Annotated in this window: 111 protein-coding genes and 4 tRNA genes (1 of these 115 cut by a window edge); 50 read left to right on the forward strand and 65 right to left on the reverse strand. The window is 40.3% G+C overall.

Annotated features, from left to right (window positions below; translation table 11 throughout):
• The 5 genes from A9J31_RS07960 to A9J31_RS07980 form a co-directional block, all read right to left on the reverse strand.
• On the reverse strand, positions 1 to 593 hold the 5' portion of the coding sequence (locus A9J31_RS07960) for an NYN domain-containing protein (RefSeq protein WP_067763799.1). Its footprint begins 202 nt before the window's first position; the window shows 593 of its 795 coding nt (coding positions 1-593); the start codon lies at positions 591 to 593; the stop codon falls past the left edge of the window.
• 90 nt (positions 594 to 683) lie between these two features.
• The gene (gene topA, locus A9J31_RS07965; protein WP_067763802.1) at positions 684 to 3,326 is read right to left on the reverse strand and encodes a type I DNA topoisomerase; all 2,643 of its coding nucleotides are present in this window, start codon (positions 3,324 to 3,326) and stop codon (positions 684 to 686) included.
• Between the two features lie 38 nt (positions 3,327 to 3,364).
• Complete coding sequence (locus tag A9J31_RS07970; RefSeq protein ID WP_067763805.1) at positions 3,365 to 3,814, reverse strand: hypothetical protein; 450 nt, start codon at positions 3,812 to 3,814, stop codon at positions 3,365 to 3,367.
• A 70-nt stretch (positions 3,815 to 3,884) separates the two neighbouring features.
• A complete protein-coding gene (locus A9J31_RS07975) occupies positions 3,885 to 4,886 on the reverse strand; it encodes a hypothetical protein (protein ID WP_067763808.1) in 1,002 nt (333 codons plus the stop codon).
• Between the two features lie 140 nt (positions 4,887 to 5,026).
• On the reverse strand, positions 5,027 to 5,272 hold the full coding sequence (locus A9J31_RS07980; protein WP_067763811.1) for a SlyX family protein: 246 nt from the start codon (positions 5,270 to 5,272) through the stop codon (positions 5,027 to 5,029).
• A gap of 35 nt (positions 5,273 to 5,307) precedes the next feature.
• On the opposite strand from A9J31_RS07980, the gene A9J31_RS07985 reads away from it, so the two are divergent.
• The 4 genes from A9J31_RS07985 (at position 5,308) to A9J31_RS08000 (ending at position 10,325) form a co-directional block, all read left to right on the forward strand.
• Positions 5,308 to 7,212, forward strand: coding sequence for an ATP-binding cassette domain-containing protein (locus tag A9J31_RS07985; protein WP_067763814.1), 1,905 nt, complete (start codon positions 5,308 to 5,310; stop codon positions 7,210 to 7,212).
• 191 nt (positions 7,213 to 7,403) lie between these two features.
• On the forward strand, positions 7,404 to 8,165 hold the full coding sequence (locus A9J31_RS07990; RefSeq protein ID WP_067763817.1) for a 3-oxoacyl-ACP reductase: 762 nt from the start codon (positions 7,404 to 7,406) through the stop codon (positions 8,163 to 8,165).
• Between the two features lie 89 nt (positions 8,166 to 8,254).
• Entirely contained in the window at positions 8,255 to 9,190 is a 936-nt protein-coding gene (gene lpxL, locus A9J31_RS07995) for an LpxL/LpxP family Kdo(2)-lipid IV(A) lauroyl/palmitoleoyl acyltransferase (protein ID WP_067763820.1), read from the forward strand.
• A gap of 34 nt (positions 9,191 to 9,224) precedes the next feature.
• A complete protein-coding gene (locus A9J31_RS08000) occupies positions 9,225 to 10,325 on the forward strand; it encodes a glycosyltransferase family 4 protein (protein ID WP_067763823.1) in 1,101 nt (366 codons plus the stop codon).
• A gap of 88 nt (positions 10,326 to 10,413) precedes the next feature.
• Here the strand turns inward: A9J31_RS08000 and A9J31_RS08005 are convergent, their stop codons facing one another.
• Positions 10,414 to 10,719 carry a hypothetical protein gene (locus A9J31_RS08005; protein WP_067763826.1) on the reverse strand — a complete coding sequence of 102 codons (306 nt, stop codon included), beginning with the start codon at positions 10,717 to 10,719 and terminating at the stop codon, positions 10,414 to 10,416.
• A 376-nt stretch (positions 10,720 to 11,095) separates the two neighbouring features.
• Positions 11,096 to 12,223: an endonuclease/exonuclease/phosphatase family protein gene (locus A9J31_RS08010; protein ID WP_067763831.1), complete on the reverse strand. Its 1,128-nt coding sequence runs from the start codon at positions 12,221 to 12,223 to the stop codon at positions 11,096 to 11,098.
• A gap of 184 nt (positions 12,224 to 12,407) precedes the next feature.
• On the opposite strand from A9J31_RS08010, the gene asd reads away from it, so the two are divergent.
• The 5 genes from asd (at position 12,408) to truA (ending at position 18,307) form a co-directional block, all read left to right on the forward strand.
• On the forward strand, positions 12,408 to 13,526 hold the full coding sequence (gene asd, locus A9J31_RS08015; protein WP_067763834.1) for an aspartate-semialdehyde dehydrogenase: 1,119 nt from the start codon (positions 12,408 to 12,410) through the stop codon (positions 13,524 to 13,526).
• Between the two features lie 145 nt (positions 13,527 to 13,671).
• Positions 13,672 to 15,096 carry a FimV/HubP-related protein gene (locus A9J31_RS08020; RefSeq protein ID WP_067763837.1) on the forward strand — a complete coding sequence of 475 codons (1,425 nt, stop codon included), beginning with the start codon at positions 13,672 to 13,674 and terminating at the stop codon, positions 15,094 to 15,096.
• A gap of 73 nt (positions 15,097 to 15,169) precedes the next feature.
• On the forward strand, positions 15,170 to 16,480 hold the full coding sequence (locus A9J31_RS08025; RefSeq protein ID WP_067763840.1) for a hypothetical protein: 1,311 nt from the start codon (positions 15,170 to 15,172) through the stop codon (positions 16,478 to 16,480).
• Positions 16,481 to 16,511: 31 nt separating this feature from the next.
• Positions 16,512 to 17,492, forward strand: coding sequence for an asparaginase domain-containing protein (locus tag A9J31_RS08030; RefSeq protein WP_245668214.1), 981 nt, complete (start codon positions 16,512 to 16,514; stop codon positions 17,490 to 17,492).
• Positions 17,493 to 17,509: 17 nt separating this feature from the next.
• Positions 17,510 to 18,307: a tRNA pseudouridine(38-40) synthase TruA gene (gene truA / locus A9J31_RS08035; protein WP_067763844.1), complete on the forward strand. Its 798-nt coding sequence runs from the start codon at positions 17,510 to 17,512 to the stop codon at positions 18,305 to 18,307.
• Between the two features lie 146 nt (positions 18,308 to 18,453).
• Here truA and A9J31_RS08040 read toward each other — a convergent pair whose 3' ends face one another.
• Entirely contained in the window at positions 18,454 to 19,461 is a 1,008-nt protein-coding gene (locus A9J31_RS08040) for an AraC family transcriptional regulator (protein ID WP_067763848.1), read from the reverse strand.
• A 231-nt stretch (positions 19,462 to 19,692) separates the two neighbouring features.
• Between A9J31_RS08040 and infA the strand changes: the two genes are divergently transcribed.
• From infA to A9J31_RS08055, 3 genes are all read left to right on the forward strand, one after another.
• Positions 19,693 to 19,914 carry a translation initiation factor IF-1 gene (infA, locus tag A9J31_RS08045; protein WP_004692529.1) on the forward strand — a complete coding sequence of 74 codons (222 nt, stop codon included), beginning with the start codon at positions 19,693 to 19,695 and terminating at the stop codon, positions 19,912 to 19,914.
• A gap of 249 nt (positions 19,915 to 20,163) precedes the next feature.
• Positions 20,164 to 20,379, forward strand: coding sequence for a hypothetical protein (locus A9J31_RS15655; protein ID WP_162270483.1), 216 nt, complete (start codon positions 20,164 to 20,166; stop codon positions 20,377 to 20,379).
• Between the two features lie 250 nt (positions 20,380 to 20,629).
• A complete protein-coding gene (locus A9J31_RS08055) occupies positions 20,630 to 21,064 on the forward strand; it encodes a hypothetical protein (RefSeq protein ID WP_245668215.1) in 435 nt (144 codons plus the stop codon).
• Between the two features lie 94 nt (positions 21,065 to 21,158).
• On the opposite strand, the gene leuB is transcribed toward A9J31_RS08055, so the two are convergent.
• The 4 genes from leuB to leuC all read right to left on the reverse strand — a co-directional run bounded on the left by leuB (position 21,159) and on the right by leuC (position 25,057).
• Complete coding sequence (gene leuB, locus A9J31_RS08060; protein ID WP_067763852.1) at positions 21,159 to 22,238, reverse strand: 3-isopropylmalate dehydrogenase; 1,080 nt, start codon at positions 22,236 to 22,238, stop codon at positions 21,159 to 21,161.
• A 41-nt stretch (positions 22,239 to 22,279) separates the two neighbouring features.
• Positions 22,280 to 22,843, reverse strand: coding sequence for a hypothetical protein (locus tag A9J31_RS08065; RefSeq protein WP_067763855.1), 564 nt, complete (start codon positions 22,841 to 22,843; stop codon positions 22,280 to 22,282).
• Between the two features lie 105 nt (positions 22,844 to 22,948).
• On the reverse strand, positions 22,949 to 23,599 hold the full coding sequence (leuD, locus tag A9J31_RS08070; RefSeq protein ID WP_067763859.1) for a 3-isopropylmalate dehydratase small subunit: 651 nt from the start codon (positions 23,597 to 23,599) through the stop codon (positions 22,949 to 22,951).
• Positions 23,600 to 23,623: 24 nt separating this feature from the next.
• Entirely contained in the window at positions 23,624 to 25,057 is a 1,434-nt protein-coding gene (leuC, locus tag A9J31_RS08075) for a 3-isopropylmalate dehydratase large subunit (protein WP_067763862.1), read from the reverse strand.
• 355 nt (positions 25,058 to 25,412) lie between these two features.
• Between leuC and A9J31_RS08080 the strand changes: the two genes are divergently transcribed.
• Complete coding sequence (locus A9J31_RS08080) at positions 25,413 to 25,649, forward strand: DUF2061 domain-containing protein (protein ID WP_067763865.1); 237 nt, start codon at positions 25,413 to 25,415, stop codon at positions 25,647 to 25,649.
• A gap of 101 nt (positions 25,650 to 25,750) precedes the next feature.
• On the opposite strand, the gene A9J31_RS08085 is transcribed toward A9J31_RS08080, so the two are convergent.
• On the reverse strand, positions 25,751 to 25,948 hold the full coding sequence (locus tag A9J31_RS08085; protein WP_067763869.1) for a hypothetical protein: 198 nt from the start codon (positions 25,946 to 25,948) through the stop codon (positions 25,751 to 25,753).
• 645 nt (positions 25,949 to 26,593) lie between these two features.
• Here A9J31_RS08085 and A9J31_RS08090 point away from each other — a divergent pair.
• Positions 26,594 to 27,457 carry a LysR family transcriptional regulator gene (locus A9J31_RS08090; protein WP_067763872.1) on the forward strand — a complete coding sequence of 288 codons (864 nt, stop codon included), beginning with the start codon at positions 26,594 to 26,596 and terminating at the stop codon, positions 27,455 to 27,457.
• Between the two features lie 63 nt (positions 27,458 to 27,520).
• Here the strand turns inward: A9J31_RS08090 and A9J31_RS08095 are convergent, their stop codons facing one another.
• The 3 genes from A9J31_RS08095 to A9J31_RS08105 form a co-directional block, all read right to left on the reverse strand.
• Positions 27,521 to 27,763 (reverse strand): DUF2789 family protein, encoded by a 243-nt coding sequence (locus tag A9J31_RS08095; protein WP_067763876.1) that lies wholly within the window; start codon positions 27,761 to 27,763, stop codon positions 27,521 to 27,523.
• A 100-nt stretch (positions 27,764 to 27,863) separates the two neighbouring features.
• Positions 27,864 to 28,343, reverse strand: coding sequence for a DUF2628 domain-containing protein (locus A9J31_RS08100; RefSeq protein WP_067763879.1), 480 nt, complete (start codon positions 28,341 to 28,343; stop codon positions 27,864 to 27,866).
• Between the two features lie 99 nt (positions 28,344 to 28,442).
• Positions 28,443 to 29,099 carry an HAD family hydrolase gene (locus tag A9J31_RS08105; RefSeq protein ID WP_067763883.1) on the reverse strand — a complete coding sequence of 219 codons (657 nt, stop codon included), beginning with the start codon at positions 29,097 to 29,099 and terminating at the stop codon, positions 28,443 to 28,445.
• A 181-nt stretch (positions 29,100 to 29,280) separates the two neighbouring features.
• Here A9J31_RS08105 and A9J31_RS08110 point away from each other — a divergent pair, with 181 nt between their 5' ends.
• The 5 genes from A9J31_RS08110 (at position 29,281) to A9J31_RS15855 (ending at position 33,292) form a co-directional block, all read left to right on the forward strand.
• Positions 29,281 to 29,760 carry an RNA pyrophosphohydrolase gene (locus A9J31_RS08110; protein WP_067763886.1) on the forward strand — a complete coding sequence of 160 codons (480 nt, stop codon included), beginning with the start codon at positions 29,281 to 29,283 and terminating at the stop codon, positions 29,758 to 29,760.
• A 77-nt stretch (positions 29,761 to 29,837) separates the two neighbouring features.
• The gene (ptsP, locus tag A9J31_RS08115; RefSeq protein ID WP_067763889.1) at positions 29,838 to 32,135 is read left to right on the forward strand and encodes a phosphoenolpyruvate--protein phosphotransferase; all 2,298 of its coding nucleotides are present in this window, start codon (positions 29,838 to 29,840) and stop codon (positions 32,133 to 32,135) included.
• A 79-nt stretch (positions 32,136 to 32,214) separates the two neighbouring features.
• Positions 32,215 to 32,643 (forward strand): hypothetical protein, encoded by a 429-nt coding sequence (locus tag A9J31_RS08120; protein ID WP_162270484.1) that lies wholly within the window; start codon positions 32,215 to 32,217, stop codon positions 32,641 to 32,643.
• A gap of 67 nt (positions 32,644 to 32,710) precedes the next feature.
• Positions 32,711 to 33,007 carry a type 1 glutamine amidotransferase family protein gene (locus A9J31_RS15850; RefSeq protein ID WP_245668216.1) on the forward strand — a complete coding sequence of 99 codons (297 nt, stop codon included), beginning with the start codon at positions 32,711 to 32,713 and terminating at the stop codon, positions 33,005 to 33,007.
• A 12-nt stretch (positions 33,008 to 33,019) separates the two neighbouring features.
• Positions 33,020 to 33,292: a DJ-1/PfpI family protein gene (locus A9J31_RS15855; RefSeq protein WP_281181682.1), complete on the forward strand. Its 273-nt coding sequence runs from the start codon at positions 33,020 to 33,022 to the stop codon at positions 33,290 to 33,292.
• Between the two features lie 22 nt (positions 33,293 to 33,314).
• Here A9J31_RS15855 and A9J31_RS08130 read toward each other — a convergent pair whose 3' ends face one another.
• Both A9J31_RS08130 and A9J31_RS08135 read right to left on the reverse strand, forming a co-directional pair.
• Positions 33,315 to 33,515, reverse strand: coding sequence for a DUF7230 family protein (locus A9J31_RS08130; RefSeq protein WP_067764150.1), 201 nt, complete (start codon positions 33,513 to 33,515; stop codon positions 33,315 to 33,317).
• A 178-nt stretch (positions 33,516 to 33,693) separates the two neighbouring features.
• On the reverse strand, positions 33,694 to 35,367 hold the full coding sequence (locus tag A9J31_RS08135) for an acyl-CoA dehydrogenase family protein (RefSeq protein WP_067763909.1): 1,674 nt from the start codon (positions 35,365 to 35,367) through the stop codon (positions 33,694 to 33,696).
• 92 nt (positions 35,368 to 35,459) lie between these two features.
• Here A9J31_RS08135 and A9J31_RS08140 point away from each other — a divergent pair, with 92 nt between their 5' ends.
• Positions 35,460 to 36,065: a TetR/AcrR family transcriptional regulator gene (locus A9J31_RS08140; protein WP_067764153.1), complete on the forward strand. Its 606-nt coding sequence runs from the start codon at positions 35,460 to 35,462 to the stop codon at positions 36,063 to 36,065.
• Between the two features lie 204 nt (positions 36,066 to 36,269).
• Here the strand turns inward: A9J31_RS08140 and A9J31_RS08145 are convergent, their stop codons facing one another.
• A complete protein-coding gene (locus tag A9J31_RS08145) occupies positions 36,270 to 37,496 on the reverse strand; it encodes an alpha/beta fold hydrolase (protein ID WP_067763912.1) in 1,227 nt (408 codons plus the stop codon).
• Positions 37,497 to 38,376: 880 nt separating this feature from the next.
• Here A9J31_RS08145 and A9J31_RS08150 point away from each other — a divergent pair.
• Entirely contained in the window at positions 38,377 to 39,897 is a 1,521-nt protein-coding gene (locus tag A9J31_RS08150) for a catalase (RefSeq protein ID WP_067763915.1), read from the forward strand.
• A gap of 81 nt (positions 39,898 to 39,978) precedes the next feature.
• Here A9J31_RS08150 and A9J31_RS08155 read toward each other — a convergent pair whose 3' ends face one another.
• From A9J31_RS08155 to hcaE, 9 genes are all read right to left on the reverse strand, one after another.
• Entirely contained in the window at positions 39,979 to 41,034 is a 1,056-nt protein-coding gene (locus tag A9J31_RS08155) for an MBL fold metallo-hydrolase (protein ID WP_067764155.1), read from the reverse strand.
• Positions 41,035 to 41,091: 57 nt separating this feature from the next.
• On the reverse strand, positions 41,092 to 42,033 hold the full coding sequence (locus A9J31_RS08160; RefSeq protein ID WP_067763918.1) for a cation diffusion facilitator family transporter: 942 nt from the start codon (positions 42,031 to 42,033) through the stop codon (positions 41,092 to 41,094).
• 271 nt (positions 42,034 to 42,304) lie between these two features.
• Positions 42,305 to 43,216 (reverse strand): DMT family transporter, encoded by a 912-nt coding sequence (locus A9J31_RS08165; protein ID WP_067763921.1) that lies wholly within the window; start codon positions 43,214 to 43,216, stop codon positions 42,305 to 42,307.
• Positions 43,217 to 43,499: 283 nt separating this feature from the next.
• A complete protein-coding gene (gene hcaD / locus A9J31_RS08170; RefSeq protein ID WP_067763924.1) occupies positions 43,500 to 44,735 on the reverse strand; it encodes a 3-phenylpropionate/cinnamic acid dioxygenase ferredoxin--NAD(+) reductase subunit in 1,236 nt (411 codons plus the stop codon).
• 11 nt (positions 44,736 to 44,746) lie between these two features.
• Positions 44,747 to 45,709 (reverse strand): 3-carboxyethylcatechol 2,3-dioxygenase, encoded by a 963-nt coding sequence (locus tag A9J31_RS08175; RefSeq protein WP_067763927.1) that lies wholly within the window; start codon positions 45,707 to 45,709, stop codon positions 44,747 to 44,749.
• A gap of 64 nt (positions 45,710 to 45,773) precedes the next feature.
• On the reverse strand, positions 45,774 to 46,592 hold the full coding sequence (gene hcaB, locus A9J31_RS08180) for a 3-phenylpropionate-dihydrodiol/cinnamic acid-dihydrodiol dehydrogenase (RefSeq protein WP_067763930.1): 819 nt from the start codon (positions 46,590 to 46,592) through the stop codon (positions 45,774 to 45,776).
• Positions 46,593 to 46,594: 2 nt separating this feature from the next.
• Positions 46,595 to 46,921, reverse strand: coding sequence for a 3-phenylpropionate/cinnamic acid dioxygenase ferredoxin subunit (hcaC, locus tag A9J31_RS08185; RefSeq protein ID WP_067763933.1), 327 nt, complete (start codon positions 46,919 to 46,921; stop codon positions 46,595 to 46,597).
• On the reverse strand, positions 46,921 to 47,439 hold the full coding sequence (hcaF, locus tag A9J31_RS08190; RefSeq protein WP_067763936.1) for a 3-phenylpropionate/cinnamic acid dioxygenase subunit beta: 519 nt from the start codon (positions 47,437 to 47,439) through the stop codon (positions 46,921 to 46,923). Before hcaF ends, hcaC begins: the two co-directional genes overlap by 1 nt.
• Positions 47,436 to 48,803 (reverse strand): 3-phenylpropionate/cinnamic acid dioxygenase subunit alpha, encoded by a 1,368-nt coding sequence (gene hcaE / locus A9J31_RS08195; RefSeq protein ID WP_067763943.1) that lies wholly within the window; start codon positions 48,801 to 48,803, stop codon positions 47,436 to 47,438. The genes hcaF and hcaE overlap by 4 nt, the downstream gene beginning before the upstream one ends.
• Before the next feature lie 279 nt (positions 48,804 to 49,082).
• Here hcaE and hcaR point away from each other — a divergent pair, with 279 nt between their 5' ends.
• A complete protein-coding gene (gene hcaR / locus A9J31_RS08200) occupies positions 49,083 to 49,988 on the forward strand; it encodes a DNA-binding transcriptional regulator HcaR (RefSeq protein ID WP_067763946.1) in 906 nt (301 codons plus the stop codon).
• A 405-nt stretch (positions 49,989 to 50,393) separates the two neighbouring features.
• Here the strand turns inward: hcaR and A9J31_RS08205 are convergent, their stop codons facing one another.
• From A9J31_RS08205 to A9J31_RS08235, 7 genes are all read right to left on the reverse strand, one after another.
• Positions 50,394 to 51,251, reverse strand: coding sequence for an alpha/beta fold hydrolase (locus A9J31_RS08205; RefSeq protein ID WP_067763949.1), 858 nt, complete (start codon positions 51,249 to 51,251; stop codon positions 50,394 to 50,396).
• A 293-nt stretch (positions 51,252 to 51,544) separates the two neighbouring features.
• Positions 51,545 to 52,801 carry an OprD family outer membrane porin gene (locus A9J31_RS08210; RefSeq protein ID WP_067763952.1) on the reverse strand — a complete coding sequence of 419 codons (1,257 nt, stop codon included), beginning with the start codon at positions 52,799 to 52,801 and terminating at the stop codon, positions 51,545 to 51,547.
• Positions 52,802 to 53,398: 597 nt separating this feature from the next.
• Entirely contained in the window at positions 53,399 to 54,418 is a 1,020-nt protein-coding gene (gene dmpG, locus A9J31_RS08215; protein ID WP_067763955.1) for a 4-hydroxy-2-oxovalerate aldolase, read from the reverse strand.
• A gap of 11 nt (positions 54,419 to 54,429) precedes the next feature.
• Positions 54,430 to 55,326, reverse strand: a complete 897-nt coding sequence (locus A9J31_RS08220; RefSeq protein WP_067763958.1) for an acetaldehyde dehydrogenase (acetylating) — start codon at positions 55,324 to 55,326, stop codon at positions 54,430 to 54,432.
• Positions 55,327 to 55,362: 36 nt separating this feature from the next.
• On the reverse strand, positions 55,363 to 56,160 hold the full coding sequence (locus tag A9J31_RS08225; protein WP_067763961.1) for a 2-keto-4-pentenoate hydratase: 798 nt from the start codon (positions 56,158 to 56,160) through the stop codon (positions 55,363 to 55,365).
• A 511-nt stretch (positions 56,161 to 56,671) separates the two neighbouring features.
• Positions 56,672 to 57,340, reverse strand: coding sequence for an HAD-IA family hydrolase (locus A9J31_RS08230; RefSeq protein ID WP_067763964.1), 669 nt, complete (start codon positions 57,338 to 57,340; stop codon positions 56,672 to 56,674).
• Positions 57,341 to 57,523: 183 nt separating this feature from the next.
• Positions 57,524 to 58,492 (reverse strand): RluA family pseudouridine synthase, encoded by a 969-nt coding sequence (locus A9J31_RS08235; protein ID WP_067763966.1) that lies wholly within the window; start codon positions 58,490 to 58,492, stop codon positions 57,524 to 57,526.
• Positions 58,493 to 59,250: 758 nt separating this feature from the next.
• Here A9J31_RS08235 and A9J31_RS08240 point away from each other — a divergent pair.
• The 6 genes from A9J31_RS08240 to A9J31_RS08265 all read left to right on the forward strand — a co-directional run bounded on the left by A9J31_RS08240 (position 59,251) and on the right by A9J31_RS08265 (position 65,549).
• Positions 59,251 to 62,748 (forward strand): Rne/Rng family ribonuclease, encoded by a 3,498-nt coding sequence (locus tag A9J31_RS08240; protein ID WP_067763968.1) that lies wholly within the window; start codon positions 59,251 to 59,253, stop codon positions 62,746 to 62,748.
• 187 nt (positions 62,749 to 62,935) lie between these two features.
• Positions 62,936 to 64,777: a long-chain-acyl-CoA synthetase gene (locus tag A9J31_RS08245; protein WP_067763971.1), complete on the forward strand. Its 1,842-nt coding sequence runs from the start codon at positions 62,936 to 62,938 to the stop codon at positions 64,775 to 64,777.
• 140 nt (positions 64,778 to 64,917) lie between these two features.
• Positions 64,918 to 64,993 (forward strand) — tRNA-Lys (locus tag A9J31_RS08250).
• 21 nt (positions 64,994 to 65,014) lie between these two features.
• Positions 65,015 to 65,090, forward strand: a tRNA-Lys gene (locus A9J31_RS08255).
• Between the two features lie 49 nt (positions 65,091 to 65,139).
• Positions 65,140 to 65,215: transfer RNA gene (locus A9J31_RS08260), tRNA-Lys, on the forward strand.
• Between the two features lie 258 nt (positions 65,216 to 65,473).
• Positions 65,474 to 65,549 (forward strand) — tRNA-Lys (locus A9J31_RS08265).
• Between the two features lie 91 nt (positions 65,550 to 65,640).
• Here the strand turns inward: A9J31_RS08265 and A9J31_RS08270 are convergent.
• Positions 65,641 to 66,315 (reverse strand): hypothetical protein, encoded by a 675-nt coding sequence (locus tag A9J31_RS08270; RefSeq protein WP_150922992.1) that lies wholly within the window; start codon positions 66,313 to 66,315, stop codon positions 65,641 to 65,643.
• A gap of 304 nt (positions 66,316 to 66,619) precedes the next feature.
• On the opposite strand from A9J31_RS08270, the gene A9J31_RS08275 reads away from it, so the two are divergent.
• Positions 66,620 to 66,877 (forward strand): PspC domain-containing protein, encoded by a 258-nt coding sequence (locus tag A9J31_RS08275; protein ID WP_067763974.1) that lies wholly within the window; start codon positions 66,620 to 66,622, stop codon positions 66,875 to 66,877.
• Between the two features lie 106 nt (positions 66,878 to 66,983).
• Here A9J31_RS08275 and A9J31_RS08280 read toward each other — a convergent pair whose 3' ends face one another.
• Together A9J31_RS08280 and A9J31_RS08285 are read right to left on the reverse strand one after the other, a co-directional pair.
• Positions 66,984 to 68,096 carry an HPP family protein gene (locus A9J31_RS08280; RefSeq protein ID WP_067763977.1) on the reverse strand — a complete coding sequence of 371 codons (1,113 nt, stop codon included), beginning with the start codon at positions 68,094 to 68,096 and terminating at the stop codon, positions 66,984 to 66,986.
• A gap of 257 nt (positions 68,097 to 68,353) precedes the next feature.
• On the reverse strand, positions 68,354 to 68,866 hold the full coding sequence (locus A9J31_RS08285; RefSeq protein WP_067763980.1) for a hypothetical protein: 513 nt from the start codon (positions 68,864 to 68,866) through the stop codon (positions 68,354 to 68,356).
• A 200-nt stretch (positions 68,867 to 69,066) separates the two neighbouring features.
• On the opposite strand from A9J31_RS08285, the gene glyQ reads away from it, so the two are divergent.
• The 8 genes from glyQ (at position 69,067) to A9J31_RS08325 (ending at position 76,151) form a co-directional block, all read left to right on the forward strand.
• Positions 69,067 to 70,050: a glycine--tRNA ligase subunit alpha gene (gene glyQ / locus A9J31_RS08290; protein ID WP_067666981.1), complete on the forward strand. Its 984-nt coding sequence runs from the start codon at positions 69,067 to 69,069 to the stop codon at positions 70,048 to 70,050.
• The gene (gene glyS / locus A9J31_RS08295) at positions 70,050 to 72,119 is read left to right on the forward strand and encodes a glycine--tRNA ligase subunit beta (RefSeq protein ID WP_067763983.1); all 2,070 of its coding nucleotides are present in this window, start codon (positions 70,050 to 70,052) and stop codon (positions 72,117 to 72,119) included. The genes glyQ and glyS overlap by 1 nt, the downstream gene beginning before the upstream one ends.
• A 107-nt stretch (positions 72,120 to 72,226) precedes the next feature.
• Positions 72,227 to 72,700, forward strand: coding sequence for a hypothetical protein (locus A9J31_RS08300; RefSeq protein WP_067763985.1), 474 nt, complete (start codon positions 72,227 to 72,229; stop codon positions 72,698 to 72,700).
• A gap of 222 nt (positions 72,701 to 72,922) precedes the next feature.
• Positions 72,923 to 73,279: a DUF3060 domain-containing protein gene (locus tag A9J31_RS08305; protein WP_081410296.1), complete on the forward strand. Its 357-nt coding sequence runs from the start codon at positions 72,923 to 72,925 to the stop codon at positions 73,277 to 73,279.
• Between the two features lie 107 nt (positions 73,280 to 73,386).
• The gene (locus A9J31_RS08310) at positions 73,387 to 73,776 is read left to right on the forward strand and encodes a hypothetical protein (RefSeq protein WP_067763990.1); all 390 of its coding nucleotides are present in this window, start codon (positions 73,387 to 73,389) and stop codon (positions 73,774 to 73,776) included.
• A 352-nt stretch (positions 73,777 to 74,128) separates the two neighbouring features.
• On the forward strand, positions 74,129 to 74,776 hold the full coding sequence (locus A9J31_RS08315; protein WP_067763994.1) for a hypothetical protein: 648 nt from the start codon (positions 74,129 to 74,131) through the stop codon (positions 74,774 to 74,776).
• Between the two features lie 208 nt (positions 74,777 to 74,984).
• Entirely contained in the window at positions 74,985 to 75,527 is a 543-nt protein-coding gene (locus tag A9J31_RS08320) for a hypothetical protein (protein ID WP_067763997.1), read from the forward strand.
• Between the two features lie 114 nt (positions 75,528 to 75,641).
• Positions 75,642 to 76,151 carry a hypothetical protein gene (locus A9J31_RS08325; protein ID WP_067764000.1) on the forward strand — a complete coding sequence of 170 codons (510 nt, stop codon included), beginning with the start codon at positions 75,642 to 75,644 and terminating at the stop codon, positions 76,149 to 76,151.
• A gap of 82 nt (positions 76,152 to 76,233) precedes the next feature.
• Here A9J31_RS08325 and A9J31_RS08330 read toward each other — a convergent pair whose 3' ends face one another.
• From A9J31_RS08330 to A9J31_RS08345, 4 genes are all read right to left on the reverse strand, one after another.
• The gene (locus A9J31_RS08330) at positions 76,234 to 76,659 is read right to left on the reverse strand and encodes a hypothetical protein (protein WP_067764003.1); all 426 of its coding nucleotides are present in this window, start codon (positions 76,657 to 76,659) and stop codon (positions 76,234 to 76,236) included.
• A 55-nt stretch (positions 76,660 to 76,714) separates the two neighbouring features.
• The gene (locus A9J31_RS08335; protein ID WP_067764006.1) at positions 76,715 to 77,668 is read right to left on the reverse strand and encodes a 2-hydroxyacid dehydrogenase; all 954 of its coding nucleotides are present in this window, start codon (positions 77,666 to 77,668) and stop codon (positions 76,715 to 76,717) included.
• 109 nt (positions 77,669 to 77,777) lie between these two features.
• A complete protein-coding gene (locus A9J31_RS08340; protein ID WP_245668218.1) occupies positions 77,778 to 77,969 on the reverse strand; it encodes a hypothetical protein in 192 nt (63 codons plus the stop codon).
• 118 nt (positions 77,970 to 78,087) lie between these two features.
• A complete protein-coding gene (locus A9J31_RS08345; RefSeq protein WP_067764013.1) occupies positions 78,088 to 79,395 on the reverse strand; it encodes an alpha/beta fold hydrolase in 1,308 nt (435 codons plus the stop codon).
• Between the two features lie 84 nt (positions 79,396 to 79,479).
• Here A9J31_RS08345 and A9J31_RS08350 point away from each other — a divergent pair, with 84 nt between their 5' ends.
• The gene (locus A9J31_RS08350) at positions 79,480 to 80,256 is read left to right on the forward strand and encodes a class I SAM-dependent methyltransferase (protein WP_067764015.1); all 777 of its coding nucleotides are present in this window, start codon (positions 79,480 to 79,482) and stop codon (positions 80,254 to 80,256) included.
• 19 nt (positions 80,257 to 80,275) lie between these two features.
• Complete coding sequence (locus A9J31_RS08355) at positions 80,276 to 80,851, forward strand: hypothetical protein (protein ID WP_067764018.1); 576 nt, start codon at positions 80,276 to 80,278, stop codon at positions 80,849 to 80,851.
• Between the two features lie 76 nt (positions 80,852 to 80,927).
• Here the strand turns inward: A9J31_RS08355 and A9J31_RS08360 are convergent, their stop codons facing one another.
• From A9J31_RS08360 to A9J31_RS08370, 3 genes are all read right to left on the reverse strand, one after another.
• Positions 80,928 to 81,338, reverse strand: coding sequence for a GFA family protein (locus A9J31_RS08360; RefSeq protein WP_067764024.1), 411 nt, complete (start codon positions 81,336 to 81,338; stop codon positions 80,928 to 80,930).
• 116 nt (positions 81,339 to 81,454) lie between these two features.
• Complete coding sequence (locus A9J31_RS08365) at positions 81,455 to 82,660, reverse strand: TIGR03862 family flavoprotein (protein ID WP_067764161.1); 1,206 nt, start codon at positions 82,658 to 82,660, stop codon at positions 81,455 to 81,457.
• Positions 82,661 to 82,666: 6 nt separating this feature from the next.
• Positions 82,667 to 83,317 (reverse strand): class I SAM-dependent methyltransferase, encoded by a 651-nt coding sequence (locus A9J31_RS08370; protein WP_171256687.1) that lies wholly within the window; start codon positions 83,315 to 83,317, stop codon positions 82,667 to 82,669.
• 84 nt (positions 83,318 to 83,401) lie between these two features.
• On the opposite strand from A9J31_RS08370, the gene A9J31_RS08375 reads away from it, so the two are divergent.
• On the forward strand, positions 83,402 to 83,587 hold the full coding sequence (locus A9J31_RS08375; RefSeq protein ID WP_067764029.1) for a DNA gyrase inhibitor YacG: 186 nt from the start codon (positions 83,402 to 83,404) through the stop codon (positions 83,585 to 83,587).
• 98 nt (positions 83,588 to 83,685) lie between these two features.
• On the opposite strand, the gene A9J31_RS08380 is transcribed toward A9J31_RS08375, so the two are convergent.
• The 5 genes from A9J31_RS08380 to A9J31_RS08400 form a co-directional block, all read right to left on the reverse strand.
• Complete coding sequence (locus A9J31_RS08380) at positions 83,686 to 84,330, reverse strand: MBL fold metallo-hydrolase (protein WP_067764032.1); 645 nt, start codon at positions 84,328 to 84,330, stop codon at positions 83,686 to 83,688.
• 20 nt (positions 84,331 to 84,350) lie between these two features.
• The gene (hemH, locus tag A9J31_RS08385; RefSeq protein ID WP_067764035.1) at positions 84,351 to 85,364 is read right to left on the reverse strand and encodes a ferrochelatase; all 1,014 of its coding nucleotides are present in this window, start codon (positions 85,362 to 85,364) and stop codon (positions 84,351 to 84,353) included.
• A gap of 65 nt (positions 85,365 to 85,429) precedes the next feature.
• Entirely contained in the window at positions 85,430 to 86,458 is a 1,029-nt protein-coding gene (locus A9J31_RS08390; RefSeq protein ID WP_067764038.1) for a DUF4062 domain-containing protein, read from the reverse strand.
• A gap of 121 nt (positions 86,459 to 86,579) precedes the next feature.
• The gene (gene murI / locus A9J31_RS08395) at positions 86,580 to 87,464 is read right to left on the reverse strand and encodes a glutamate racemase (protein WP_067764041.1); all 885 of its coding nucleotides are present in this window, start codon (positions 87,462 to 87,464) and stop codon (positions 86,580 to 86,582) included.
• 48 nt (positions 87,465 to 87,512) lie between these two features.
• A complete protein-coding gene (locus A9J31_RS08400; RefSeq protein WP_067764044.1) occupies positions 87,513 to 88,121 on the reverse strand; it encodes a DUF1285 domain-containing protein in 609 nt (202 codons plus the stop codon).
• Positions 88,122 to 88,315: 194 nt separating this feature from the next.
• On the opposite strand from A9J31_RS08400, the gene A9J31_RS08405 reads away from it, so the two are divergent.
• Positions 88,316 to 90,028, forward strand: a complete 1,713-nt coding sequence (locus A9J31_RS08405) for an electron transfer flavoprotein-ubiquinone oxidoreductase (protein WP_067764047.1) — start codon at positions 88,316 to 88,318, stop codon at positions 90,026 to 90,028.
• A gap of 976 nt (positions 90,029 to 91,004) precedes the next feature.
• Here the strand turns inward: A9J31_RS08405 and A9J31_RS08410 are convergent.
• The 5 genes from A9J31_RS08410 to A9J31_RS08430 all read right to left on the reverse strand — a co-directional run bounded on the left by A9J31_RS08410 (position 91,005) and on the right by A9J31_RS08430 (position 97,353).
• Complete coding sequence (locus tag A9J31_RS08410) at positions 91,005 to 91,592, reverse strand: hypothetical protein (protein WP_067764049.1); 588 nt, start codon at positions 91,590 to 91,592, stop codon at positions 91,005 to 91,007.
• Positions 91,593 to 91,621: 29 nt separating this feature from the next.
• Positions 91,622 to 92,413, reverse strand: coding sequence for a hypothetical protein (locus tag A9J31_RS08415; protein ID WP_067764051.1), 792 nt, complete (start codon positions 92,411 to 92,413; stop codon positions 91,622 to 91,624).
• Positions 92,414 to 95,191, reverse strand: a complete 2,778-nt coding sequence (locus A9J31_RS08420; protein WP_081410297.1) for a type VI secretion system Vgr family protein — start codon at positions 95,189 to 95,191, stop codon at positions 92,414 to 92,416.
• A 574-nt stretch (positions 95,192 to 95,765) separates the two neighbouring features.
• On the reverse strand, positions 95,766 to 96,326 hold the full coding sequence (locus tag A9J31_RS08425; RefSeq protein WP_067764164.1) for a TetR/AcrR family transcriptional regulator: 561 nt from the start codon (positions 96,324 to 96,326) through the stop codon (positions 95,766 to 95,768).
• A gap of 391 nt (positions 96,327 to 96,717) precedes the next feature.
• Positions 96,718 to 97,353 (reverse strand): cation efflux transmembrane domain-containing protein, encoded by a 636-nt coding sequence (locus A9J31_RS08430; protein ID WP_067764056.1) that lies wholly within the window; start codon positions 97,351 to 97,353, stop codon positions 96,718 to 96,720.
• Positions 97,354 to 97,415: 62 nt separating this feature from the next.
• On the opposite strand from A9J31_RS08430, the gene A9J31_RS08435 reads away from it, so the two are divergent.
• The 3 genes from A9J31_RS08435 to A9J31_RS08445 all read left to right on the forward strand — a co-directional run bounded on the left by A9J31_RS08435 (position 97,416) and on the right by A9J31_RS08445 (position 99,584).
• The gene (locus A9J31_RS08435) at positions 97,416 to 97,832 is read left to right on the forward strand and encodes a Cd(II)/Pb(II)-responsive transcriptional regulator (RefSeq protein ID WP_067764059.1); all 417 of its coding nucleotides are present in this window, start codon (positions 97,416 to 97,418) and stop codon (positions 97,830 to 97,832) included.
• Positions 97,833 to 97,913: 81 nt separating this feature from the next.
• Complete coding sequence (trhP, locus tag A9J31_RS08440) at positions 97,914 to 99,320, forward strand: prephenate-dependent tRNA uridine(34) hydroxylase TrhP (protein ID WP_067764166.1); 1,407 nt, start codon at positions 97,914 to 97,916, stop codon at positions 99,318 to 99,320.
• A 9-nt stretch (positions 99,321 to 99,329) separates the two neighbouring features.
• On the forward strand, positions 99,330 to 99,584 hold the full coding sequence (locus A9J31_RS08445) for a YfhL family 4Fe-4S dicluster ferredoxin (protein ID WP_067764062.1): 255 nt from the start codon (positions 99,330 to 99,332) through the stop codon (positions 99,582 to 99,584).
• Between the two features lie 318 nt (positions 99,585 to 99,902).
• Here A9J31_RS08445 and ahpF read toward each other — a convergent pair whose 3' ends face one another.
• Positions 99,903 to 101,468, reverse strand: a complete 1,566-nt coding sequence (gene ahpF / locus A9J31_RS08450) for an alkyl hydroperoxide reductase subunit F (protein ID WP_067764065.1) — start codon at positions 101,466 to 101,468, stop codon at positions 99,903 to 99,905.
• A 421-nt stretch (positions 101,469 to 101,889) separates the two neighbouring features.
• Between ahpF and A9J31_RS08455 the strand changes: the two genes are divergently transcribed.
• Positions 101,890 to 102,498 (forward strand): DsbA family protein, encoded by a 609-nt coding sequence (locus A9J31_RS08455; protein WP_067764067.1) that lies wholly within the window; start codon positions 101,890 to 101,892, stop codon positions 102,496 to 102,498.
• Between the two features lie 120 nt (positions 102,499 to 102,618).
• On the opposite strand, the gene A9J31_RS08460 is transcribed toward A9J31_RS08455, so the two are convergent.
• From A9J31_RS08460 to A9J31_RS08470, 3 genes are read right to left on the reverse strand one after another with little or no spacing between them, the layout of a single operon-like run.
• On the reverse strand, positions 102,619 to 103,539 hold the full coding sequence (locus A9J31_RS08460; RefSeq protein ID WP_067764068.1) for a hypothetical protein: 921 nt from the start codon (positions 103,537 to 103,539) through the stop codon (positions 102,619 to 102,621).
• 38 nt (positions 103,540 to 103,577) lie between these two features.
• The gene (locus A9J31_RS08465; protein ID WP_067764071.1) at positions 103,578 to 104,714 is read right to left on the reverse strand and encodes a toxic anion resistance protein; all 1,137 of its coding nucleotides are present in this window, start codon (positions 104,712 to 104,714) and stop codon (positions 103,578 to 103,580) included.
• Between the two features lie 16 nt (positions 104,715 to 104,730).
• Entirely contained in the window at positions 104,731 to 105,522 is a 792-nt protein-coding gene (locus tag A9J31_RS08470; RefSeq protein WP_067764074.1) for a tellurium resistance protein, read from the reverse strand.
• A gap of 341 nt (positions 105,523 to 105,863) precedes the next feature.
• Here A9J31_RS08470 and A9J31_RS08475 point away from each other — a divergent pair, with 341 nt between their 5' ends.
• Positions 105,864 to 106,352 carry a TIGR00645 family protein gene (locus A9J31_RS08475; protein WP_067764077.1) on the forward strand — a complete coding sequence of 163 codons (489 nt, stop codon included), beginning with the start codon at positions 105,864 to 105,866 and terminating at the stop codon, positions 106,350 to 106,352.
• 56 nt (positions 106,353 to 106,408) lie between these two features.
• Here the strand turns inward: A9J31_RS08475 and A9J31_RS08480 are convergent, their stop codons facing one another.
• From A9J31_RS08480 to A9J31_RS08500, 5 genes are all read right to left on the reverse strand, one after another.
• On the reverse strand, positions 106,409 to 107,110 hold the full coding sequence (locus A9J31_RS08480; RefSeq protein ID WP_067764080.1) for a Crp/Fnr family transcriptional regulator: 702 nt from the start codon (positions 107,108 to 107,110) through the stop codon (positions 106,409 to 106,411).
• 113 nt (positions 107,111 to 107,223) lie between these two features.
• Complete coding sequence (locus A9J31_RS08485; RefSeq protein WP_067764084.1) at positions 107,224 to 108,186, reverse strand: TauD/TfdA dioxygenase family protein; 963 nt, start codon at positions 108,184 to 108,186, stop codon at positions 107,224 to 107,226.
• A gap of 231 nt (positions 108,187 to 108,417) precedes the next feature.
• Positions 108,418 to 108,822, reverse strand: coding sequence for a nucleoside diphosphate kinase regulator (rnk, locus tag A9J31_RS08490; protein WP_067764089.1), 405 nt, complete (start codon positions 108,820 to 108,822; stop codon positions 108,418 to 108,420).
• A 162-nt stretch (positions 108,823 to 108,984) separates the two neighbouring features.
• Positions 108,985 to 110,241, reverse strand: a complete 1,257-nt coding sequence (gene glyA / locus A9J31_RS08495; protein ID WP_067764092.1) for a serine hydroxymethyltransferase — start codon at positions 110,239 to 110,241, stop codon at positions 108,985 to 108,987.
• A 154-nt stretch (positions 110,242 to 110,395) separates the two neighbouring features.
• Positions 110,396 to 111,655: an alpha/beta hydrolase gene (locus A9J31_RS08500; RefSeq protein WP_067764095.1), complete on the reverse strand. Its 1,260-nt coding sequence runs from the start codon at positions 111,653 to 111,655 to the stop codon at positions 110,396 to 110,398.
• A 733-nt stretch (positions 111,656 to 112,388) separates the two neighbouring features.
• Between A9J31_RS08500 and A9J31_RS08505 the strand changes: the two genes are divergently transcribed.
• The 4 genes from A9J31_RS08505 to A9J31_RS08520 all read left to right on the forward strand — a co-directional run bounded on the left by A9J31_RS08505 (position 112,389) and on the right by A9J31_RS08520 (position 114,929).
• Complete coding sequence (locus A9J31_RS08505; RefSeq protein WP_067764169.1) at positions 112,389 to 113,087, forward strand: putative quorum-sensing-regulated virulence factor; 699 nt, start codon at positions 112,389 to 112,391, stop codon at positions 113,085 to 113,087.
• An 87-nt stretch (positions 113,088 to 113,174) separates the two neighbouring features.
• Positions 113,175 to 113,732, forward strand: a complete 558-nt coding sequence (locus tag A9J31_RS08510; RefSeq protein ID WP_067764098.1) for a hypothetical protein — start codon at positions 113,175 to 113,177, stop codon at positions 113,730 to 113,732.
• A 392-nt stretch (positions 113,733 to 114,124) separates the two neighbouring features.
• The gene (locus tag A9J31_RS08515) at positions 114,125 to 114,481 is read left to right on the forward strand and encodes a hypothetical protein (protein WP_067764101.1); all 357 of its coding nucleotides are present in this window, start codon (positions 114,125 to 114,127) and stop codon (positions 114,479 to 114,481) included.
• 154 nt (positions 114,482 to 114,635) lie between these two features.
• On the forward strand, positions 114,636 to 114,929 hold the full coding sequence (locus A9J31_RS08520; protein ID WP_067764104.1) for a hypothetical protein: 294 nt from the start codon (positions 114,636 to 114,638) through the stop codon (positions 114,927 to 114,929).
• A 60-nt stretch (positions 114,930 to 114,989) separates the two neighbouring features.
• On the opposite strand, the gene A9J31_RS08525 is transcribed toward A9J31_RS08520, so the two are convergent.
• A complete protein-coding gene (locus A9J31_RS08525; protein ID WP_067764106.1) occupies positions 114,990 to 115,202 on the reverse strand; it encodes a hypothetical protein in 213 nt (70 codons plus the stop codon).
• Between the last annotated feature and the right edge of the window lie 141 nt (positions 115,203 to 115,343).

The following is a 115,343-nucleotide window of genomic DNA, read 5'->3' on the forward strand; positions in this document are numbered from 1 at the left end:
GCTTTATAAATTAAATTTAAAGTCGCTCTATCAATAGTATCAGCAACTGTATTTTCTTTAGTTTGTGCAGATATTTTAGACTCAATATTGTTGACATCTTTCTTCATTGCAACAGATAGTAATTCATCCTCATCTATGCTTTTTACATCAATATCACTTGTTAAATTTTCGACATAGATAAATTTGTCACAGGCTTTTTTAAATGCTTCTGGTGTTGTCTTTTTCCCAAAACCATAAACACTCAAACCATTCTCACGAATTCGAGATGCCAAAGGCGTAAAATCACTATCACTGGACACAATACAGAAACCATCTAAAGCTCCTGCATATAACAAATCCATCGCATCAATAATCAAAATCATATCGGTTGCGTCTTTACCTTTGGTATAGGCAAATTGCTGTACGGGTGTGATCGCATGCGGAAGTAAAACATCACGCCAATTTTTTAGCGTTTCGCTGCTCCAATCCCCATAAACTCGTTTAACACTGGCAATTCCATATTTTGCAACCTCTTCTAATACGGAAGGAATAGCATTTATTGAAGAGTTATCCGCATCTATGAGTACAGCAAACTTTTTTGTTTGAATTTCCACTATTTCCCCAATCATTTTTATCATTTAAATTTTGATTAATTCTGACATAAAAAATGCCGACCGAAGTCAGCATTTTATTGATTTTAAAGCTTAAGCCTCAACCCACTTACCATCTTGGTACACCAAAGACCATTTGGTTTGTTTGCCTTCCGCATTTTCAGAACCAATATATTGCGCTTGATTCTTACGGCTAAACTTCACCAAGGTTGGGTTGCCTTCAGGGTCGACATCTGGCGCTTGTAAAATAAATTGATATTTCGGATCAAGCTGCTCAGCTACACTACGGAGTTCCGACACTTTCGGCGCACGTGTTTCACGTACTTTCGGGAACTTACTTGCCGCTAAGAATAAGCCTGCAGCACCATCACGAAGTACAAAGAAGTCATCATGTTTGGTTGAACGTAGATGTTCCATTTTGATTGGGTCGACACGTGGAGGCGCTGGTTGGCCACTTTTCAATACTTTGCGGGTGTTATCACAGCTATTGCAGGCAAAGTAAGGACCAAAACGGCCCGTTTTGAGCTGCATTTCGCCATCACACTTATCACATGGAATGGTTGGGCCATCGTAGCCTTTAATTTTGAACTCACCTTCTTCGAGTTCAAAACCAGCACAATCTGGGTTATTACCACAGACATGTAACTTACGACCACCATCAATCACATAGCTATCCATGGCTGTTTCACAGATTGGACAACGCTTTTTCGACATCAAGTCAGCCGTTTCCGCAGCATCATCATCAGACAGTGCTGCTAAAGATTCGACAGGTGTTAAGTTCAATGTGCCCTTACAACGCTCTTTAGGAGGTAAGTTATAACCCGAACAACCTAAGAATACGCCTGTTGTACCTGTACGAATCTGCATTGGACGGTCACATTCTTTACAGTGTACTGCATCTACTTCTACAGGCTGATTACGGCGCATGCCATTTTCACCTTGTGCTGTAGTCAAACGTGTTTTGAAATCCCCATAGAAACTATTGAGCAGCTCTTTCCAATTACGATCACCATCCGCGACTTTATCCAACTGACCTTCTAAATCGGCGGTAAAGGCATAGTTCATCAAGTTATTGAAGTTTTCATCGAGACGGTCTGTCACGATTTCACCCATTTTCTCGGCAAACAAACGACGGTTATCAAGTTTTACATAACCACGGTCTTGAATGGTTGAGATAATCGCTGCATAGGTCGATGGACGACCGATGCCTTTTTTCTCAAGTTCTTTAACCAATGACGCTTCGGTAAAGCGTGCAGGTGGTTTTGTGAAATGTTGCGATGGATCTAATTTTTCAAGTTTCAGTACTTCACCCACTTTCACCGCAGGCAAGAGTACATCATCATCCGATTTATTTTGACCACGAACTTTGGTGAAACCATCGAATACCAAGGTACGACCTTTGGCTTTGAGTTCTACACCATTGGCATCTACTAAAATGGTCGATGATAAATATTCCGCTGGTGTCATCTGACATGCCACAAACTGACGCCAAATCAAGTCATACAAGCGCTGTGCATCACGTTCAGCACCTGCCAATTGGTCGCCTTTTAGCGCCACATTTGACGGACGAATCGCTTCATGGGCTTCTTGGGCACCCGCTTTGTTGCCATAACGGTTTGGCTTCGCCGGCAGATATTTTTGACCAAATTCAGACTCAATATGACCACGTACCATATTGACTGCATCATCACTCAAGAAAGTTGAGTCTGTACGCATATAGGTAATGAAACCCGCTTCATACAAGCGCTGTGCCAACATCATGGTTTTCTTCACAGAAAAACCAAGACGGGTACTTGCAGCCTGTTGTAAAGTCGACGTGATGTAAGGCGCACTCGGATTAACCTTAGTTGGCTTATCTTCACGAGTCGTTACCGTATAATCAGCATCTTTAATCAGATTTAGAAGCGCATCTGTTTCAGCTTTATTGTGTAATTTTAAAGTCTTGCCGTTTTGCTTCACCGCTTCAAGACGAATATCATCTTTCTTAGCTTTGGTATCTGCAAAAACTTGCCAAAATTCTTCAGGAATGAAAGCACGAATTTCACGTTCACGCTCAACTACCAGCTTCACCGCAACGGACTGTACACGACCAGCTGAAAGACCACGGGCAATTTTTTCCCACAACAATGGTGAGATCATAAAGCCCACAATACGGTCTAAGAAGCGACGTGCTTGCTGTGCATTGACTTTATCTGTATCGAGGCGAGAAGGATGTTTAAAGGCTTCTTGGATCGCATTTTTAGTGATTTCGTTGAACACCACACGTTGATAACGTGAGTCATCCCCGCCAATCACTTCTTTTAAATGCCATGCAATCGCTTCCCCTTCTCTATCCATATCCGTTGCGAGATAGACTTCATCGACTTGCGATGCCAATTTTTTCAGTTCTGCAACTACATGTTCTTTGCCTGGAAGCACTTCGTATTGAGCTTTCCAGTCGTTTTCAGGGTCGACGCCCATACGGTTGACCAAAGCTTTTTGTGCTTTTTTTGCTTTTTCAGCTTCAGTCAATTTGGTACGCGTCGCTGGTTTTTTCTCTGCTGTTTTTGCAGAGCCACCAGTTGGTAAATCACGGACATGACCCACCGAAGATTTTACGATGTAGTCAGAACCCAAATATTTATTGATTGTTTTCGCTTTAGCAGGCGATTCCACAATCACTAACGCACGCTTTTTCCCAGCATCGGAAGATTTTGCTGTGGTACTTTTAGATGTAGACCGAGGAGCGTTCGCCATAGTTAACCATCATTCCTGTTTAATAGGTATTTTAAAATTTAAAGTTCAGCCAATGAATGTAGAAATGCTTTCATATCATCAAGCTGGGTAGCTCTTAAGTCAGATTCTTCGTTCCAATAGAGTCCTACACAGTTTGCCTGCATATCAATAGCATAAATGCCCTTTAATGTAATGGGTAAGTCTTTAAACTTATCATCACCATAGACAAGTTCAAGTTTGTCATCCACCACCAAAGCTCGCATTAAAGGCAAGCGCGCATCTGGAATAAGCACACTATAATATGCCACCATACTGGCACGATTTTCCGATGCCTTTGGAATCTTGGTCCAATCAGGAGCAGCCACTAGACGCGGATGTAAACTCATTTTTCGAGCTTTTTCACGCATGATGCCTAAAGCTTTTTCTCTTGGATTTACTCGTAGCCCAAAAATTGACCCAAGTACAAAGACTACAATAAAAACGGTAACCCAGATTCCAGTATTTTCCATAGCACAACCTTTATATTCCTTTATTAGAGTTGCATAAGCACAATATAAAACGCAAGTTCACTCGATAAAATTAATTCAGGAACATCTCGTGGCTATAAAGCACTTCATGTCCATTCCAATAGATATATCCCTTTTCGATCAATTCTTTAAGTAATAATCGGACATCGGATTGTGGGAACATTTGCTCTAATAAATCACGTAATGCGTAGATATCTTTTGGTTTATCTGATTTTAATTCGTGCAATTTACGAATGACTTCCATCTGCACTGGATCGATTTTGTTAAAGTTTTTAAATAAGCCTTGCTGTGCTGCTTGAATAACTGATGCAGTATCTTCGTTATAAAGTTCGTGACTCTCTAACTGTGCAGAAAATTGTTCTAAATTAGCTATTGGAGCTGTTTGCTTCGGTTCAACCGACGCAGTTAAATCCAGTTGTACCCATTGCTTCAGTACTTTTTTACGAATGGAGATTTGCTCATCAAAGCGTTTCACAATTTTTAAATTGATCAACATCCCCAATAGATGTTGGGCTTTTTCAGCTGAAATCTGCAAAACGTTGATTAATGAATTTTTTAATTTTTCCAAACTGTTGGGTTTGCCATTCAGTTTATCCAGGCCATCGCAGTACTGTTTAACCAACAATAAATCTGGCTTGTTACGAATCGCTGCGATGTCTGGAATTTTATATTTAACTTTGCCGACATTTTCTACCGGTTGAATTTGAATGAGGCTTGCACTGAGATCAGAGCCATGTAGCAATTGCATTAATAAATCAATTTCTGGCATACCTGAAATCACTTCAATATGTGTTTCAGGGTCAATCAATGCCATCAATTGTCCCACAATCACCGCATATTCAAATTCTTTTTCTGGCGTTTCAGGGATATCAAGTATCACCACCTGACCACTTCCAATCCAGCCTGCAATTTCGGTTAAATCTTCAAGGGCATACTCAAATTTGCCACTACAACTAAATAGATAGAGCGTGCTGTAATGCTCAACAATATTGCGTAATAGGTTTGCCGTTGGTGGGCTATTTTCCAAATCCAGCAGGACAACTTTTTGAGTCATGAGAGTGAATTATCAGTTCTGATCAGCAGATGCGGTGCATTAGACCTGTCAGCGTGCAAAAGGTCAAATAATTTTACAGAACTTATGACAGAACAGACTGAATCTGCCGATAGAATGGAGTTGCACGTAGCGACCACATTTTAATAATGTGGCGGACGATTGGTCATTGGATCAAATGCAGCAATGCCTTCAGATAAATCTGCAGACTCTATACGTTGATAAATCAACTGCATTTGCGCCTTTAAATCTGTAATTTCAGCACTTTGACGGGCAACTTGGTCATTTAGTTGCTCAACTAAATCATCTAAAAATGCAATTCGCACTTGCAAATCTTCAATGGGTGCGGACAATGGCGCTTGATTATCAGTATTTTGTTGTTTAGACACTTCAAGTCCTCATTTGAGATTTTTCAGGAAATATTATGGCCTATATTACTTTAAGGGATGTCCAACTTGCGTTTGGTGGACCTGCCCTACTCGACGGCGCGAATTTTAGTTTAGAACGCGGCGAACGGGTGTGTTTAATTGGCCGTAATGGTGAGGGTAAGTCTACTTTACTTAAACTGATTGAGGGAAGTTTATTACCCGATGGTGGTGAAGTTTCTCTACAAAACGGCATTACCATTTCAATGTTGGCCCAAGATGTACCGATGGATTCGGGTAAGGTTGCTGATATTGTTGCCGATGGCGCTGGTGAAGCTGCAAGCGTGTTACGTGCGTATCATGAAGCAAGTGATGCATGCGTATTAGGCGACATGGAAGCATGCGAACGTATGGGTAACCTACAGCACAAGATGGATATGCTCGATGGTTGGGCACTTGAAACTAAAGTAAATTCAATTTTGAGCAAAATGGGCTTAGACCCAGAAGCAGATTTGGCAGATTTATCGGGTGGTCGTAAACGTCGTGTATTGCTTGCACGTGCACTACTGACTCAACCTGATGTGCTTTTACTCGACGAACCAACTAACCATTTGGATGTTGAAAGTATCGAATGGTTAGAAAAATTCTTGCTGGATCAAAACAATTTAACCTTATTGTTTATTTCGCATGACCGTTCATTTGTCGACAATATTGCAACTCGTATTGTGGAACTCGATCGTGGCGTATTGCGCAGTTATGAAGGCAACTATTCACGCTACCTAGAATTGAAAGCTCAGCAAATGGAAGCTGAAGAAAAGCAAAATGCTTTATTTGATAAAAAGTTAGCAGAAGAAGAAGTTTGGATTCGCCAAGGGATTAAAGCTCGCCGTACCCGTAATGAAGGCCGTGTCCGTGCATTAAAAGCCCTACGCGAAGAATCTCGTGCACGTCGCTCACAACAAGGTAAAGTGAGCATGTCAACGCAAGAAGCTAACCGTTCAGGCAAAGTGGTCTTCGAGATTGAAAATCTACGGGTGAAATTTGGCAACAATGATCCAATCATTAAAGATTTCTCTGCATTGGTACTTCGTGGTGACCGAATTGGTTTGGTCGGCGATAACGGTGTTGGTAAGACCACACTGATCAAAGCCATTTTAGGTGAACAAGAACATGACGGCTTGGTTAAAACAGGTACACAACTTGAAGTCGCTTACTTTGACCAATTACGTAATGCACTCGATTTAGAAAAATCAGTTAAGGATAACGTGTCTGAAGGTTCAGACCATGTCGATGTGAATGGTAGCCGTCGTCATATTTATAGCTACTTACAAGATTTCTTATTCTCTCCTGAACGTGCACGCACACCTGTAAAAGCATTATCGGGTGGTGAACGTAACCGTATTTTGCTGGCTAAATTATTGCTCAAACCATCAAACCTGATTGTGATGGACGAACCAACCAATGACTTGGATATGGTGACGTTGGAACTACTTGAGGAAATGTTAGGGGGTTATAAAGGCACATTATTATTGATCTCGCATGACCGTGCCTTTATGGACAACGTCGTGACTTCAACTTGGGTCTTCGATGGTAAAGGCAACATTGATGAATACATCGGTGGTTATCAAGACTATCTAGAACAGCGTCCAGACCAAACTGCAGTCGATCAAAAAAGTGATGTGAAAAAAGCCTTAGCCAAAGCTGAAGCGGCAGCTGCTGCGGCTGTACCGAAAAAGGTCAAACTGAGCTATAAAGATCAACGTGCACTTGACCAATTACCAACCGAAATTGCGGCATTGGAAAAAGAGCAAGCAGAACTTACTGATAAGTTGGCAGATGGTTCATGGTTTGTGACCGATGCTGATGCTGCGACCAAAGCCTCACAACGTCTTGCGGCTATTGATGACGAAATGCTTGAAAAAATGGAACGCTTAGAAGAACTTGAAAATATGAGTAATGGTTAATTATTTAGTTACTGTCTTATTCTCTTAATGCATTTAAGAAGCCGTATTTCGATACGGCTTTTTTTAAATCTCAGACTTAAAAAACTGAAAACAAAAACGTTTGGAATATTCTTAACCCTACACCTTCAATTCGATTTGGGCTTTGAGTCAAAGCTTGCTATGGTTTGCTCATATCAAATAAGGACTTGTGTATGCAAATTTCAGAGCAGATTGTATTAGTGACCGGTGGCGCTCGTGGACTCGGCTTAGCCATTAGTCAGGCATTAATTGCCGAAGGCGCTCAAGTCGTAGTGAACTATTTTTCAAGTCAAACCGCAGCTCAGCAATTGGCTCTAGATTTTCCACAGCAAGTTTTTGCTTATCAAGCCGATGTCACTGATAAATCACAAGTTGAGCAATTATTCACTGCTGCCAAAGCACATTTCGGTGCGTCAATAACGTCAGTCGTGAATAATGCGCTGATTGATTTTCAATTTAATGGCGATGCCCGTCCGAAAATTGCGGAATTAACAGCACAAACCTTACAACAACAATTCAATGGTGCTGTGGTTGCGGCACTTAATACGACTCAAGCAGCCTTAGAGGATATGCAAAATGTCCACTTTGGACGTATTGTTAATATTGGGACTAACCTCGTGCAAAATCCTGTCGTACCTTACCATGACTATACTGCTGCAAAGGCTGCTCTATTGGCTTTCACACGTACAGCAGCACATGAACTTGGTGAGTATGGCATTAATGTCAATATGTTGTCAGGCGGTCTGTTACAAAGTACGGATGCCAGTAAAGCTACGCCTGATGCTGTATTTGATTTGATTGCAGCTTCAACACCACTACGAACAGTCACGACACCAGACGAGTTTGCTGCAGCGATTATGATATTTTTATCACCTTATTCACGAGCAGTGACAGGACAAAACCTCATTGTCGATGGTGGTTTAGTTAAAGGTTAAAAATGTAAATGCCATGAAGCTGAACTTTCTCTTTCAATTCAGCTTCATGTTAAACTGATTCCTATTTTTTAGCATTTTCATTTTGCCCTATGAGTCAAAAGCCTGAATATCAACCTGGTCAGTTTCAATGGTCATTCTTACTCCCACAGTATTGGGGAATTTGGATTGGCATTGTCTTCCTGATGATTTTGGCAATACTCCCTTGGGCAATTCAACATCGTCTTGGGCATTTTTTAGGTTCTGTTGCTTTTAACAATTTGAAATCACGCCGTAAAACCACCATCCGCAATTTGGAAGTCTGCTTTCCTGAATGGACGCCCGAACAACTCCAAACCAATGCTCGCCAAGTGTTCATTGACCAAATGATCGGAATCTTTGAAACCTTAAATGCATGGTATAGCCCACAGTGGTTTAAAGGCCGTGTCCAAATTGAAGGTCTAGAGCATCTCCAAAATGCGCAAGCTGAGGGCAAAGGTGTCTTGCTACTCGGTACGCATTCAACTTTGCTTGATGCAGGGGGGTATTTATGTGCGCAGTACTTCGACCCAGACGTGGTGTATCGCCCGCAGAATAATCCACTTTTGGACATGTTGATTGTACGCTGCCGAGCAACGATCTATGCCAACCAAATTGACCATGATGATATGCGTGGTCTAATTCGAAATCTTAAAAATGGACATGCCATTTGGTATAGTCCCGACCAAGATTTTGGTTTAAAACAAGGTGTTATGGCTCCTTTTTTTGGTACGCCTGCTGCTACAGTGACGGCACATCGCCGTCTCATGAAAATCTCGAAAGCCGCTGCAATTCCACTGTATTTTTACCGTGAAGGTGATATTTCAAATCCACGCTATCGTGTCCTGATCTCACCTGCTTTAGAGCATTTCCCAAGTGAAGATGAAGTTGCCGATGCGACTCGGGTCAATCAAATTATTGAAAGCCAACTCCGTATTGCTCCGACTCAATATATGTGGTTCCACCGCCGTTTTAAAACTCGCCCACAAGGCTTCGATAAAATTTACTGAGTTCAACTCACCAAATAATTAAAAGAGAAAGACTATGAAAGTGATGCAACTCTTACCTGAACTCAATAGCGGTGGTGTTGAACGTGGGACTCTAGAAATCGCTCGTGCCCTTGTAGCTGCAGGACATGAATCATTGGTCGTATCCAATGGTGGGCGTATGGTTTCGCAGCTTGAAGCAGAAGGTTCTACACACTTAACCTTAGCCGTGCATAAAAAAGCATTATCGAGTTTATGGCAAATTCGCCCGCTACGAAAACTGATCTTGCAACATCAGCCAGATATTGTTCACGTACGGTCTCGTGTACCTGCATGGCTTACTCATTTTGCCCTAAAAGGAATTGCAAAAGATAAACGTCCACATCTTATTTCTACAGTACATGGTTTTTATTCGATTAATCGCTACAGCCAAATTATGACCCAAGCTGAAAAAGTCATCGCTGTATCGGATAGCGTGGTTCAATATATTACGGATCATTATAAAAACTGCCCGCCTGAAGATATTGTTCGAATTTATCGGGGAATTGACCCTGCTGCCTTTCCACATGGCTATCAACCATCAGCACAATGGTTCAACCAAACGCTTAAAGACTTTCCGGAACTAGAAAATAAGCAACTGATTTGCTTGCCAGGCCGTATTACACGTTTAAAAGGTCATGAAACCTTAATTGATTTGATCGAAAAGTTACAAACACAATATCCAAACCTTCATGCCATTGTGGTCGGTGGTGCAGATCCTAAAAAAGAAGCTTATTTGAAAGAGATGCATTCAACCATCCAATCAAAAGGATTGAGTGAGCGCATTACGTTTGTGGGACATCGTTCGGATATCCGTGAATGGTTAGCTTTCAGTGATTTAGTATTGTCATTGTCTAGTCAAGCTGAAACTTTCGGTCGAACTGCGCTTGAAGCACTATCTGTGGGAACACCAGTCATTGGCTGGAACCGAGGTGGTGTCGCTGAAATATTATCGAATGTTTATCCGCAAGGTTTAGTGCCGGTTGATGATGAAACCGCTTTGCTCGAAGCTCTAAAGTTACATTTAGACCTACCTCAACAAGTGGAACCAATCACAATGTTTAGCTTAAAAGATATGTGTGATCAGACGCTAGCTTTATATGAGCAAGTGAATCAATAATCTTATAGCGTTCATCCTGAGCTTTAATTTGAAATAAGACATCTATTATTTTCTGATATTTAAGATGTCTTTTTTTTATCAAGCACTATCACCCCTTCCATACACGATATCGTGCCATGAACCACAGCGTCAGTGGCAACAACAGCACATTGATTATATGTTGCAGACTTTGCCCAATCCGCCAATAACCTTTATCTAAAATATCATGCCGTGCATTGAATAGCTCAACACCAACAGCCAAAAGAATGACGGCCCAAATCGCATAATTCGACTTCAATTGTCGCTGATGACAAAATGCCACAACAAAGAAAATGATCAATCCAAAATAGATTGCTAAAGCATCGCTTGATAAATGTGTGATTCTCTGTAACTGTTGGTGCCATTCAGACAACATATATCCCCCCCTTCTTACATCATTTTTTTGAGTTTGATCTTGTTATTTATTGCGGTCACTGTATTCATAAATCGATCAAAAGAAAAGCAAAATCATGTATCTTAAATGAAGCAAACCCGAGTTCTGCATCCTGCAAAACTCGGGTCTATGAGGTTGTGCTTTCACAAGTATTTTTTGTTGTTTTTTCTTGGCTTTCCTTTCCTGCATCCTATCCGTGATGCGTTCCAACGGCTTAGTCTTCCATAGCGGGATTATCCATTCCCAGTTCCGTCTGCCGATGAATAAAGATTAAGTCAATATGTTTAACCTGACCATTCGTCAGAAGCCGAAACTTTTGTAAGCCATATCGTACACTTTTTCTTAAAAGCCAAGACCTTTATGGCACTTTGGTTCCATCCTTATAGTCACTCGCGATTTCATCCGTCACAATCTTTTCTTCTCTTTCCGCTTTTTCTATCCCATCTTGAATCGCTTCTTGCGCCTCTTGTTCATCCTCATCAGTCTGCTCAAGCTCTTGTTGAGTTTGCTCAAAAATTCGACCTGTTTGCAACACCACATAAACTGGAAAATGATCCGATCCCATATGTGGTAGACGCTCCATATGCACCAATGCAAAATCAGTACTGTGAAAAACATGATCGAGTGACCAGCGGAGTAATGGATAATCAGCATGAAACGTATTGACAAAATGACGCCCAACACGTGGATCGAGCAAACCGCTAATACGCTGAAATAAGCGTGTCGTCCTCGACCAAGCCACATCATTTAAATCACCCATCACAATACAACTTTCATCAATATCTTTGATTTGATCGCCAACAATCAGTAATTCCGCATCGCGCAACGTTGAATCTTTGGCTTCAGTCGGACTTGGCGGTTTAGGATGCAAGCAATACAGCTGAACTTGATTACCAGAAGGCAGCGTTACCCGAGTATGTATCGATGGAATTTCATCGCTTAGGATAAATTTAACTTCTGTCTCGGTCAGCTCTAACTTACTGTATAAATGCATGCCATAGAGATTATCTAAGGGCACTGGAACACGGTAAGGATAATCGGCTTCAATGACTGCAAGTTCATTTTGCCAAGTTTGGTCCGTTTCCAGCGTCAACACTAAATCAGGCTGGTGCTTTTTTATTAACTCAATCAATAAATGATATTTGGTATTGGTGGTGAGGACATTTGAAACAATCATGGAAATTTGTTTGCTTTCATCTAACTGTACTTGACTGACTTGCTTAACTTGTTTCTTCCACAACATGGTATAGGGTAAAACCATCTTCAGCTGGTAAGCCATTGCAGCAATTAGAGCAACGAAAATAATTTCTCGCGGTGTGTCCCACTCTCCTTTCCATACAATCAATAAAATGAAGGCAATTGCTCCCAAGGCTAGAATTTGGAGGCGTGGAAAATCTGCGCCGCGGAACCACCACTCATCACGTGGAATCAACGACCAGAATGTCAACCATATGACCACCACTGACAAAATTTCTACCCAAATCATAGCGCCTCCTTTTATATTCTTTATTTTTTATTGATTCATAAATTTATATCAATTTTCCATGTAACATAAAGTAGATATATTGGACAATATTATTCGTGTTTTGCTTATGTAGCACTTGCAGTTATGCACTTGTTTGGTACACTCGAATCCCTTTTTATTTTTTAACGCACCGAGGCACAATGACATGAAAGTAGGTCTGGTCGGTTGGCGCGGGATGGTTGGTTCCGTCCTTATGCAACGTATGGTTGAAGAGAATGATTTTGCTCACATCGAGCCATTCTATTTCTCTACCAGTAATGCAGGTGGTGAAGCCCCTGCATTTGGTGGTAAAACTGCCCCAGCACTTATGGATGCGACAGACATTAATAGTCTGAAGCAAATGGATGTCATTATTACCTGCCAAGGTGGCGATTACACGACAGAAGTGTTTCCAAAGCTAAAAGCTGAAGCTTGGGATGGCTACTGGATTGATGCTGCGTCTACACTTCGTATGGATGATGAAGCAATCATCGTACTTGATCCTGTAAACATGCATGTCATCAAAGACGGTTTAGTGAAAGGCACTAAAACTTTCGTTGGCGGTAACTGTACAGTTTCGTTGATGTTGATGGGCTTAGGCGGCTTATTCCAAAATAATTTAGTGGAATGGGCAACATCGATGACCTATCAAGCAGCTTCGGGTGCAGGCGCGCAAAATATGCGTGAACTGATCTCAGGCATGGGTTACTTGTATAACAATACAAAAGACTTACTTGATGATCCGCGCTCACCAATTTTAGATATCGACTCTAAAATTGCTGAATTACAACGTGGCGAAGGCTTCCCTTCAGCAAACTTTGGTGTGCCTTTAGCAGGCTCGCTCATTCCATACATCGACAAGCAGCTTGAAAGCGGTCAGTCGAAAGAAGAATGGAAAGGTCAAGTTGAAACCAACAAGATCTTAGGCAATCAACAAATTGTTCCAATTGACGGCCATTGTGTTCGTATTGGTGCAATGCGTTGCCACTCTCAAGCCTTAACGTTGAAATTGAAAAAAGACGTGCCGCTTGATGAAATTGAAGACATGTTACGTAATGCGAACCAATGGGCAAAAGTTGTTCCAAACACTCGCGAAGCATCTATGACAGATTTAACACCTGTTGCAGTCACTGGCACATTATCTGTACCAGTAGGTCGTTTACGTAAGCTCAACATGGGTAAAGAATACCTTGGTGCGTTTACTGTAGGTGACCAATTACTTTGGGGTGCTGCTGAACCACTTCGTCGCATGTTACGTATTTTAGTGGAATATAAAAATGCTTAAGCATTTTTAAGCCATTGAATAAGAAGCCGATCACAATTGATCGGCTTTTTTATGTAACTATCGTGTAAGTATTTTACAATTCTCTGACAAGTCGCTAATCTATAATTTTCGCCATGCGACATAAATGCTCGAGCTAAAGATTAAGATGACCGTATATAACAAATTAAAGATCGCCATTTTAGCCGTTATTGCATCTCAGAATATTCATGCGATTTCTATTGATCCTGTTCAAGTTCAATCAGCACCTGGGGAGTTGCTGTACGCTGAGATTCATTTCCGCCACTCAGACACTTCTGTGCCACTAAACGCCAGTTTAGCCAGTGCGGAGGACTTGCTCAGCATGGGTACAGGTCATCAACCGCCTGGGCATTTGAACTTTTTCACGCGTCGTGATGGCGCAGGTAATGGTGTGATTACCATCACTTCTTCACGCCCAGTCACTGATGCTGAACTCAATTTTATTGTCAATATTAAAGAAGGTAATGCATCACGCTTACAAAGTATTAAAACCCCATTAAAACGTAGCCCAACCAATAATGCATCTGCTCAAACCCGAGCAAATGAGCGTCCACTGGCCCCTGTGATTATTGTGAATGAAAAAGATATCGCATTAAATCTACCGACCAGTACGCTCTATACAGCAAAACCTGTCATCGCTGCTGAGCAACCGTTGCTGCTCAGCAAAAAAGCACCGCCAAGCCTGATACAAGCTCCTATCACAACACCCGTTGCGATTGAGTCACCAGTACATGTGCAAAATTATGCGATCCCAACACCCAATGCGCCGCATATTCCAGCGCCAACAGCATTAAAAGATTCATCAACGACTCTATCTAGCCAAAATAGCGCTACCGCAAAAATAGCGCCACCTGCACCTGCAAACGAGTCAGCCAGCATTTCACAAGACCCTCTAGCCAAAAAATATGCGGATGAAATAGCACAAAAGCGTGCAACAAAACCCATCGAAAATGCGCCTGTAAAAGCTCAAGCCGCGACACCAACTGCTCAACCCGTTAATACAGGGTCAGCTGCCACACAATATGTCGTGCGAAGCAATGAAAGTTTATGGGGCATTGCATCACGTATTGCCGCTGAGCAAAATCGTCCTGTGGGCGAAGTCATGAAGCAAATTAAAGCCTCAAATGAACATGCGTTTATTCAAGGTGATGTCAATCGTCTGCGTCGTGGCGCTGCACTCAATATTACTAGTGGAAAACCTCAAAAAGAGCCGACGAAAGTGTCTGCAGCGGAACTGGCAAAAACACCATCTAGCCAGTCAGGCAAAGCAAAATATCGCTTAAACCAAGCAGAAATGAGCTTAGTGGCTGAGAAATCACAAGATTCAGCTCCAGCTTCTGCAAACAATTCATCAGAAAAAAACAAAACTTCGAAAGAGTTGTCATTAAAAGTTATGACATCACGGGAAAAAACCGTTAAATTACAGAGAAACGTAACTCAATTAGAATTGGCACTAAATCAAAAGGATCATAGAATTCAACTATTAAATGCGCGTCTTGCACAACTGCAACAACAGTTGAAAGCACAACAAGCAGATAAAAGAAGCCAATAGCTAATACGTTACAAATGATGATTTTATAGGGATGAGTGCAACCTTTATCACTCTATCTCCAAGGGGTTAAAACATGCTGATTTATGTGATTCCATTAGTGATCTTAGTGATCGTTTTGGTAATATTGAACAAACGCCAAAAAGACCAAGAATCAGATAAAGCGACAAAGCCAGTAAAGGCAAAGAAAACTGGCACTTCAGCAAAAGCTGCCCCAAAGAAAACCCATGCTGTCGATAATACTGTTATCGAAAAGAAAAAAATGACAGAGCTTACTGCTGATACACGCAGTAAGATTGAAAAGCTCATTGCTGAGCGTAATTTCTTTTCAGCAGAAGCACAAATCAACCAATCGCTCAAAAAAGACAATTCGCAGCATGAATTGTATTTATATCTTTTAGACATTCATATTTTACAAAAAGATGAATTTGCGATCAGTCAATTACTCAGCCACATCCGTTCATTAGAATTAGATGACATTCTTGAACAAGCGGAAGTAAAAAAAGCTGAGTACGAATGCAATAAAGAGCAAAAAGACGACAGTATTAATTTTGTATCACCTGTAGTTGAAGAGACAACGCCGTCTACTAGCGCAAAAAATACGGCTGATTTTGATGCATTGATGGAGACGACAACAGCTCCTGCAGCAGAAAGCAAGGTTGAAGAAATTAAGCCACTTGATTTCAATTTCAGTTCAGCTCCAAAAGTTCAATCTGAAGTGGTTGAGAAACCGACTCAGGTAGAAGATATTAAGCCTTTAGAGTTTGAATCATTCACCACTCAAGACAAGCCAGTTATTACTGAGACAGCACCATTAATAACACCAACAGAAACTGCAGTTGATGAAATCAAACCGCTTGATTTCAATATGGACTTTGCACCATCAACTTCGTCAACAACTCAGCCTGTTGAAGCACTTAATGCGACTCAAGATAAAATTGAACCACTTGATTTCTCTTTCACCACAGATGTACCAAAAACTGAAGAAGCTAAAGTTGAAGAACCGACATTAAGTTTTGATTTAACGGATTTTGACACAGCAAAGCAGGAAGAACAGCCTGCAACTGCATTAGACTTCAAACTTGATACTATTCCATCAGTTGAAGATAAGCCTGCAGTAGCACCTTCTACAGGCCTAAGTTTTGATATTAGTGGTGTAAGTGCACCAGTTGTTGCATCTACAACTGATCATAATGATCCGCTGGTACAATCATTCCCTGAGTTGCTTGAAGTCAATGAAGCACAACTCAATATTGAACTTGCAGAGCAATATGTGAAATTAGGTGCTTACCAAGCTGCTCGTGATGTATTGGCAGAGAAAGAAGCTGAGTTTTCAACTGAACAACGCCAACAGGCAGAACAGTTACTGAATCAGATCGCATCTTAAGCAAAAGCCATTTAAAATAAAGCAGTCTTCCATGACTGCTTTTTTTATGATGAAAAAAATAGCTCTAATTTATATGGGTGGTACTTTTGGCTGTGTGGGTGAGCCGCTCAGCCCGATGCCTGCTGATGACTTTATTCCAAAACTCAAACATGTCCTACCCTTGCATCTTGATATTGAATGTTTTGTCGCATCCATCATACGGGATAGCAGTGCTTGCACTGCACCTGATTGGCTTACTCTCATCCATCAAATACAGCAACTTCAGTTACAACAATTCCAACATTTTGTCGTCATTCATGGTACTGACACTTTAAGTTACGCAAGTGCTGTATTGGCCCATTTTATAGGTCAATCTGCACATGTGGTCCTCACAGGCAGTCAGTATCCACTCTTTACTGTTTCAGGCGATAATACCCGCGAATTTACCGATGCAATTGATAATCTAAATTTTGCATTGGAATCTGTTCATACATCATCTGTGGGTGTGTATTTAGCATTTCACCATCATTTATATCATGCGCGATCAGCCTTAAAGGTACACACAACTGAACTGAAAGCCTTTGATGGCATAGATGCATCATTGCCAATTTCTTCAACTGATGCAGCTGTGATCATCAACGAACATATGCTAGAAAAGGCCGAAGCATTTAGCTGTGTCAGCTATATGTGGCAACCCATTGCTCCTGCATTGCAAGTCGCAAATTTAAAAGCATTTTTACAACAACCGCCCGACGCCTTAATTTTGCAAGGTTTTGGTACAGGCAATATTTCAATTAATGCTGAACTTTTAGACTTATTCAAATCACTACAAAACAAAGGTTGCGCCATTCTACTCAGTACACAAGTGATTTTTGGCAGAATTGATCAACGCTATGCAATAAGCGAATGGGTACAACAAAGTGGGCTCTTGGTGAGTAATTGCTATGGGCATGCAGATCTTTATGCCAAATGCTTAAAAATGTATTTACAATACGACAGCGCAGCAGAATGGTCAGCGCATTGGAATGACTAAGGTAATTTGAGGTAACTATGCAACGTTTTGCAATTGGGATTGAGTTTTGTGGCATGCAGTATAAAGGCTGGCAAACTCAGCAACCGGGTGTACCAAGCGTGCAAGAAACCATTGAAACTGTCTTAAGTAAAGTTGCCAATGAACCGATTATGCTGCATGGCGCGGGTCGTACCGATGCAGGCGTACATGCCACCAATATGGTTGCGCATTTTGATACGAATGCGATTCGTCCTATTCGTGGCTGGCTCATGGGCAGTAATAGCCAACTGCCGAAAGACATCTCAATCCAATGGATTAAAGAGATGGATCACGAATTTCATGCGCGCTTCAAAGCGCAAGCACGACGTTATCGCTATGTGGTCTATAACAATCCCCAGCGCCCAGCCTTATTGCATAAACAAGTGACGCATGTATATGCCCAACTTGATGTTGCCAAAATGCAGCAAGCAGCAACAAAGTTTGAAGGCACACATAATTTTGAAAGCTTTCGTGCCGCTGCCTGTCAATCCAATCAGCCAGTGCGCCATGTACGTCACTGCCGCCTCATTCAACATGGCTGCTATTTAGTGCTTGATATTCAAGCTGATGGATTTTTACACCATATGGTTCGCAACATCATGGGCTGCCTCCTTGAAGTCGGTCAGGGCATGTATGAGGTTGACCATATTGACGCGATTTTTGCCGCAGAAGACCGTAAAGCAGCAGGCGTGACTGCGCCACCAGATGGTTTATATTTCATTCACGCAGACTATCCTGCACAGTTTGAATTACCTAAAGTTCCACTAGGGCCACATTGGTTAAATATGCCTGAGTAAAAAATCCCTCCCAGCGTCACTTTTATAAAGGGAGGAGCAATCCTTCATCTTAAACTTGGGTTTAGAAAGCCCCTATTTGAAAATAAGAGGCACTCTCCTCCTTTATTAAAGGAGGGATTGGGGGAGGATTTTATCGAAGAATAACCTTAACGCTGCTTACGCTTACGATATTCCACAGGCGTTTCATTGGTCCAGCGTTTAAACGCGCGGTAGAACGTACTCGGCTCAGAAAAGCCGGTTAAATAGACAATGCGTTCAACACTTTCATTGGTATTCGCCAACAGTTTTTTCGCTAAACGACAGCGATAATCTGACAAGATTTGCTGGAAGCTGGTATTGGCTTCAGACAACTGAGTACGTAAGCGACGTGGTGTAATATTCAACTGAGCAGCGACTGTTTCTAGCGTTGTTTCCCCACTTTCAAGAGTTGAACCAATAGCACGTCGAACTTCACCCACCAAGTCATAGCGCGCCAATTCCTGCAATTTTTCAATCGCCAATTGTTCATGTAATTGTAATAGCTCAGGTTCTGCCTGCCACAACTGATATTCCAAAATGGCAGGATCAAAATACAGACGCGTTTCTTTCTGCCCTAGACTAACTGGGCATTCATAAATACGGAAATATTCATCATCCGATGCACCCTGACTAAAATTAAAGTCAATATAAATCGGTTGAAAACGCCCTTCTGTAATGAACTTAAAAAAACGTAAAACGCCAGATAAAGCGCATTCAGAAAAATGGCGATTGACAATGTTTTCTGCCCATGGCTGTTCACCATTGGTCAAATAACAACGGTCATCTTCAATGACTAATTTGGCATGAAAAGCATCGCTAATTAGACGTTGATAAGCCAAAGCACGCTTAAGCCCTTCACCAAAATTTTCAGATGAAATAAACAGGTGCTCAATCACTTGTCCGCGATATAAAGGCAAATGTTCACCGAGATGCAATCCGATGTCAGGATCCTTACTGACTTCTTCTGCAGCCACCCAAAAGGCAAATTGCGCGTTGAGCGGGGTACGGTCATTGGTTTCGACCTGATTTAAAGCGACACCCGCTTTTGTTAAAATTTCTTCTGTTGGTAATCCTGCACGACGAATCGCTTGATACCCCAAACGCAGTACAACAGATGCATCAGTTAGCTGACCCACTCCAGAACCTTCCTTGTATGTACTTCATTTATACCTAAAAAGATTGAATTTAGATTAACTGCGATTGACCAAACTGACAACAGTTAGCTGATCTTTTTTGTAGAAAATATTTAACTGATTTGTTCGCTTATTTAACTGACAGTCGATCACTGCAAAACCTGTAATGGCTTGTATTTCGCAAAAGAATTGACTATAATTTGCGCCTTTCCAATTTATTCTTTTAGGTAGGCTATGGCCAATAAAGAGGAACTCATCGAGTTCGAAGGCGTTGTCACCGAGACGCTTCCTAATACTATGTTCCGTGTACGTTTAGAAAACGGTCATGAAGTGATTGCTCACATCTCTGGTAAAATGCGTAAACATTACATCCGTATTTTGACTGGCGATAGTGTTAAAGTAGAAATGACTCCTTATGATTTATCTAAGGGTCGTATCACTTATCGTGCACGCTAAGTTTTAGCGAAAGCAAAAAAGCCACTGAAAATAGTGGCTTTTTTAATGTCTGCACAATCAATTCTAAAAGATCAAAACTTTAAAATTTGACTATTTATTCAGCTTAATCCCACTCATCCTATGGAATTACACGTGGTAACAATTACTTTAATTTCATCCAGATGCAATAACACAAACAATAATGAAGAACTTTATCATGTAAAAATATTTTGCATTTATATAGCACTGCCGCTGACAACTTGTGCAACAATGAAGCAAGAAAAATTAGATCAATCCCTACAACAATATATTGGACAGTCTGTCATACAAGTACAACAGCAACTCAATTTAACCCAAATGGGTTATCGTCAGGCAGCAGCAACCGTGCAAACTAAAAATACACTCACTTATACCATCTTGCATAATATGTATGGTTTTATCATATGCATGTTCCTATTGATACGCCCAATATCGGCACAAGCGTGACAATGGGAGCTGCCATACCTCCCCCCATCTAAAAGCAATCTCAGCGTTGAAATGAAATGCCAAATTCAATTTAAATTAGAAAATAATGTCGTACAGTCTGTACATTACATTGGAAAGGCATGTTGATTTCTTGCAATATGCTTTGATATGAGTGTGGTCTAATAGCGTTGCCATATATCAAATTCATACACTTATTACGCTCACAACGGATTAAACTAAGAATTATTGTTGTTTCGTGAGGCTGTATTCCATGAAATTAAGCATGATTTTTCCTTTAGGTTTTTTGCATCTTCACTTTGGTTCCGTAGCTATCTGCAGCGCCATTCTGTTGTCAGCTTGTGCAGCGACATCAACAGTGCCAAGTTACGAGCGACATCGCTATTTAGAGTCATTTATTGGAAAGTCCAGTGAGACGATCCGTACTCAACTCAATTTAAGCCAATTAGGCTATCAAAATATCAGCCCCGCCGAATTACATCCAGATCGTTTGAGTTACCGAGTAGCACGACCTGTTAGTATTCCCCTCCCCATGGCGGACAATCCTGCTATGGGCATAGGCAGTGGTGCAGCTGTACCTATTCCGAGTGGCACGCATAGTTATGATGTCGAGCTAAGTTGCTTAATTGAATTCAAACTGAAAAATAATATTGCGACCGATGTGCAATTCACTGGGCGAACTTGCTAATTTAGTAGTAACTCTGCATATATTGCTATCCGGCATTTTTTCCAAAACATAAAAAACGCAGCGTTAAGCTGCGTTTTTTCAATTCAATGAAAACTTAGTTCAATGCTGTTACTACAGCTTGACCCATTTCCACTGTACCGACTTTCGTACTGCCTTCAGACATAATGTCACCTGTACGTAAGCCTTGATCCAAAACATTACCTACAGCATCTTCAATCGCTTTAGCGGCAGCTTCTTCACGGAATGTGTAACGAAGCATCATCGCAACAGAAAGAATTGTCGCTAATGGGTTAGCAATGTTTTGACCTGCGATGTCAGGCGCAGAACCATGACATGGCTCATACATACCTTTACCATTTTCATCCAAAGATGCTGATGGCAACATACCAATTGAGCCCGTTAACATCGCCGCTTCGTCCGATAAAATATCACCGAATAAGTTACCAGTTACGATCACATCAAACTGTTTCGGTGCGCGTACCAATTGCATTGCAGCATTGTCTACATACATATGAGACAAGTTGATTTCTGGGTATTGTTCTTCTTTCAATGCAGTAACGGTTTGTTTCCAAAGCTCAGTCACTTCAAGCACGTTGGCTTTATCTACCGAACATACTTTACCGCCACGTAAGTTAGCCATTTCAAAAGCAACTTTGGCAATACGTTTAATTTCAGACTCAGCATAAACGTCGGTGTTGAAACCTTGTTTTTCACCGTTTTCAAGCTCACGAATACCACGTGGTTGACCGAAGTAAATACCACCAGTCAATTCACGTACGATAAGAATATCCAAACCTGACACGATTTCAGGTTTCAAACTTGAAGCATCTGCCAATTGTGGATAAAGAATCGCTGGACGTAAATTCGCGAATAAATTTAATTCTGAGCGAATTTTTAACAAACCACGTTCTGGACGGATTGAACGTTCAATACTATCCCACTTCGGACCACCGACTGCACCTAACAAAATAGCATCAGCTTTTTTTGCTTGCGCTGCTGTTACGTCAGGGTATGGTGAACCATGTGCATCAATTGCTGCGCCACCTAATAAACCTTGTTCCCAAGTCAAACCTAAGTTGAATTTTTCATTCACACGTGTAAGCACTTGTTCAGCCGCTTTCACGATTTCAGGACCAATACCATCACCTGGTAAAATCAAAATATGTTTTGACATGAGTGTTTCCATTTATACGCTGGCTTTATTACCAGTCAGATTTAAAGTTTTTTTTCTACGAACTCACCAAGTCCTGTTAAGACATTGTATGGGCGGCAGAAACGTCGAATGGTCTTTTTTTCCTGAATCAAATCAACACATAAAGGATCTGGCGCAGATACAGCCAATAAACTGCCTTTTTGCTTTGAACGATCACGGAACATTTTAAAACTATACTGCTGCTTGGCTCTAAAATTATGAATCACATGCAGAGATTCCGCTTTATCTGTTGAAATTGGATAAAATCGAATCACCACTTCATGCTGTCCCGGTGGCACAGAAAGATATAATGCATTCGGATCTGATAACGAATGGCCATTTAAACGGACAATGCCCGCTTTAATTGCAGCGCGTTGAACGTGGTGATTACTCGAATCAACCACCATTAATTTATCAAAACGCTCAAACTCACACGTCGCTCGACCTACGCAACGAATGACTGCATTATTTTTCGTGCTTTCAGTTTCTTTCACATTTTTAATGCGTGCTGTGTCAATGGTTTGACATGCACCCAGTGATGCTAGCACCACGCCTGTAACAATCAGCTGACCGAAGAACTTTCGCATTATTCGAACCCAACCTGTTCAATTCTGACTAACGTATAAATTTTGTTATGTCTGATATTAACAAGAGTTGGACATAGATACTACAGCGAAGTTCTTGGTCCATACTTAGGCTTTAATCTCAGCAAAAACCCAAGGTCGTGATTGCTTGGTTTTTTCTTCATAAGCTCGAATATCATCTGCAGCTTGCAAAGTTAGACCAATATCATCCAAACCATTTAATAAACAGTGTTTGCGAAATGGATCAACTTCAAATTTGAATGCTTCGCCTGTCGGGGTACGAACTTCTTGTGCTTCTAGATCAATGATTAATTGATAGCCTTCAGTCGCAAAACATTCTTTAAAAAGTTGATCTACAATCTCTTCAGACAAAATCACGGGCAACATGCCATTTTTAAAGCTGTTGTTATAGAAAATGTCTGCATAGCTTGGCGCAATCACAGTACGGAAACCGTATTCTTCCAAAGCCCACGGCGCATGTTCACGGCTAGAACCACAACCAAAGTTGGCACGTGAAATCAAGATTGATGCACCTTGATAACGAGCTTGGTTTAATGCGAAATCTGGGTTTAATGGACGTTTTGAGTTATCTAAGCCCAAATAACCTTCATCTAAATAACGCAATTCATCAAATAAGTTTTCACCAAAACCAGTGCGTTTGATTGATTTCAAGAACTGTTTTGGAATGATTAAATCAGTATCGACATTGGCACGGTCTAAAGGTGCAACGATACCTTGTTCAACGGTATATTTTTTCATGCTGTTTGCTCCTAGCTGCCAATATTAGAAAGAACGTACATCAACAAAGTGACCTGCAATTGCGGCTGCTGCTGCCATTGCTGGGCTTACTAAGTGAGTGCGACCGCCATTGCCTTGACGACCTTCAAAGTTACGGTTCGATGTTGATGCACAGTGCTCACCCGGTTGTAATTTGTCAGCGTTCATCGCTAAGCACATTGAACAACCTGGCTCACGCCATTCAAAACCAGCTTCGATTAAGATCTTGTCTAAACCTTCAGCTTCAGCTTGTGCTTTCACTAAACCTGAACCCGGCACAACCATCGCTTGTTTAATACTTGATGCAACTTTTTTGCCTTTTGCAATTTCTGCTGCTGCACGAATATCTTCAATACGCGAGTTGGTGCAAGAACCAATAAACACACGGTCTAATTGAATATCTGCTAACGCCTGACCTGCGGTTAAACCCATGTAATTATACGCACGTGTCCAGTCATTACGCTGAACATCATCCTTTGCTTGTTCTAAGGTTGGCACAGCTTGAGTCACAGGAATCACCATCTCAGGAGACGTTCCCCAAGACACTTGTGGCTCAATTTCTTCACCTTGCAATACCACAACGGTATCAAAGTGTGCATCTTCATCGGAATGCAAAGTATTCCAGTATGCAACTGCTTGATCCCACTGCTCACCTTTCGGTGCATAAGGACGATTTTTCACATATTCAATGGTTTTGTCATCGACAGCGACCATACCCACACGGGCACCGCCTTCGATTGCCATATTACATACGGTCATACGGCCTTCAATCGACATATCACGGAACACTTGACCACCAAATTCAATCGCGTGACCTGTACCACCTGCGGTACCAATTTTACCAATAATCGCTAAAACCACGTCTTTAGATGTTACGCCTTGACCTAATTGACCATCAACACGTACCAACATGTTTTTCATTTTCTTTTGAACTAAGCATTGAGTTGCCAATACATGTTCAACTTCAGATGTACCAATACCATGTGCCAAGCAACCAAATGCACCATGTGTCGCAGTATGCGAGTCACCACATACCACGGTCATACCAGGCAAAGTTAAACCTTGCTCAGGCCCGACCACATGTGCAATCCCTTGACGCACGTCATTAATGTCAAATTGCGCAACATTAAAAGTTTTGCAGTTATCATCTAAAGTTTGTACTTGAATACGTGAAGTATCATCTTCAATACCAGCAATACCTTCAGAACGTTCTTTTTTAGAAGTAGGTACGTTATGGTCAGGTGTTGCAACGTTTGCACTTAAACGCCAAGGTGCACGACCTGCAAGCTGTAGACCTTCAAATGCTTGTGGTGAAGTTACTTCATGCAATAAATGACGGTCGATATATAATAATGAAGAGCCATCATCTCGTTGTTTTACTAAATGGTCATCCCACAATTTGTCATACAATGTTTGTGCTTTTTGGGTTTCGCCTGCCATGTCGATTTGCTCCACTGGACTGGGTAAATTCTTTCGTTAAATCGATTATAACGAGCTATTAACATAAATCTAATTTATCATTTTTATTAGTTTAAAAACTTATAGGAATGATAAAAAGTCAGTGATTTCACTGCTTTTTTAAATCTAATTATCTAGCTGAAAACAGCGCCAATTCTGGCTTAACGCCTAGTTTCTCTTCGACATTTCGCCTGCATTTTTATAAGCATAATCATTCTGCAAAGGCATAATTAAAAAATTCAATGATGATAAATTGAAATTTCTCTTTTACAACGCAAATAAGAATCATTATTATTAAATCAAGCCAAAATGAATTGATTAAACAAGGAGCATTCTCATGGCACACATTAACAAATTCGTCGAAAACAATCAGCGCATGTTTAAGAAAACATTGAGCTATTACATCATGCACATTACGGTTGCGATGCTTGTTGGTTATTTTGTCACTGGCAGCTGGGCAATGGCTATTACTTTAAGTTTACTTGAACCGACTGTTCAAGCATTTGCCTTCTTCTTCCACGAAAAAGCTTGGGAAAAGAAAGATAAAATTGATCAGGAAAATATTCCCGCTTAATTTCCTTTCGCTGTTCCTTGTTCAAAACCACCCTCGGGTGGTTTTTTTATTCTGCATCACGTTTATAGAGCAGGATTGTCACAACTGTAAATCCGATGAGACTACAATTTATCTTGCTGTGTTTCATGCGCATGCACTAACTGCTCAATTGCAATAAGTAACTGTGTTTTCGCTGCATTACATTCAGCTGCGGCTTGATTTTCATCATCTTCATCGTCTGCAAGTTCATATACGGCACAGCGCTTTTCAACCGTACCTTCAAAAATGTCCAGTAGATTTTTTATATGTTTAAGATCCATATCTTTATCCCTCAAGGAAAATATCAACAAGTTCTGCACATTTTCCAGTTTTATGTCTAATGTTCAGAATCATTCAATTTGATTCGCGCCAATACTTCAAACAGTTGATTCAAGTCGAAAACAGCCTTTCTATTATTCTTAAAATTGCTATTTAAATTTTTCTATAAATTAGCACTGAAATTCGCCTAAGTTACGAGTTGTCTTTGACTTCATTGAGTACATTCAAACCATGCCTCAATGCCTGTACTCACACTATTATGCACATTGTCATCAATGCATAAATCAGAGACTTTGTAACAACGAATGAAGAAAAAAATACATATCTAAAAAATAACTTTAATGAAAGAAAATTTGCTCATTCAGCGCATTTTTTCAAATCTTAGCTGAGTCTCGCTGTAACCAGATGTTAGTCACGACATGAATGATTAAAAGCGCCTCATTCGCCCTTTTATGGAACGAATTTATTTAAAGTGATTAGAAAACGATAACTTAAATAAAAATAACCCTGTGTTACTTATGCAAAATAATGATAGCAAACGTAATGAATGCTTAGTTTTAAATCAAAAGATACAACTTTCCCTTTGATTTATTCTTAAAATATTATAACAATGCATATAAGCATAAAAATTCTTTATAGGAATGAAGATGAATCTCGCAGCCTTTGAAGCCTTTGTAAAAGTCATGGAAACTGGTTCGATCTCCTTGGCAGCAGATCAACTCTTCATTACCCAACCTGCTGTCACCAAACGTATTCATAGTTTAGAAGAATACTTTGGCGTGAAATTATTTGAATCTGCTGGTCGTGGTGTACAAGCTACGCATGCTGCAAATTCACTTTTGCCAAAAGTAAAAAGCTGGTTGAATGAATTGGGTGATATTCACCATACCTTGAGCCATGAACAAGGTCAGGTACAAGGCAAATTAAAAATTGGTACTAGCCATCACATTGGTTTACATCATTTGCCACACCACTTACAGCGCTATGTACAACAATATCCTGAAGTGACTTTAGACGTGCATTTTGTTGATTCAGAACAAGCACATGAGCAAGTCCTTGCAGGCGATCTTGAATTGGCATTTTTAACCTTGCCACCGCAAGGTGATAGTCGTTTGAAATACATTACGACTTGGAATGATCCATTGGTATTTGTGGTATCACCTTTCCATCCTTTAGCACAAATTGAACATTTAACTTTAGAAGATTTGATTCAATACCCAAGTCTATTGCCTGCTGCACAGACTTATACCAGTCAAATCACTCTAGCTGAATTTGAAAAGCATGGACTCAAACCAAAAGTAACCATGAGTAACAATTCTCTTGAATCAATTCGAATGTTGGTATCGATTGGTCTAGGTTGGTCAGTTTTACCTAAAACATTATTGAACCAGGACTTAAAACAGTTAGATTTAGCTTCGAATATGAATCGTAAATTAGGGATTGTTTGGCATCCAGGCCGTACCCAATCTCGTGCTGCTGAAAAATTAGTTGAATTGATGAAAGATATTTAATGCTTCAATAGACAAAGCAAAAGCCACCTGTACGGTGGCTTTTTTTATAACAAAAAAAGGAATCTATTTTGTCACTGAATCTTCATGCAAAGATTCATTGAGCTGATCGATAATAATCGCCCATTCACCATCAGACTTAATTTTTTCTGCCAAAAATTGACGCTGCCCCTCAGTCCAATAATCAGCTTCAGTAATTTTGGTATGCGCACTCAATTGATGGGTCACAATAAACAAAGCAATTGCTTCTTCGCTTGACTCCAAGCCTAGCTGTTCAAATAGATTCGTCATACGTGGACGTACACTCATTGTTATGCTCCTCAGCCGATTTTATTGGGATGTTTTAATCTTCAATTGTTCTGCTCTAAGAGATATAACATGGAACATCCATGTACTCAATTATAGAATTCTATAGCGGTGAAAAATGAATAAAAGGCAGGCTCAACATCACCACCACCACGATTTGAATAAATAACCATAACACAGGTACGCCTAGACTTACGCCACCTTCTTCAGCAAAGACCTTTTCATTGTATTTGGGGTGATTCATATAAGCTTTGGTTTTTTGCTGTGCAAATTTGAGGTACAAATCTTTGCCCATCAAGCCAATCAATATGTTAGGTACAAATGACAATGCGGCAATGGATTGTACAGATAGTCCAACAATTTCCACTACCAATCCCACCACGAACATAATTGCAAGCCACAAGAAGAAGTAGCTATACATTTTGCGATATAGCAGCCAATACACCCCAAAAATTAAACCCGCCCAGCTCAAAGCTAATGGTTTCGTTGTCACATTTTTCTGTTCAAGATAACTTAAATAGTGTGCTGCTCTTGGCCCAATAAAAATACGTAGTAAATGTTTAAAATTTTCTGCTGGCTGCATAAAAAGAAAAATTAAAGGAATATTAAGCTTAGTGTAGCGAATATTCGCTACATAAAAAAAGCACCCGAAGGTGCTTTAAATGACACTGCTGTAAAACTGTTAAGCTTGGATTGACCAATCCTGAATATCCCAGCCCTGTTCTTTGGCTAAAATTTCTAAGCGATCATCTGGGTTGACTGCAATCGCATGATCCGCATATTCCAATAAGAATCGATCATTGATTGAATCTGAATAAGCCCAAGATTCCGTCACATCACGGCCTTCAAGCCATTGATTGAGACGTACTAATTTGCCCTTTTGGTAGCACGGGGTATTGATCACTTTTCCTGTGTATTTACCATCCACAATTTCTGCATTTGTAGCGATAATTTCGGTAATACCAAACTCACGGAAAATCGGGGCGGTAATAAAATCAGATGTTGCTGTAATCCCAACCAATTGATGGCCCGCCTCTTGATGGCGTTGAATTGCTGCAAAACCTTCAGGGCGCATTTGTGCACGAATCACTTTTTTCATGAACAGTTCATGCAACTCAGTTAAATAAGAGGTGTCATGCTGCGTTAAAAACTGAAAGACAAATTCATTGTAAGCAATTGGATCAAGCTGACCTTTTTTATAATCGTCATAAAACTTGTCATTCATAGCACGGTGATGAATCGGATCAACCAAGCCTTCATTGACCAAAAACTCTCCCCATGAATGGTCTGAGTCGGTATTTAATAAGGTGTGATCAAGGTCAAACAGTGCCAATTTCATGAAAATACTCGTAAAAGCTGAAATTTAAGAAAAAAATTGTAAATCTATCTCCGCTAGTCGATAGAAATTCGTTAAGATCATAACAATTTTAACATTTTTACACTTTGCTTTTTCGAGATGGACACAGAAATAAACGTCCCCGAGCACAAAGTCATAAATTACACAATTTTTAGGTAGCCAAATGATCGATTCAGAAGGTTTCCGACCCAACGTCGGGATCATTTTGGCAAACGACATTGGACAAGTTTTATGGGCAAAGCGCATTGGTCACAATGCTTGGCAATTTCCACAAGGTGGTATCCAACATGGAGAAACCCCCGAACAGGCACTTTACCGTGAGCTGAGAGAAGAAGTTGGCTTACTGCCCGAACACGTCCAGGTGATAGCACAAACCCAAGGGTGGTTGCGCTATCGTTTGCCGCATCGGTATATACGCACGGATTCAGACCCTGTATGTATTGGTCAAAAACAAAAGTGGTTTTTACTTAAACTGACGGCTTCAGCACACAATATTCAGCTGGATTTGTCAGACCCACCAGAGTTTGATCAATGGCAATGGGTCAGCTACTGGTATCCATTGGGTCAGGTCGTGAATTTTAAGCGTGATGTATACCGCAAAGCCATGGTGGAACTGTGCAATCAGCTTCCACGGAAACCATAAAAATTTGCCCAGCTTGTGCAGATTTTTTAGATGAGTGTTGTTATAAATAAAGCAGAATAAATTAAGGAGCAGAGCCGATGTCGAACATGCAGCTGGATACGTTAAGACGCATAGTCCAAGAGATTAATGCGTCAGCCAGTTTGCATGAATCATTAGACATTATGGTCAACCAAGTGGCAGAAGCCATGCATGTTGACGTTTGCTCCATTTATCTGCTTGACGAACGTAATCATCGTTATTTACTGATGGCCTCAAAGGGTTTAAACCCTGAGGCTGTAGGTCATGTTTCATTACACACCAGTGAGGGTCTGGTGGGTTTGGTGGGACAACGTGAAGAAATCGTCAACCTAGACAACGCACCGAAGCATGAACGCTTCATGTACTTACCGGAAACTGGCGAGGAAATTTATAATTCCTTCCTTGGTGTACCTGTCATGTACCGCCGAAAAGTAATGGGCGTATTGGTGGTTCAAAACAAAGAACCTCAAGACTTCTCTGAAGCAGCAGAATCTTTCCTTGTTACGCTTTGTGCACAACTCTCAGGGGTAATTGCCCATGCACATGCTGTAGGCAATATTGAAGTATTCCGTAAACCAAATAATCTGCCAGCATATAAAACCTTTCAAGGTATATCAGGTTCAGGTGGTATCGCACTGGGTCGCGCCGTAATCCTCTATCCTCCAGCCGATTTAGCCTCAGTACCAGACCGCGAAGCCGATGACATTAGTGAGGAATTAGAATTACTTGATAATGCCATCGATTCGGTGCGTCAAGAAATTCAGTCGCTTGATGACAAAATGCAAGATGCCTTGATGGCTGAAGAACGTGCACTATTTAGCGTGTTCTTACGTATGTTGGATGAAAATGCCCTCCCCGCTGAAATTAAAAACGAAATTCGCGACGGTCACTGGGCACAAGGTGCTGTTCGCATTGTCATTGATAAGCACATCGCACTGTTCGCACAGATGGAAGATGACTACTTACGTGAACGCGTTTCCGACTTAAAAGACCTTGGTCGTCGTATTTTAGCTTTCTTGCAAGAAGCCGATGCGAGCCATCGTGAAATCACAGATGAAAGCATTTTAATTGGCGATGAAATTTCCACGGCAGCTTTGGTTGAACTGCCAGTCGATAAAATTGCGGCAATTGTCACCACTGAAGGGGCAATGAACTCGCACATGGTCATTGTAGCGCGTGCCCTTGGTATTCCAACGGTTGTTGGTGTAACAGAACTTCCAATTAATACCCTTGATGATGTTGAAATGATTGTCGATGCGCATCAAGGCCGTGTATTCATCAATCCACCACGTCGCTTACGTACTCGCTATAAAGAAATTCAAAAAGAAGAAGAACAGATTGCTAAAGATTTAAAGCAATATGAAACAAAAGATGCCATTACTCCAGATGGTGTCGCAGTTAAACTGTATGTGAATACAGGCCTCATGATTGACGTAGTTCGTGGTGTACAACGTGGTGCCAAAGGTGTCGGACTCTATCGTTCTGAAATTCCGTTTATGCTACGTGACCGCTTCCCCGGCGAAGAAGAACAGCGAGCGATTTACCGTCAGCAGCTCAGTCACTTTGCCAATAAACCCGTGGTGATGCGTACTCTCGATATTGGTGCAGATAAAGACTTACCTTATTTCTCCATTGAAGAAGAAAACTCAGCACTCGGTTGGCGTGGTATTCGTTTTACCCTTGATCATCCTGAAATTTTTTCTTCGCAAATCCGTGCAATGCTCAAAGCGAGTATTGGCTTAAATAACTTACATATTTTACTGCCAATGGTGACCAGTGTTAGTGAGGTTGAAGAAGCGTTATACCTCCTTGAACGCGATTGGGTGGCTGTACAAGAAGAAGAACAAGTCAAAATTACCAAACCTAAAATTGGCATCATGGTCGAAGTGCCAAGTGTACTTTTACAAATTGAAGAATTCGCAGAATTAGTCGACTTTTTCTCGGTGGGTTCAAACGATTTAACCCAGTATTTATTGGCGGTTGACCGTAATAATCCACGCGTTGCCAACTTATATTCACATTCGCACCCGGCTGTGCTGCGCGCACTGACACGTTTAGTTCAACAGTGCCATGAATACGACAAACCAATCAGCATTTGTGGTGAGATGGCAGGTGATCCTTTAACCGCTATTCTATTAATGGCAATGGGCTTCAACACCCTATCCATGAGTTCAAGCAATATTTTGAAAGTGCGTAAAGCGATTTGTCATGTTCCGATGCCTGATGCTAAGGAACTATTAGAACGCGCGGTGAACATGAGTAATCCACTGATGGTGAAAAGTATGATGGAATATTACTTTAAGACACATGGTCTCGGCGATATGGTGAAATCTGCAACACGAATCGTGAGTGCTTAAGACCACTCATGTAAAATAATAAAACGAGGTGATGATGGATTTTTTATTTTTTCTGGCTTTTGTCGCAATTGCCTTTTATATGACAAAGATCCATCCGCAACTCAAACAAAAAATGTTAGAGCTGCAACACGACACACCGATTGAAAAAGCATCCTCAACTCGACCCAGACCGGCCCAAGCACAACAAGTCAATACACGTCCAACCAAGCCAACAAAATCCAAAGCTCCGGTCAGCCGCTCTCGTACTCTCCCCTTACTCGGTATAGAAATTACTGCGTCACAACAGCGCCGCTTAGGTAAAAATGATCCATCGGTACTGGCTGCACAGCACGCCAAACAGCTAAATCAGACGCAGCACAGCGACTCAACATGGTTTGAGCAATTGACCAATCAAGTGGAATACGTACTCCAACAACCTAATGACGCCGTAAAACATCAAAGCACAGCGCCCAAAACTCAACAAAAATCTGCATTCAACAAAATGTTTGAAGACTTATTTTCAAAATAAGCGGTGTTTTAAGGCTCTAAATTTCAACTCAAAACCAATGCTCTAAATCCCGCATGGAACCAACTGAATGAACGTAGGTATCTTATTATTCAACGAAGTTGAAGTCTTAGATTTTGCAGGCCCTTTTGAGGTATTCTCAATTTGTAGCGGGTCAGATCAGCAAAAATTATTTAATGTCTTTACCCTTTCTGAGCAGCCTGAAATTACGGCACACAATGGTCTACAAGTGAATAGCCATTACACCTTAGACACGCCCCCACATCTTGATCTATTGGTCATTCCAGGTGGTCTCGGTGCGGAAACTATCGAGATGTATAACCAGCGGTTACGACAATGGCTGCTGCAGCGCCATGCACAAACTTAACTAACTTTTTCGATTTGTACTGGTGCATTTATTTTGGCAGAAGCAGGCTTGCTGAATGGTTTAAAAGCCACTACACACTGGATGGATATCGCACGCTTGAAGCAAGATTATCCGCAAATTGAAGTGCTCAGCGATGTGAAATATGTCGATGAAGGCAAAATCATTACGGCTGCGGGAATTTCTTCGGGGATCAATGCATCGCTTTATATTGTGGCCAAATTGCATGGCCTAGAAATTGCAAAGCAAACAGCGAAACGTATGGAATATGATGTGGAATTTGTTTAAATAGATGTAGAAGCCGAATCATTTAGTAGACTAAAAACTGAGAAAATACACTGAAATAAAAAGGGAGATAATCATTCGAATATCCCCCTTTTTTGTGCTTTGCATAGCCGCGTTTTGCATTTTTCTTTCGATCTACAAAAGTTTGGCTTTTGTTAAAATCGTTCATGTGTTTTGCCACAAAGTTGCGAACTTCAACTTCAGGCAGGACTTTTTTCTTTGCCATTTGCATTCACCTTTTTGCCTATACAGCACCCTCGTGCTGTAGTGCATATATTGGTCTATTTTTAGATTTTTTCAAGCACTTTCCTATGGCTTTTTGATACAGCATAGTTAGCCGCAAATCCATAAAAACTTTGCTTTTCCACATTTCCCCCCTCTCCCACAGGGAGAGGGAATCCATTTTAAGATGCGAAAGCCCGTTCCAATAAACGCTCTACATCAACCATTTTAACATCCAGCATCCCTACTACTTGCCCATGTTTAGCGCTATAACGGCTTTGAATAAAACCTGCTGCCACATAGTCAGGTGCATATCTTTTTAATAATACCGCTTGTGCCAAGACCGTTAAGCGACTGACCAAACTGCGCCCCATAAATTGTAAATCTTCAGGTGACTGATGAAATGATTTAAACAAGTCTTGTAACTCGGTTTGCAGAGTTGCATCTGTATTTGCTGTGGCGGCTAAATCTTTAAATAATACTTCGATGGACTCAGCATCACGTGCAACTGCACGCAGCACATCCAGACACATAACATTGCCTGAACCTTCCCAAATGGTATTCACAGGTGCTTCTTTAAAAATGCGCGCCATGATGCCGTTATCTACATAACCATTACCGCCAAAGACTTCCATCATTTCACCGCTAAGCTCTACTGTACGCTTACAAATCCAGAACTTAGCCGCTGGGGTCATAATACGCTTCCATGCCACAGACAAAGCATCATCGGATTCATAACACTGCGCCAAATGAAAACTGAGCTGAGTGGCTGCTTCACTTTCTAAAGCTAAATCTGCCAAAACTGCACGCATCAATGGTTGCTCAATCAATAATTTACCGAAGGCTTTTCGCTGACGCGTATAAGCAATGCTCTGCACTAGGGCTTGGCGTAGCATGGCACTTGAACCGACTGAACAGGTTAAACGTGTATAATTGGCCATTTCAATAATAGTCGGTATCCCACGCCCTGCTTCGCCAATCATGATACCCCACGCATTTTTAAATTCGACTTCTGAACTTGAGTTGCTACGGTTACCGACTTTTTCTTTTAAGCGTTGCACCTGAATTTGATTTTTGCTGCCATCTTCCAACCAACGCGGCACAAAAAAGCAGGCTAAACCGTCTTGCTCGGTTTTTGCCACCACCAAATGCGCATCACACATCGGCGCAGAGAAAAACCATTTGTGCCCTGTGAGTAAATAAGCTTGGCCTCGACCTGTTTCTGCAATAGGTGCAGCAAGGGTTTCATTGGCACGCACATCCGATCCACCCTGTTTTTCGGTCATGCCCATACCGAGCCAAATCGACTTTTTCTGTGCAATTGGGACATCACGCTCATCATATTCGGTGGATAAAAGCTTCTCACCTATTTTTGCCCAAAGTTCAGGTTCACGTTGTATGAGTGGAATGCTACCCAGCGTCATCGAATTTGGGCATAAGTTGCCACACTCGACCTGCCCCGCTAGATAAAAACGCGCTGCCCATTCAACCCATTTACTTTTAGAATTCGGCTGATTGAAAGGATGTGCATGGGTATCAAACTGGCGGTTTAGACTCATCCATTTATGCCATGCGGGATGAAATACAATGTAGTCTTTCCGGCGTCCACGCGCATCGAAGGATTGTAAAATTGGAGTGTGGCGATTTGCGAGATCTGCATATTCATAATATTCACTAGAACCTACAGCTTTGCCCATTTCGCACAATGTCGCCTGATCATGACTGCCATAACGTTTTAATATTTCGTGTAAAACCGTATCACTGGAAAATAGATTATAGTTTTCCAATTCATCAAATTGATTCGTAATTTGATGGGTCATCCATGCCTGATCGAATGTCGGATTTGATGTCTGCATTGTTTATATTTCCTGCTTGTTCTTATCTCCATTTCATTTCAGTATAGACAATTATTTACTGCTATATGTTCGGCTTTTCTTGGCCTTTCTTTATGAAACATTCTGAGATAAACGTACGACGTAAGCCTCGTCAATCACGCGCCAAGCTCACGCAAGAGGCATTGCAAGAAAGTTTTGTTCGGCTTTTGCATGAACGGCCTGCCGACAAAATTACCATTCGTGAAATTACTGATCTCGCAGGTGTCGGTTTAGGCACCTTTTATGAGTATTTTTCAAAAAAAGAAGATTTGATTGCGCTGACTATTCATTTACATGTGAAACACAATGCCGAACAGATGAAAACTTATGCACAATCGCTGATGAAGTTATCCACAAATTTGGACTTATCTGCTTATGTTCAGCACATGATTCATTTTCAAATTAAGCAAGTTAAAGCACAGCAATTTTTATGGGCACAGGTATTTTTGTTAGAACGACAGATTTCTAGTATTGAAATCTATCAAAAAAGCTATGCCATGATGGTAGAGATGTGGCGCACGATTTTGACACATTTTAAAGCTGAAATTGCGCTTGATCGGCTGGCGTTGAATTTTCAGCGAGTGTGTTACGGATTTATTTCGCAGAGCTTGTTAGTAACCCCTGAGTTTGCGAAATGGCATGATTTAGAGCGAGATATAATTCATATGTTGCGCGATTAGACCTCACGGACAAGTTGCTGACGTTTCAAATGCATTGGTTAATAAAATAAAGTCATGTTATTTATAAAAAAACCGGCTCTTAAACCGGTTTTTTTAGATATTTAGGAAATTTATTTTTACGGCAGAAGAAAATCATTCATCACTTTGCTTATCCGGCAATAAAAGTGCTTTAGAAGTTAAGCTTTTATTGCCAGCTAACTTATCTCATTTACACGCCTTTGCAATGCTGCCGTGTTCTAAGCTCTTTAAAAACTCAGCCGTATATTTCGGGCTATGGCGTAATGCATCTCGATGATCGCCATTTGGGATCGCATGATAGACCGCTGGCAATTTTTGTTTGCACACTTGCTGGTAATAACTTTGTGTATCGCGATGATCGACCAAATGGTCTGCTGTACCCTGAACAAACATCAATGGTACGGTTGGCTTCATATATTCAATCGACTGTCGTTTTAAGTAGCTTAATAAAGGCTTTAAGTCTGCATCTTTTTTAAAGATTGGCTGAGGTGCTTGTTCTAACTCAGTTTGTAGTTCTGACAAACAGCGTTTACGGGCCTGATTTAGTAAAGACTGCATATCTGGACTAACCAGTTGATCTACATTGATCGATGGATCTGCTGCGGCTGCTCCCAACAACACGATTGGGAAAAATGCCGCTACATTGGTATCTGGATTTGGATTGGTTTGTACGTATTCAGCAATGCCTTCATATTGATAACCACCCGGTGCCAAGGCGATTGCAGCTTTAAGATTCAATTCAGGCGCATCTTTTTGCCCCTGAGCTGCAACCGCAATAGCAGCTGCACCACCTTGACTATGCCCCATCACCACCCAATCTTTACTAAACTGCTTCGGCTTCCAAGAATGCAATGCACGCACAGAATCCACCACATTATAAACTTGACTGGCTGCATTCATATAAGGATGCATCCCCGGTGTACCCAGTCCTTGATAATCTGTTGCAATCACCGCATAGCCACGCATCAACCAACTGTCGAGTGCACCATCAATGACTTCTTGCAAACTATGCACAGGCCCACCTGCATAATCACTTGATGGAGCACATGTATCAGCCACACCAGTCGTGCCATGTGCCCATGCCAATACGGGCCAGCCTTGTTTAGGTGCTTGTCCTTTAGGTAGTAAAATATAACCCGAAGTCACAATGGGTTCGCCATTAACCCCTCGACTACGATACGTGATCACATAACGTTGCCCAGCATGTTGATATGATGTAGGAATCGACTCAAGTTGCAGTGATAACATCGAACCTGGCAACAATGCTGCAATATTGTTTTGAGTTTGAGAAATATTAGCTTTAGGCATCACTGTATCTGCCGCATATAATTCAGTTGCACTTAAGCCAACAATTGAGCCAGCAATGACTAAGGCGCTGGAGAACTTTGATAAATGTTTTCTTTGATTCAACATAATAAACCTCTGAACGTTCATTCAAGTTACACGTTGTTTATCTAAAAATAAGAAACTCATAATCACTGTTTATTTAATTCTTGTCTTACAGCTACATATCGATTTTTTACAAACTATAAATGGTGCTTTCAACCCTCTTTTCAATTAGCCCACTTTTTCAATTCCGCTTAGCCCTAATTAAAGGCTTTTTATAAAAAGTCCAGCTTAGTACATAAAATCGTTTTATGTATTTCGTAAAAGTTAAAGATAGCTGTACCAACTGGCATCAATCCATAAAAATTTATTTACATTTTTTTAAACGACGTAATCCACTTGCCAATATTTCTTCAGCTGTATTTTCAGCTTATTTAAGTATTAAATAGTGTCTTTAATGTTGAAAAACGCTCCAATATTAATAGCTCAAAAATGTCTTTCATTAACTAGAATCAGCTAAAAAAACCTATATTAAGACTAAAATCCATAATAAAAATATGGATTTAATTAGTTCGTCCTCTTCTACCTATCATAGCAACATATTTGAGTTTAATTCATCGATAAAATATTAAAACAAAATATATAAACAAATAATTTAAATTCAACAACTTGATTCATCGAATTAACCATTTATTCAAAACTATTTTTCCATTTGTCAAAAGCCACAGAAAGCTTTAGAGTCAATAAGTAAATAAAGATTTTTAAGCTTTTAACGGCTACAGTTTTATGACTTCTCTTCGATTGATTGCTGCTTGAAAAATTTTAGAATGAGAGAAAAACTGTTGTCACATTGTCACTTTAAAATGAATTAACAAAACGGTTAATGTCATGTGCTGTTGAGCGTGTTATCAATTGAAAAGTTATAGCTCCCAACTTTAATACATGATCATAATAATGGAGATACTCAATGAGCGACGACGTTAAAAAATGTCCTGTCACCCACCTAACAACTGATGCTGGTGCTCCTGTTGTAGACAACCAGAACAGTATGACGGCAGGTGCACGTGGTCCTTTACTTGCCCAAGATTTATGGCTTAATGAAAAACTCGGTAATTTCGTTCGTGAAGTAATTCCAGAGCGTCGTATGCATGCTAAAGGTTCTGGTGCTTTCGGTACGTTTACCGTGACTAACGATATTACCCAATATACCCGCGCTAAAATTTTCTCAGAAGTTGGTAAAAAAACTGAACTTTTTGCTCGTTTCTCTACCGTAGCGGGTGAGCGTGGTGCTGCAGATGCAGAACGCGATATTCGTGGTTTTGCCCTTAAATTCTATACTGAAGAAGGTAACTGGGATTTAGTTGGTAATAATACGCCTGTCTTCTTCCTACGTGATGCACGTAAATTCCCTGACTTAAATAAAGCAGTGAAACGTGATCCAAAAACCAATAAGCGTAGTGCAACAAATAACTGGGATTTCTGGACTTTACTTCCTGAAGCTCTACACCAAGTTACGATTGTGATGTCTGACCGCGGTATTCCAGATGGTTACCGTCATATGCATGGTTTTGGTAGCCATACCTTCAGTTTTATTAATGCCAATAATGAACGCTTCTGGGTTAAATTCCACATGCGCACTCAACAAGGCATTAAAAATTTAACCGATGCTGAAGCTGAAGCGATTATTGCCAAAGACCGTGAAAGCTCACAAACAGACTTGTTCGATGCAATTGAACGCGGCGATTTCCCGAAATGGAAAATGTACGTTCAAATCATGCCTGAACTTGATGCAGAAAAAGTACCTTATCACCCATTCGATTTAACCAAAGTATGGCCTAAAGGTGACTATCCATTGGTTGAAGTGGGTGAATTCGAACTCAACCGTAACCCTGAAAACTATTTCCACGATGTAGAACAAGCCGCGTTTGCACCAAGCAACTTGGTTCCAGGCATTAGTTTCTCACCTGACCGCATGCTGCAAGCGCGTTTATTCAACTATGCGGATGCTGCACGTTACCGTGTGGGTGTAAACCATTACCAAATTCCTGTGAATGCACCACGTTGTCCTGTTCACTCGAACCGTCGTGATGGTCAAGGCCGTATGGATGGTAACTATGGTGCAACACCGCATTATGAACCAAATAGCTTCAGCCAATGGCAAGAGCAACCACAATACAAAGAACCACCATTGAAAATTACTGGTGATGCTGATTTGTGGGATTACCGCGAAGATGACAGCGACTATTTCAGTCAACCACGTGCATTATTCAACTTAATGAATGATGAACAAAAACAAGCATTGTTTAATAACACTGCTGGTGCAATGGGCGATGCACTCGACTTCATCAAATACCGTCATATCCGTAACTGCTACGCATGTGAACCGGCTTATGGTGAAGGTGTTGCGAAAGCATTAGGCTTAACCGTAGCGGATGCGCAAGCTGCTCGTGCAACTGATCCAGCTCAAGGCAACCCAGGCCTACTTTAATGCTTTAAATAAATATAAAAAACCACCTTTCGAGGTGGTTTTTTATGGCATTAAATATTTCAATCAACTTCTGATTAATCCTTAAACAATCAATTTTTTACCTTCATGTAAAGTCAAAAATGGATTCATTAATTTTGAAGTTTTGCGCATCGCTTTGTGTAGATCATGCTCAGGTTGTTCGCGTGCTTCATCGGTCAACTGAAAAGTGCGATAGTGCATAGCCAGGGAGCATTTAGATTGTAAATCCTTATGCGCTTGAAATGCTTCTTCAGGATTCATGTGCAAATAGGTCATTAAACGGCGTGGTTCATACGCCCCAATTGGTAGTAATGACACCCGTGGTGCACCTAGACGGCTATAAATTTGCTTAAAATGCGCTGCATAGCCCGTATCTCCTGCAAAGAAGAAATGACCTGTACTATGAACAATTGAAAAACCACCCCATAAGGCATGATTTTGATCACGCCAGCCACGTCCTGAACCATGCTGTGCAGGCGTATAGACAATGCGTAAATCCTCAAACATTTCCGACTGCCACCAATCCAACTCGATGACATTGAGATGTTCAGGTAGATAATAGCCATTACCTAATCCTGTATAGATTGGCATTGCAAATTGTTCATGTAACCAATTCAGCGTCGCTAAATCCATATGATCATAATGATTATGACTCAGTAAGACACCATGAATCGTTGGTAGTTCTTCTAAAGCAATACCTGCAGGACAGGCACGACGAGGCCCTGTGCCCTGACGTGGGCCTGCATACTCAGCCCAAACGGGATCGGTCAAAAAGTTATAAGGTCCAATTTGAATTAAAACGGTGGCATGGCCCACAAACCAAACCAACCAATCATCCATTTTCGCCAATGGACGGTTTTGTGGAATGCTCCGCGAAGCAGCATAAAACTGCTGATACTCTTTCTCTCGATCCACTTTCCAAGTATCACTTTTACGCGTCATGATCCATTTCAGCATATCTTTTCGGGTGAAAGGCTCAGGATTGCGCAGTGTATTGAAAAACTTTTCCCCATTAAAATGGTCACTCGCCAGATAATCAAAGACTGGCTTGGTCCATGTATGCTTCATACAACTTTCGGTTGCGATTTGAAACTGAGCTTTTTGTGTTTTTGGATTCATGTATTTTAAATTCATTCACTGAGCTGACAGATTTTGCAAAGTTGAAGACTCTGCGACCTACTGTTCAAGACGACCTTTCATACGTTCCTGCCAGACCACTTTAGACTGTGGTTTGACAAAGAGTGCCACAATTTCAGGGTGAAGCTGTTTAATTTGTGCTTCAATTCTGTTGACGCATGCTTCAATCTCATCTGACGTTAAATTATCTTTAAATTCAAGACTCAATGAGGCAATGACTTGATGTGCGCCCATTTGCTCTGTTAATACTCCGTTAGCAGAATGTACAGCTGGATCTAGTTCCGCCACGTTTAAGACATTATGCCTTAACTGTGGATCGGCAGTTTCCCCCATAAGCAATCCTTTAGTCTCACGTGCCAACAAAATCGCAGAGATGGCCAATACCACGCCAATTAAAACCGAAGCCAAACCATCAAGCATTGGCATATTCAGCGCATGTGATAAATAAATACCAATCAAAGCAATGAACAAACCGATTAATGCAGCTGTATCTTCAAACAAAACGGTAAAGGTCGTGGGATCTTTACTGCGTCGAAATGCTTCGAAATAACCTTGCTTACCCTTTACCTTTCGAAAGGCTTTGAGTGCCACAAACCAAGACGTCCCCTCACATAAAATCGCAATGCCTAACACAATATAGTTAATCATTGGGTTACTCATGGCTTCAGGGTGATAAATATGAAGAATCCCCTGATAAATTGAGACGATTGCGCCTAATGCAAAGACCAGTAATGCCACAATAAATGCCCAAAAATATAACTCCCGTCCGTAACCAAACGGATGTCGCGAGTTAGCTGACTGCTGAGATTTCTTCATACCGTACAGCAGTAAGACTTCATTCAGCGTATCGACCACTGAGTGAATTGCTTCACTGAGCATGGCCGAACTATTCGTGATATAAGCAGCGACAAACTTCACCAGTGCAATCGCTAAATTGCCGAAGAGCGCTGCATAAACCACGATTTTATTGGATTCAGACATTCAAATTTGTCCTAAACTTATTGTTATCAAACAGATCTATTTGATTTTATGGCTCATTCCATAGTACTCAAACTGACTGTTGCTGTTGTTTGTTATTTTGTTGTTTTTAGAGCAAGTGTCGATTGTTTCATCAGTTTATAAGTTGCTTATATTTAAAATGTTCCATGTGAAACCTCAGACTATTCCGAAATAATTGAACCATTCAAAATATGAAAAATACACATAAAAAAGGAAGCCACAGCTTCCTTATAATTCTGTAGATGTACGCGATTCAATGTACTTTATTAATATGTTGCTCGCGCCACTCTTTCCAAAAGTACATCACAATACCAAACATCACGACGACGATTCCAACAAAGGCATTGGAGCTAATATGTTCACTGTTCAACGTCGCTCCCAAAACTAATGCTATGACAGGTGTCATCACATTACTGAGGGACACTGTTGATGCCGCCAAACGTTTGATCAGCCAGAAGTAACACAGCATCGCTACAATGGATGACATGATCATAGTAAAGACAAAACCGATCATGGCACGACCACTTGGTAACGCAGTTGGAAAATGCTGCCAGATAAAAGGAATGATGAGTACCGAACCCAAGGCAGAAACAATCAGAGAACCTGTTGCCTGAGACATCGGTTTTAACGGTGCGTTAATCTGTTTCACCCAAAAAATCGAACTGATATATGACACCATACTGATTAGCATCAATACAACGCCAATTGGATTGACTTTGCTATCAGCAGAATCTGCAAAGACAAAAGTTAGACCACCCACTGCAACCGCCATGCCCAACCACTGCAAAGCGACCAATTTATGTGTTTTTAAAATAACATGCCCAATCAAACCGGCAATTAAGGGTGAAAAACCAAAAATCAGTGCCATTAAACCAGAGGTGAGATAATTGGCTGCGAGATAAATAAACAACTGTGCGCCAATCAAATTCAAACTCCCAGCCACATAACTTTTTAATGAGGTTTCATCAAACGGCAAAGGATCACGCATCAATTTCAACAGAAACAGCGCAATAATAGATGCGCCGAAGTAACGGATAATCAACACCCACATCGGATGTATTTCCTGCACACTCCACACAATCGCGAGCGGCGTCGTCGCCCAAATCAGTACCAAAAGAGCATATATACTTGCCGTCACCAATATTGGCGTTGAGTTTGAATTCATAAATTGCTCAATTAAATTTATCAAAAAGAACTGAACTCAATTTATGTTCAATCCGGTATCAACAATACTGATGGCGGCATGGATGCCGCCCGATCGTTTGGAATACACGGAAGTATCCTCAAACGATCAAAAGATTTTTGTTACTTTTAATCTTTTAAAAGTAAGGCATCGCCAGCGCAAAGGCATATAAACCAAAATGTAATGTAAGGCCGTGACGCTAAAACTAAAGACATAAAAAAACAGACCTACGTTACCGTAAGTCTGCTCCTCTTAGACATTCAGCTTACTTTACAAGTTTACGTAAATCTTGGCTTAAATCTAAATATTTATCCGCTTCAAACGCCGCATTCTTGCTAATCAATTTTTTCAAATGACGCATCTCTTTCGCAGCATTCACAGTGATACCACCAACAATGACACCGTCAGTTACACCAAACAATACAAATGAAGATTCAGCCGCCAACTCAGGTTTAATTTCACCACGAACCATCCATTCGCTTGCAGCCATATCACCCACAAATTGATAGTTGATATTCAATTGATCTGTCCAGAACCACGCTGGGTTTGGTGTAGGATGTTCTACATCCATTACATGACGAGCAAAGATACCTGCTTGCAAGTTCGCATTTTCCCAAGTTTCGACACGACGGTGGTTACCACAGTCACGAAGCTGAGTCGCAACGTCACCCGCTGCATAAATATCTGGATGCGAAGTTTGGCAGTTATCATTCACTTTAATGGCAAAATCAACGTCTAAACCTGCATCAACCGCAAGTTGAGCATTTGGCACAATGCCAATACCGTAAACTACAGCATCTGCACGAAGTTCTTCACCGCCTTCAAGCGTGATCACCACTTCTTCGCCATCAAGCTTACAGTCAGCAATAGAAGTCGAAAGACGAACATCTACACCTGCAAGACGTTGTTGAGCCAATAAAAATTCACTCAATACGCGTGGAGATGAACGCCCCATCACCATTGGACCCATTTCAATCACGGTCACGATACAGTCTTTAGAACGTGCTGAAGATGCAAGCTCAAGACCAATCACACCACCGCCGATCAATACAATACGGCGACCCGCTTGTAATACAGGCACCAATGCTTGTGAATCTTCAAGGTTACGTAAGGTATAAACGTGTTTACCCAAAGCATCGAAATTCGGTAAACGGCGTGCTGCACCACCAGTTGCTAGAAGCAACTTGTCAAATGCAACAATTTCACCATTTTTCAGTTCAACTGTTTTCGCATCGCTATGGATTTTCACCACTCCATTGCCACGAATATGTTCAACACCGAGTTCTGCCAATTTTTCTTCTGACAGAATTTCGATTTTGGTCTCTTCAGGTTTTAGAATTACGTCTTTAGACAAAGGCGGACGTTCATAAGGAAGATGTGTTTCATCACCCACCAAAATGATTTTGCCTTCATACTTGTTCGCACGGAGTTCTAAAATGGCGCTAGCACCAGCTTGACCAGCTCCAACAATAACGATGGTTTCGATACCATTTTGGCTCATGGGTTTGTTCCTTATTTCAATTCTGCAGATACGATGCCGAAGCCCGCAATCCACTCACTAATGTCTTCGTAGCAATGTGTTGTCATGTCGTATTCGCCCACTTCATGTAGTGCAGCAAAAGCAGCCATCCAAGAACGAACTTCTTGACCGCCACGACCGCCTTCAACACGAATTTCAGCTTCAGTCATTGCTTCAATTGCAGCAAAGTCAGCTTTGGCAAAAGTTTCAAGCAATGTACGGTCCCATTCTGGGTTAAGTGGCACTGCGACAGAAGTATCACCAGCTGCAAGCTTTTGACCTACGGCAATAATTTTGCCTTGACGTGCATTACGTGCATCAATTGTTGGGTTACGACCTGCAATCAGGAATTCTTCCACTTCAGGAGGCACTGAACCCATTTGCGGTGTTGGTGGATCATGAGACAAACCACCTGTACCCAAAACAAGTACACGTTCATTCTCTAAGTTCAATGATTTAATGAACTGACCGACTGCACGACCCAAAGCGACTGTACGCTTGGTTGTTGGCATCGGTGCAGCTGCACCATTGATAAAAATTGGAATCGTTGGATAACGATCAAGCTTGCCACCACAAAGGAAATGTAATGGTTGAGTCACCCCATGATCCGCCTGCATACGATAAGAGTATGCAACATCAACACCTTCATCCAATACGCGACGAACCAGACTGATTGCTGTTTCTTCAGGCACATTGATGTGGTCATTGTCTTTACCATAATCCCAATCACCTGCTGCTTTGGCACGAATACCGACGCAGAAAGATGGCATGAGGTCATAGAAGAAACCATTGAAATGGTCTGGACCAAAAGTAATGATCAATGTTGGATTATAGTCTTCAACTTCTTTAGCAAGTTTGGCAAAAGTTTCGCGAACTTTTTCCTCTTTGTATTTCTCTTGCGGAGAAGCGAATTCCATTAGGGGACTGTGCGATGCACAAATAAGTTTAACGGCCATGGGTGACTCCTAAACGGAGGCAGCCAAGACGGCTGCCGAGTAAGTCCTTTACGTATTTGGCGAATTAAATCTCGTCAAAGAAGCCAGCACGTGGTTGACGTAAACCACGGATACCCAGACCACATTCAGCATTAATTAAAACACCAGTTAATGGGCGGTTGTTTTGACGAGAAGCCAATAACACGTATGAACCAGTCATATCTTCAGGTTCGGGTAAGAAATTGAGCGGCATGCCGCGTGCAATCTTCTCAGGATCACGTGCATCGAGTAGACCGAGGTTTTCTTGGCCTAAAGAAGCAGCACCTTTGATGTTTACATTCATACCCGACGGAGCAACAGCGTTCACTCGTACTTTAGGCGCAAGCTCATAGGCTAATTCTTTCATAATCCCAACGCCAGCATGCTTAGACGCTGTGTATACAGGGCCTCCGCCTGCCGAATACAGTGCTGAGTTAGACAAAGTAAATATGATAGAACCTTCCGAAGCTATCAATGCATCAAGTGCAGCTTTGGCACCTAAGATGAGAGATTTGGTGTTAATACCCATAATCTCATCAAAAGCTTTTTCCAGCTGTTCACCCGATGTATTGACGATATCTGCGTAATGATCCCAGATACCTGCGTTTCCGACGAAACAGTCAAGTTTGCCATAATGTTCTACAGTTGCTTGAACTGCACGAACATTATCCTCATAGCTGGCTACATCACCTGCGATCGCAAGCACGCGGTCACCAAAATGTTCTTTCAATGCATCAACTTTCGATTGAGAACGTTGAAGAACAGCAACTTTTGCACCTTCTTCTAAGAAACGTTCAACCAATGCCCAGCCTAAGCCTGAACCACCACCGGTAATAAGTGCAACTTCGCCTTGTAGCCAACCCATGATTACTCTCCTGCCATCTCTACGTATAAAGCACCATCTTCAACAATCACAGGGAATGTTTTGATAGGATCTGTTGCTGGTAAGCATAATGCTTGACCAGTTTTCAAACAGAATCGAGCCGAATGAAGTGGACATTCAACAGTGCCATCATCTTCAAGGTAACCTTCAGACATTGAAGCATTACCATGTGAACAACGGTCGTTCATCGCGAAAAATTCGCCATTGTTGTTGAATACTGCAAGCGCATCGATACCGTTAACGCCGCAATCTACTTTCAATGCTTCGCCTTCGTCTAATTCGTCAACTTGGCAAACAAAAATCTTATTCATTAGAAGAACACGCTCAGGTTATGTGAGTTGTAAGTCACCTGATCAAGGGTAATCTTACGGTTGAAGATTTCGAAACCTTGCTCAGTGTCGACTTTGCGGATCTTGTCGTGACGCTTACCACAGTAGATTGTTACATCTTTCTCTTTCTGGGTACGGTACAACAAGTACGTTACGTAAACGTCATATTCGCCTTCAACTTCAGTCGCTTCAACAATCACATTTGAAACCATGTGTGTTGTACGTGAAGGAGGTTCTTCAGCCCAAGCCATACCTGTCTCTAAACGAGCTACACGGCGTTCCAACAAATCTTTAGTATCGTTAAATACCCAAGTTGTTGGCGGCTCAATCGAACGACGACGGTCACGTGTTTGCGCGTTTGGTGTTGTGCGTAGCGTATAAGAAATATCTTCCGCTAATACAGCTAACCAATCGCGGAACTTCCAATCGTCAAGCAATTTTGCTTCACGATAAAGAAACTGACTAATTTGGTGATGGAGTTCTAAACTAATTTGACTCATTTCATAAGCTCCTTCTCATATTCGTCAGCCGCAGCTTCAACGTCTTCCCATTTTTCATGAATCAATAGGTCAGCCCAACGACGGTACATACCACGTGCAGCTGTTTCTGAGAAAATGTAGTTGGTGATACCAGGGATACCATCTTCACGTACTTTCTCGTTACCTTTACCCATTTCCATAATCAATTTGTTTTGACGGGCTTTATAGCCACGTAAAACTTTTTGAATTTCAATCCAGTTCTCAGAGTCATCTTGCTCAAGGAAACCAGCAGGACCGAATGCGCGAGTCGCAGAGCGCTCAAATGCTTCTTTCACTTCTTGAGATGCTTCTGCGTCTGCAATACAGAATGCCCATACTTCAGTTTTGTTTGGACCACGTGGGTGCCATACACGAAGCGTTGCAGTACCGTTCAACCAAGACAATGTTGGGAACATGGTGTTGTGACCAGCAAGACGTAATGCACGTACTTCGCCTAAACGCTCTTTAACTTCATCAAATGTTTCACGGAAGTAGTTTGCAACTTCACCATCTACCCAAACGTTTGCATCTGGTTTTTCTGTGAAGAAGAAGCCTGAACCGTGACCACGTGAACCGTATTGGATCGCGTCTTTCGCAGTTTCCCAAACTGGACGAGCTGTTTGTGCAGCACCTAATTTCTTAGATGATTCGTCATCTGGTTTTGCACCCAAAACTTGGATTGCAGATGCGTGAGAGAACAATGCGTGGTATTGGTCAGATGCGAACTGTTCAGCTGCAAATTTCCAGTTACACTCGATTTCCCACTTGTGTACACCACCGATAATTTCAGTACCACCTGGACGACGGTCAAGAACACCATCTAAGTACCAAGCGATATCGCCCATGTATTCTTCTAGGTCAGGTGTTGTTTCATCCCAACAAGCGAATACTAAGCCTTTGTATGATTTAACACGGTTAACTTCAACAAGACCCCATTTCTCTTTACAAGCACCGTGCGGGAACGCGCGGTCTTCAAGAGGGATATCTTTTAAAGAACCATCAATGCCATAAGACCAGCCGTGGTACGGGCAAGTAAATGCACGTGTATTACCACAGTCCGCGAAGCTCACACGCATAGAGCGGTGACGACATTGGTTTAAGAATGCTTTGATTGAGCCATCTTTTTGACGTGCAACGATGATTGGATCTTCACCCATGTAGGTATTGAAGAAATCACCAGCCTTAGGAATTTGGCTTTCATGGCATAGGAATAACCATGTACGACCGAACACACGTTCTAATTCAAGTTCGTAAATGTCTGGATCTGTATAGATAGATGGCGTGATACGTCCATTTTGTGCATCGACTAAAGCATCGATTTCGCGCACATCAATTTTTCCACTCATGAAAAGCTCTCCTGTGACCATAAGGCACAAAGTAATAGACTCAACTTTTCAACGATGATGGATTTTAGAGCGATTTTCGGGAAATATTTATTTTGTTTTAATTAAGAGATTTTATGGATTATTACGGTAGGATTTTTTTATAGACAAACCGTTTTCAGCTGACCAAGACCATTTATTTGCTGAATGGCAAAATAATCTACACGCAATAGTTGTTTATAGATTATACTGAATCAACTTAATAGTAAGACATTTTTTGGATTACTCTACGGGCTGAATTTTATGGAATTACGACACCTACGATACTTCATTACCGTTGCTGAAGAACTCAATTTCAGTAAAGCTGCGTTGAAACTTTATACCGCTCAACCCTCTTTAAGTCAGCAAATCAAAGACCTTGAGGAAGATGTCGGCGTTCGACTTTTACACCGTACTAAACGTAAAGTTGAACTCACAGAAGAAGGTGCCGTATTTCTTGAACAAGCACGTTTGACACTTGCTCAAGCAGACAAGGCTGTAGCCATGGCACGTCAGGTTTCGCAAGCCAAACAACAGATGTTGCGCATTGGTTTTGTGCCTGTAGCTGAGATGAAAATCTTTCCTTATGTACTGCCAAATCTGCGTGTACAAAACCCTGAATTAAAGATTGAATTATTGAGTTTAAACAACCTTGAGCAGATGAAACTGCTACAAAAAGGTGAATTAGACATCACTTTTACACGTAACAACTTCCACAATGATGAAGTGGAAAGCCAGTTTGTATTACGTGAACCTTTAATCTTTATTTTGCCAAAAGATCATCCTTTAGCGAAGTATGAACGTATCCCTGTAAAAGCCTTAAACGGGATCGATTTTATTATCCCTGCACGTGAGCAATCAGGCACATTGCACGAAGTAATTTTAGGCTTCGCTGCCGCACATGGTATTCAATTCAATATTGTTCAAAAAGCCGACAATATTTTGTTTAATATCAACTCAATTGGTATGGGTTTAGGCTGCACAATTCTACCTGGTTATATCGCACCATTGACCATGAATAACACGGTGATTCGCCCATTAGATGTCGAATTACCCTACCTCGATTTGTACGTAAGCTACCGTAAAAATTCGACTCCAGTCGCAGTAGATAAGTTCCTTGAGCTATTAACCAAAGTTTTTTACTTGGATATTAATCGCGAACAGCGTTAATTTTCATCAAATCAAAAAATGAAAAAACTGCACCATTATTTTTAAAATGAATAATGGTGCTTTTTTTTGTCCAATTTAGCCTTATTTTTAATCGTTCAAAGCTTTTAATTGACGCTTTTTATCTATCAGTGAAAGTGTGTTTATGGGAAATAACTTATAAATTTTAGTTTTGATATTTATAAACTTAGCTAAAAAATGCCGTTTTACAACTTAAGTCTAATAAGTAAAACCATATTCCCTACTATTTATATGGATTAATTTTCATACTTTTCTCAATACAAGAGACTCATTTTGACAGCTATTAATGAGAATAATACTCATTTAAAGCATTTCTGTCAAAAAATTTATATAAAAAAAGGATGGCAAAACCATCCTTTTTTTGAATTTCATGTCAGTGACAAGAAATTACACACCACGCGCTTTTAAATAATCTTTAATCACGGTGTTGAATTCTTCTGCTTTTTCAACTTGAGACCAGTGGCCACATTGGCTGAAAATATGCGCATCAGCATGAGGAACGGTATTCAAAATATCCCAAGTACGAGATACAGGAATCACCACGTCTTGTACACCGTGAATCAACAATACTGGCACAGTAATGTCTTTCATTTTTTCGAAATCTAATGGGAATTCGAAACGGTCACGGTCGCGTGCGCCAACAACATCCATCAAACGATTTGATGCATAGTCATTTGCAGCAGAAGCGAAACGTACTTTTACTAATTCATCAGTAATCAAGTCTTTGTTTACAACAAACATAGACAAAGTTTTCTTGATCCCTTCTTCAGTTAATACTGGGTTTGCATGTGCTTTAAGTGCTGCAGTTTGTTTCGCACCACCTGTACCCATAGAAACGATACCCAAAATACGCTCTGGATAGTCAAGCGCCATTTGGAATGCTAACCAACCACCAAGTGAGTTACCCACTAACCAAGTTTTTTCAATACCAAGTGCATCTAACGTACGCACGGCGTGATCAACCCAAGCTCGGATACCATACGCAGTATTCGGTGCAACAACAGTTTGACCATAACCAATCGTGTCGATTGCGATACAACGTGCTTGTTCACCAATTTGAGGTAGGTTCAACCACCAGTTAGCAGCAGCAGATACACCTGTACCTGAACCGTGTAAAAATAGAATTGGTGTACCCTCACCCACTTCGTGGTAATGAGTCAATTCGCCTTCAGCAGTTTCAATCCATTTATCTTCTAAACCAAAGAATGAATCAGTTGTATAGTCAGGAATCTGAACAGTGCTCATACATGCTCCTCGTATTGCGTAGAACTTGTGTTTCAAACCATAGCGGTTTTAAACCCAAGAGGGACTCTTTCGAATTTTGTGTTTTTACAGTCTCATATTACCTGTTCAATAGACTGTAACTGATACATATTTACGATCATAAACAACAAAATGACTATAATTTAAGTATTTGTTTTTAAAGAGTTAAATAATCATAATTCCCTTATGATTATTGTGGTATTTCGCTTTTGAATAGGCCTTTAAAAAAAAAGCGGGAAATGCCAATTTATCTTCCCGCTTTTTCATTGCTTTAATTAGAACTTATACGTATAGGTCGTTGCTACGCGGTACTCTTTCAGGTCTGATTTCCAGTCATAATTGGCGTCAATATACATTCCTTGAATGCCTAAACCTTTCAATTTACCCTCTGGTACGGTGTAATTTACGATCAAATTAAATTCATCCGACTTTTGATCTTTTAGCGCACCTTGCGCTGTTTTAACTTCAGCATCAGAACCAGTGAAGTAAACAGCCGTTGCATTTAGGCCTTTCGCACCCAACTCAGCAAAGTCATAACCATAGGTGAAGCCCCATGATTTTTCATTTACATTGGTGAATGTTGCTACACCCCAGTTCACCAAATAAGGCTGAGGCACCCATCCACCCAATGTCGGGAATGCTGTATCACCAAACATTTGTTGATAACCTAAACCGAAGGTATGTGAACCATAATTCACTTTTGCACCTACCGATAATGCTTGGTTATCCACTTCACCATATAATTTGTCACCCGAATCTGAGTTATCGAAGTAACGTACATGGCTATCAAGTTTGGCTTTTTCACCTAACTTGGTTTTATAGTTTGCACCAACATATTGCTGGGTATAAATATATTGTACATCGGCATACCAGTAGCTTGCACCAATCTCAGGTGTAAATTGGTGATCAATACCCGCAATGTACATACCATCCGCTTCCGCACCTGTATCATAATTTGCTGGTGGCGCAAATTTAGTTAACTCACGGAACTGATTGTCATAACGGTTATTAATGCCATCGATGTAAGCCAAGGTTAACTTAGTATCTTTTACATCTTTTGATTCCAACCATGCACCACTATAAGTCGTCAACAACTGACGTGATGGATCGAAAACTAAAACTGGAGAAACAGGTAATAATTCACCTACTTTCAATTCAGTTTGAGATACTTTGGCTTTTAATGTCGCACCAACCTTCCCAAAATTATCTTTTGATTCTTTGCCATCATGCGGCAAAATCCAGTCTGGATTTTTATCACGCGCATTCAATTTGAATGCATGTTGTACCAAAAGATCTGCACCTACTTGAATGCCAGCACCAATATCTTGGTAACCTGACTTCGCATCCAAAGTGATCCCTTGCGACCATGAACCCCAGTTCTCTGCAGGATTTTCTTTGATTTGGCGATCAAGATAGAAGTTTTTAAATTTTAATTGCACTTGGCTATCGTCAACAAAATCTGCATAAGTTGCAGAAGTTCCTAATGTTGCTGTCGCAGCAAGAATTGCTATCCATAAATTTTGACGACGCATGGCTTATTTCCCAGTAATCAAATTAAGCTATGGCACCATCATGCTAAACAATGCTCTTTTTAAAAATCCGACTACAGTATTAAGGTTTCAGCCAAAGCTCTATTCTTAGGACTGTTTTACTCAAAGTGACTATTTTTCTTTAGATATTTAAGCAATAAGTCATTTTCACTGTTTGTACCAAGCGATTTAATTAAATGCCTGTTTTATTAAATCAAAATTCTTTTTTTTATTTTTTATGCAATTACAAGTCAGTTATTAATTGCTTTTAAGTTTAATCAAAATGGTTATCTGAGATTCATCCTCATTTAAATTATAAGATAAAACAATCACATCATATATTTATTATATAAATATCAAATACTTAATATCTGGCTTAAATTTAATTTAATGCTGTTTTTCATAATTTTTTCAATATGTTATTGAAGCTTAGTGCTTAAAATGAAATGAACCGTGAGCGCATAGTGAACAGACCCAACTTCATACTGACAGTAATATTAAAATTCACCTACACATCATCCTCGATCGCAAATTTCAATGCGGTTGCTAAGAGCTATAAAAAAAGCGCCCTTTTGGGCGCTTTTTAAACAGATACTTAAATTAAGCATTTGCTTCTTTAGCTTTAGACATTGTCAACGCTAAATCTTCAATCATGTCTTCTTGACCACCAACTGTACCACGGCGACCAAGCTCCATGAGGATTTCACGCGCAGAAACGCCATATTTAGCTTCAGCACGTTTAGCAAACAATAGGAATGATGAGTAAACACCTGCATAACCTAAAGTTGCCGCATCACGGTCTGCACGAATTGGGTTGTGCATCATTGGAATCACAAGATCTTCAGCAACGTCTTGTACTTTGAACAAATCAACGCCAGTGTCCATACCCATACGGTTAGCAACTGCAATGAACAATTCAAGTGGCGTGTTACCTGCACCCGCACCAAGACCAGCAGATGCTAAATCGACACGTACTGCACCAGCTTGAACCGCAGCAACAGTGTTAGAAACACCCATACCTAAGTTGTGATGACCGTGGAAACCTAGCTCAATGCTTGAATCTAAATGCTGACGTAAGTGACCTACGCGATCAAGTACATCTTGGGGAAGCATGTAACCTGCAGAGTCAGTGACATAGATACAGTTTGCACCGTAAGACACCATCTTCTTCGCTTCTTCAAGCAATTTTTCAGGCGTTGCCATGTGAGCAAGCATCAAGAAGCCCACAGTATCCATCTCTAACTTGCGTGCAGCTGTGATGTGCTGTTCAGAACAGTCCGCTTCAGTACAGTGAGTTGCCACACGAATAGTAGAAACACCAATTTCATGTGCCATTTTTAAATGGTCAACCGTACCGATACCAGGTAGAAGTAATGCAGAAATTTTTGCATTTTTCATACGTGGCACAACAGCAGACAAGTATTCTTCGTCAGTTGCAGCAGCGAAACCGTAGTTTACAGATGAACCGCCAAGGCCGTCACCGTGAGTCACTTCAATTAAAGGTACGCCTGCATCATCAAGTGCTGTTGAAATGGCAATCATTTGCTCAACAGTGGTTTGATGGCGCTGTGGGTGCATACCATCACGTAAAGTCATATCATGAACAATAATCTTAGACATGAGGTTGCTCCTTAAGCTTCTTCTTTATTGAAAACGTGTTCTGCAAACATTTCTGCAGTACGTGCAGCTGCTGCTGTCATGATGTCGAGGTTACCTGCATATTTCGGTAGGAAATCGCCAAGACCTTCAACTTCTAAGTAAATAGAAACACGGTTGCCATCAAATACTGGACCATTTACAAGCTTGTAACCTGGTACGTATTTTTGAACGTCTTTGATCATTGCGTGAACTGACTCAATGATCGCTGCTTGATCTGGCTCACCTTCCACTAGACAGTGAACAGTGTCACGCATCATCAATGGTGGTTCAGCAGGGTTAATGATGATGATCGCTTTACCTGCTTTTGCTCCACCAACTTTCTCAATTGCACCCGCAGTTGTACGTGTGAATTCATCGATGTTTTTACGTGTACCTGGACCTACGGATTTAGTCGATACAGTTGCAATGATTTCACCGTATTCAACAGGTTGAACACGAGAAACTGCAGCAACCATAGGAATAGTCGCCTGACCACCACAAGTTACCATGTTTACGTTTGGCACTTCGCCAGCAGCAAGCAATGCTTCAAGGTTTACCGGTGGTACGCAGAAAGGACCAATTGCAGCAGGTGTTAAGTCAATCATTAACACGCCAAGTTCGTTTAACTTGCGGCTGTTTTCAGCATGTACATATGCAGACGTTGCATCGAATGCAATTTTAATGTCATCTTCAAGAACGTGAGGAAGAAGACCATCTACACCTTCAGCAGTGGTTTTCAAACCCATTTTCGCAGCACGTGCAAGACCTTCAGATGTTGGGTCAATACCAACCATCCAAACTGGCTCTAACCATTCGCTACGTTGTAATTTGTAAAGCAAATCAGTACCAATATTACCTGGTCCGATCATTGCACATTTAATCTTTTTCATGAATGTGTACTCTTAAATATTCCATTAAAACCAAGCTTATTTCGCTGCAAATGCTGCAGTTACTGAACCAAAGCCTTTAATTTCAACTTTGAATTCATCGCCAGGATTTGCCACAACCATTGGCCCTAGCGCACCTGTTAAAATGATGTCACCTGCAAGTAATGGACGACCACGACGTACCATTTCATCTGCAAGCCAAACCGCAGCATTCATTGGGTTTGCAAGACATGCTTTACCCACGCCTTGAGACACAACTTCTTCGCCACGTGTCATGATCATTTTGCAGTTCACAAGATCAAGGTTTTCAAGTTTTACAGGCTTTGAACCCAATACAAAACCTGCTGATGAAGCATTGTCAGCAACTGTATCAATCAAAGAGATTTTCCAGTTTTCAATACGGCTATCCACAACTTCAATGGCAGGCAACGCATATTCTGTTGCGCTGATAATGTCTGCATAAGTGTGTTTATCTTTGGTCAAGTCTTGGTTAATCACCAATGCAATTTCTGCTTCAACCTTCGGTTGAATAAGTAGACCTGCTGGGATTTCTTCACCATCGCCATAAGCCATGTCTGCGAACAACATACCGAAATCCGGTTGATCCACACCAAGCTGCGCTTGAACAACTTTAGACGTTAAACCAATTTTACGGCCCACTAAACGGCGACCTTCAGCAAGTGCACGTTTGGTATTTTCTTCCTGAACGGCATAAGCGATATCTACATCTGCACTTTCACCACCAAGTTGTGGGCGAATAGGTGCAATCGCAGCTTGAGATAATTCAGCGTTACGTAAAGCTTGCGCAACTGATTCAACAACAGCAGAATTCGACATCAATGTTTCCTTAAACTGCAAAAAATGGACTTATAGCGCTGTGACAGGAATTAGAAGTTGCCTCGGTTCAGCATCTGCAATCGGCTTTGCTGACCGTCCTTCACATAAAACGCATCTATCTTTAAACCACTTTAGAATCAAGATTTTCAGCTTTTCATGCCAATACTTATTTTATTTATGACTATAGTTAAATCCTATAATTTCAGTTGGTTTTATTGATTAAAAACAAAAACATAAAGTTATTTTTCTAAATATTAAACTACCCATAAAGCGCCGAAAAATTCATCTTCCTGTTAAAAAAACAGTCATCTACGACTAAAAGATTAGATTATTCGTTTATTTTTCACACAAACCCACATATAACTGTTGAAAACAAGATGTTTTTAAAAGCCCGATTTAAAGGATTTTAACGATGCTTCCTTTTTGTTACAGCGCGTCATCGCCAGTCTCAAACAAAAAAAGGAAAGCGAACTTTCCTTTTCACACTGAATTAAAGATCAACATATTTGTTTTATACAGCTTCACTCAAACTTACGTACTGCAATAACAACTGTTGCAACTCTGCAACATCATGCGCAATCGACAATGGCTGAAAACTTTTCAACGTTTCCACACTATGTACTCCGTAGGACACTCCAATACGCGGCATCGAAATATTACGCGCCATTTCCAAATCGTAGGATGTATCCCCCACCATAATAGCCTGCTCAGCAGCGATGCCTGTTTCTGCTAATATTTCCGCAAGCATCAGTGGATCTGGCTTAGATTTAGTCTCACTTGCAGCACGTGTAGTAACAAATAAATCACGACTATTGGTTTGCGCCAATACACGATCCAGTCCTTTGCGACTCTTGCCTGTGGCAACAGCCAATTGTGTACCTGCAGCTCTCAGTTCATTTAACATTTCAGCGACACCTGTAAACCACATATCGCCCTTAGAGTTCGCCACATAATGCTCAGAGTAGCTTTGCAAAATGTCGTGATGCAGCTCAGGCACAGTCGGAAATAATCGCTGTGCCACTTCAGGCAGACCTAAGCCAATAATGCTTTTCGCATCGGCATCTGTTAATGGTTGTTCAAAAGTTTGAGCTGCAAACTTTAAGCTCGAGACAATTTGACCAACTGAATCAAATAAAGTGCCATCCCAATCGAAAATGACCAGTTTTACAGGTGAGTTCATATAAGGTTCCTAATATTTGATTCAGCTATTAAAGCCCTCTCCTGAGCAAGATTTAAAGCAATGCTTTTAAATTGAAGCGCAAGTGAAGGTTTAGGAGAGGTCAATTCACAACATCTCCCCTAGCCCCTCTTTAATTAAAGATGAAAACTTTCATAAGCATCAACATACAAGATAGATTAAAACTTACTCATCATCTTCTATAGACTTCACTACCTTGTCTGCCTTTTGTGCACGTAGCTGAGCCACAATGCTTTGCATATCTTCAGGCAAAGGCGCTTCAATCGTTTGATAACCAGGGATTTCTAAGCGCATTGCATGTAGGCACAAACGACGTGGCTTCGGCCCACGATATTCAGTTTCATGGCCGTATTTTTCATCACCCACCAATGGATGACCAATACTTAAACCGTGCACACGAATCTGATGGGTACGACCTGAAAGTGGAGATGCATATACCAATGTGGCATGCATAAAGCGCTCTTTAACATTCCACTGGGTTTTTGAGTCTTTCCCTTCTTTAGACACACGTACACGACGCTCACCATTAGCAAGTTCATAACGATGCAAAGGTTGATCAATCAGTTGCTTATCCAAACTCACCACGCCTTTTACTACAGCCGCATAGGTTTTTTGGATTTTGTGTTCGCGTAGCATGTCTTGTAAGCTTTTTAACACACTGCGTTTTTTAGAAATCATCACCAGACCCGAAGTGTCGCGGTCAATACGATGAATCAGTTCAAGATACTTTTTACCTGTTGCCGCACGTAAGCCTTCAATCAGACCATAAGCCACACCGCTACCGCCATGTACAGCGATACCTGAAGGCTTGTTCACGACCATTAAGCCTTCATCTTCATACACCACACGACTAAGCAGGCTTTGCGCAACTTTGTCAGATACGGGTGCCGCCGTTTCATCTTTTTGCTCATAGCGTATTGGCGCAACACGAACTTGATCGCCAATATTTAATTTGGTTTCTGCTTTTACACGTTTCTTGTTTACACGTACTTGGCTTTCACGAATCAAGCGATAAATGCGACTTTTAGGCACACCTTTAAGACGACTAAACAGGAAATTATCAATACGTTGACCCGCCTGATGCTCGTCCACTTCAAACCAGGTGACGCTTTGCCATTCTTGCGTAGAATTCATACAGTTACTGTGACCTAAAAAAATACTAAAATTGAATAAAAAATGATCATTTAAGCTATACTTTTCGCAAGAAACATAAGCTTAGCCCATAGGCAGATGATGCAAGGTTTGATATAGTCAGCGCACGGAAACCACCGTAACTGAGTAAAAGTTGATTCATTTTCAGTATTCACTGCATTTGAACTTTCAACACATTACTCATTTTAGCTCGGAAAGGTCCCAAAAGAATTATGCCGACGCCGAAGGCTTATTATATCGGCAAAACAGCAAACTGTTGCGTTTAATTGTACCGTAGGTACATAAAACAGTTTGCCGCAAAAAAATATGCGCCAACCAAGGTTGGTTTTTAAACGTAAACTGATACACATCAGACCAGTCGCTCCCTGAAATATCTTCAGGCCACAACGTTTGATGCATTGGATCTGCACAGTTTGTAAAGGTACGACGATAATTCCGTATCAAGACGCTCTATCAGATATGAATGGATGCTCTTCGAGCAATGTGACAGTGAAAGTTACTCACATCCAATGCACCGTTTGTCCGCCAGTGAAAGAGTCAGGTGACTTTAATCGTTTAAAAGATTGAAGCCGTATTGCCATCATCAATACGTGAATCAAAAACCGTTGCCCACCAAAAGAAGGCCGGTAAAAATGCTCAGTACACACTTTTTGTGATCTGAGCACATTGATCCATGATGTGTGATGCTCGCTACGAATCAAGCGATGTTCTCCTGTGTATCACTATTAGGTGTTACACCCATGAAACGTATGTTGATTAATGCAACACATGCCGAAGAGATTCGCGTTGCACTTGTCACTGGTCAGCGTCTTTACGATTTTGACTTAGAGAATCGTACCCGTGAACAAAAAAAATCGAATATCTATAAAGGTCATGTGACCCGTGTAGAGCCCTCTTTAGAAGCTGTATTCGTTGAATATGGTGCAGGTCGTCAGGGCTTCCTGTCGATGCGCGAAATAGCTAATTCTTATTACAAAGCAGATCCTCGCCAAACTTCTAATATCCGCGAATTGATCACTGAAGGTACAGAACTTCTTGTTCAAGTGGAAAAAGAAGAACGTGGCAACAAAGGTGCTGCACTTTCAACATTTATTTCACTCGCTGGTCGTTATTTGGTATTAATGCCAAACAACCCGAAAGGTGGTGGTATTAGCCGTCAAATTTCTGGTTCAGTTCGTGAAGAATTAAAAGAAATGTTGGCATCACTCAATGTCCCTCGTGGCATGAGCGTGATCGTTCGTACTGCAGGTATTGGCCGTTCACAAGAAGAACTACAACTTGACCTACAGCATTTGCTAGACCTTTGGGCACAAATCCAAAGTACTTCAAACTCTGGCCCATCACCAATGTTGGTTCACCAAGAAGCAGGCGTGGTTACACGTGCTATTCGTGACTATTTACGTGATGACGTTGCTGAAATCTTAATTGACTCAGAACAAGCCTATAACGAGGCGTATAACTTCGTAAAAGCAGTTATGCCACGTCAACTCGACAAGCTTAAAACCTATACCTTGAATGAGCCTTTATTTGCACACTTTGCAATTGAAAGCCAAATTCAAACAGCTTATGAGCGTGAAGTGAAATTACCTTCAGGTGGTTCAATTGTGATTGACCAAACTGAAGCATTGGTTTCAATTGACATCAACTCAGCAAAATCAACTCGTGGTAGCGATGTAGAAGATACTGCACTCAATACCAACCTTGAAGCTGCTGAAGAAATTGCACGCCAATTACGCTTACGTGATATCGGTGGTTTAGTTGTGATCGATTTCATCGACATGACCAAAGACCGCAACCAACGTATGGTTGAAGCAAAACTTCGTGAAGCAACACAAAGCGACCGTGCCCGTATTCAATTCGGCCAATTGTCTCGCTTTGGTTTAATGGAAATGAGCCGTCAACGCTTACGCCCATCACTTGAAGAAGCCACTGGTTATGTTTGCCCTCGCTGTCATGGCACAGGTATGGTACGTGACCTACGCTCTCTATCACTTTCAATCATGCGCAAAGTGGAAGAAATTGCACTACGTGAACGTCATGGTGAAGTTCAAGTACAAGTTCCTGTTGAAATCGCTGCATTCTTATTGAATGAAAAGCGTCACAGCCTTGTTTATTTAGAGCAAACTTCAAATGTACGTGTGACTGTGCTTCCTCACCCACACTTAGAAACACCACATTACGAAATTTCGTATAATCCTGAAGGCTTTGCACCAACCAGCTATGAACGTACTGAAGCTACACGTTCAAGTGAAAAAGAGTTGGGCTACGAAGCATCTGAATGGCACTTAGGTGAAGAACAGACTGCTGCGCAACAACAAGCACCTGCACCACAACAAGAAAAAGGCCATAAGAAGAACAAGCATCAACAACAAAATGTAGCTCAGCAAGCGCCTGCTCAAGTCGCAGCTCCTGCACCTACAGCATCAACCAGCCCATGCGCTTGGCTTGAAAACTTGTTTGTTCAAAAACAAGCAGCGACCGTTGATCAATCTCGCACTGCAAACAATGCAGCCGCAGCGATTGAGCAAATGGTAAACAACGGTGCATCTAGCCGTGGTCAATTCGGCCAGATTAATGCTGCTGCATCTGTAGCAACTGCCGATAGTAATGCTTATCTTGCACCTTCATCTGTTGTACATAAACAAGAACGTGACAGCTTAGAAAAAGCTGAACGTGAAGAAAAACGTCACAACAAGAAGCGTCCAAACAAGCACAAAGAAGCACGTGAACAAGATGTTCAATCACATCAAGTTCATGAAGAAGTGTTACAACCTTCACGTCAAGATCGCCATGAACAGCGCCAAGAGCAACGTTCAGACAACCGTCAAGATCGTCATGAATCACGTCAAGACAACCGTCAAGAACAACGTTCTGAGCGTCATGACAATCGCCAAGAGCAACGCAATGAATCGCGCCAAGACAACAACCGTCAAGAGCAACGTTCAGAGCGTCAAGACAACAACCGTCAAGACCAACGTGAAAATCGTCGCAATTCTCGCCGTCAGCACAACAACGAAAACACACAGCAAGATGTTCAAAACAATGAACAAACGCAGTCTGTTCCACGTCGTGACCGCAACAACCAGCAACGCCCGAACCGCCCAAATCGCCAACGCGATCAAAGCGTGTTAAATGAACAAGCGATTGCACAGGAAGTTGCTGCTGAACAGCAAACTGCTCCGACACAGCACAACCGCCAGCCGAAAGTTGAGTTAGTGAATGCACCTCAACAAGACGTTATGGCAACTGCTTTGGTGGTCAATGTAGATCAAGCACAAAGTGAGATCGTTGCATTAAATCCAGCGCCTGTTGAACAGGCTCAACAGCCAACTCCTGCTCCTGTCGTAGAAGCTGCTGCTGTTGTTGAACAACCTGTTGTTGCTGTGGAAGCTGAGAAATCAGAGCCACAACACAAGGCAAACGAGAAAAAACCAAGTCGTGCCAGCAATGACCCACGTCAACGCCGCCGCGAACAACGTGCAGCACGTGCTCAACAGGCACAGGCTCCAAAAATTGCGCCATCGCAAATCCCTGAACTTGCTCAATACAATGTGGGCAGCTTGATTCGCCATGTATATGGAGAAGATTGTTCAGTATTGATCGAGCAATTTGGACTACTTCCAACCTTCAACCGCGCGTTACAAAAATTTGCAGATGAATATGCTGCAAATCAAGCAACTCAGACTGAAGTAGCTGTAGAGAAAAAGCCTGTTACCCGTGATGTGCAAGTAGCAAAAGCAGCACCGCAAGCCGAACCTGCGCCTATGTTGGATTTAACTCCGCCAAAGCCAGCGTCTGACAATCGCGTTGCAAATGACCCACGTGAACGTCGTCGTTTAGCAAAACTTGCAGCTGAACAAGCGAAGCAAGATCATGTGAAGGCGGTTGAAGCTGCTGCACCTGCTGAAACAACAACTGAAGTAACACCTTCGGAAGTGGTTGAAGCACCAGTAGTGACTGAAGCGACTACAGCTGTTACAGAAAATGTAACACCAGCTGAAGTAGCAACAGAAGCGCCAAGTGAACCAGTTCAAGCTGAACTTGAAGTTGAAGCGCCGGTTGCAGAAGCACCGACGCCAAAAGCAAAAAAAGCTGAAGAACCGGCTCAAGTTATTGAAACTGAAAAGAAAGCCGATAGCTCAACTGAAGACAATGCAAACGAAGAAGGTGAAAAACCAGCTCGCCCGCGTCGTCCTCGTGGTCGCCCACCTAAGAAAGCGAACACCGCAGCTGAGTAATAATTTGCTTTTTTGCAGGTGATTAAAAAAATCCAGTCATTTCGGTGACTGGTTTTTTTTTGATACTTTTGTCAAATTAGGTTGATTGCACTAGATCGAAACGATTAAAAGACAATTGTAGAAATTGCTGCAAAATTATTGCAAAGAAATAAACCGTATCGGATTACGAAAAATAAATAGGATTCACATGAGCCAAACTACACAACACGACCTTATTGGGATTGCTGACGTCGCAGCAAAAATCCCCGCGTTTATTAGCAAAGTACCCAACTTGTTGAGTGGTCTTAAGCAAGCCTATTTACGTACCCCAAACACCCCTGCTGGCTTAGGCATCGCCTTTGAAAAAGCGGTAAAACGCAATCCCGAAGGTTTTGCACTGTATTTTGAAGATCAAAAATATACATATAACGAGCTCAATGAATGGGCCAACCAAATCGGTCATTACTACTTATCCCTTGGTGCAAAAAAAGGTGATGTGATTGCGGTAATGATTGAAAACCGCTCTGAACTCGTGGCAACTATTGTCGGCCTCGCAAAAATTGGTGTGACGAGTGCTTTAGTCAATACAGCTCAAGTCGGTAAAGTCCTTACACACAGCATTAACTTGGTGAAGCCCATTGCGGTAATTGTTGGTGAAGAATGCCGTCAAGCTGTTCAAGATGTCCGTGACGATTTAACCGTTGCAGCAGATCGCCTCCATTGGTTTGCCGACCAAGCCACACGTATTGATGCAGGTAAAGCGCCTAAAGGCTTTATTAACCTTGCAGAAACAATTGATCAATTTCCAAAATTTAACACTCCAACCACTGCCAGCGTGAAAGGTAAAGATGGTTTGTTCTACATCTATACTTCGGGCACCACAGGTTTACCTAAAGCCGTTATCTTCACCAATAGCCGCTGGACTTTGGCGTATGGTACTTATGGCCACGTCCTAAATCTCAATAAAGATGATGTGATGTACGTAACGTTGCCGCTTTATCATGCAACAGGTACGGTGGTGTGCTGGTGTGGTGTCATTGCAGGTAGTGCTACCCTTGCGCTACGTCGTAAATTTTCAACATCATCGTTTTGGAAAGATGTACAGAAATTTGATGCTTCAGCTATTGGTTATGTCGGTGAACTCTGCCGCTACCTGATGGACGCGCCTGTTTCGGAGCTTGAAAAAGGCCATCGTGTGAAAAAAATGATTGGTAACGGTATGCGACCAAACATTTGGGACAAATTCAAAGAACGCTTTGGCGTAGAAGAAGTACTTGAACTCTATGCATCAAGTGAAGGCAATGTTGGTTTTAGTAACGTATTTAACTTTGACAATACTGTCGGCTTTTCGCCTACCCCGTATGCCATTATTCAATTTGACAAAGAAAAAAATGAAGCTGTACGTGATGCCAAAGGCTGGTGCAAAAAAGTCAAAAAAGGTGAAGTGGGCTTATTGGTCGGGAAAATCACGCGTCGCTCTCCATTCGATGGCTATACTGATGCCGAAAAGAATAAGTCTGTGGTGATGAAAGACGTATTTAAACACGGTGACTCATTCTTCAACACAGGTGATTTGGTACGAGACATCGGCTTTAGACATGCTCAATTTGTCGACCGTTTAGGCGATACTTTCCGCTGGAAAGGCGAAAATGTATCTACCACTGAAGTGGAAAATATGGTCAGTGAATATGAAAAAATTGCTGAAGCAGTCGTGTATGGCGTTGAAATCCCTGACACCAATGGCCGCGCAGGTATGGCAGCGATTACCCTCACCGATGCAGCTGAATTAAACGAACAAGATTGTAGCGCCATGGTTAACTTGTTTAAGAAATCACTCCCAGCATATGCTGTTCCAGTATTTTTACGTATTCAAAAGCAAGTAGAAACCACGGGGACTTTCAAATATCAAAAAAATAAGCTGAAAGAACAGGCATTTGATCCTAAGCAAACTGATGATCGTTTATTGGTATTGCTGCCAAACGCAACGGCTTACTGTGATTTAACTCCTGAAATTTATGCCAATATTCAGGCATATAAATACCGTTTTTAAGCAAATAGCGCTCATTTTAGCGACAGATATCCGCTAAAATGAGCTACTTTGTTGTATTTATAATCAAACAAAAGCAAGTTTATGAATTTTTACTTGCGCTTGAAGCAGATCTTGCTACAATACGCACCATCAAGCGAAATGGGTCGTTAGCTCAGTTGGTAGAGCAGTAGACTTTTAATCTATTGGTCCCGCGTTCGAGTCGCGGACGACCCACCATTTCCTTCGATACCACAAGATGGGTCGTTAGCTCAGTTGGTAGAGCAGTAGACTTTTAATCTATTGGTCCCGCGTTCGAGTCGCGGACGACCCACCATCTTTTTAAAACATCAGTTTTAGAATACAATCTTGTAGATACCCCCTAAGGGTCGTTAGCTCAGTTGGTAGAGCAGTAGACTTTTAATCTATTGGTCCCGCGTTCGAGTCGCGGACGACCCACCATTCTTTCTTAGGGCTTCTTTCTTCCGGCATGCGAAGAATATGAAACCTGCAAGTTCCGACCAAGACAAACCATCTCCCTCCGGTTTTGATTCGCCATTCTCGTTATTTGCTATATCGATGTTGCGAAGTATCATTCTTGTCTGACTAGATTAAGTATTTGACTTAAAAATATTAGATGACAAATATTCTCTAGTATTCAAAACGACACGCTTCGCTTATCTTGCAAAAATTTTAAAATCTTATTTTAAAATTTTCTCAGGGTTGTTAGCTCAGTTGGTAGAGCAGTAGACTCTTAATCTATTGGTCGTGGGTTCGAACCCCACACAACCCACCAATTATTTAAGCTTCAAAAAAAATGGCATTCAATGCTTTGAACGCCGCTCTCATTTACATCAATATTTTTTAAACTCAAATTAAGTTCATTATTATTGATCTTTGACCAATTCGTATGCTTGTTGCGGCTCAGGATAACCTTGCGAAAAGAGTTCTTGATTTCGGTCTTCTTGTTCAATCCCCTTACGAATTTTATCTAAATCCATCACAATTCTGTTTTCATCAATGACTTTATAATAAAAATTTACACCTTCTTTACGATGGACTACCAGTTCTTGATGTGCTTGATCGACGGTCCAAGTGTCCTTCCGATAATTGACATTATTTCCTGGCTGTGGCGCTTTATCAGCAAAGACTTTACCAAATTGAATAATACTGCGGTGTACTGTTCCATCAGGTAATAAATTTAGAATGAAATCTGCATTGCCTTCCTTACAAGGAATAAAATGATCATCACATTTTACATTGGCATGAAAACGCCCAATAAATACTTTGGCATGCTCAGGTACAGGTGCAGGATCTAAACCACTATCATGCGGTATTGTTGCTTGACCGGCAATTTCAGTCAGTTTTTTGCCATGATCAGACTGTGCCTCTGCATGGGCTGGCTGTATTTCTTCAGTTGGTTGATTATTCGTTGAATTTTTTTCGGCATTTTCAGGCGTATTTGAAGAACTACACGCCACACCAAATCCACTGCATAAAGCAATTACAGCATATAAAGAAAAAGATACTGATCTGGGCTGAGTGGCCATTTTTTTCATCATTAGTCAGAACCAATTTCAATCTTTGGAATGAATTAAATTAATACTTGATCAATATTGTAACGATTTCTCTACAACTGTACACATATATTTTAATAAATGTTAGCTATATCTCATTGTTATCATTGATCTTTAAGTAAGATCACTCTTGTTTGGCTCATTCTAAAGGCAAACTTATCAAGGACTGGCAAAAGATTACATAACTTTACTTTTTTTCGAATCATGGCCCTTTAAATCGTTAACTGCATCACCATCTATATTGTATGGATCAATTGATGATTCATTTTCGATTTCAAAGGAGAACTGAATGGCCAATGTTGGTTTATATCGCTCAAACCGCTCTAACATGATTGCTGGTGTGATGGGAGGTATTGCTGAACGTTTTGGTTGGAACGCTAATTTACTGCGTATTATCTTTATATTTGTTTCGTGTTTAAGTGCTGCTTTCCCAGGTATTTTGGTGTATTTGGTACTTTGGTTAGTGATGCCTAAATCACAAGACAATCTATACTCGACCAATCGCTATTCAGACTCTATGCGTACTGTGAATGATGACAGACGTTAATATCCCTTGACCTCAGTTTGGTCGCTACGGTCTCTTCCCCAAGTTTCCGTAGCTTTTTTTTGTCCAAAATTTAGCATTAAAATATTTAAATTCAGTGAATCTACGGCTAATGATTATATTGCTGTAGTGCGTTCAATTGTTGAGACAAGGCGGCAATCATGTCGGCGCGGCTAATCATTCCCACCAACCGTTTTTGCTCAACAACTGGAATATAATTAAAAGATCTTTCCACAAAATATGGCACCAAGTCTTCAATCGGCTGATCCGGCTGAACGGTAACCACTTTAGGATTCATAATTTGATACACATGATTTTCCCAACTTGCTTTTGGATCTGCCGCACGTTTAAACCATTCCACTACATCGTATAAAGCTAAATTGCCTACCAATCGATCTAAATCACTAACCACAGGCAAACTCATTAAATTCACTTGTTTAAATTTATCTAGTGCAGATTGAATATCATCTTCCGCACGTAAATAAATCACCTGCTGGCTCATAATATCTCGACAACTAAATTGGCTCGTACCACGACGACTGGCTAATTGCTGTGCTTCTAAAATAATTTTTTGTAAGTCATATTCACTAATATCAAGCAACTGACTTTGCTGTTCTAAGACTTGCTGAATATCCGCTGGCTGAATCGACACTTTTTGTGTCGGTGTTGGATCTGTCGTCCGAGTATTGACTTGTGCTTTTTGTGGATACTGCTTGCCTAGTAATCGGTTATAAATAATTGCAACCACCATCAACAATACTGAATTTAAAAGCACTGGATAGAATAAGAAGGCATAGCCTAAATCATGAACAGCCTCACCACCCAAAACGGCTGTAATCGCCACTGCCCCACTTGGTGGATGCAAAGAATCTGTGGTCATCATTAAAACAATGGCTAAAGCAACCGCAATACTAAAAGCTTCGGTTAAATTGGGTATAAACATGGCGCAGGTCACGCCAATTAACGCCGCAAGCGTATTACCCACCACCATATTCCATGGCTGTGCTAATGGACTAGCAGGTACAGCAAAGAGCAACACAGATGAAGCACCCATCGGGGCGATATACCATGCATTTAAGTCACCTAGCGCTAACCAACTAATAAAAGAAGATAAACCTAAACCCAATAAAGCCCCCACCCCACAAAGTATGCGGTCTTTTAAAGGCAGAACTTTAAAGTTGGGTTTAAGCGTATTGAGCCAAGCTGATTTTGCGTGAAACACGAGATACCTTGTTTGTTATTTTGCGAGATGTTGCAATTATAAAGGCATGCAAACAATAAGATGTATTCAACTTACATCTTTATCTTATAAATTTTACTTTTGATCCTTTTCAATTTAAATACACCGCTTACTTGCGTAGTTTTAACACAAGAAATGAGCCTAAAAGGCTCATCATGTTTTACTGATACTTAAAATAAAAAATCTATCAGCGCTCACATCTGTACTCGCTAAAATAAAAGAGTCTTTAGGCGGTCAGCTTATTCATCTTTATCAATCAAATCTTCACTACCGTAAATAATTTTCTGAACTGTTTCATCATACACAATAGGAAACCATTCATAATAAGCCGAAGGGATTCGTTCAACTCGAATACGTCCAATCACATAATTATGCCCACCCAATAAATCAACTGTGAATCGAGCTGGACGAGCGATAATTAGCTGTGAATTATGATCAATGACGAGCTCAGTTTTCCCCTGTTCTACAGCGGTGGTAAACCGACCGTGGATAGGTGAGTCAAAAGCCATTCCTCGTGTGACTTTTCGAGTCCCCTGCTGACCATTGACCTCAAGCAAAAGACCTTCGCTCATTTGATACTTTGAACTGACAACTAACTGCTGCTTAATCACCTTCTTACATTCCACATTGCAAGAATTAGTAATGGTCGCAATTTTTGAAGTGTGAAGTGATGAATCTGAATACAAAGCTACAGGCGTCGTACTACAGGCAGATAGCACCATACTTATCACAATAAAAAACTTCTTAAACATTGTTATCGCTCATCATTAAATTTATTCATCCACTTTATGCCACAAGTAACTACGTTTTTATTATGTACAATTGGAAAATATAAAATTCTGCGCATCATTAAAACATCAAAGCTTGGTTCAAGAGCGATTAACCCTTTGCCACACACCCCCAAAATCCTTATAATTGAGCACAATTTTTATCTAATTTTAAGTGGATGACCATGAGTCGCGCCATATCGCATATTGATACCTTCCAAGGCTTAATTCTTGCCTTACAAAACTACTGGGCTGAACAAGGCTGCGTCATTCTTCAACCATACGATATGGAAATGGGTGCAGGTACATTCCACACTGCAACTTTCCTACGTGCTTTAGGCCCTGAAACTTGGAACGCGGCTTATGTTCAGCCTTCTCGTCGTCCTAAAGATGGCCGTTATGGTGAGAACCCTAACCGTCTACAACACTACTACCAATTCCAAGTCGTGTTGAAGCCAAACCCAGACAACATCCAACAGTTGTACTTAGATTCTCTAAAAGCGATTGGTATTGATACCCTTGTTCACGACATTCGCTTCGTAGAAGACAACTGGGAATCTCCAACACTTGGCGCATGGGGCTTAGGTTGGGAAGTGTGGTTAAACGGTATGGAAGTGACTCAGTTCACTTACTTCCAGCAAGTCGGTGGTGTTGAATGCTACCCAGTGACTGGCGAAATCACTTACGGTCTTGAGCGTCTTGCAATGTACCTTCAAGGCGTAGATTCAGTTTACGACTTGGTTTGGACGAAAGGTCAATTTGGTACTGTGACTTACGGCGACGTATTCCACCAAAACGAAGTTGAACAATCAACTTACAACTTTGAATATGCCAACGTTGAAAAAATGTTTGAGCTATTTGATTTCTACGAAGCTGAAGCAACTCGCTTGATGGAAGCTGAACTTCCACTTCCTGCATATGAACAAGTGATTAAAGCATCACATAGCTTTAACTTGCTCGACGCGCGCGGTGCAATTTCGGTGACTGAACGTCAACGTTATATTTTACGTGTACGTACTTTGGCACGTGCGATTGCACAAAGTTATGTGGCTGCACGTGCGAAGCTGGGCTTCCCAATGGCAGAACCGGCTTTACGTGATGAAGTATTAGCTCAACTTAAAGCACAAGTTGAAGCGGAAGCAAAAGTTGAATCTAAGGAGAGCAAATAATGTCTAAACATACAGTATTGTTCGAATTAGGCTGTGAAGAACTTCCACCAAAAAGCTTAAAAAAATTACGTGATGCACTTCAAGCTGAAACGGTAAAAGGCTTAAATGATGCAGGTCTTGCATTTGATGCGATTGAAGCTTATGCAGCGCCACGTCGCCTCGCATTGAAAATTGTCAATGTAGACGGTGCACAAGCAGACACACAAAAACGTTTTGATGGCCCTGCGAAACAAGCAGCGTTTGATGCTGAAGGCAAACCAACTAAAGCGCTTGAAGGCTTTATGCGTGGTCAAGGCATCACTGTTGATCAAGTATCGACTTTCCAAGCGGGTAAAGTTGAAAAAGTTTGCTACTTAAAAGATGTAAAAGGTCAAAGCCTTGATGTGCTTTTACCGCAAATTTTACAACACGCTTTAGATAACCTCCCTATCGCAAAACGCATGCGTTCTGCGGCAAGCCGTACTGAGTTTGTACGTCCTGTAAAATGGGTTGTGTTGTTGAAAGACAACGATGTCATTGATGCAACCATTCAAGATCACCAAGCGGGCAACGTGACTTATGGTCACCGTTTCCATGCACCTGAAGCGATTACCTTAGCCAATGCTGATGCTTACCTAGATGCACTTCGCGCAGCAAAAGTGATTGCGAGCTTTGAAGAACGTCAAGCGATCATCGACCAACAAGTGAAAGCTTTGGCTGATGAAGTCAATGCGATTGCGATTGTCCCTAGCGACCTTCGTGACGAAGTAACTGCTTTGGTTGAATGGCCTGTTGCGCTTCGTGCAAGCTTCGAAGAACGTTTCCTTGCTGTGCCGCAAGAAGCATTGATTACTACAATGCAGGACAACCAAAAGTACTTCTGCTTGGTAAATAGCGATAACAAACTTCAACCTTACTTCATTACGGTGTCAAACATTGAGTCTAAAGACCCGACACAAATTATTGAAGGTAACGAAAAAGTTGTTCGTCCACGTTTGTCGGATGCTGAATTTTTCTTCTTACAAGACCAAAAACAACCGCTTGCTTCTCGTAAAGAGAAACTTGCGAACATGGTATTCCAAGCAGAACTTGGCACACTATGGAACAAGTCTGAACGTATTGCAAAATTGGCAGTGGCTTTGTCTGCAATCACAGGTGCAAACCCAACGGATGCTGAAAAAGCTGCGCTTCTTGCTAAATGTGACTTAACTTCTGAGTTAGTGGGTGAGTTCCCAGAACTTCAAGGTATTGCAGGTACTTACTATGCACGTATTGAAGGTGAAAATGATGAAGTTGCTGAGTCTTTAGGTGAGCAATACTTGCCTAAGTTCGCGGGTGATGTGTTACCAAAAACCAAGACAGGTACAACGCTTGCTCTTGCAGACCGTTTAGATACGCTCACAGGTATTTTTGGTATTGGTCAGGCGCCTACGGGTTCTAAAGACCCGTTTGCACTTCGTCGTTCTGCCATTGGTATTTTGCGTCTAGTGACTGAAAACGAGCTTGATGTTTCAATTGAAGCTTTGATCAAACTTGCTTTAGCGGCGTATGGCGATGTATTGAAAGATCACGATAAGACTTTAGCTGATGCTGTTGCATTCCTTGAAGGTCGTTACCGTGCGAAATACGAAGACCAAGGCGTTGCAGTTGATGTGATTCAAGCTGTTCAAGCACTTTCTCCAAAATCTCCGCTTGATTTTGACAAGCGTGTAAATGCCGTGAATCATTTCCGTGACTTGCCAGAAACTGCTGCGCTTGCTGCTGCCAACAAACGTGTTGCTAACATTCTAGCCAAAGAAGCTGCCCCTGAAGGCGCTGTGGTTGAAGCCAACTTGGTTGAAGATGCTGAAAAAGCATTATTCGCTGAACTTGCGAAAATCACACCTGTGGTTGAGCCGTTATTTGCTGCGAAGGACTACACTGCTGCCCTTTCTGCACTTGCTGCACTTCGTGCGCCAGTCGATGCATTCTTTGACGGTGTAATGGTAATGGCAGATGATGCTGACCTAAAAGCGAACCGTTTACGTATGCTTGCACAGCTTCGTGACTTGTTCACGAAAGTGGCTGATATTTCGGTGTTACAACACTAAGTTTAAGCATTAATAAAAAACCCGCTTTAAAGCGGGTTTTTTTATGCCGTTTGAAATCTAGGTAAAATCCTGTTAGAAATAGCGGGATTTTTTGATAAGAACAATATATGAAAAGTATTACAGTCAATCATCCTTACCGCCCAGATCTCTATCTTTTTATCTTACATGCAGTATTGATGGCATACAGCTTTTACCTTTGGAAGGTTTATCCATACATTCCAACCAAGCCAGATATGGGTGCTTTATTCTTTTTGATTATTTCTGTTTTGGGTGGATTTATTGGAATCGTCATCATTGCTGTGACTTTGCCCAGATTAGACCGCACTGTGCGTTACTTAACGCTTTCAAAATTTGTTTTAAGTTTGGTGTATTGGTTGTCGAGCACAACCATTTTCGTTTTATTTGGCAGTACTAAATTTATATTCAATAATCCCCTTGTACTATTTGTCTTCGTTTTTCTATTTTTTAGCAGCCTGTATTTTTCAATTATTCGCGTTGCAGACATGCGTAAGAAAGACTGGCTGATTTTGGGCGGGATATTGGGTGGAGTAGTATTATTGTTCTTTTTGCCAAAACTTTAATCGCTAAATAACCCAGCTAAATCTTCATGAATTGTTTAAGATAATGTACTAATAATTCAATGAGACCGTTTGAAATACTAGATAAATCACTTCTTAATACATCAATGTGAAAAAGATCTTCTGTTGCACTCAATATCTCGTTTTAAATAAAGACGAATAAGACTTGAGCAAATAAATCTCGGCATGCTAAAAATAACTCAAACTAAATAAAATGAAATACCTATGATGAATGAAAAATTACTTAGCTTTGGATTATTGATTCTATCTATTTCTTCTGCAAATGCTGGAACTGAAATGACTCATTCTCGAATCATCATTTCTTCACCCGATACCGTTGCAAGTTATGATTGCGCGGGACGCTCAGTGAATATTCCTGCTCCAGATAGCCGTATTACTCTAAAAGGCAGTTGCCCGATGATTACGGTTGCAGGTCCAAATACAACGGTCTATGTAGAATCAGTCAATAAAATCAATATTTATGGGCCAAATTCGAAAGTGTATTATCAAAAAAGCACCCATCCATCACGCCAAGTCAGCATCAATGCCGTTGGTCCAGGAAGTGCAGCCTATAAACGTTAAATATTAAGTGAATGAAGTTGAATTTAGGATTAAGACTTAAATCTATAGCCAATAATTCACCAATTCCCTATACTCAACCTTAACAACACTCAACAAGAAAGAAACTTATGAAATTGAAAGCATTCATTTTGACTGGTCTTGCGGGTCTAACACTTTCTGCATGTACATCTGCACCAACAATTCCGCAACTTGAAACAGGTGTATTACAAGAAGTTCAAAACATTGATGTCTATCCAGATACCACGGATAACAAAGCAAAACTGACTAAATTTGTAGATAAATGCGTGATTGAATTTACAGGCAATTTAGAAGAAGCAAAATCGGTTGAACAATGGTCATTTAAAGGCTTAACCCTGATTTCAGGTGGTACAGCAACCTTTGCCAAAGATGGTACAAGTTCAGCGCACAATTTTGATTTAAATGCGGCGGATGTACAAAAGAACTTCCTTGCATTACGCGGTCATTTTGCTAAAGATGCGCTTACACAATGTGAATAAATAATAAAAACCATATCTCCAAAATGGAGGTATGGTTTCATTTTTCCTTGAATCTTGAACAATAATTCGTTCAAATCCATAATTTTTAATCATGAAAATCGTAACTAGCACCACACCACAGCAACGCGTAAAACACATATAAGCCACTGTATTTTCATAAAATTACAATACTGCATTAACTTAACCAAGTTTCCACACTTCAAACTTCCGCGTATCTGAGCTGTTATTGCATTGTGTGACTTATCGCACAAAACCACTTTTTGCTTTTTTTTACTCTTAAGATGTCCTCTGCTCCAAAAGCGCTAATGCTGAGTGCAACAGCAGAGTTCAATAAAAGAGGATTATTTAAAAGATGAAACCTTTATTTAAAACAACGCTGATAACTGCAGCCCTATTTGCAACCACACCACTATTTGCCAATACAACAGCATCAGTGGAAGCTAGAGTAGATGCACAACAACCGAGTGTTCTACAAAATTTAAAACAAGACATTAATCAATCTGCACATAAAGCAGGTGATAAAATTGAAAAAGGCGTCGATAAGACCAAAACATTCACTCAAGAAAAATGGCAAGACACCAAAGAATTTAGTGCAGACAAGAAGCAAGATGCCAAAGACAAATGGGCTGAACTAAAACAGTCTAAAGATGAGAAAGCCGAAGCATCTAAAGCTGAAATTGATGCCAAAAATGAACAAAACAAAGCCAAGCTAGATGAACGAAAAGCACAGCTTGATGAAAAAGCAGCAAAAGACAAAGCAAAACTGGATGAGCGTAAAGCCAAAGTTGACAATAAAGTAGATCAAACCAAAAGTTATTTAGGTGAAAAAGCGGATCAAAGTCGTCAATTTGCAAGTGAGAAATGGCAGCAAACTAAGGATAATTTCCAAAAAGGTCAACAAGCCAATGTCAGTGGTGGCAGCAATGTTCAGCTGAATACGCCTGTCGCTCAAGCAGAAGTTCATAGCTCACATGAAGCCTCTATTGGTGCGCATAAATAAGCATCTTTAGGCTTTCAAAATACTCTCCCTCCAGAGAGGAGGCTCACTTTCGCGTGAGCCTTTTTTATGCTGAAATGCTCCATACACCGTTCTTGTTTAAAGCTGTATTGATTTTGCTACCTTGGCTTTTTTCTATTCCGTTTTTTCTATAATGCGTTAAAACCATTCATCAGTTAGAAAATCTATAAAATTCAGAGGTGAAGCCATAATGGATTTATTGAAAACGACTTTATGCCTTAGCCTAGCGCTGGCTGCACCCAGTTTATGGGCTCAGGTAGATGCAAATACACAACAAGGTACGCAAAGCGACACTAAAAAATTGGTCACACCTTATGGTGACAACCCAAACCTATTACATGTATGGGCTTATAAAGCACAAGAAGGTGTGGTTGGCGCAGCTAAAAATATTGGTGAAATGACTGAACGTGGCATTTCAAAAATCAAGCCGTCAGTTGACCAAGCATGGGACAACACCAAAACAGCGACCAATAATACAGTGCAGCAAGTTGATCAAGGCGCACAGCACGTCACTCAAAACGTAAATGAAAAACTTAAAGATACACGTGAAGCCATTACTGGAAAAAGCAGTCAGCCTGCACCTATTACGCAGCAATCTTTAAGTGAGTCATCTTCTGGCAGTCAAATCAATACCACGCCAAGCAACAATGCGGGACAAAATAGTAATCAATATCCGCAAAGTAGCTATCCATCAAGTTCTACTTCAACGACCTATCCAGTTACAGATTTATAATTTTTAGTCCTCTATTTTAAAGCTCAACTTTGGTTGGGCTTTTTTAAAGCCCAAATACAATCGTTTTGGTATTTGGCAATCTGCCTATAAAAACAATGATGTAATGAGAAAAAAATGCGAATTTTATTTGGTATGTTGCTAGGTATTCTACTCTGCGTTGGGTCTGTGATTGGCTTACAACGTTTTCCACAATTGCTAAAAAGTTATCCACAGTTGCAAGCTATTTTTCCACAATTGTATAACTCTCACCAATATAACCATGATGCCGAAGGTAAATTATTACAAACCTTAGAAATGCTAGATGACGAAGAATACAAATCGACTGAAGGCAATGAAGTGACACTGTATCAACTCGACGATCAATGCAAAATAAACCTTTATGTTTTTGGTGAATCCTATCAGAGCCTAACAAGTTATTATTTTCACAAAGGTCAGATTTTACGTGCCTATGAAACATATCTGACTTATCCAAACGGTGGCTTTTACGCTGAACCCAATACTAAAGAGCCTTTTAAACTTGAAAAAAGTTATTTACGAATCATGATGCCAAACAATATCGAGACTGAACTTGAATTTAAACAAATCAAAAATCATTTCAATGCTAAATTTTTGAAAAATTGCTAGAAGCTTCCTTTACATATTCTCTAAGATCTACCTAGCGAATAGGTGAATTTCATCAACTCAAATTTAGCTATTAAATTAAGCATTAAGGAGCAGGTTTGAGATATCGCCTACGTACAAACGATGCTGTACAGATTTGAATAAGCATCAACAGGCAAAATGGATAGTCAACCCAGACTGATAAATGATCAATATGAGCAACCAATCCAAAGACAGAAAAATAGACCTGTCCCACAATAATAGGTACTACAACAAGCCATAGTCCCCAATACCAATAGCGATTTAAAAAATCAATAAGTACTAAGACGAAATGCGCAATAAAAAATACCGAAACCAGCACAACTTGTAAGGTCGGCATAAATTTATGAACTTCAAAATCGGGGTTCTGGAATAAATAATTTTCACTGATATTTAGTACATAACTGTACCATACCCAAGAGATGCATGCGGTAAAGAGAATCAGCATGCAAAATAATCTTAAACTTTTTTTATTGGCAAGATCGACCTGCATAGACATCCCTATTTATATAGAGCTTTGTTCAAAAATAAGGTTCCTTAAACTCGTTTTAATTCACCTGCCGAATGACCATCCCCGCTTTAAAGGCCTCTACATTTTCCACCAATTGCTGCACAATGCGTTGTCTTGCATCGACGCTGCCCCAGGCACTGTGTGGAGTAATGATTAAATTCGGAATGCTCGCATCTAACAGTACATTACCATCTTTGGGTGGTTCTACTGTCAGTACATCGGTCGCTGCACCAGCAATCTCCCCAGCTTTTAAAGCATCTGCCAAAGCGGCCTCATTCACGACACCACCACGCGCACAGTTAATTAGAAAGGCTGAGGACTTCATTTTTTCAAGTTCTTCACGGCCAATTAAATCACGCGTTTCATCGCTTAATGGGCAGTGTAATGACAGAAAATCAACCTGTGGTAACAGCTCAGCAAAAGGAATTCTTTTCTCACGTGCAGGACGGTTTGGTAAAGCTGCAATTTTAACTTGCATGCCGAAGGCCTCAGCGAGCTTTGCAACGGCCTGACCTAACTCACCATAACCGACTATGCCTAAAGTTTTGCCAGAAAGTTCCATAATTGGGTAATCCATCAAGCAAAACTGCGTGGATTTATTCCATTCACCCGTACGTACTGCACGGTCATATTTCAGTAAAGATGTTGCCAAATTCAACATCAGCATGATGGTATGTTGTGCTACTGCGGCAGTGCCATATCCCTGACAATTACACACCACAATGTCTTGCTCACGTGCAAATTCAAGATCCACATTATTGGTGCCTGTTGCAGAGATCAAAATAACTTTAAGCTGTGGATTGTGCTGCATGTGCTCGGCATTGATCTGTACTTTATTGGTGATAATCACCTCAGCATCAGCAATACGTTCTGCGACTTCAATCGGTGAAGTTGCAGGATAAACAGTCCATTGATCAAACTGTGCTGCTAGGGCACGAAAATCCAAATCATTTTTATCCAATGATTGATAATCTAGAAATACTGCTTTCATGCCCGCTCCTTGTTTGCTGCACTTTTCTCGTTTTAGATCTGTCATTATTAAACCCTGCTCATGCCATTATTTCAATGACTCGCAGTCCGTACAGATATTAAAAAACTCGCTATTTCGCGGGTTTATCAAGATGATGTCGGAGTGAATTTCTTATTTTCAGCACCACATAAATGGTTAAAATGGCTAAGACCATCATGCCACTGCTAAAGATTAAAATGGTTGAACTAAAACCCTGTGCATACACTGGATTTGTCACCAGTGACGCAATGAACAATACAGCAAGCATCTGTGCAGATTGCATACTGATACCCCTCATATTCCTTATGATGAATGGGATGGTATGACTAATTTTTATACCACCTTTCATTCATCATAATCCCTTATAAAAAATAAGCAATAGGGGCTTTTTGATCAAAAGTTTAAATTTGACTGTCTTCCAGCTCAGTCACAAACTGGCATTGTGATCCAGATTGTTCAGTAAATACAGCTTGCCCATACTCATCACTGCTGAGTAAAAGCTGTTTATAGTTCACCGTGTAGTAACCTGCATATTTCTGCATGAGTACAGGATGCATCCCTGAGGGCAAATCCTCCTGTGCAGAAATTAACTTCATGACCTGACGATCATTCATGACCACCATGTAGCGTTCATCTTGTAAATAAACATAAACCAAACCCGTGCCTTTGGCTTGCAGTGGAATCAAAAATTTATGATTCAGCTCAATCACACCTGCGGCATAACATTCTATTTTTTGACTAATGACATTAAATACCAGGCCATGCGCATATTGATCCAACAGTAAGCTACGGCTTTCCTGTGGCATAAAAGTGTTAATCCCGAGTTTATTTAAATCCTGCTCACTTACCTGTTTATTATTAAATAAGGCACGCAACAAAGTCTGCTTTTGTTTAGCATCAAAAAACTGCGGATCGAGCTGAAAATGGTTATTTTTTAGAATTTGACCTAAGGCAATACGATGGCGCGAAAGTAAATTTTCAATCACTTTACGATAATAAAATTTACTATTCTTTTTCACTTTACGCATTTTTTGATAAAAATACTGCGCATCAAAAGTGTGACGTAAAAAGTCATTCAGTAGCTCGGAACTGGCAAGTACAGCAATTGCATCATGTCCGGTAAATGGTAAATGCAGCACATGTACATGCGGAATCAGTGCCTGCAATTTTTCAAAATGTGCACGATCTTCAGGACAGTATGGGTCATAGACCACAATATATTCACGCTCATTCGAAACATCGTCGGCTTGAATCCGCATATTGGCATTTAAGCTCGGCTGAAAGAACATGCCATAGCGCGTATCAACAATATCTTCAGGGTCAATCGAATACTGCGGCACCATACTGACCACACGCTGAAAATCAAATAATTTCGCGTATTTAATGGCCGCATAGCCGCCCATCGAGCCACCATAAGCAATACGAACTGTAAACTGCTCAAGGATGTGCTGAATTTCGGCAAACATGTTCTGCATAGATGCTGCTGGAAACCATGACTTTTGCTTTGGCATGACACCAATGACATTAAAATCATACTTTTGTAATGACTTTTCAGCATTGATACTTAGCCCTTTAGCACGGGTAATCAAATCACCAAATGAAAAGATCAGTTCACTGGAACTTCCAGGTTGAAAGATCACCCGAATTTGTTCATCTTCAAATATGATCTGCTTCTCTACGAGGGTTTGCTCAGTTCCTTGTTGCGTCACGCGGTTCCTTCCTGTCAGTTTCAAAGTTGTCATGCTGCGAATATGCTATTTTATAGAGGCCATACAGATAAAAAAGTGCAGAATATGACACAATCACTACATCCTGCCGCACAACAGGGCTTCAGTTCAGCAGCTGAACTGTATCAACAGGCTCGCCCTGACTATCCAGCGGCTATAACGCCATGGCTTCAACAACATTTAAATCTGTCTGAGCATGCGCGTTTACTCGACTTAGGCGCAGGGACTGGAAAATTCCTGAATTATATCAAACCACTCAACCAACACATCACCGCCGTCGAACCTGTGGCTGAAATGTTAGCTGAATTGCAAAAAAAACATCCACATATCGAAACCCTCGCTGCACGCAGCGATAATATTCCCCTCAATAATCATAGCATCCACGCAGTTTTTTGTGCCCAATCTTTTCATTGGTTTGCTAACCGCGAAACCTTACATGAAATTGCGCGTGTACTAAAGCCAGAAGGCTATTTAGTACTAATCTGGAATCAACGAGATATCAGCGTTGATTGGGTCAATGCGTTGGCCAATATCGTCAATGCACTTGAAGGAGATACACCACGTTATCATAGTGGTGAATGGCGAAAAGCCTTTGAACAACAGACGACTTTTCAATTGAGCGCTGAAACCACATTTAAACAACCGCATCAAGGTACAGTCGAACAAGTAGTTTCAAATCGTTTACTTTCGACCAGTTTTATTGCTGCCCTCCCAAGCGCAGAGCAACAACGCTTAAAGCAACAATTTGAACAAATCGTTGAACAATACACGGAAAAAAGTGCTCATGATGATATTGTTTTCCCTTATATCACTCATGTCTATGTCTTTAAAAAAATAAGTTAATCCTCAAGGAAATCATATTATGTCGAATCTGCCGTTAAAAAAACTCGCACTGATCATGTTATTGAGTAGTACATTCGGATTAACTGCTTGTCAAAAAACTTCAGAAAATGAACAGCAAAATGCTGACATTTCTGCGGATGATCAAATTATGCAAGAGCTCAACGCTGATCCAGTGAAAGTCTTTGCCAAAACGCCAGATGATAAACATGACATTCAGGCGCTGACGGATTTTGATACCCGTTTTACCGCCGTGAGCGATGACATGGAAGATGAGTTAATGCGTATGAAAGATGAAGGCTCATTAACAGCAGAGTTTGCTTTACAGCGTAAACAGGACAACATCCAATCTGCGCTCACCATGCTTAAAGCACTTGATTTAAAAACCGAGCAAGGCCGCTATATTCAGGGTTTGATGTACCAATATTGGGATAATCAAGCGAATCTACTCAAGCAACAGCCCACAGATAAAGCCTCTGAAGGCGTTCCACAAAACAAAAGCATCAAAGGCTTAGGCCAGTTCATTCATGCTCAGGAACAATTAGGCCATTGGCAGGAACAATATCCCGAGCTTAAACATCCTGCTCAAGCTCAATAAATTAAAAGTCTAAAAATGACTTAAATAAAAAGGGTTCCACGTGAACCCTTTTTATTTAGAAATACAACGCAAAAAATTAAGGACGCTCTGCATATTGCGGTAAATCATCATGAATACTGTCCCATTCTGCTTTTGAGCTGACGAATATATGGCAGACTGGTACTTGCTGTATGGGTGTATCCAATGTTCCTATACGTAAGCGATAGTAATCCGGGTTATCGGCTTTAATACTCATAATAGGTGAACCACATTCCCCACAAAAACAACGCTGTGTGGTTGGTGAAGATTGAAACTTTTTCAATACCTGTTCACCCGACACAATTTTGAAATCTGCTTTGGCTATTGGAGCATTGGTTGCATAGGCTGTTCCATTGGCTTTACGACAACGTGAACAGTGACATTCTACAATTTCACCAATGGGCCCATTGATTTCATAACAGACCGCACCACATAAACAGCTGCCCGTATATTGTTGTTCTATGCGCATTATTTTGATGTCATTTGCTTAAGGGAAGCATCAACATAGCACACTGCTCCGACGCATTTGTGACAATTTATGGATGCCTTAGGCAAAACAATTAAACCCAATCCAGTTGAACAATCCTAAACTGAATGAGCTAAATACTGATGTACACCTTGCCCTACGGCACGACCCGTTGCAAAGCATGCCGTAAGTAAATATCCACCTGTGGGCGCATCCCAATCCAACATTTCCCCACAGAGAAATACATGCGGATTGGTCTTTAATTGTAATTGCGTACTTAAAGCATCACGTTTCACACCGCCAGCACAACTAATCGCTTCTTCAATTGGTCGAAAACCTGTTAGCGCGAGCGTTAAATGCTTAATCTTTTGTGCCAAAGCCATTGGATCATTCCAAAGATTTTTCGGCACCAACTCGCGAACTACAGCTGATTTAGTAGCATCTAAGCCCGCTTTACGCCAGACGTTACTCAACGACTGCTTTTTAGAAGGCTGTAATTTTTTTGCCAGTTGCTCAATACTTTGGTCTGGCAGCAAATCCAGTGACAACTGCATCGGCAGCGCATCTCGGAAGCATTGACGTAGCGCTCGACCTTGCTTATAGATTAAACCACTTTCCAAACCATAATGTGAAATCACAATATCGCCTTGGGTCGCGGCAGCGTCTCCAACCCAAGCATGAACACGCTTTAATGGCTGCCCAAAAACAGGCTGCATAAATGCAGACCATGGATATTCCACACCGGCATTGCTCGCTTGGAATGGCTCAATCTCATCCTTACTTAACCATTTTTGCCACGCACCATCACTACCTAATTGCGACCATGACACGGCGCCACAAGCCATCACAATCGCATCAAATTTTTCAGTCTGTACTGCATGACCTTCAAGTAAATTTTGAATGCGTAGTTGATTATTCTGCAAGTCTAAAATTTGATGACGATAATGAAATTTAATACCCTGTGCGGTCAAGCGCTTCAACCATGCTCTCAGTAAAGGGGCTGCTTTCATCTCAATCGGAAATACGCGACCCGATGAACCAATGTAGGTTTCAATCCCCAGACTTTTCATCCAGCTTTGAATCCACTGCGCATCCCATTGTTTCACCCATGGACTGAGCCAATCGACTTGATCATAACGCTGCACAAATTGTTCTATAGGTTCGGCATGGGAAATATTTAACCCCGTTTTACCTGCCATGAGAAATTTACGCGCCGCTGAAGGCTTTTGCTCATAAACATGTATCTCATAGTCATACTGACTTAAGACTTCAGCCGCCATCAAGCCTGCCGGACCTGCACCAATAATTGCAATACGCTGAGTCATGCCCAATTATTCCGCCTGTTCTTTGACAGGATTTTGTCCCTGTAAAGGCTGAAAATCATCAAAACGTGTTACATAGTCAGCCGGTTTGGTAATGATTAACTGCTGACACAACTCACCACGTTCCAAATACTTAATTTCAAAATGCGTGCGTGCTGAAGTGGCTGCAATTTTTTCCTTAACGAATGGCAGTTTCCATACATCAATCAATTGCTGCTGCGCTTCTTCAATATATTCAGGAATATTACTCGCCAAGGTAATTTGACCACCCGGCTGCAAACGTGACAATAAAAACTCAAAGAATGGCATATTTAACCAACGCTGTGCAGGATTATGCGGTTCTGGATTCGGGTACAGAATAAAAAAATGTTGTACTTGGGCAGGATGCAAGGCATGCACCACCCAAGGAATCGCATCTGCATGTACAGGGCTAAGATTTTGCTGCCCTTCAATTTGATGCTGTTTTTGCATCGCCACAAATTTTTCACGGGTGCGCTCTACTGCTATTAACTGAAACTCAGGATGTTGTGCAGTGAATAATAAGGCGTGCTTTCCTTTGCCTGCACCAATTTCCACACAAATTGGAGTTGGCTGAATGGATTGAAAATCACGGGGAGCATGCATACGCTGCGCTTGAAATTGACGAATAGGCATAAACAGATCAAACTAAACAGAACCGCATAAGTCTAACAACTGCGACTGTTTTTGCCTAATTGAATCATCCATTTTCGCTGGAGTTGCCCCATGCCAACCACCATGAACTGCCCTCGTTGTGGCAAACTCACCACATGGGAAGACAATGAATACCGCCCATTCTGCTCAGATCGCTGCAAATTGATTGATCTTGGTGCTTGGGCCAATGACGAATATCGCCTGCCAACCCAAGATGCGCCTCAAGCTGATGGTGGCCGTGAGGAAGATCAGTTCTAAATATGCTTAGATCAGATTTAAATGTGAAAAATATCCAAGAAAAAGGTCTACCGCAGTAGACCTTTTTTATTTTATCGAATCCAGTTAAAGCATATTGGTTAACCAGCTTTACCCGCAACAAAAGGATTGTGCTGCTTTTCATAACCAATGGTACTCATTGGCCCATGCCCAGAAATAAACTGAGTATCGTCAGGTAAACTAAAGCATTCGCGTTGAATCGAGTCTAACAACTGCTGATGATTGCCACGCGGAAAGTCAGTACGGCCGATAGAACCTTTAAATAACACATCACCCGTCCATAACACACCATATTTAGCGTTATAGAACATGACGTGGCCTGGGGTATGCCCTGGTGCAAAACGCACTTCAAACTCTTCTTCGCCCAACTTCAGTGTTTCGCCACCTTCTAACCACTGGGTCACATTGACATTTTCAGGAATCGGAAAGCCATATTTGGCTGATACGTCTTGAATCATGTCGAGCCAAAAAGCATCCTCTTTGTGTGGACCAATCACAGGGACATTCCACGCTTCGGTTAATGCACCCACTGCACCTGCATGATCTAAATGCCCATGCGTCAGCCACAATGCTTTTACTGTTAAGCCCAAAGCCTCAACTTCCGCTATCAGCTTTTCAGCTTCCCCACCCGCATCAATTAAAATGGCTTCTTTGGTTTCGGAATCCCAAACAATGGAACAGTTTTGTTGAAATGCCGTGACGGGAACGATTTTAACTTGCAACATAGGGCGACAACCTCAAGGCGTTAATGGGCTAATGTTTGCTTTAAGGCATCAAGATTAGCTTGAAGTAACAAATTGAGCAATCCAACATGATCCTCACGTGAGTTCAATGCAGGGATATAACCATAATGGCCACCACCCGCATTTTGGAAAATTTCTGCATTTTGCAATGCGAGTTCTTCTAAGGTCTCTAAACAATCTGCTGAAAATGCGGGGCTCATCACTTGAACCGATTGGATACCTTGTTGCCCCCATGCTTCTAAGGTGGCATCGGTATAAGGCTTCACCCACTCTTGCTTACCAAAACGCGATTGGAAACTAATCTCATACTGTTCAGCAGTTAAACCCAAAGCTTGTGCAACCAAATGACCCGTCACACGGCAACGATCTGCATAGGGATCACCCTTATCGGCATAAGGCTGTGGAATACCGTGGAATGACATCAATAATTTATCTGGTACACCATGTTCAGCTTGATAATCACGCACACTTTGCGCCAAGGCATGTATAAACACAGGATGCTGGTAATAATCACGAATAATGCTCAGACCCGGCAAATTACGCTGCTGTGGAATCCATTTAGCAATGGCATCGTATAAAGGTGCCGTAGATGTTGCTGAATACTGTGGAAACAACGGAAATAATAGAATATGGTCTTGAGGCTGCTCAGCCAATTGCGCTAAAGCGGCAGAAATCCCTGGATTACCATAAGTCATGGCCGGAATCACATTCAGTTCAAATTCTGGATATTTTGCTGTGAGATGCTGTTTTACTGCGGCAACTTGCTCAAATAAAATTTCACGCATGGGCGAATCATTACCCCAAACCATGTCATAAGCATGTGCAACACGTTTAGGGCGAAATGGCAAAATAAACAAACGTAGAATGATTTGCCAAATCGGTTTCGGGATTTCAATCACCCGCTGATCCGACAAAAACTGTTGCAGAAAACGACGCACTGCGGGCACAGTTGGCGCATCAGGCGTACCTAGATTCGCCAGAATAATGGTGACTTTAGCTTTCTCGGCAGGCAACATTACGCTTTTTCCATCAATTTGAATGACGCTAATGTAGCAGCTTTTTATCTATTTAATAAAATAGATTAATATGCAGATTTAAATTGAAAAACTCGATCATTATCTAGCAAATTACTTTCTAACAATTTTTGACCTTTACTGGTCACTTGCCACAACATCCGCTGACGGTCATCTCGGCCATTGGGCACAATCCAGTCATTCTGCCGCATCTGGCTTTTAATGCTGTGTAAAGCGCGAATATTCACTTGTGCCCGCGCAACCGCATGTGCACGTGGCATCTCAATACGTGCATCATCCAAACCTGTTTCATTCAAAAACTCATTCATACGTTTAGAGAAGAATTCTTCAGGGGTTGGATTAACAAAGGTTGCGCCTAAAATCGACAAAAGCTGCGCCCACGTCATTTTCTTCTGTACTTTTAATTCTTTGAAATTACCATCTTGATAAGCGTGCATGCGGTATTCAAATGAAAATAGTTCATGCATCGACACTTTTGGTAAAGATAAGAACGGATCAACTTCGCGTTTTCCAGACTCTGTTTCGAGTTGAACTAACTGGGCTTTTAAACGATCAATTTCATCATGTAAAGCTTGAGTATTCTGTGGGCGTACCCAACCTGTAACAGGATAGCGTTCTAGCATTTGTGGCATGTTCAATCGAACTGCCATTTCTAAATCACGCAAACTACGATAGGTAAAAACTTGATCGACTTCATTTTGTAATAGTTTTCTAAATTCTTTAAATTTTTCACGAAGTTCAGGTTTAGCATCATGTAACGCATCATCACGTGAATCTGGATCATCATGCATAAACACAATGACAGGTTTTTGCTTGGTCACCGCATAGATGTATTCAAGGTGCATATAGCCCACACCAGACACAGACTGCTCACCGTATTGACTGCCCAATAAAATCATCACATAGTCACAATCGTCAATTTGACGACGTGCAAAAGCAGTGCTCAATGGTGTGCGTTGTTCTAGCCCCCATGAGAAAAACCCCATTCCCACAAGCGTCTGAGCCAAAATAATCCGTTCTGGCTGCATTTCGCTACCAGATGTGGAAATGAATACTTGATAACGCTTATCGAGCATTAGTGATCCTCTCCCGCTGCATAACGCACTCAGCATCGAATTGATCTTAGCTGGAAAATGCGACATGACTACCCCAATATAAAACTAATTTTTTCATTTAACGTTGTCCAAAATGACTGATTTAGTCTTCTGAACTTATAAGTCCGATGTTGGCAATGTTCCAAGAAATATCATCTTGAATCAGGCGCGCCACAACCGGTTTTAAATTTTCCGCATTATTGCCACTGACATAGCATTCTATACGCAAACAATTTTCTCGTTTCTGATCAAATAATAACTCATTTTTAATCAAAATTCGGGCTGTTTGTCGTGCAACTGCAAAACCTGAGTCAATTAATGTCAGCTTCTGACCAAAAATATACTGAATTGCCGATTTTAGGAAGGGGTAATGTGTACATCCAAGCACTAAAAAATCTGCACCTTGATTTACAACTGGCTGTAAAACCTCAGTTAATGTGTTAAGACAAGCCTCACTCATCTGCGCGCCTGCTTCTACAAAGGGTACTAATTCCAAACTGGTAACAGTCAGAACATTGACCCCTGCCGGCTCAGCAAAACGATGCATCACATCTTTAATCAACTTTCCACGAAATGTCGCAGGTGTTGCAAGAACAGCCACTGTTTTACTTTTTGTTTGCAGAACGGCAGGCTTTAACGCAGGAACTAAACCAATAATGGGGAAGTTCTCCCCATAATGTTCACGCAAATAATCCAAACTAAAAGCAGATGCCGTGTTACATGCCACGACAGCGACTTTACAGCCTTGGCGGTATAACCACTCTATGGCATGTGCAGTCAACTCACGTATATTTTGATCATCACGTGGCCCATAGGGTACATGTGCAGTATCGGCATAATACACAATACGTTCATTCGGCAAATAACGCGCAATTTCCAAGGCCACAGATAAGCCACCAATCCCCGAATCAAATAAACCGATCGGTGCATCTGCGCCAGCTTTCGGCATGGGTACATCCAGTGGGTAAATGGGGTGAATGGCGGTCATAGGATCACTTATATGTTGTTCAGAATGACAAGGTGGAAAGCTTAAACCTCAGGTGCCTAATTGCAAGCTCAAATCACCACTTTGTAACACTAAAATGGATTCACCTTTTTCATTTTCAAGCAGTTCACCCATCTCAACCAAATGAAAGAATGCGGCACGCTGGATCAGTGCATTAATTCCAAAACGCACATGTACATAAGGGCGCAATTCACCTTGATATTCACGCATAAAAATAGGATGTTCATCATCCACAACAACCACATCTTGTGTCGTGGTCGTAAACTGGATATAGCGCTTATTTTCTAGCTCAAGCATATCGACTTGATTAACAAATAAAGGCTCATCTTCTACCTGTATTTCAATCTGCTCGACTGGGGTCTTTAAATAGAACTTGCTGTCTTCTTTCCATAGTACTGTCGAAAACAAGTCAATAAGCGCTTGGCGTTTGATCAATTGACCATCGTGCCACCATTCTCCATTGGCTAAAACCTTCAGATCCATTGCACCACAATGCTTTGGATGCCATTGATCTAATGGTGGGATTGACCTTTTGTGACCGGACTGTCCATCTTTTAAGTATTGTGCAATGTTCATTAAATTTCTATCATCCCTATTAATGACTTTTTTCGTCGGGTTTCCGATCAATTGCTGCTTCATCCGCCTAATAAATACCTTAGTGACGGAAAAATAATATGATTCAGCCAATTGGCTAGAACTCGGTTTAAAACTATACTAGCCCACAATATTCAAGACACGATAGAAAAATTGTGTCTGGGCATTAAGAACACTCATGGCAGCACCATTTAAATGAGTTAAATGGATGCCACCTTCCGAAATATGAGGAGTCCTACATGGAACACATCGAACGTGAATCGATGGAGTTTGACGTAGTTATCGTCGGTGCAGGTCCTGCCGGCCTATCTGCTGCGATTAAAATTCGTCAACTTGCAATTGAAAATAACCTAAACGATCTGTCCGTTTGTGTCGTGGAAAAGGGCTCCGAAGTTGGTGCGCACATTCTATCCGGTGCTGTGCTAGAACCTCGCGCAATGAATGAATTGTTCCCAGACTGGAAAGAACAAGGTGCGCCTTTAAATGTGCCTGTAACTGAAGATAAAACCTTCTTCTTATTATCTGATGAAAAATCACAAGAAGCACCGCATTGGATGGTACCAAAAACCATGCATAACGATGGTAACTATGTTATTTCGTTAGGTAACGTGGTTCGCTGGTTAGGTGCTAAAGCTGAAGAATTAGAAGTGTCTATTTTCCCAGGCTTTGCAGCGTCTGAAATTCTTTACCATGAAGACGGGACTGTGAAAGGTATTCAGACTGGCGACATGGGTATTGGTAAAGATGGCGAACCAACGCACAACTTTACCCCTGGCTATGAACTTCATGCGAAATACACATTATTTGCTGAAGGCTGTCGTGGTCACTTGGGTAAACGTCTGATTGCTCAGTTCAACTTAGATAAAGATGCTGATCCGCAACATTACGGTATTGGTATTAAAGAACTTTGGGAAATCGACCCTGCTAAACACAAGCCAGGTCTGGTGATGCACGGTGCAGGTTGGCCTTTAAGTGAAACAGGTTCTTCAGGCGGTTGGTGGTTATACCACGCTGAAAACAACCAAGTGACGTTGGGTATGATCGTTGACTTATCATATACCAATCCACACATGTATCCATTTATGGAAATGCAGCGTTGGAAAACACATCCACTAATCAAGCAATATCTTGAGGGTGGTAAACGTATTTCTTATGGTGCACGTGCGGTTGTAAAAGGTGGCTTCAACTCTTTACCTAAATTCACTTTCCCAGGTGGCAGCTTAATTGGTGATGACGCAGGCTTCCTAAACTTTGCGAAAATCAAAGGCTCTCATACAGCGATGAAATCAGGCATGCTCTGTGGTGAAGCTGTATTTGAAGCGATTGCTGCGGGTGTGGAAAAAGGCGGCGACCTTGCCATTGCACGTGTGACTGAAGGTGAAGACTTCTTCGCTAAAGAGTTAACTGCGTACACAGACAAGTTCAACAACAGTTGGTTGAAAGAAGAGTTATATAACTCTCGTAACTTCGGCCCTGCTATGCATAAGTTTGGTCAATGGATGGGTGGTGCGTTCAACTTTGTTGATCAAAACATCTTTAAAGTACCATTTACACTACATGACTTACAGCCCGACTTCAGCGCTTTAAAAACTGTCGATGCTGCGAACTTCAAACCGAATTATCCAAAACCAGATGGTAAAATTACATTTGACCGTTTGTCTTCAGTATTCGTATCGAACACCGTACATGAAGAAAACCAACCTGCTCACTTGAAACTGACAGATGCTTCTATTCCTGTAAATGTGAACTTACCAAAATGGGATGAGCCTGCTCAACGCTATTGCCCTGCTGGTGTTTATGAAATTATGGAAGAGAATGACGGTTCTAAGCGTTTCCAAATTAACGCGGCCAACTGTGTACACTGTAAAACGTGTGACATCAAAGATCCTTCTCAAAACATTACTTGGGTAACACCTGAGGGTGGCGGTGGTCCTAATTACCCTAATATGTAATTAGTACCCGAACATGTAATCTCTTTTGAGATAAAAATAAACCCGCACTCAGCGGGTTTATTTTTTAATATACGATCACATTCTTTAAATAAATATTATTACAAAAAAACTAATCCCTATAAAAAATGCATTTCATAAGTAGTTTATTTAAAATAATTATCAATGTGTCATTTTATATCCACTAGATTTAGATATTTTATAAATAATTAAAAGAAATAATTCCACTAAGCTTAAATACAAATTTAAATTTCATCTATGTAGTAATATATTCTTTTAGATCCTTCAATTTTATAATAATTAATTTTAATTTCTCTAGGATTTTCCATATTACAAAGCTTACTTACAACTTCATCTCCTCCACCGTACATTGTAATTACCTTATTTTCAATCAGAAAATTAAACGATGTAGGCTCTTGATGATTTCGATGAATTTTTTCCAACTTATATTTTAAGGTCAGATCTTTTATCTTAGAAAAATCAGTACTATTAAATGGAAAAAATCCCCTATTATACCCCCTAAAAAATCGCTTGTTTATTTTTTTCGTATAAATATGCTATTTTTTCTTCTTCAGCATATACAGGCGAGCTAATGAGCATCATAAAAACCAGTATATTCTTTTTCATTTTAAAAGCCTGCTTTCTCTAATTTTAGTAACTCTATATTGATCATACTGAACAGTATCACATTGAAAATATGCATTATCAGGATCAAGGGAGCTTATGAGACCATCAAGTTTTAGCAATCACAGTATAATTTATACTAACCTAAAATATTGCAGTTCAATCAAATATTACACCTATATTTCAGTATTATTTTTTTAAAACAAGTAATTTAATTTCACCAAAAATTTAAAATTATAGCTTTAAACCCCAATATCTTTATTTAATAAACTTATTAGTCTATAGAATATTGAGTTTGCTTGAGACAACAAACCCGCTTAGGCGGGTTAATTTTAAATTATTATAAAAAAATCAACTACCTTCGTATTTCAAACGCTTGAAAGTTATTAGGATGCTTCTGTTTTCTATATTGTTCAGATTTCACAATAAATATAACATCAAACAATCCATCATAAGAATATATATACCTATAATTACTTAATCTTGAGTCAAAATCAATTTTCTTAAACTTTAAAGAACTATTATTTTCAAAAAAAGTGTCATTAAAATTTGGGATAAATTTAGTATAAAATACATTTTTACTATGTAATTTAACAACACTCCATTCAGAATCACCAACACTTTTAATTAAATTAACTTGCAAGTCTGGAAAGTTCGGAATATTAAAATATACTCCTTGCTGCTTCTTAAAGTTATTATTTTTGTGGGCTAAAATTTCTAACTTACCAAGCATTAAATCTGATTTATTAAAATCTCCATTTTTTACACAAAAAATAATTCTTTCAATTAATAATTGGTAATTAATATTATTTTTTGAAATAAATTCATTATTCATATTCAATCCATTTATCCCATTTATCAACTTATCATTAACACTATTATTTGCATAACAGCCGAAAAAACTAGTACTTACCCATACGATTACTAGTAAAAAAATACGCATTCCATATCCCTTACAAGTATGATTTGAAATTAATTTTCGTAATAGCCATTCTCAAACAAAGGATCAAGTTGACCATTTTCCAACTTCCACGATGATACACTGAAATCATGCTCACCATCAGCATCAAATAAATCGACACCTTTACCATCCTCGGGATATTCAGGATAAATGTAAGCATTATCTCCATATTTTTTATAAAATTGACTACACCACATATATGGATTTACCACCCTAAAAGGGGGAATTTTTCCATCAATTTCAATGTATCCTTTTCCATTTGGCAAGTCATCAATGACATCATCTAAAATATCTTCTGCTTCTTCAGCACAGGTATCATTCAAAATTACATTATAAGGTTTTCCTTTAAGCACTGCCGCTTCAACTTTTGCTACTTTTTGTTTAATTTTATGAAATTTTTTTTCCGTGATATTTATTTTAAATATTTGAACAACTTCATATATTAAATAAGAAGTTGTACTTGGCCTTTTATTTACGTATCCATTTGCATAAATTTTTTCATTTCCGTCTATCTCTTCTTCACCTTTTTTATATTCTATATCCCCCAACTCTTCTGTTGGGCCAAAACTAAAAAAGGCCTCCACAACATTATTTTTGGTTATGTAAAAGAAAGCATGACCATAATCACTACCCTCCCCTTGCAAAATTTGAACTTTTTCAACTTTATTTTTTAAAATACCTACTTTGCGTTCAACAAAAGCTGTTTCTGCTAAATTTGCTTCAAATCCAACCAACAAAGAATAATTATCAATTTTAATTTCAGTTTCAGGCTTTCCTTCTTGTGTATCAACCATTTGACTCATTCAATTATTATCCTTTAAAAAATCTTCAGCATCCTGACCAACCAAAATTCTTAATTTTTCCTTCTGCTGAGTAAAAATACGTTTTGTCATTGCGTTAATGTCACTTATTCCAGCCAAGTATTCTCCATTTGGTTTTACAATCACATATTTTTCATTTGGCATTATTTTTTGAGTATGATCTATGACCTTAATTTGTTGACTGAAGCTTTTCAGTTCATTTGGCAAGGTTGTAATTGGAACATTTACTTGTTGAGGCCCCGCAAACTTATGCTGCCCAGCCTTCACCTCAAACTTACCAGCGGTAGTAGGCAATACACCCGCACTACTAATTTCAATCTGGCTACCACCAGCGGTCAGCACGATTTTTTTGCTTGCTTTTATTTCAACTTTATCTTCTGTGGAAATAATTTGAATACCCTTTCGTGCAATCAAATCTGCCCCATCACCTTGAGCTTGGATTTCAACTTTGCCTTTGCCTGCGTACGCACGTAATCCTTCTTGTGCCGCAAATAGACTGATCTTGCTTTGTGCATGGGCAATTAATGATTTTTGACTGCTGAGGTTGATGCTCTCGCCTGCACTTTGGCTGATCTGCCCATCTGCTGAAAGATGAATATCTTCCTGACTACTCACAGCAATTGAGTTTGGTGCAGATAAAATCATTAAGGCTTGTTTAAAGGCATCGGCTTTTTCTTTACTTCCTTTTTCGATTTGTCCAAGGAAGTTTTTTAAATTATCTAAGACTTCAAGTGGGTCAGTTTGTTGATTTTTCGCCACTTCACTTAAGGCTTTGCTACTGTTTAAGTTGGCTTCAATCTGTTCTTTCGCAGTTTGAGCATCGAGGTGCATTGCCGCTGCTTGTTGTTGTGGGTGTGTACTGACAAGTAGCCCTTGTCCTGCACGCACTGCGCCCCATTGATCCGTTCTTAGTTCAAAGCCTTCGCCTCGTCCTTCACTTTCTGCAGTTTCTTTCGGATGACTGAGGTTACCGAGGTTGAGCTGAGTTGCACCATGGGTGCTTTGTAATTGTGTCGAGATTTGTCCAGTCGTGTCATCAAAGCGTAGTTGTCCATAGCCTTCACCTTGGACTTCCTTACTTTTTATTCCAGCCAGTTTTTTGGTATCTGGCAGTTTACCTTTACTATCAAATTGCGTCGGACTGCGCTGTGCTTCATGTATCCGTCCCACCACAAATGGTCGGTCAATATTACCGTCAAAGAAATCGATGACCACGATTTCATTAATACGCGGTAAGAAGCGTGCGCCATAGCCTTCACCGGCCCATGGGGTAAGCACATCTACCCATGCAGAATCCGTATCATTGTCATTGCTGCCTGCACCGCCATCATGGCTGTGGTCATCACCACGGGTAAATAAGAAGCGAACTTTAATTCGCCCCCATTCATCGACATGGATTTCTTCACCACTTGGCCCAACCACTTTGGCGCGTTGCGGATGGGTACTTGGACGGTGTTCGAGTGGGTTATATGCAGGAACCGTAGGAATATTACGTCGTTGCAGAATTAAGTTATTGGCTTGCCGTTCTGCCTGTTCATGGATCGGTTTAATCTTCCACTGGCTTTGTTCAATCAGTTGATTGACTTGTTCGGTGAGGTCTTTGGGTAAGTTATTTTGGTTATAGAATTTCTTTTCGGTAATTAGAAACTCTTTATCTGCGCCAGTGTGTTGATCAATTTCTGGGTGTTCATTCAGTTCAAACCAATAGCCAACTTGAACATCACGCACGGTCGATTGTGCAGCGAATTGCTTGGACTGTAATTCGTTATAGCGTGTTAAGTTCTGATTCAGTTTTTCAATTTGGCTGTTGGATGCTTTAGTCGCTTGATCCTCACCTTTTAAGTCTTGCATCCATGCGGGGCTGACATGCCATGCTTGTTCAAGACTTAAACTGGCATTGTCATGGCTTTGACTATGCTGATGTTTGCTTTGGACTGAACCAGCACCTTCTTCTTGACTAAGCCCATCAGCTTGCCAGCGTTGCACATGCACCGCAGTCGGTTGAATACTCCGTTCACTGATCAAGCTGGTAATGCTGTCTTGTTTTTCTGTGGCACTAGAGCGATGAAAGCGGATACTACGACGGCTGAGTGCTTGAAATTGGCTATTGTCATCGATCAGGCGAAGTTTTTGTTTTTCAATTGGGGCTGAGGAATGTGGCACTTTCAGCTGCGCTTCATCAATTAACCAGTTGATACCTTCACTGCGCCATAGCCGCGTTAAAAAATCATAGTCTGTTTCATTCGACTGCATAATGAATGGTCGAACATCATAGTTCTCACTTAAACCGCTTAGATCAAGCGTTAGACTTGCTGCGAAAAGCGGGCTTTTGCTTTGCCATTCTTTAAACAGAGTCTCACTGACATCACGCACCGATTTGTTCATAAACACACGGCTGTTGCGGCGTTTATGCCATAGCGACGTTGCATCTTCTAAAGTAAGTTTATATAGCGTGAGTGAACCGTCACTCTGCCCTTGGGTGGCTTCAGTAATAATACCCGTGGTACGAAAGAGTTCGCCTTGATCGGTCACTTGATCAACTGCGACTTGTGCGCCAATAAATTGTTTTAATGGAATAAGGGCATTGGTGGATAGGCAAATCAAAGTCGCTTGCACGCCTTGATTCAATACATGCTCCCCATCAATACGTTGAATAAAAATCTCTGCGTTCAAAGCAGGATTGGAAAATTGAACATGAATAGCGCGTTTTTGGGCAGATAGGCCAAATTGTTCTAATACAGCAAGTATATTGCTTAACATAATTAAAATTCTAAATTGTAATAATACGAAATAATTAGATCATTATTTTAATCAAAAAATAGACTTTATTTAATCATAGGAAACATCAAAGATGTTTAGATATGTAAAACGAAGTCTCAAGCATGTTACAAAAAATTCAAAAACTCATTAGAAAAACTACACAAATAAGATAATGAATTTAACTCCCCTAAATAACACATAAAAAATAATAAGTTAATTTAAACAGGATGATTAAAAATAAATCATTACTATATTGTTTTACAATTTTAATCCCCTATAATCTAGATCAAACAGACAGGTCTGTCTATTTTGCTGAAAAACCGAATGACACGATGCATTCAGAGGGTAAAAATAAATAAAAGAAGACGTCTAAAGCGTTCAAAATACAAATCATTCACTGCCGCTAACATAGTCAATGATTTGTAGCACACCATTATCAGCAAAGCGCGGTTATTCCTAGAATAACCGCGCTTTTTTATTTTTTAAGCACGTTATAACTTAACTTATTCACTGCTCAATCAAGCCTAAAGAAATTCGAGTGTCGTTCAATCCTTCTAATTAAGCATAGTAATGCTCATGCCAATTCTAATTGAATGAGTGTGTACACCCGTTTCCAATAATCATCCAAATTTACTTGATTTGGATCAATCTGCGCTTGAATGGTCATACCATCTAAAATACTCGATAAAAATGCCGCAAGCTGATCTGATTGTTGTATGCCTACACGTCGAAGTGCATAACTTAGTTTAGACTTTAACCATTCTTTATAATCAATTGCAGGTTGTAAAGAAGAAGGATAAACCTTTGAAATTTCTTCTACTGCTTTTTGAAACATGCATCCATTAAAATCTGCTGATCGAAACCATGCATCGTACCAAGCAAATATTGTTTTAATATGAGATAAATAATCTTTTGGATCACATTGAGCAATTGCAGCATCAAGTGACTCCTGTAAATTAAGATTTCGGGTCACGAGACATTCTTCAATTAATTTAGCTTTGGATGGGAAATATTTATAAAACGTCATTTTTGCAACACCAGATTCACTGATAATCCGATCAATACCAATAGAGTTATAGCTATAGGTGTTAAACAGTTTCAGTGCAGTGTGAATGATGTCTTGTTTCTTTGACATTTTTTTACCTGAAGTGCCAAACTTTAAAAAATTAAGCCATTGGCTCATAAGCACAGTGTACGTATAGAATTTACATCCTCTATGGCCGTGCATTATAGCTTAAAACCAACCATGAACCTTAAAACAGCTGAGCCACTTTTTTCCAAATCATCTAATACTAAAAATATAATTATTAAAAGCTAGTTCATTTAAATTGTTTTTCACATCAAATTAGCAACTAAACCATTAATATTTATAAATTATAAAAAATAATTTGAGCGTCAAAACAAATATAATGACTTGATTAAAATACGTAAAATTTATTAAAAATAAAATGCCGGCTCATAAACTTATTTCTCATAAAAAGATTAAAAACGTGCATTGCTCGACATAAAATATTTTTGCTAAATGGCTATGAACAGCTGGTTTTCTGTTCAGCACTTTGCACTCGTTCTTGCTGAGCTTTTTTCATTACTTGATAGCCGCCAGTTACACCCAGTACTGCCATAATAACTGCAACAATAATATCAGGTAGCATACTTCCTGTTCCAAATACGCCTATTGCTGCAAATATCACTGCCGCATTACCGATAACATCATTGCGACTGCATAACCAAACAGACTTCATATTTGAATCACCGTCACGAAATGCATATAAAAATACTGCGCAAACAATATTTGCAATTAAGGCTAGTATACCTATTGTACCCATTGTGATTGCTTCAGGAGGTATGCCTTGTACATAGGCATATATCACTTTTGCAATGACAACGAAGCCAAATAGTGCCATGACTAAACCTTTTGCAAAAGCAACCGATGCACGCCAATATAAACTTGCACCTAATACTGCGAGTGATACACCATAGTTAACCGCATCACCAAAAAAGTCGAGTGCGTCTGCCCAGAGCGCAGAAGAATGTGCATACATGCCACCAACGAGTTCCACCAAAAACATCACAAAGTTGATGACTAGCGCTATCCACAAAGCTGTTCTAAATTTGCTGTCTGGCTTTTTCGGTGCAGGTTCATGACTACAAGTACAGGCCATTTTCCAATTCCACTGTTTGTATTATGATCATTTAAAACTATGGAGTAACTCCAAGGTCAAGTATGTCTACTACAAAATATTTTTTGATTAAAGAATTGGCTCAACTAACTGGTCTGAGCAGCGATACAATTCGGTTTTATGAAAAGAAAAAGCTGCTGAAGCCGAGTTTTCGTGCAGAAAATAATTATCGTTACTATGATGAAGAAACGCTCAAACGGCTGATTTTTATTAAACGTTGTCGTGACCTCGATATTTCCCTCAATGAAATTAAAAGCCTGCTTGAATTAGAACAACAGCCTGCGCAAAGCTGTCAAATGGTCAATCAATTAATTGATCAGCATATTATTCAAGTTTCTGAAAAAATTAAAGAATTACAAAATTTCAAAAAGCAATTAAAACAGCTTCGTGCCGCCTGTAATGAAAATTCTCGTGTAGATAGCTGCCAAATTTTAAAGCAGCTAGAAAATGGAACATCTTGAAATCCCAACTGTTTTACTAGGTTGAATCCTTTTTTTAGATAGCTAAAATAAAAGGCGTATTTTTTGTATGCCTTTAAAGACATGACTATTCAACACGTAACTGAACTTCTCTCTCCTGCCGGCTCACTGAAAAACATGCGCTATGCTTTTGCCTATGGTGCCGATGCGGTTTATGCAGGTCAGCCACGTTATAGCTTGCGTGTTCGTAATAATGCTTTTGACCATGACAATTTAAAAATTGGTATTACTGAAGCCCATGCCTTAGGCAAAAAATTCTATGTTGTGGTCAATATCCAGCCGCATAATTCCAAACTTAAAAATTTCATTCGTGACCTTGAACCTGTAGTTGCCATGAATCCAGATGCCCTGATTATGTCAGACCCTGGTTTGATTATGATGGTGCGTGAGAACTTCCCTGAAGTGGCTATACACTTATCTGTTCAAGCCAATGCAGTGAACTGGGCTACGGTGAAGTTTTGGAAAAATATGGGGCTAACACGTGTCATTTTGTCACGTGAACTTTCCATCGAAGAAATTGAAGAAATTAAGCAGAATGTGCCTGATATGGAAATTGAAGTTTTCGTACACGGCGCATTGTGCATGGCTTATTCCGGTCGTTGCTTACTTTCAGGCTATATGAATAAACGTGATGCGAACCAAGGTGCATGTACCAATGCATGCCGTTGGGACTATAAAATTCACGATGCAGCAGAAGACGAAACTGGTGATGTAATTCCTGTCACTCAAGTTGAGGACGCATTCAAAGAAAGTAAATGCTGTGAAAATAAAGATGTCGATGAGCAACACGCCTTAGAACAACACCAATTTGGCGAGCCGGTTTTATTACAACGCAATGAAGAAGACATGTTTGCAGCTGAAGAAGACGAACATGGTACTTACTTTATGAACTCTAAAGATTTACGTGCCGTCCAGCATGTCGATCGTTTAGCGAAAATGGGCATTCATTCTCTAAAAATTGAAGGTCGAACTAAATCCTACTTCTACTGTGCCCGTACTGCGCAAATTTATCGTAAAGCGATTGATGATGCCCTTACAGGCAAAGCCTTTGACCCATCACTGATGTCACAACTTGAAGGGCTTGCGAACCGCGGCTATACCGAAGGTTTCTTGCGCCGTCATGTACACAGCGAATATCAAAACTATGAAACTGGTTCTTCACGCTTTGATCATCAACAGTTCTGTGGCGAAGTTTTAGAGCGCAATGGCGACTACATTAAAATTGATGTTAAAAACCGTTTTGTAGTTGGCGATTCCTTAGAACTAATGACCACATCCGGCAATATCACTTTTACACTAACTGAAATTAAAGACAAAAAAGGTAACTTGATTGAAGATGCCAAAGGCTCTGGTCACATTGTCGATATTCCCGTTCCTGCCGATGTCGATATGGCATTTGCTCTACTGATTCGAAACTTACCGAATTCGACGGCAGATATTTCTGCATCGTCTTTGGCTTATCAGGCTTAAGTTGCAATTATGGCTTTGTTGATTACGGATAAATGTATCAACTGTGATATGTGTCTACCCGAGTGCCCAAATGTTGCGATTTATGAAGGCACAAAGGTCTATGAAATTGATGTAGATCGCTGCACGGAATGTGTGGGCTTCTACGAGCATCAAACTTGTGTTTCCGTTTGTCCAATTGAGTGCATTATTCCTCATCCAGATCACGTGGAAAACCAAGAACAATTGATGGAAAAATTTAAAGGTTTGAATTTGTTCAAATCTTAAATGCTGAGATAGCAAATGAAGTCGCTTGAATACTGGTGGCTTATATTGCATTCAGTATTACAGATATTAAAAAGACAACCTTGGGGAAAGTATAACAATAAGGTTGTAAAACAAAAAAAGTTGGGCAACGAATAGGATCAAAATGTGTGGGGACATTTTGGTTCTTATTTTGCAGACAAAAAAAAGGAACTTGGATGTTAGCGTCCAAAGTTCCTGTAAAACGAGAATATTGAGAACAACAATATTCAAAAATGATAATAAAAACTTATCTCAATATTAGGTCAGTGTGTATGAGGAACACACTGACCTTTTCTTTCATTATTGACCTGAACGAATAATGTAATCGAATGCTGAAAGTGATGCTTTCGCGCCTTCACCTGTTGCGATGATGATTTGTTTGTAAGGTACTGTTGTACAGTCACCCGCAGCAAATACACCTTTCACATTGGTTTCGTTGCGATCGTTAATTACAATCTCTCCGCGGTTTGAAAGTTCTACTGCTGTTTCTTTTAAGAAATCAGTGTTTGGTAACAAACCGATTTGTACGAAAATCCCAGCCAGTTCAACAGTTTTGATTTCATCAGTTGCACGGTCTTTGTATTTCAAAGCAGTCACTTGTGAACCATCACCCACCACTTCTGTTGATAAAGCATTTTTGATTACAGTGGTGTTTGGTAAGCTGTTTAATTTGTCTTGAAGCACTTGGTCAGCACGAAGTTTGGTATCAAACTCAACCAAAGTCACATGCTCAACAATACCAGCAAGGTCAATTGCAGCTTCTACGCCCGAGTTACCACCGCCAATCACGGCAACACGTTTACCTTTGAACAATGGACCATCACAGTGTGGGCAGTAAGCGACACCACGAGTACGGTATTCTTGTTCACCTGGAACATTCATTTCTCTCCAGCGTGCACCGGTAGAAAGAATCACTGTTTTAGATTCAAGTTTTGCACCGTTTTCTAAAGTCACTTCAACTAAACCGTTGGCAGTTTCATCAGCACCTTTAATGTTCGATACACGTTGCAAGTTCATGATATCCACACCGTACTCACGTACATGTGCTTCCATTTCAGCAGCAAACTTAGGGCCTTGTGTTTTTTGAATCGATGTAAAGTTTTCGATGTCCATGGTATCCATCACCTGACCGCCCATGCGTTCAGCCACGATACCCGTCTTGATCCCTTTACGTGCAGCATAGATTGCTGAGGTATTACCCGCAGGGCCACCACCAATCACCAACACATCAAAGGCATCTTTCGCATTGAGTTTTTCAGCATCTTTTGCAGCAGAGTTGGTGTCTAATTTAGCAATGATTTCTTCCAAAGTCATACGACCTTGACCAATGTGTTCACCGTCTTGGAATACCATGGGTACAGCCATGATTTTGCGTTCTTCGACTTCGTCTTGGAAGAAAGCACCATCAATCATGGTTGCAGTTGTGCCAGGGTTGTAAATTGCGATCAAGTTTAGTGCTTGAACTACGTCAGGACAGTTATGGCAACTGAGTGATACAAATACATCAAAATCAGCTTTAAGACCTAAGCCTTTAATAGAAGCAAGAACTTCATCAGACACTTTTGGTGCATAACCTGAAGTTTGTAGCAAAGCTAGAATCAAAGATGTGAACTCGTGGCCCATCGGTAGACCGGCGAAGAATACACGTGGTGTTTCACCTGCTTTTGCAATACCAAAACTTGGTGCACGGCTGTTGTTGCCATCGAAACGAGCAGTAACAAGGTTAGATAAAGCAGCAACTTCAGTTACCAGTTCTTTAATTTTGTCAGACTTGTCTGTACCGTTTAAAGTTGCGACGATTTCAATCGGGCCTTCAAGGCGTTCAAGTAAGGTTTTTAATTGAGCAGAAGTATTTTGATCTAACATTGCTAACGTCTCCAAAGGAGTAAATTTATTTGATGAGAGAATCATAGAACAAACCATTAAATAGGTGAAACGGTTTGTTTTTATAAAATTAATCGGTTTTACTAATCAATAGAAGAAATATCTTTCTAAATCAGAATACTATCTAATTATTCTAACATTAACACATAGCATAATAACAGAAAATAATGTGATAAGCCCCACATTTTATTATTTATATGCTGAAAATTCCTTTCATATTTTTAATGCAAATAGCCTTACAAAACACATATAAAGTTTTAAGTTTCAATTCAGAAAATCCGCATTAAATCGATAGAAAGGTGAAGTGAATAGCCGTATAAAAAAATGACTTATCCCTCAAAAAACCAAAGAATCAGTTGTGAAAATCGATTAAAACAGCAAAAAGTATGCAGTGAGCGCAAATATGAAAATTGAATTTGTCTTTGATATTGTTTATCCCATGAGTTATGTCGCATTTCAAAAATTGAAGCAAAACTCGAATGAACATACAGCAACACGTGTGGAATTATTGCCAATTCAAATCGTGCCTGCAATACCTGAGCAGGGTTTAGATGTGCTCAAATATCTAACAGAAAAATATGGCTCAGTCGCAGCAAATCGAAAGTTAGAAATGACCAAATTTGCAGCGTATAGCGAAGATATAATTGTCAATATTGAACATATGAAGCGTATGCCGAATAGTCAGCTTGCGCACCAAGCCATACTCGCACTCGATAATACACTCGACCAATATGCTCTCACCCAAGCGCTATTCCATGCCCTTTTTGCTCATGGTAAAGACATTGCTGATGTTCGAATCTTAAAAGATATTATTGAAGGTATTGGCTTAGATGGCACTAAAGTTCTGCGCTCTATTCAACATAAAGAGATTGCAGATTACCAACACGAATTGACTAAATATGTTAAATCTTTAGGTAAGCACCCTATTCCATACTACATTGTCGATGGTGTGATAAATGACCAAACATTTTCTACTCAAGAGTTAAGACAAATGTTACTGCGTGCGAGTTAATTAAAATCTAGCATGAGCACGTAAATAAAAGGTAATAAGAAAGCCCCCATACTGAATACAGTCTGGGGGCTTTCTTATAAGATCATTTTCTTAAATCCCAATGGCAGAGAGTTGATTAAATCAATTTATTCCCTGTTCGATACGTGCAATTCTTGACTTAAATTGCTGCGCCAAAAGATAAAGAATGCTACTTAAAACCAATGTTAACGCAATAAGTCCAATTAGAATCCAACGCACAACGCTATCAATAATATTGGCTTGACTAACCTGAGTTTCGACACTCTGCGCCATTGGTGTCATGGTCTTGGCAAAAAGCTGATTCTGCATGGTCCAGAGCTGTTCAGGTTGAAATCCATATTCACGAAACTTCGCAGGATTTTGCTGTTCTGAATTAATTAAACTCTGCACATAAGGGATCGCTGTCGCACGATCTACGGGCTTATGTAACAAAGCCGCTTGAGCATATAAATAAGCCTGAACTGTAGTCGCCACTTCCGCCTCTTTCAGTTCTTGCGCTAAACGACTGTCTTGAATATTTTTATCGTACTGAACCCATTTTTGATACGCGGCTTGATCATTATCTTTCAAGTCATACTGCACATAAGTCAAACCTGACCACAGCAGAATAAAAGACAATAACCAACCAACAAACTTCAGTACAAAAGATTGAAAGCGGATTCTAAAAAATTGGAATTTCTTTAAGCATCCCACTAAAAAGAATGCCCCAATAAAAGACACAAGTAATTTTAAGAATAACCAGCCCATAAAGGATAGAAAATTAACAAAATAATCAGACTGATGACCTAAATGACTGGCAACCTCGCCGGCACTTACAGGAACATGCAACTGCTGAACCGTTTGGCTTATACCAAAAAAGCTATAAACCATATCTTGTTGGATAAATAAACCAACAACCGACACAATCAATAATGAAAAACTGGTCAAAGACAACAGCACCAAATTACGTTGTCGCTGCTTAATGGTTTTTAAACCCGCATTGAGTTGCTGCGGGTTTAGTGCATATTCATCAATGGGAGGCAAATATATTCTCCTTGAGCTCTAATGAACCTCCCTCATATTTATGAAGAAGGATTGGAACCACTGGTGCTTGATTCAATTACTAAATGATTCAGATTATTTTGCAATGCACGAATACGTGTAGTTGCTTCTTCACGTTTCTGCACCCCTTCTTTCTGAATTTGAATCACATCATTAACAGTTTTAATGAGGGTATTTTGAACATGTTCAAGGGTTTCAATATCAATCACGGAACGTTGGTTCGCTTTCGCAGTATCCACAGAGTTCTGGTGCAACAAGTCAGCATTACGCTTTAACAGGTCATTGGTCGCATCATCAATGCTATTGGCCAATTGCACACTGTTCTTTTGTTCTTGTAGGGAAATTGCCAAACTAATTTGGTTTTTCCATGCAGGCAAAGTAATGTTTTTAATCGCATAAAACTTATCGACTAACATTAAATTGTTGGATTGAATAATACGAATCATTGGCAAAGTCTGCATCGCTGACTGCTGTAATATCTGCAAGTCACTAATGCGTTTTTCTAGATTATTCGCCAAATGATTCAGGTCATAGACTTTTTGTGTCGTCGCTTGATCTTGTTCTTGAGTAGTTAAGGTCGCAATTTCCTGTTGAATGTCCTGTTCTTTCAGTTTCCCTGCTGCAATATAAACACCAAGTTGTTTATATTCATCTTGAACACCTTCAAACATTTTATCCAAGGTATTCACACGTGCCTTCAAACCACTTTGTGAAGTTTCAATTTCCTTCACTAAGCTATCGATCTGTTCTTTGGTGCTGTTAAAGTGTTGATCAAAACTTTGTTTCGCGCCTTTAAATTTACTCAACAAGCCGCCAAAAAAACCTGAACTTTTAGACTTGCTTAAAATACTATTGGTATTTAACTGCTGCGCGACTTGCACCACCTGATTGAGTTTTTGCCCTGTGGCATCAAGATCTTTGTTCTGTACAAGATTTAATAACTCATCGGTATAAGTCGATGTTTTGGTGGCAATATTTTTACCATACTCAGCCACACTGTTATGACTTAAATCTGCCAATTCTTTACGAGCAGCAATCACTTCATTAAAGTCAGAAGCTTGCAAGCCAATCTCTTGCAAATTGAGCTGCTGAAACTTTTGTTCAGTCAATTCTGTTGTTGCTTCAACGGGTAAATTCTTGGCATCAAAATCGGTCATAACTCACCTTATATTTCTAAGACTTAGAGGAATTCTCTAATGATTTTTTTAAAGTTTTAATCAAGTTTTCACGGCTATTATCTAGCTTTTCCAAGCTACTTGTCGAGTTGCTTTGCCGACTTTGTTTGACATGATATTGCCAAGCCGGAATTAACACTTGTTGCGCTTCTTTAAAACGGTCAAGCAAGCTAAAAGATAATTGCTGTGAAAGCTGCATTTGTGTAATTGCAATATCATTACTCGCCTGTAAGGTTTGTAAGGTATTTATTTTCTTGGACAATCGCTCTGCAAAATTATCCAGTGGATGCTGTTTTTTTACAAACTGCGGATATTCAACAAGAAACTCTTCGGCAGCGACAATATAGCGCGCCATTTGCTCGCGTAAGCCTTGTAATTGATTCAATCGAGATTGCGACTTTTGAATTTCTAACTGTAACTTTTGACTCAAATGATTGGCACGGTCTAATAGCTGATCCAGATTTTTATAGTACTCCACCTGCCCTGAACCATATTCCAAATCAATGCCTAACCACTTTTGCAAGGCATTAAATTTTCGGTTTTTCAGGTATTTTTTTGAGTCGGCCAAAGCTTGAATCAATTGTTCAATGGTTTGACTGAGTTGTTGTGTCAACATTGGGTCGACACCATCCAATAACACAGCCTGTGCCTGAATCAACTGATCGGCATAATGATTTAACCGATACTGATCGCTGAGTAAAGGCACAAGGTCATTGCGCTTAATTGACAATACTTCTGTACGGTCAACAGCAATCTCCTTTATAGGTACCAATACATCAATTTGTGACATAGCAGATTAAACTCAATAAAATCATTTTTATACTACAAGTTTTGCCATAAAAGTCTTGTAGTATTTTGCAAAAAATTAAGCAATTTCAAAATGCCAACTCACTATGCACCTAGATTTATGTTTACGTGATAGCTCGCAAGATTTTAAACCACTTCCAATGTATACACATGATGCGCTACAAAGATGAGTACAAACTTAAGAAAAAAATGAACTACTAAATTAAATAGCACTAATTATGTTAAACCTATGACTTTGCATAATTTGTGATAAAAAATGATCGTAAAACCAACTCAGAATATTTTATGATCAACAGCAATATATTCATAATTTTTGAGGGACGAATGGAACGTTTTTTCCATAATACAATGTATGCAGCCCGCTGGATTTTAGCTCCAGTCTATTTTGGCTTATCTTTTGCCCTACTGTTATTAGCAATTAAATTCTTCCAAGAAGTATTTCATGTGTTACCGCATATACTGGAATACACCGAAGCAGATCTAATTTTAGTGATTCTTTCCTTGGTGGATATGACCATGGTAGGCGGTTTAATTGTCATGGTGATGTTTTCAGGTTATGAAAACTTTGTCTCACAACTGAAAATTACGGAAGGTAAAGACCGCCTAAATTGGCTTGGCACGATGGACGCCAATTCACTTAAACTAAAAGTTGCTGCTTCCATTGTGGCAATTTCCTCTATCCACTTACTTCGGGTGTTCATGGATGCCAAAAATATCCCAAATGACAAAATCATGTGGTACATCATCATGCATCTGACTTTCGTCTTTTCAGCCTTTATGATGGGCTATCTAAATAAAATCAGTAAGCACTAATACGCAAAAAAGCCATCTATGTTTGATGGCTTTTTTCATTGTCTAATTTCATTTAATTAATGCAATACACTCATCTGTTTGAGTTTATCTAAATCTAGAATTCGAATTTGGCTATAGCTCCAATCCACAATCTGCTGTTGCACAAAAAGTTGCAAGTGTTTATTCAACGTCTGACGCGATATATTGAACAACTCGGCAAATTCTTGCTGACTTAACTTAAACGGAATCTGCGCTTGATATCCATATTGTTCATATAACTTAATAATATGCCTAGCGATTCGTTGAGTAAGACTGGCAGTACGCAAATAACGGTTTTGTTCAAACATCGCATACATGCGACGACTCAACAGTTGGATGATATGCCACATGGCCTCTGGTTCATTTTTCAAAAGTTGAAAAAAAAGCTCACTGGGTATAATTGCTAATTCAACATGCTCTGCGGCGAAATAATCAAAATTCAACGCTTGCTGTTGCAATACCGATACAAGGTTAAAAACCGATTGTATACGAATAAAATCATTCACGATCAACTCGCCATCGGCTTGTAACCATCCGACTTGCAAAGTCCCAGACAGTAAAATATAAACATCACTTATGCATTGATGTTGCTGCAAAATTTGTTGATGCGCATGATGACGGCTAAATTGAGCGTGTTGCAAAATATTTTGCTTTGCAGCAAGGCTCAGTCCCCGAAAGACTTGATCGTCAGCGAGTATATTTTCTAATTTTTGTCTTGCTGATAATCGTAGGTCAATCACAAGATTCCCAAAAAAATGCCTAATATTTGAATATTAAGCATGGAATTAAAGGGAAAGAACTATTATTTTTAGCTATGTTTATACACTTAGGTGCTGTTATTTAGCGTTCATATTTATGATGCTTTTTCATAAATACGACCTTCTTCAGACCGTAGGTTTGAAATATCTTGGTTCGTCACATTTTTTAGAACAGTACTTGGCTGACCATTTACATCTACAGGGACATCACCTTCAATAGTGACACGCGTTGCCACACGAAGTTCATCACCATAGTCATTAATCGCACGGTGCTGCGTGGCACGGTTATCCCAAATTGCCACATCACCCTCCGCCCAGCGCCAGCGTACTATATTTTCCCATTGCACAATTTGCTCTTGAAATAAATCAAACAATCGACGTGATTGGGTTGGACTATAACCAGAAAAGCGTTTAAAGAAATGTCCAAGTACCAAGGTCTTTTCCCCAGTTTCTGGATGTACACGTACTAATGGATGCTCTGTTTCAATCTCCACAGCAGTACGGAATAAATGACGGCCTTCTTCATTATATTCACCCTTCGGCTTAGCATAATCATAGCTATTACTATGTACTGCACGTAGCTGTTCTGCGAGTTTTTGCAATTCAGGGCTTAAATCTTCGTAAGCTGTGGTCGTATTTGCCCAGACCGTATCGCCACCATTTGATGGTGCAATTACATTACGTAAAATGGTGGCTTTGGGATAATTCGGTAAAAAGGTAATGTCGGTATGCCACGAGTCAGCACGCCCACCACGCGAATCAATAGATAAAGTATGTGCTGTGCCATCTTTAAGCGGAACACTTGGATGATTTAATGGCGTACCCAATAAGCGTGCAAAGGCTTCTTGCTCAAGGTCAGTCAAATGCTGCTGCCCACGAACAAAGACTACTTTATATTTTAATAATGCATGATTGAACTCTGCGACGACGTCTTGGTTCAAATCACCCGAAAGTTTGATCCCTGTGATTTCTGCACCAATGCGGCCTGTTACAGGTTTTACTTCAATATGTTGATATTGATAATTTGGATTATATGTTTGCGCTTGTAATTGTGTCATGTCGGTATACCTGATCTTTTCAAATAATGTAAAGCAACGTATTTGTTGTTGGTTCCACTATGCCGACTTACACCTTTTCAGACTGTCAAATGGTTGACAGTTATTCAGAGTTAAACTGCTATTGTTTTTCATTATTTTGCTTAGCAATTTTACCTACAGTTTTTGCTTTAAAACAAAAAAGCCATCAAGTTTGATGGCTTTGAAATATATAAATAAACAGGCGAACGGAAATTATAAATAGTCGCCTTCGCGCTCAGGTTGATAGAGCACTCTTTCAATTTTCACTTTCATAATATGACCATCGGGTTGTGGCCATTCAATCTCTTGACCTTCTGCTAGCCCAAGGATTGCCGCACCGACCGGAGCAAGGACATTCACCTGCCCTTTATCACCACGAAAGTCATGCGGATACACCAACGTAATTTCTGTAGGTTCAATCGATGGCGCAATGGTAATTAACACTTTAGCGTTCATGCTGACCACATTGGTGGGTACATCTTGCGGTGCTACCACTTCTGCACGGGCAAGCTCATCTTCGAGATGTTCCATTGTTGGCGTTAATTTTGATTGATGCTCCAACATGGTTTCTAGGCGATGGAGATCTTGTTCTGAAACAATAATACTCGGTTTATTCATCTATCCAATTCCTTTTTGCTTATGCATCAAAAACGCTAATGATGGGAAGATCTTGTTGTAATCACTCATTCTTTTATATCAGAAATATAAAAAATTAGATAACGACTTACTTTCATTCAAATATAAAAAAAGCCCCCTTGAGGGGGCTTTTCTCAAGTTAGATTATTTTGCGTAAACAGGGAATTTAGCGCAAACAACCTCTACTTTTGCCTTAACAGCATCAATCACTGCTTGATCGCCTTTTGCATCAAGAATATCAGCGATCCAACCAGCAAGGTCACGTACTTCAGCTTCGCCGAAACCACGAGTTGTCACAGCTGGTGTACCGATACGGATACCAGAAGTCACAAATGGTGAACGTGGATCATTTGGTACAGAGTTTTTGTTCACAGTAATGTGCGCAGCACCTAACCATGCATCAGCTTCTTTACCAGTGATATCGCCTTGTTTGATTAAAGACAATAAGAACAAGTGGTTTTCAGTACCACCAGATACTACGTCATAACCACGAGCGATTAGAACTTCAGCCATTGCTTTAGCATTCTTAACCACTTGTTGTTGGTAAGTTTTGTATTCAGGTGCCATTGCTTCTTTAAAGCAAATTGCTTTAGCAGCTACAGCGTGAACCAAAGGACCACCTTGGTTACCTGGGAATACAGCTGATTGTAATTTTTTCTCAATCTCTTCGTTTGCTTTCGCAAGGATTAAACCTGAACGTGGGCCACGAAGTGTTTTATGAGTCGTTGTTGTTGTTACGTCAGCAATTTGAACTGGGCTTGGGTATACGCCAGCAGCAACTAGACCTGCAACGTGAGCCATATCTACAAATAGGTAAGCGCCAACTTTGTCCGCGATGTCACGGAAACGCTGCCAGTCAACAATTTGGCTGTAAGCAGAGAAACCAGCAACGATCATACGTGGCTTGTGTTCTTCAGCTAAACGTTCAACTTCTTCGTAATCGATTTCACCAGTTTCTGGGTTCAAACCGTACTGAATTGCGTTATATGTTTTACCAGAGAAGCTAACTTTTGCACCGTGAGTCAAGTGACCGCCGTGCGCTAAGCTCATACCCAAAACTGTATCGCCAGGGTTAAGAAGTGCTAGGTAAACAGCAGAGTTCGCTTGAGAACCTGCATGTGGTTGAACGTTAGCGTAATCAGCACCAAAAAGTTCTTTAGCACGGTCAATTGCCAATTGTTCAATAACGTCTACATATTCACAACCGCCATAGTAGCGTTTGCCTGGGTAGCCTTCTGCATATTTGTTAGTGAGTTTTGATCCTTGCGCTTCCATTACTGCTGGTGAGCAATAGTTTTCAGAAGCAATCAATTCGATGTGCGCTTCTTGGCGAGCATCTTCCTTGGTGATTGCTTGCGCGATTTCTGGGTCAAATTCAGCAATTGAGATATTGGCAAACATTAGCGAGGTCCTATTAAATTAGGGCTTTTAAGCCGTGCTAAGATTGGCGCGTATTGTAGCATGAAGTTTTGAAAATGAGAGCGGGTAGTTTTGCTAAATTTAAATAAAAAATGCCTATCTTCATCCGAAAGATAGGCATTCTGTTCAAATCAAATTATTGAATTGGCATAAGAGATTTTACATCTAAGATAATTTCATCCCAATTCGCGGTATAAACCGTCGCATGATCCCATTTTGGCGTGATTGCATTGTCTGTGTCCGTCACATAATTAATTTTAGTTCCTTTACTTGTGGCTAGCTGTATCAATACATCCGTTGCTGCTTTTGGTACTGTTGTGTCATTACTGCCTTGATAAATGAAAATTGGTGTACTCAATTTTTTGAGCAGCGGCTGAGAGTCTTGCTCTAAGAATTGTTTAACCACTTTAATATTGGTCATAAAATTAGTTTGCGTTCGTGGGTAGCCATCTAATTTTCCATTCTTTTGTACATAAGCACCCATTGCCCCACCTAAGGTTTGCCCTAACACGTCATAACATACACTTTCAGCTTGAGCAGCGAGCTGGTCTGTTGGTGGGACAAACACTTCACTATATTGCAACGTTGGTGTTGAATTTCTTAAACCTGCTGTAATTAACGATGTAAAGGTATCAAGCGGCGCAAGAATATTAATTTTCTTAATCGGATCGGTTTCAGCTGCGGCTTTTTGTTCACCTCCACTGAGAATTAAAGCCAAATTAGAGGCTGGTGCTACAGCCACTGCGCCCTTATAGCTCAACTGTGCACGTGAAGCATATTGCGCAGCTCCCAAGGCAGCTTGCCCACCCTGTGAATGTCCTACGACGGACCACCGTTTTTCAGTGGTGTTACCTAAGTTTTTACTCGCAGCAACCACCGCATCGGTAATGGAAAATGCTTCACTTTTTAAATTTAAGAATGGATGTAACTCTTTACCACTCGGTTCACCTAAACCTTCATAGTCAGGGGCAACTACCGCATAACCTGCTGCTAAAAGTTTTGAAATAAAATATTCATTACCTTTTAAGCCTTGTTGGCTTGGTGCACAGGCATCAGCAACACCTGTAGTACCATGCGCCCACGCCACAATGGGCCACCCACCTGTCGGTTTGGTACCTTTAGGCGTAAAGAGTAAAGCTGTAGCTTGAGTTTCAGTACCATTTACGCCAAGCATTTTATAAGTCATCAATGTTTTATTGGCACTCACCGTATCCAAAACGGCATTAGCATTGGCATTAGCATCAATATAGACCTGAGTTTTTACAACAGGTGCAGCTATATTATTTTTTGGTATCCCATCATCGCTAATAAATGACGAATCACCGTCGCTTCCTCCACACGCAACCAAGAAAAGTGTACTACTGACCAATACCGTTAACTTAAGTTGGTTCATCATCCTTGTTCCCTCTATTTGTTGTTTTAAAGTCATTCCTATTGATTAATCTCATGGAATTTCAATACGTTCAAGTGGTTTTATCACCATTGATCACTCTATTCATTTTTGAGGAACTCGATCTTAATAACCACCTGATTTAATTTATATTTTAAATTCTAAATTTACATTTTTCTAACAATCTAGATTTGGGGGAATATGTATGTAAGCCATGTTAATTTTCTTTCTTCTAGGTTTGGTCTTAGGTTATTTTGTCTTTGGTATGAAAACGAATACGCAAACTGCAAAAGTCATTTATATAAGTTTGCCCGCAGCAAAGACATATCAACAAAAATAAATACTCAAGGCATCATCATTCAACCAGTGAATGGATTCGCGAATTCAATCAATTGACACGCAATAAAAACGCCTAGTCTTTAAACCTATTGAAACAGATCTTTGTTAATTATGAGATTACCATTAAACAACAACGCTTTATTGTGTTAAATAGCGACTATATTCCATATGTGATTTTGGAATAACTTGATACAGATAAAATTTTAAAATCGGTATTGAAAATGGAATTCCATTACACCTGTTTAAAGGTGTAATTTCAGCAGACGCATTTAAAGAAGATTATTTAGTCAATACGTAGCCATCTTGATAATTTCGCGACAAATAATCATGGCATTGGTTTGTCAGCCTGTGTGTGATCATGTACATTCGTTTTTATTCATCCAACACTGCGGAACTGGACATGCAAGCCATTATTCTCGACACAGAAACCCATACCCTAAATGGTCAACCCATCGAGATTGCCTATGCACCTGTGCAAGTTGCTGATGCAAAAATCACCCTAGATAAGTCTAAGATTTTTGACCAACTTTATAGTTGTGATGAACCCATTTCTTATGCAGCAATGGCTGTCCACCATATTTTAGAATCAGAACTTGTAGGTCAACCCCACTACAGCAGTTTCGAACTCCCAAGTGAAACCATATATATCATCGGTCACAATATTGATTACGATATACGGGCATTAGAAAAATGTGGTGTCGATAGCACTAACATTAAAGCTATTTGTACACTTGCCCTTTCCCGTCTGGTTTGGCCCGATGCTGAAGCGCATAATATTTCTGCTTTAATCTATATGATTACGAAAGGCAGCGAAAAAGCCCGTGAAATGATTCGTAAAGCGCACCGTGCCGATATGGATATTATTTTAACGGCTAATATTTTGATGCATATCGTGCATCATTTAAAAATAAACAGCATTGAAGAATTATATGCCGCGTCTGAAGATGCACGTATTCCACGCACAATCAATTTTGGTAAACATCGTGGTACAGCTATTGCTGATCTGCCTTCAGACTATGTTCAGTGGCTTATGCGTCAAGATGAACTCGACCCTTATTTACGCAAAGCTTTAGAAAAAGCTGCAATAGTCACTTTATAAGACTTTGATTATTTAACAATTTCTTCATCTTATTGTAATTTTCAAGCAATAGGCTTGCCTTAATTCTTTTCTTAATGGAATTAAGGCATGTTTAATTATCAAAAAACTGAGCTTGGGTTTAAAGTTTTAAAAGATCGTAGTATTACACTCAATGCTCGTCAGCGTCGGCTTTTGTTGTTGATTGGTTCGGACGACTTTAATCAAATGCAATCACATCATCAGCAACGAATTGCTGAAGCCTCACTGTTACAACAATTAGTGGAACTGGATTTAATTCAATACTGTGGTGATATTGCACATGTATCTGATGAACAAACCATCCTCTTTTCAAATGATTCAAATATTACCCAAACAACTGCACAATCCGAGAATCATCTCGAAGCTTTTCCAGCACTCAATTCAAGTCACTTAGCATCAAAGCACAATCTAAATCATAGTTTCGACTCTAATCAAAACGTGCACAATATCCTGTCACGTAAGCCACAACAAAGTACGTCTTTACCTACTTTCGAGGATCATCATAAAAGCTTTCATAAAGAGTTAGTTTCTGAAAATTTAGTTTTTATAGAGCAAGATTTTGAAACATTACAACTTTATATGTGCAACTTTATATGTGCAACTTACTGCATCAATATTGTGGTTTGATGGCCAAAAAGTTGGTGATTTCAATTCAAAATACTGAAGAGATATCACAGCTTAAATCCTGTCAAATGCAATGGACAACTTTGCTGAATGAATCTCACATTCAACCCAAATTACTCCGCCACGCTTTGCAGCAGGTCAATTACAGTCTAAATCATTTACAAACTGCCGCCTGATTTAGATCGAATTACTCACTTCTGATTCAAAAAACAAATTAATGAAGTAAGGATAGATTAACAATAAAATATACATTTTTATTAAATTCAATATCTTGCATTAAAAATACATAAACCATGCTGCCATTCCCTATAAAGTATAAGACTTTCTCCTAATGTCCTTGGGCTGCCGAATATCGCAAGAATGCGTTGTTTAGTTGAATAAACTCGAGCTTTCATATGACACAACAGTACGGTTTAGAATTTGATTCTTTTGATAACCCAATGCAACTTAGCAAAGTCGGCAATTGGATTTTTACCTTTCTAAGCCCACGTGAAGCCATGCCCGATGTTCAATTAGCTATAACTAACGTCATGCCACGTCAAATCAGTGATGAATTACAACCCCGAAAAGTGGTTATTCATAATACAGCCGAAGAAAATATTTGGCTGATTGAACAAGTTGAATGCTTCAACAGTCAAACCAATCAAGAAGTCATTTTCCCTGCTCAGGCAGAAGAATCACAGATGGTTATTCAAACGATCATTTCTGAATTTGATCGTTATGATGTCATACTGAAACTTCAGCCACGTTAATTTTATCCAACTAAAAAATTTGAAGCGATATAACTCAAATACTTATACACTTTTTTATTGTCTTAGATTAATTGAAAAATATTTCATACAGAAATTGTGCAGCGTTATCCTTTATCATAGCGCTGCATAATAATTTTCAATATGGATAATAAAAATGAATTTAGCGAATTATTCTAATGACCAGGCCCTCATCATCTTTAACTTATATAACAGTTTAGAAGAATGTATTGAGGCAATTGGCCGCATGCATCTTGGCCCAAAACTTGTACTGAGTGAGGATGATTTATCAAAGGATCACAAAGTAGTTGATCGTTATGTAGGTGGCATACTCACCCAATCTATTGTTATTCGTAGTGAAGATGTTGAGCTCGCTAAAAGCAACCCTATGATTCGCTATCAGCTTTTGTCCTATGTATTAAATCAATTTAAAAAAGCAAAAACGGACTAGACTAGATTTTAGGCATGAAAAAACTCACAACAATGTGAGTTTTTTTCTTTCCATTATTGATTAGGCTTCGAGTAAGCGATAAATATTTTCCGAATTTTGGCTTTCAAATAGTAATTCAATACTTGGCAATATAATTTCACCAGCAACAACAATATGTTCAATACGATGAAATATTGCACGTGAATCATCAGCATCCTTTCCACGTACCATCGCTTGCGCATTATAAACTTGGCTAAATTGATCTTTCACTTTCACATCGATCATCTGTTTCATTGCTATATACTCTACTTCTTTTAATAATTGAATTTTTTATACCACACCATTAAGCAAATTCTGCTTTTAAAATGTTAGATTTCTTGGCAATGTAAAGTTAATTTACATTAGTAATTATATATCAAATAGATAGACTAACCA

The organism is Acinetobacter gandensis (assembly GCF_001678755.1).
GTDB lineage: Bacteria > Pseudomonadota > Gammaproteobacteria > Pseudomonadales > Moraxellaceae > Acinetobacter > Acinetobacter gandensis.

Coding starts and splice junctions, on each gene's coding strand:
- topA (WP_067763802.1), bottom strand. CDS start 3,326: ATGGCGAACGCTCCTCGGTCTACATCTAAAAGTACCACAGCAAAATCT.
- A9J31_RS07970 (WP_067763805.1), bottom strand. CDS start 3,814: ATGGAAAATACTGGAATCTGGGTTACCGTTTTTATTGTAGTCTTTGTA.
- A9J31_RS07975 (WP_067763808.1), bottom strand. CDS start 4,886: ATGACTCAAAAAGTTGTCCTGCTGGATTTGGAAAATAGCCCACCAACG.
- A9J31_RS07985 (WP_067763814.1), top strand. CDS start 5,308: ATGGCCTATATTACTTTAAGGGATGTCCAACTTGCGTTTGGTGGACCT.
- A9J31_RS07990 (WP_067763817.1), top strand. CDS start 7,404: ATGCAAATTTCAGAGCAGATTGTATTAGTGACCGGTGGCGCTCGTGGA.
- lpxL (WP_067763820.1), top strand. CDS start 8,255: ATGAGTCAAAAGCCTGAATATCAACCTGGTCAGTTTCAATGGTCATTC.
- A9J31_RS08000 (WP_067763823.1), top strand. CDS start 9,225: ATGAAAGTGATGCAACTCTTACCTGAACTCAATAGCGGTGGTGTTGAA.
- A9J31_RS08005 (WP_067763826.1), bottom strand. CDS start 10,719: ATGTTGTCTGAATGGCACCAACAGTTACAGAGAATCACACATTTATCA.
- A9J31_RS08010 (WP_067763831.1), bottom strand. CDS start 12,223: ATGATTTGGGTAGAAATTTTGTCAGTGGTGGTCATATGGTTGACATTC.
- asd (WP_067763834.1), top strand. CDS start 12,408: ATGAAAGTAGGTCTGGTCGGTTGGCGCGGGATGGTTGGTTCCGTCCTT.
- A9J31_RS08020 (WP_067763837.1), top strand. CDS start 13,672: ATGACCGTATATAACAAATTAAAGATCGCCATTTTAGCCGTTATTGCA.
- A9J31_RS08025 (WP_067763840.1), top strand. CDS start 15,170: ATGCTGATTTATGTGATTCCATTAGTGATCTTAGTGATCGTTTTGGTA.
- A9J31_RS08030 (WP_245668214.1), top strand. CDS start 16,512: ATGACTGCTTTTTTTATGATGAAAAAAATAGCTCTAATTTATATGGGT.
- truA (WP_067763844.1), top strand. CDS start 17,510: ATGCAACGTTTTGCAATTGGGATTGAGTTTTGTGGCATGCAGTATAAA.
- infA (WP_004692529.1), top strand. CDS start 19,693: ATGGCCAATAAAGAGGAACTCATCGAGTTCGAAGGCGTTGTCACCGAG.
- A9J31_RS15655 (WP_162270483.1), top strand. CDS start 20,164: ATGAAGCAAGAAAAATTAGATCAATCCCTACAACAATATATTGGACAG.
- A9J31_RS08055 (WP_245668215.1), top strand. CDS start 20,630: ATGAAATTAAGCATGATTTTTCCTTTAGGTTTTTTGCATCTTCACTTT.
- leuB (WP_067763852.1), bottom strand. CDS start 22,238: ATGTCAAAACATATTTTGATTTTACCAGGTGATGGTATTGGTCCTGAA.
- A9J31_RS08065 (WP_067763855.1), bottom strand. CDS start 22,843: ATGCGAAAGTTCTTCGGTCAGCTGATTGTTACAGGCGTGGTGCTAGCA.
- leuD (WP_067763859.1), bottom strand. CDS start 23,599: ATGAAAAAATATACCGTTGAACAAGGTATCGTTGCACCTTTAGACCGT.
- leuC (WP_067763862.1), bottom strand. CDS start 25,057: ATGGCAGGCGAAACCCAAAAAGCACAAACATTGTATGACAAATTGTGG.
- A9J31_RS08080 (WP_067763865.1), top strand. CDS start 25,413: ATGGCACACATTAACAAATTCGTCGAAAACAATCAGCGCATGTTTAAG.
- A9J31_RS08085 (WP_067763869.1), bottom strand. CDS start 25,948: ATGGATCTTAAACATATAAAAAATCTACTGGACATTTTTGAAGGTACG.
- A9J31_RS08090 (WP_067763872.1), top strand. CDS start 26,594: ATGAATCTCGCAGCCTTTGAAGCCTTTGTAAAAGTCATGGAAACTGGT.
- A9J31_RS08095 (WP_067763876.1), bottom strand. CDS start 27,763: ATGAGTGTACGTCCACGTATGACGAATCTATTTGAACAGCTAGGCTTG.
- A9J31_RS08100 (WP_067763879.1), bottom strand. CDS start 28,343: ATGCAGCCAGCAGAAAATTTTAAACATTTACTACGTATTTTTATTGGG.
- A9J31_RS08105 (WP_067763883.1), bottom strand. CDS start 29,099: ATGAAATTGGCACTGTTTGACCTTGATCACACCTTATTAAATACCGAC.
- A9J31_RS08110 (WP_067763886.1), top strand. CDS start 29,281: ATGATCGATTCAGAAGGTTTCCGACCCAACGTCGGGATCATTTTGGCA.
- ptsP (WP_067763889.1), top strand. CDS start 29,838: ATGTCGAACATGCAGCTGGATACGTTAAGACGCATAGTCCAAGAGATT.
- A9J31_RS08120 (WP_162270484.1), top strand. CDS start 32,215: ATGACAAAGATCCATCCGCAACTCAAACAAAAAATGTTAGAGCTGCAA.
- A9J31_RS15850 (WP_245668216.1), top strand. CDS start 32,711: ATGAACGTAGGTATCTTATTATTCAACGAAGTTGAAGTCTTAGATTTT.
- A9J31_RS08130 (WP_067764150.1), bottom strand. CDS start 33,515: ATGGCAAAGAAAAAAGTCCTGCCTGAAGTTGAAGTTCGCAACTTTGTG.
- A9J31_RS08135 (WP_067763909.1), bottom strand. CDS start 35,367: ATGCAGACATCAAATCCGACATTCGATCAGGCATGGATGACCCATCAA.
- A9J31_RS08140 (WP_067764153.1), top strand. CDS start 35,460: ATGAAACATTCTGAGATAAACGTACGACGTAAGCCTCGTCAATCACGC.
- A9J31_RS08145 (WP_067763912.1), bottom strand. CDS start 37,496: ATGTTGAATCAAAGAAAACATTTATCAAAGTTCTCCAGCGCCTTAGTC.
- A9J31_RS08150 (WP_067763915.1), top strand. CDS start 38,377: ATGAGCGACGACGTTAAAAAATGTCCTGTCACCCACCTAACAACTGAT.
- A9J31_RS08155 (WP_067764155.1), bottom strand. CDS start 41,034: ATGAATCCAAAAACACAAAAAGCTCAGTTTCAAATCGCAACCGAAAGT.
- A9J31_RS08160 (WP_067763918.1), bottom strand. CDS start 42,033: ATGTCTGAATCCAATAAAATCGTGGTTTATGCAGCGCTCTTCGGCAAT.
- A9J31_RS08165 (WP_067763921.1), bottom strand. CDS start 43,216: ATGAATTCAAACTCAACGCCAATATTGGTGACGGCAAGTATATATGCT.
- hcaD (WP_067763924.1), bottom strand. CDS start 44,735: ATGAGCCAAAATGGTATCGAAACCATCGTTATTGTTGGAGCTGGTCAA.
- A9J31_RS08175 (WP_067763927.1), bottom strand. CDS start 45,709: ATGGCCGTTAAACTTATTTGTGCATCGCACAGTCCCCTAATGGAATTC.
- hcaB (WP_067763930.1), bottom strand. CDS start 46,592: ATGGGTTGGCTACAAGGCGAAGTTGCACTTATTACCGGTGGTGGTTCA.
- hcaC (WP_067763933.1), bottom strand. CDS start 46,921: ATGAATAAGATTTTTGTTTGCCAAGTTGACGAATTAGACGAAGGCGAA.
- hcaF (WP_067763936.1), bottom strand. CDS start 47,439: ATGAGTCAAATTAGTTTAGAACTCCATCACCAAATTAGTCAGTTTCTT.
- hcaE (WP_067763943.1), bottom strand. CDS start 48,803: ATGAGTGGAAAAATTGATGTGCGCGAAATCGATGCTTTAGTCGATGCA.
- hcaR (WP_067763946.1), top strand. CDS start 49,083: ATGGAATTACGACACCTACGATACTTCATTACCGTTGCTGAAGAACTC.
- A9J31_RS08205 (WP_067763949.1), bottom strand. CDS start 51,251: ATGAGCACTGTTCAGATTCCTGACTATACAACTGATTCATTCTTTGGT.
- A9J31_RS08210 (WP_067763952.1), bottom strand. CDS start 52,801: ATGCGTCGTCAAAATTTATGGATAGCAATTCTTGCTGCGACAGCAACA.
- dmpG (WP_067763955.1), bottom strand. CDS start 54,418: ATGTCTAAGATTATTGTTCATGATATGACTTTACGTGATGGTATGCAC.
- A9J31_RS08220 (WP_067763958.1), bottom strand. CDS start 55,326: ATGAAAAAGATTAAATGTGCAATGATCGGACCAGGTAATATTGGTACT.
- A9J31_RS08225 (WP_067763961.1), bottom strand. CDS start 56,160: ATGTCGAATTCTGCTGTTGTTGAATCAGTTGCGCAAGCTTTACGTAAC.
- A9J31_RS08230 (WP_067763964.1), bottom strand. CDS start 57,340: ATGAACTCACCTGTAAAACTGGTCATTTTCGATTGGGATGGCACTTTA.
- A9J31_RS08235 (WP_067763966.1), bottom strand. CDS start 58,492: ATGAATTCTACGCAAGAATGGCAAAGCGTCACCTGGTTTGAAGTGGAC.
- A9J31_RS08240 (WP_067763968.1), top strand. CDS start 59,251: ATGAAACGTATGTTGATTAATGCAACACATGCCGAAGAGATTCGCGTT.
- A9J31_RS08245 (WP_067763971.1), top strand. CDS start 62,936: ATGAGCCAAACTACACAACACGACCTTATTGGGATTGCTGACGTCGCA.
- A9J31_RS08270 (WP_150922992.1), bottom strand. CDS start 66,315: ATGATGAAAAAAATGGCCACTCAGCCCAGATCAGTATCTTTTTCTTTA.
- A9J31_RS08275 (WP_067763974.1), top strand. CDS start 66,620: ATGGCCAATGTTGGTTTATATCGCTCAAACCGCTCTAACATGATTGCT.
- A9J31_RS08285 (WP_067763980.1), bottom strand. CDS start 68,866: ATGTTTAAGAAGTTTTTTATTGTGATAAGTATGGTGCTATCTGCCTGT.
- glyQ (WP_067666981.1), top strand. CDS start 69,067: ATGAGTCGCGCCATATCGCATATTGATACCTTCCAAGGCTTAATTCTT.
- glyS (WP_067763983.1), top strand. CDS start 70,050: ATGTCTAAACATACAGTATTGTTCGAATTAGGCTGTGAAGAACTTCCA.
- A9J31_RS08300 (WP_067763985.1), top strand. CDS start 72,227: ATGAAAAGTATTACAGTCAATCATCCTTACCGCCCAGATCTCTATCTT.
- A9J31_RS08305 (WP_081410296.1), top strand. CDS start 72,923: ATGATGAATGAAAAATTACTTAGCTTTGGATTATTGATTCTATCTATT.
- A9J31_RS08310 (WP_067763990.1), top strand. CDS start 73,387: ATGAAATTGAAAGCATTCATTTTGACTGGTCTTGCGGGTCTAACACTT.
- A9J31_RS08315 (WP_067763994.1), top strand. CDS start 74,129: ATGAAACCTTTATTTAAAACAACGCTGATAACTGCAGCCCTATTTGCA.
- A9J31_RS08320 (WP_067763997.1), top strand. CDS start 74,985: ATGGATTTATTGAAAACGACTTTATGCCTTAGCCTAGCGCTGGCTGCA.
- A9J31_RS08325 (WP_067764000.1), top strand. CDS start 75,642: ATGCGAATTTTATTTGGTATGTTGCTAGGTATTCTACTCTGCGTTGGG.
- A9J31_RS08330 (WP_067764003.1), bottom strand. CDS start 76,659: ATGCAGGTCGATCTTGCCAATAAAAAAAGTTTAAGATTATTTTGCATG.
- A9J31_RS08335 (WP_067764006.1), bottom strand. CDS start 77,668: ATGAAAGCAGTATTTCTAGATTATCAATCATTGGATAAAAATGATTTG.
- A9J31_RS08340 (WP_245668218.1), bottom strand. CDS start 77,969: ATGCAATCTGCACAGATGCTTGCTGTATTGTTCATTGCGTCACTGGTG.
- A9J31_RS08350 (WP_067764015.1), top strand. CDS start 79,480: ATGACACAATCACTACATCCTGCCGCACAACAGGGCTTCAGTTCAGCA.
- A9J31_RS08355 (WP_067764018.1), top strand. CDS start 80,276: ATGTCGAATCTGCCGTTAAAAAAACTCGCACTGATCATGTTATTGAGT.
- A9J31_RS08360 (WP_067764024.1), bottom strand. CDS start 81,338: ATGCGCATAGAACAACAATATACGGGCAGCTGTTTATGTGGTGCGGTC.
- A9J31_RS08365 (WP_067764161.1), bottom strand. CDS start 82,660: ATGACTCAGCGTATTGCAATTATTGGTGCAGGTCCGGCAGGCTTGATG.
- A9J31_RS08375 (WP_067764029.1), top strand. CDS start 83,402: ATGCCAACCACCATGAACTGCCCTCGTTGTGGCAAACTCACCACATGG.
- A9J31_RS08380 (WP_067764032.1), bottom strand. CDS start 84,330: ATGTTGCAAGTTAAAATCGTTCCCGTCACGGCATTTCAACAAAACTGT.
- hemH (WP_067764035.1), bottom strand. CDS start 85,364: ATGTTGCCTGCCGAGAAAGCTAAAGTCACCATTATTCTGGCGAATCTA.
- A9J31_RS08390 (WP_067764038.1), bottom strand. CDS start 86,458: ATGCTCGATAAGCGTTATCAAGTATTCATTTCCACATCTGGTAGCGAA.
- murI (WP_067764041.1), bottom strand. CDS start 87,464: ATGACCGCCATTCACCCCATTTACCCACTGGATGTACCCATGCCGAAA.
- A9J31_RS08400 (WP_067764044.1), bottom strand. CDS start 88,121: ATGAAGCAGCAATTGATCGGAAACCCGACGAAAAAAGTCATTAATAGG.
- A9J31_RS08405 (WP_067764047.1), top strand. CDS start 88,316: ATGGAACACATCGAACGTGAATCGATGGAGTTTGACGTAGTTATCGTC.
- A9J31_RS08410 (WP_067764049.1), bottom strand. CDS start 91,592: ATGCGTATTTTTTTACTAGTAATCGTATGGGTAAGTACTAGTTTTTTC.
- A9J31_RS08415 (WP_067764051.1), bottom strand. CDS start 92,413: ATGAGTCAAATGGTTGATACACAAGAAGGAAAGCCTGAAACTGAAATT.
- A9J31_RS08420 (WP_081410297.1), bottom strand. CDS start 95,191: ATGTTAAGCAATATACTTGCTGTATTAGAACAATTTGGCCTATCTGCC.
- A9J31_RS08425 (WP_067764164.1), bottom strand. CDS start 96,326: ATGTCAAAGAAACAAGACATCATTCACACTGCACTGAAACTGTTTAAC.
- A9J31_RS08430 (WP_067764056.1), bottom strand. CDS start 97,353: ATGGCCTGTACTTGTAGTCATGAACCTGCACCGAAAAAGCCAGACAGC.
- A9J31_RS08435 (WP_067764059.1), top strand. CDS start 97,416: ATGTCTACTACAAAATATTTTTTGATTAAAGAATTGGCTCAACTAACT.
- trhP (WP_067764166.1), top strand. CDS start 97,914: ATGACTATTCAACACGTAACTGAACTTCTCTCTCCTGCCGGCTCACTG.
- A9J31_RS08445 (WP_067764062.1), top strand. CDS start 99,330: ATGGCTTTGTTGATTACGGATAAATGTATCAACTGTGATATGTGTCTA.
- ahpF (WP_067764065.1), bottom strand. CDS start 101,468: ATGTTAGATCAAAATACTTCTGCTCAATTAAAAACCTTACTTGAACGC.
- A9J31_RS08455 (WP_067764067.1), top strand. CDS start 101,890: ATGAAAATTGAATTTGTCTTTGATATTGTTTATCCCATGAGTTATGTC.
- A9J31_RS08465 (WP_067764071.1), bottom strand. CDS start 104,714: ATGACCGATTTTGATGCCAAGAATTTACCCGTTGAAGCAACAACAGAA.
- A9J31_RS08470 (WP_067764074.1), bottom strand. CDS start 105,522: ATGTCACAAATTGATGTATTGGTACCTATAAAGGAGATTGCTGTTGAC.
- A9J31_RS08475 (WP_067764077.1), top strand. CDS start 105,864: ATGGAACGTTTTTTCCATAATACAATGTATGCAGCCCGCTGGATTTTA.
- A9J31_RS08485 (WP_067764084.1), bottom strand. CDS start 108,186: ATGACACAATTACAAGCGCAAACATATAATCCAAATTATCAATATCAA.
- rnk (WP_067764089.1), bottom strand. CDS start 108,822: ATGAATAAACCGAGTATTATTGTTTCAGAACAAGATCTCCATCGCCTA.
- glyA (WP_067764092.1), bottom strand. CDS start 110,241: ATGTTTGCCAATATCTCAATTGCTGAATTTGACCCAGAAATCGCGCAA.
- A9J31_RS08500 (WP_067764095.1), bottom strand. CDS start 111,655: ATGATGAACCAACTTAAGTTAACGGTATTGGTCAGTAGTACACTTTTC.
- A9J31_RS08505 (WP_067764169.1), top strand. CDS start 112,389: ATGCAAGCCATTATTCTCGACACAGAAACCCATACCCTAAATGGTCAA.
- A9J31_RS08510 (WP_067764098.1), top strand. CDS start 113,175: ATGTTTAATTATCAAAAAACTGAGCTTGGGTTTAAAGTTTTAAAAGAT.
- A9J31_RS08515 (WP_067764101.1), top strand. CDS start 114,125: ATGACACAACAGTACGGTTTAGAATTTGATTCTTTTGATAACCCAATG.
- A9J31_RS08520 (WP_067764104.1), top strand. CDS start 114,636: ATGAATTTAGCGAATTATTCTAATGACCAGGCCCTCATCATCTTTAAC.
- A9J31_RS08525 (WP_067764106.1), bottom strand. CDS start 115,202: ATGAAACAGATGATCGATGTGAAAGTGAAAGATCAATTTAGCCAAGTT.